Below are 114,185 nucleotides of genomic sequence, written 5' to 3' on the forward strand. Positions count from 1 at the left end.
TGCCCCACCTGCCACCGCGACATACCCACACCCGCACCAACCTGACCAAGCACTACTAGCGCGGGAGGATGGGCGGTCGGCCGCCCGGCAAGGTCCGACCGGCCCGGTGCGAACCGTCCCGGACACCCCACGAGGAGGAAGCAACAGCATGGTGACCACGGCTCCGTACGGCGCCTGGGCATCCCCACTGGACGCCCGGACGGTCGCCGCCCGCGACGGCCGCCCGGCATGGGTCGGCTTCGTCGGTGACGACGTGTGGTGGACGGAGCCGCGGCCCGGCGAGGGCGGCCGGCGGGCGCTGATCCGCCGGCGGCCGGACGGCGTCGAGGAGTCGGTGCTGCCCGCCCCCTGGAGGGTCCGCAGCCGGGTGGTGGAGTACGGCAGCCGGCCGTGGACCGGCACGGTCACCGAGCGCGGCCCGCTGGTCGTCTTCAGCAGCTCCGCCGACCAGCGGCTGTACGCCTACGAACCGGACAGCGGCGCCGCGCCGCGCCCGCTCACCCCGCGCTCCGCAGCGGCCGGCGGACTGCGCTGGGCCGACCCGGTGCTGCGGCCGGAGTCAGGCGAGGTGTGGTGCGTCCTGGAGGAGTTCGCGGAGGAGCGGCCCACCGATCCGCGGCGGGTGATCGCCGCCGTGCCCCTCGACGGCTCGGCGGCGGAACGCCGTGAGTCGGTACGGGAGTTGAGTGATGACCGGCATCGCTTCCTGACCGGCCCGCGGATCTCGCCGGACGGCCGGCGGGTGGCCTGGCTCGCCTGGGAGGACCCCGTGACGTCCGGGGCCGGCACCCTGGCGATGGTCGCCGAGATCACCGCCAAGGGAGAGTTCGCGGACATCCGGCCGCTGGCCGGAGACTTGGGCCCCGGCCATCCGGGCGGCGGCGCGCAAGGGGAGTCCATCGCCCAGGTCGAGTGGGCGACCGACGGCTCGCTCCTCTGCGTCTCCGACCGCGACGGCTGGTGGGAGCCGATGCGCCTCGACCCGGACGCGGCGGACGGCGGCAAGGCCGGCGGCCGGGCGCTGTGCCCCGGCCGGCAGGAGGAGTTCGGCGGTCCGCTGCGGACCATCGGGCAGCGCTGGTTAGTGCCCCTGGAGAACGGCACCCTCGCGGTGCTCCACGGTCGCGGCCCGAAGACCCTGGGCATCCTCGACCCGGTCAGCGGCGAGGTGGTCGACTCCGCCGGCCCCTGGACGGACTGGGCGGCCACGCTCGCGGCGCACGGCACCAGGGTCATCGGCGTCGCCGCCGGCCCGCGCGGCACGTACGACATCGTCGAGCTGGACACCTGCACCGGCCGCTCCCGGACGATCGCCGCCCGGCACACCGCCGTGCTGGACCGCGCGTACCACCCCAGCCCCCAGGCGCGTACGTTCACCGGCCCCGGCGGCCGGGTCATCCACGCCCACATCCATCCGCCGCGCCACCCCGAACACGCAGCCCCCGAGGGCGAGTTGCCGCCCTATGTGGTGTGGGCGCCCAGCGGCCCGGCCGAGCACGCCCCGCCGGCGCTCGACCTGGAGATCGCCTACTTCACCTCCCGGGGCTTCGGCGTCGCCGCGGTCGACCACGGCGGCCCGACGGACCACGACCGGGAGTACCGCGAGCGGCAGCGCGGCCGGCCGGGCATGGCCGACGTCGAGGACTGCGCGGCCGTCGCCCGGGCACTGGCCGATGAGGGAAGCGCCGATCGCGACCGGCTGGCCATCCGCGGCGGCGGCGCCGGCGGCTGGGTGGCCGCCGCCTCGCTGACCTCCACCGACCTCTATGCCTGCGGTGTGCTCCGCCACCCCGTCCTGGACCTCGCCGCCCGGGCGACGGGCGGGGATCACGACCTGGAATCGCGGCATCCGGAGTCCCCGGCCGGCCCGCCGGCCGACGTCCCCGACCGCTCGCCGGCGCACCGCACGGACCGCATCACCGCCCCGTTCCTCCTGCTCCACGGCGCTGACGACGCGGTCTGCCCGCCTGCGAGGTGCGAGCGCTTCCTCGCCGGAGTCTCCGGGCGCGGCATTCCGCACGCCTGCCTGGTGTTCCCCGGAGAGGGCCACGGCTTCCGCTTCGCGGACACCCGGATCCGCGCCCTGGAGGCCGAGCTCGCCCTCTACGCCGAGACCTTCGGCATCGCCCGCGGCGATGTCCCGGTGCTGGCGCTGCACACATGACGGCGGCGGAGGTGGCGGAGCTGATCCGGCCGCGGCGGCTGCGACCCGGCGACCGGGTGGCGGTCGTGGCGCCGAGCGGTCCCGTCGCGCCCGAGCGGCTGGCCAGCGGGCTGGACACTCTGCGCGGCTGGGGCCTGGATCCGGTCACCGCGCCCCATGTCCACACCGGGCACGGCACGTTGGGCCATCTCGCGGCGGCCGACGAGGCCCGCGCCCGCGACCTCCAGGAGGCGTGGTGCGACCCGTCCGTCACGGCGGTGTTCGCGGCCCGCGGTGGCTACGGGGCCCAGCGGATGGTCGACCTGCTGGACTGGGAAGCCCTTCGTGCTGCGGTCCCGAAGCCGCTGATCGGGTTCAGCGATGTGACGGTGCTGCACGAGGCGTTCGCGGTGCGTGCCGGCGTCACCTCGCTGCACGGCCCCTCCGTCGCCGCCCAGGCCCTCTCCCAGGACGAGCCCACCCGCGAGCATCTGCGGCGCACGCTCTTCGCGCCGGAGACGGTCCGCACCCTGGCGTCGGCCTCCGTCCGGCCGCTGGTGCCGGGCCGCGCCCGCGGTGTCACCCTCGGCGGCTGTCTGACCCTGCTCGCCGCCGAGCTGGGCACCCCGCGGGCCCGCCCCGGCGCGGCCGGCGGTCTGCTCCTCCTGGAGGACACCGGGGAACCGCCGTACCGCATCGACCGCGCACTCACCCAGCTCCTGCGCGCCGGCTGGCTGGACGGCGTCGCGGGGATCGTGCTCGGCTCCTGGGCCCGCTGCGGTCCGTACGAGCGGCTGCGGGAGGTGCTGGCGGATCGACTGGGCGGCCTCGGGGTGCCGGTGGTGGAGGAGTTCGGGTTCGGGCACGGCGACTCCGCGCTGACGGTGCCGCTCGGCGTGCCGGCGGAGCTGGACGCATCGGCGGGCACGCTGATCTGTGCGATACCCGCATTGCTTTGAGGGCGGGCGGCCCGACATTAGGCTGACGTAGCGTCAAAATCATTGTCCCCGCTGCCGTCGTACGCCCCATATTTCCGTGGGTAGCCATGAACTGACGCCCCGACACCACCCCGTGCCGTGAGCGTTGACATGTCCGTTACTCGTGTCACACCATGACCCCGCCGCTACCGACTGGTTGGTACGACGTGTCCTTGTGGAGGTCTGCGTGCCCAGCGTGTCCCGAGCCGTGTCCCGCCCCGTACTCCGCACGTCCCTCGCCCTGCTGGCCGGCACCGCCCTCGCTGCGCCCCTCATCCTGAGCGCCCCCGTCGCGGCCGGGGGCGCCGCCGCCCCGTATACCGTCAGCGCGCTGACGGTGACCGTCCATACGGGTGACCGCACCTGCCCCGTGGACGTCGACCTGTACCGCCCCCGGGGCGTGGACGCCGCGCATCCGGCGCCCGCCGTGCTGACCACCAACGGCTTCGGCGGCAGCAAGGCGGACGGTTCGACCGACGCCATCGCCAGGGCCTTCGCCTCCCGCGGCTATGTCGCCCTGGCCTACTCCGGCCTCGGGTTCGGCAGGACCGGCTGCCCGATCTCCCTCGACGACCCCGGGACCGACGGCACGGCGGCCGGCCGGCTGATCGACCTGCTCGCCGGGACGCGGACCGCCGACGACGGCACCCGCATCGACTACGTCACCAAGGACCGGCCCGGAGATCCGCGGGTGGGCATGATCGGCGGGTCCTACGGCGGCGCGATCCAGATGGCGACCGCCGCCGTGGACCACCGCGTAGACGCCCTCGTGCCGCTGATCACCTGGAACGACCTCGGCTACTCCCTCGACCCCAACAACGCCGGCCGCACACGGGACGTCAGCGGACCGGTGCCCGGCGCGTACAAGTACCAGTGGACGAACGGGTTCTTCCTGATCGGCGAGGCGCAGGGGCTGCTCAATCCGGGGCTGGACCTGTCGCGGACCGGCGGCGCGGGGTGCCTGCACTTCGTCGCGCCGGCCTGCCGGATAAAACGGCTGCTGGATTCCCGCAGATATCCGGAGGGCCGGACCGAGGAGATGCTCCAGTACGTGCGCAGCGTCTCACCGGTCTCGTACCTGAAGTCGGTCAGGGCGCCGACGCTGCTGGTCCAGGGGGAGGCCGACAGCCTCTTCAACCTCAACGAGGCCGTGGCCACGTACCGGACCCTCCGCGCGCAGGGTACCCCGACCGGGATGATCTGGCAGTCCTGGGGCCACAGCGGCGGGATCAAGGACCCCCCGAAGGGTGAACTGAACCTGGCCAAGGGCAACTTGGAGAGCAGTTATGTGGGGCAGCGGATCCTCGCCTGGTTCGACCGCTATCTGCGTCACCGCACGGTGACCGGTACCGGCCCGGCCTTCGCGTACTACCGGGACTGGGCGACCGGCAGGAGCGCCTATGCCACCTCGTCCGCCTACCCCGTGGGCGGCAGTCAGCGGCTCTATCTCTCCGGTGACGGCATGCTCGTCGACAACCGCGGCAAGGTCGCGAGCGGCAGCCGGGAGTACCGCAATCTGCCGGTGCCCACCAGCCATTCGGAGACCTCGCTGGCCGGCCTGATCGGGTTCCCGGACATGCCGCCGTACGACATCAAGGGCACCTACCTGGACTGGACGTCGGCGCCGGTGTCCGGCGGGCCGGTGGACGTCGTGGGCGCGCCCAAGGTGACGCTGAGGGTCGACTCTCCCCAGGCCGAGAGGGTGCAGAACTCCTCGGACGCGGCCGACAAGCTGGTCCTCTTCGCGAAGCTGTACGACGTCGCGCCGGACGGCACGAAGACGCTGGTGCACCGGTTGGTGGCCCCGGCCCGGGTGCCCGATGTGACCCGGAAGTTCACCGTGGAACTCCCGGGCATCGTGCATCGCTACGAGCCGGGGCACCGGCTGCGGCTGGTGATCGCCGCGAGTGATGCCGCCTATGCGGGCAATCGCGGGGTGAAGCGGGTGACGGTCACCAGCGCTCCCGAGGACACCGGGGTCCTCGAACTTCCCGTCACCGAAGGGGTGTTGCCGTAGCGGATGGGGTGGATGCCGTACTGATCGGGGTCAAGGGCGGAACGCAGCGTGCGCGCCGCGGTCACCTGGCGCCGGCCGCAAGCCGTACGCGTCGGCCGCACGCCATGGGCGTCGGCCGGGGGCCGCGGGCGTCATCCGGGTCGTCCGCGCGTGGGGGGCAGGTCGTCCGGCGTCAGTCCTCCGCGATCGTGATGGCCTGTACGGGGCACGCGCGGGCGGCCTCGCCCACCAGGGGGTCGCCCGCGCCGTCCTCACGGCCGGGCAGCAGTGCGCTGAATCCGTCGTCGTCCTGGGTGAACACCGACGGTGCCGTGAGCGCGCACTGGCCGGAGCCGATACAGAGGTTCTTGTCGATGGTGATCCGCATGTCGGAACCCTTTCCGTGGGCTGCCCCCTTGGTGGAGGCCGGGTGGCGCTACCAGGCCAGAGGCAGTTCGAGCATTCCTTGCAGAGTGTCCCCCGGCTTGAACGGAATGTCGGCAGCCGGCACGGCGAGTCGCAGATCGGGGATCCGCGTGAAGAGCGAGCGCAGCGCGATCTCCATCTCCGCGCGGGCGAGATTCTGCCCGAGGCACTGGTGGACGCCGAAGCCGAATGCGATGTGGTGGCGCGCCGAACGGCCGACGTCCAGCTCGTCCGGCGACGGATAGGCCGTCCCGTCGCGGTTGATCAGTGACGTCGAGAACACCACCCCGTCGCCCGTCCGGATGGTCCGCCCGGCGATCTGGATGTCCTCGGTCGCCACCCGCAGCATCCCGTCGGCTATGGACAGGAACCGGAGCAACTCCTCGACCGCGGACGGCATCAGGCTCTCGTCCGCCCGCAACTTGGCCAACTGCTCGGGGTGTTGCAGGAGGGTGAAGGTGCCGAGCGAGATCATGTTGGCGGTGGTCTCATGGCCGGCGACCAGCAGGACCATGGTCAGCCGGACCAGCTCGTCGCGCTCGACGGCACCGGCCCGGAGCCGCTCCTCGATCAGCTCGTCCAGCAGGCCGTCGCCGGGATCCTGCTCCTTGCGGGCGATCAGGTCCGAGAGATAGCCCTCCAGCTCGGTGCGGGCCCGATGGACTTCCTCGGCCGTACGACCGCGGAGCAGACGGCGGGACTGCTCCTCGAAGAACTCATGGTCGCCATACGGGACGCCGAGCAGCGAGCAGATGACCATCGAGGGCACCGGCAGGGCGAACGCGGAGACCAGCTCGGCGGGCGGGCCCTGCGCCAGCATCCGGTCCAGCAGCTCGTCGACGGTCTGCTGGATCCGCGGACGGAGCGCTGCGGTCCGCTTGAGGCTGAAGCTCGGGATCAGCATCCGGCGCTGGGAGTTGTGCTCGGGGTCGTCCGTACCGACCAGCGGCGCCCGGAAGCGCCGGGCGGCGTTGAACCGCTCGCCCGGCGCCGGGAACGACGGGTTCTGCCGGTCGGACGAGAGCCGGGGGTCGGTCAGCAGCGCCCGCGCCTCGGTGTGGCCGGTCACGGCCCAGACCTTGCGGCCGTCGTAGAAGGTGACGTGCGTGAGCGGGCCTGCCTCGCGCAGCGGTCGGTAGTTCGCCGGCGGGTGGTAGGGGCAGGTGCGGTCCTGGGGGAAGGAGACGGTCTCGGTCACGGATTCCTCCCGTGCGGGTGAGGTGAGCCGGTCGTCAGTCGGACGTCGTTGCCGACTCCCGTGTGACATGCCGGCCCTGGAAGCGAGCCCGGCTGCGCCGCACCGGTCCATGCGATGCCCACGGCACCCCGCGGTCCCCGTACGATCCGGCCGACGCGGCGCGGAATCAGCCCCGTTCGATCCCTTCACCCCCTCTCGGCGGCGGATTCCGATGCGCGAGTATCCGGGCTTACCTCGCGAACGTCCGGACTTGTGCCGGTGGTTCCCGCCGGGCGCAACAAGGTCTCCAGCACCGCGTCCAGATGGCGGTCGCGGGCGTCCCCGGCCGGCAGCGTCCCGGGAACCGCGTGGCTCAGCTGGGCGTGACCGAGGTAGGTGGTGTACGCGAGCAGGCCGCGGCGCTGTGCCTCGTCCTCCGGGAAGCCCAACTCCGCGTAGAGCGCTGCGATATGGCCGATGCGGCGGTCCGTCACCCGGGCGAGCGCAGCCGCCACCCGCGGATCCGCTGCGGACGCGAGCAAGGAGACCTCAAGGGGGTCCTCGGCGGCACGGTGGGTGCCCCGCACGAACAACCTGCGGAGCCGGGCGCCGGGGTCGGGCTCTTCCGCCAACTCGGCTATCACGGCCTCGGTGCGGCTCTCCTCCCAGCGCTCCAGCGCGGCCTCGATCAGCGCGTCCCGATTGGTGAAGTGCCAGTAGAAGCTGCCCTTCGTGGTGCCCAGCCGGGCCGCGAGCGGCTCCACGGCCACCGCCGCGAGTCCGCCCTCGCCCATGGCCGCCAGGGCCGCATCGGCCCAGTCCCGCGCGGTCAGCCGCTGCCGCGCACCGCTCCCGCGGGTCTCCCTCGCTCGCTCTCGCACCATGACCATACGCTACCGTATGGTCAAAACATACGCCACCGTATGGAGGTGCCCTGTGCGCACGGTCCGCAACGTCCATACCCGCACTGTCCAGGCCCCGGCGAGCGTCGTGGGAGCCTTGCTCGACCGGCTCGGCGGCGATCCCGATCCGCTCTTCCCGACGCCCGCCTGGCACCCGATGCGCCTCGACCGCCCTCTGGAGGTCGGTGCCGTCGGCGACCACGGCCTGGGCCCCTACCGGGTGACGGTCCACGAACCCGGCCGCCGCATCCGCTTCGCCTTCCCCCCGGGGCCGGACGGCGACGACACCGGCTACCACGAGTTCACCGTCCACCCCTTGGGGTCGGACCGCTGCCGGGTCGACCACGTCCTGGAGGTCCGGCGCGCCTTCGCCCGCAGGCTCGTGTGGCATCTGGCGATCCGTGCCGGGCACGACACCGTCGTCGAGGAGACGCTCGACAACGTCGAACGGGCGGCCACCGGACAGCTCCGCGCCTCCGTCCGCTGGTCGGCGCGCGTACGGCTGCTCAACCGCCTGCTGTGGGACCGCCCGACGGCCGTCGACCTCCCGGAGGGCGCTCGGCTGGCACGCCGTGCCTTTCCGCGCACGGACTTCCAGGACGCCTGGCAGCTGCCGCTGCGGCCCGGTATGCCGACGGAACCGGAAGCCTGGGAAGGGGTGTTGCGCGGTGCGCCGTTCCCGGTGGTGGGCCGGGAAGGCGGCGAGATCCTGCTCGGCAAGGACGCCGGCCACCTGGATTTCCGGGCCTCCATCCTGGTCGCCGACGGCCGCGTCACCCTCGGCACGGTCGTCCGCACCCACCACCGGGGCGGGCGGCTCTACCTCGCCCTCGTCCGGCGCGTCCACCCCTTCATGGCCCGCACGATGCTGCGCCGCACCCATCGCCGGCTGGCCCTGGCGGCACCCGGCGCGGGGGAGCGGTGGGCGGCGCGCCCTCCCGTGGGGCGGTGATCCGCGGGATACGGGGATCCACTGGTCACTGCTGGCACTGAGTGCCAAACTCGCTTCATGGGGCAACGACACGACATGGAGCACCGGCACGACACCGGCACGGATCTGGCCTGGGCGGCGCTGGCGGGCGACCCGGTCCTCACGGAGCGGATCGCATACGGCGGGCCGCCCGGCCTGCTGCCGGCCCGGCTCCCGGTGATGGACCTGGCCCGCGCCACCGTCGCCGTCTGCGCGCTCGCCGCGGCGGAGCTGGCGGCGCAGCGCGACGGTGGCGCGCTGCCCGCCGTACGGGTCGACGACGGCGCGGTGGCCACCGCCTTCGTCAGCGAGCGCCATCTGCGGATCGACGGCCGCGCCCCCTCGGTGTTCGCGCCGCTCTCCCGCTTCTGGCGCACCGCCGACGGCTGGGTGCGCACACACGCCAACTACCCGCACCACCGCGCCCGTTTGCTGGGTGCACTGGGCCTCCCGGAGACCGCCGGCCCGACCGAGGTCGAGACCGTCGTCGCGGGACGCACCGCCGAGGACGTCGAGGAGGCCGTCTACGCGGCCGGCGGGCTGGCCGTAGCCGCCCGCACCCCCGAGGAGTGGGTCGCCCACGCACAGGGCATCGCGACGGCCCGGCTGCCGCTGCTCACCCGCGAGACCCTCGGCGGCGGCACCCCGCCGCGCCCGCTGCCCGCCCTCTCCGGTGCTCCGGCCCTCCCCGCCGCCGGGCTGCGCGTCCTCGACCTGACCCGGGTGATCGCCGGACCGGTCGCCACTCGCACCCTCGCCCTCCTCGGGGCGGACGTCCTGCGCATCGACGCCCCGCAGGTCCCGGAGAGTCAGGACGCGCACAGCGACACCGGGTTCGGCAAGCGGTCCACCACCCTGGACCTGGGGTCGCGCAGCGGTCGCGCGTCCTTCGAGGCGCTGCTGGCGGATGCGCACGTCGTGGTGACCGGCTACCGCCCCGGTTCCCTGGACCGCTTCGGGCTCGCCCCCGAAGCGCTCGCCGAACGCCGCCCCGGGCTGGTCGTCGCCCGGCTCTCCGCCTGGGGAGAGGACGGAACCTGGGGTGCCCGGCGCGGATTCGACAGCCTGGTACAGGTCGCGACCGGTATCGCCGCCATCGAGGCGGACGCCGACGGTCACCCCGGTGCGCTGCCCGCCCAGGCGCTGGACCACGGCACCGGGTATCTCCTGGCAGCCGCGGTGCTGCGATCGCTGACGGAGCAGTCGCGGACCGGCGGTGCGCATCTGGCGACCTTCGCGCTGGCCCGTACGGCGCGGTGGCTGATGCAGGACCTGGGGGGCGGGCCCGACGGACACGCCGCGCCCACGGGGACGGCCGCCTCTCCCACGGGCTACGACCCCGACCACTACCTCCGGGAAACCGACAGCCCGGTCGGCCGGCTGCGGCACGCCGTCCCGCCGGTCGCCTTCGTCGGGGGACCGGCCAATTGGGCGACACCGCCCGGCCGTTGGGGGGTGGACGCGCCCGTGTGGCGCTGACCTCGGCCCCGATGAGGCCACGCCGTCCCGCCCGTACGGGATCGGTCCGCACCTGGGCCGCCGCCGTACGGGCGGGATGGGCCGCCGCGCCCGAAAGCCGGTTGGCCACGCTCCGCAGCCCCTCGTACGATCTGCCGATGACGAGCTCCGATGACCGCTACCTCGCACGCGGCCCCCGGGTGGGCATCCGGCACTTCACCGCCGCCGACCGGGAGGAATTCACCACGCTCGCCCGGCAGAGCGCCGAGCTGCACCACCCCTGGCTCTATCCCCCCGTCACCGACGACGCCTACGACGGCTACCTGGCGCGCCTTCAGGAACCGGCCCGCGAGGGCTTTCTGATCTGCGAACACGCCAGTGGGCGGATCGCCGGCTACCTGACCGTCAACAACATCGTGCACGGCGCGTTCCGCTGCGGCGCCATCGGCTACGGGGCCTTCGCGCACGCCGCCGGACGCGGCCTGATGGGCGAGGGGCTCCGGCTCGTCCTCCACCACGCCTTCGGGGAACTGGGCCTGCACCGCCTGGAGGTCAACATCCAGCCGGACAACCGGCAGTCCATCGCCCTGGTCCGACGCGCCGGATTCCGGCTGGAGGGGTTCTCCCCGGACTTCCTGTTCATCGACGGAGCCTGGCGCGGACACCAGCGCTGGGCCATGACCAGCGAGATGCTCCAGGACGGAACGACGGGATCCACCCGCTCCCGGGACACGCCACAGCCCGTCGTCCTCCAGCGGCCGGTACCGGTCTTCCGGATCTTCGACCCGGCCAAGGCGAAGGAGTTCTACGTCGGTTACCTCGGCTGCGCCGTCGACTGGGAACACCGCTTCGAACCGGGAACGCCGCTCTACACCCAGGTCTCCCGCGGCGGCCTGGTCCTGCACCTCTCGGAGCACCACGGGGACGCGACCCCCGGCTCCACGGTCTACACCGAGCTGTCCGGCGTCCGCGCCCTCCATGCCGAACTGGCAGCCAGGGAGTACCCGTTCCAGCGGCCGGGCCTGGTGGAGGACGAGTTCGGGACCTCGCTCACCCTCACCGACCCGTTCGGCAACCGGCTGCGGTTCAACGAACCGGGCGGGGCGGAGAAGGAAGACCAACGGGGCTGACGGGGTTGCCGGGAGAGGTCCGCCGGGACGCCCCCGGCGGCGCCGCCGGCCCGGGGATTTCCGTGCAACCCCTTGCAACCAACGGTCGTCCCCGTAACGGCCGTTACGATCCCCTTATGCGCCGGAACGTACTGATCGACGCCCCTTCCAACCTGGGGCTGCGGCCCCCCGCGCCCGGCGCGGTGCCCGGCTGCTGCAAGCTCGCCGGGGCGCTGCGCGAGCAGGGACTGCTGCGGCGGCTCGGGGCGCTGGAGGGCGGGGTCGTGGTGCCGCCCCGCTACGCCCTGGGGGAGTGGCGGGAGGGGGACGGGGACTTCCACGCCGCGGCGATCGCCGGGTACAGCGCGCGGCTGGCGCGGCGGGTTCAGGGGCACGTACGGAGCGGCGACTTCCCGATCGTCCTCGGTGGCGATTGCAGCATCCTCCTGGGGGCCGTGCTCGCGCTGCGGCGGTTGGGCCGGTACGGCGTGGCCTATCTGGACGGGCACGGCGACTTCCGGCACCCGGGGAACACGGAGGTATCCGGTCCGGTCGGTGCCGCGGCCGGGGAGGGCGTCGCTCAGATCACCGGACGGGGACAGTCCGATCTGACGGACATCGACGGCCTGCGACCGTACGTCCGCGACCAGGACGTGCAGCTCCTGGGGGTCCGCGACGTGGACGAGGACCAGCCCGAGCTGAGCCGGCTGGGCATCAGCTGCACCAACGTCGGCGAGATCCGGCGGCGCGGTCCGGAGACGGTGGCGCGGGCCGCGCTCGGGCACCTCCAGAACTCCCCGCTGGACGGCTTCTGGATCCATCTGGACGCCGATGTGCTGGACCCGTCCGTGATGCCGGCGGTGGACAGCCCCGATCCCGGCGGGCTGTCCGTGGCCGAACTCCGGGCGATGCTCGCGACGTTGGCGGCCTCGCCGCGCTGCGTAGGGGTCGATGTGACGATCTACGACCCGGACCGCGACCCCACAGGAGCCGGGGCGGTGCTCCTCGCCGACCTCCTTGAGGGCGTCTTTGCGCAACCCTGACCGCACCTGGCCGCTAGACGCCCTGTTCAGACCGGCGATCACGTTGTTCCATGGTCAACAGGGGGCCGCCGAAGCCGGGGTGGCCCCGCCCGATCCTGCGAGGCAGCCGTGGCCACGAGCGTCCGACGTACCACCCTGACCCTCCCCGCGGCCCCCGTGGGGCCGGACAACCCGCTCCCCGCACTGCGCGCCGCCGGCGACCCGCACCGCGTCGAGGTCCCGGAGGACGCCGCCCTGCCGGCCGACATGGCGCGGCAGATCGGCTATCAGCCGCTGCGCTCGATCCTGCCCACCCGGATGCGCGACGGTTACGGTCGCGACCGCCGTTCCACCGACCTGGACGCGCTGGTCATCGAGAACGACCGGCTGCGCGCCACCGTCCTGCCCGGCCTCGGCGGCCGGGTGCACTCCCTGCTCCACAAGCCCACCGGGCGTGAACTGCTCTACCGCAACCCGGTGGTGCAGCCCGCCGCGTTCGCCCTCAACGGTGCCTGGTTCTCCGGCGGCATCGAGTGGAACATCGGCGCCACGGGCCATACGACGCTCTCGTGCGCCCCGCTGCACGCGGCCCGGGTCCCGGCGCCCGACGGCGGCGAGATGCTGCGGCTGTGGGAGTGGGAGCGGCTGCGCGACCTGCCCTTCCAGGTGGACCTGTGGCTCCCCGAGGGCTCGGACTTCCTCTACGTGGGCGTGCGGATCCGGAACCCGCACCACCACACCGTTCCGGTGTACTGGTGGTCCAACATCGCCGTGCCGGAGGACGCGCGCACCCGGGTGCTGGCCCCGGCCGACGAGGCGTGGCACTTCGGCTACGAGCGGACGCTGCGGCGCGTCCCGGTACCGGAATCCGGCGGGGCCGACCGCAGTTACCCGCTCCGCAGCGAGTTCCCGGCGGACTACTTCTACGAGGTCCCCGACGGCGCCCGCCGCTGGATCGCCTCCCTGGACGGCGACGGCCGCGGGCTGGTGCAGACCTCCACCGACACCCTGCGTGGCCGCAAGCTCTTCCTCTGGGGCGCGGGACGGGCCGGGCGGCGCTGGCAGCGGTGGCTGACCGAGCCCGGCACCGGCGGCTACGCGGAGATCCAGGCGGGACTGGCCCGTACGCAGCTGGAGCATGTACCGCTCGAAGCGGCCGGGGAGTTCGCCTGGCTGGAGGCGTACGGGCCGCTGGCCGCCGACCCCGCCACGGTGCACGGCGCGGACTGGCCGGCGGCCCGCGACGAGGTCGCCGCCAGGCTGGCGGCGGCACTGCCGCGGGCCGACGTCGACGCCGCCCACGCCGCCTGGCTCCCTTACGCCGACCGGGAACCGAAGGAGGTGCTGGCCACCGGTTCCGGCTGGGGCGCGCTCGAAGTCGCCCGGGCGGGGCTGGACCTGCCGGGCACGCCGTTCGACGCGGCCACGTTGGGGGAGGAGCAGGACCCCTGGCTGACGCTGATGCGAACCGGCGGCCTGCCGGCCGGCAGCCCCGTTCCCGGTCCGGCGCCGGTCGCCCCGGCCTGGCGCGATCTGCTGGAATCCGCGCGGCCGGGCCCGGCGACGGAATACCACCTCGGCCTCGCCCAGTGGCATGCCGGTGACCGCGCCCAGGCCGTCCGCAGCTGGGAGCGCGCGCTGGCGCACGGCGCCGGCTGCCTGCCCCTGTACTGCCTGGCCGTCGCGGAGTCCGTGGCGGGTGAAACGGCGCATGCCGCCGACCGGTTCGCGGAGGCGTTCGCCTGCGCCACGGCGTCGGCCACGGAGGACGACCCGGCCGCGGCCCGGGCCTGGCGGGCGGCGCTGCCCGCACTCGCCCGCGAGGCGGTTCCCGCGCTGCTCGCGGCCGGCCGCGCAGGAGTGGCCGCCGGGATGCTGGCGGCGCTGCGCCCGACCGAACTCGCCACGGGCCGGTTCCGGTTGCTGCGGGCCCGGGTCCTGCTCGCGCAGGGCCGGCCGCTCGCGGCTCGCGAGATCTTCGACGAGGGCTTCGAGATCGCCGACCTCAGAGAGGGCGACGAGACGCTGAGCGACACCTGGTATGCGATCGCCGAGCGGATCGTGGCGGGGGACGGTCCGGTCACCGAGGACGTTGCCGCCAGGGCGCGCCGGGAGCATCCGCTGCCGGAACGATACGAGTTCCGGATGCGGCCGGTGCGGGCCTGAGCCTGCCCGTACGCGAGACTGGCATATGCCATTCGGAAATCGGTCGAGTGACGTGGAATCACTTCTGATCGTGACGCGTTGTAGCGGTCATGAAGGCAATTAACACGAGCAGTTACGGCGGCCCCGAGGTTCTCACGTTCTCCGAGCTTCCCGACCCCAAGGTGGCGCCCGATTCGGTGCTGGTGAGGGTCAAGGCGGCCGGGGTCAATCCGGTGGACTGGAAGATCGTCGCGGGCTATCTCGACGGGATCATGGACACCCACTTCCCACTGGTTCCCGGGTGGGATGTGGCGGGCGTCGTCGAGGCGGTGGGCGCGGACGCCGAGGAGTACGAGGTCGGAGACGAGGTGATCGGCTATGTCCGCAAGGACGCGGTGCAGCACGGTACCTTCGCCGAGCTGGTGGCCGCTCCGGTGCGGACCCTGGCGCCCAAGCCCGCTTCGCTCAGCTGGCAGCAGGCGGCCGGACTGCCGCTGGCCGGGCTGACGGCCTATCAGTCGATCGAGCGGGTCGCGGTGCGGGCGGGCGAGGTGGTGCTGGTGCACGCCGCCGCCGGCGGGGTCGGTTCGCTCGGCGTGCAGATCGCGGTCGCACGGGGCGCCCGCGTCATCGGGACGGCCGGCGAGCGCAACCACGACTTCCTCCGCTCCCTCGGTGCGGAGCCGGTGACTTACGGGGACGGCCTGGCGGACCGGGTGCGGGCGCTGGCACCCGAAGGCGTCGATGCGGCCCTGGACTTCGTCGGCGGCGGGGCCGTGGATGTCTCTCAGGAGGTGCTGAAGGACCGCAGCCGGGTGGTGTCGATCGCCGATGGGGAGGTCGGGGCGAAGGGCGGCCACATGGTGTGGGTCAGACCCGACTCCGCCGGTCTGGCCGCGCTGGGCGCTCTCGCGGACGCGGGGAAGCTGACGGTGCCGATCGACGCGGTGTTCCCGCTGGCGGAGGCGGCCGAGGCGTTCCGGCTCAGCATGGCGGGGCGGGCCCGCGGCAAGATCGTCCTGGAGGTGTGAGGCACACGGTGCGCGTACGGGGGAGAGGCGAAGGCGGGGTGTGGCCGTGAGGTGTCCCGGGAGGGGCGAACGGGTCGCGGGGGTGGATGGCTACCGTGCGCCGCCCGGCCGTTGAGGGGAGCAGCCGGGCAGCGCGCAGATACGCCAACGCCGCGTGCCGGTGGGCCGATACGTCACGGATATGTCCGGCCACCGGAGCGGCGGTGACGCATGGAGGGGCGGTGACGCATGCGGAGGTGAATGAGTCGTAGGGCCTGTCGTCACGTTCCCGTCGTCGCGGGGCGGACGGGAAGGTGACGACAGAACACCTAGGCGTCCTGGACGCGGTCGACGTACTCGAAGACCGAGCCGTCGGGGTGACGGGCGATCAGGTTGCGGCCAATGGGGGTGGCCAGCGGGCCGGCGATGATCTCGGCGCCGACCGCCGTCAGATCGGCCACCGCGTCGTCCACGCTCTTGACGGCGATGGTCGCGGTGATCTTCCGCAGGACCGACAACTCCGCCTCGGGGCCGCTCATGAGGAAGAAGCAGCCGACGGCCGCGACCGCCACACCGCCGCGCTGGAAGCGGATCGCCTCCGCGCCGGTCAGCCGTTCGTAGACGTTGATCGCGGCATCGAGATCGCCGACGCACACCCGCAGCGAGGTCCCCAGAATGTCCATATGAACCAGCCTAGTTGGATCGGCTGCGCATGCGCGATCCCTCGTCCCCGGCCGGCCTCCGGGGGCAGGGGTCCGCATCCGGAACTGATCATTCGGCAGTACTGATCATTCGGCAGTACTGATCATTCGGCGGAACGGGTCATTCGTCAGACCCGGCACAGGATTTCGCCGTGCAGCATGGCGAACCACCCGTCCTCGCGTGCGCCCCAGTCCCGCCAGGCCGCGGCGATACGGGCCAGTTCGTCCGTCGTGGCGTGGCCGCCGCCCACCGCGATTCCGGCGTAGGAGGAGGCGACCGTGCGGTCCGCCCACAGCTCGGACCACCAGGTCCGCTCCTCGGGGGTCTGGTAACACCAGGCGCTCGCCGTAGCGGTGATGTCCTCCTGGGCGAAGCCTGCGTCCAGAGCCCAGGCGTGCAGTTGGCGTCCCGCGTCCGGCATCCCGCCGTTGCCGCGGGCCACGCGGCGGTAGAGGTCCAGCCAGTCCGCCATGCCCTCGACCTCCGGGTACCAGGTCATGGTCGCGTAGTCCGAATCGCGGACGGCGACGATGCCGCCGGGCTTGGTGACGCGGCGCATCTCGCGCAGCGCGTGAACGGGATCACCTACGTGTTGCAGGACTTGGTGCGCGTGGGTCACGCAGAAGGTGTCGTCGGCGAAGTCCAGTGCGTGGACGTCGCCGACCGTGAAGGTGATGTTCTCGACCCCGCGGGCGGCGGCCGTGGCGCGGGCCTGGTCCAGGACGTCCGGCGCGTGTTCCAGGCCGGTGACCCGGCCGTCGGGTACCAGTGCCGCCAGGTCGGCGGTGATGGTGCCCGGACCGCAGCCGATGTCCAGGACCTGCATATGGGGCTTCAGTGAATTCAGCAGGTATCCGGCCGAGTTGGCGGCGGTGCGCCAGGTGTGGGAGCGCAGTACGGACTCGTGGTGGCCGTGGGTGTAGACGGCGGATTCCTGCGGCATGGCCGGCTCCTTCGCGTATGTCGGGGCGGGCGCACGGGGGCCTGGCCCGTGGTGCGGACACCCGTCGGCGTGGTGCACTCACCGTACGCCGGTGTCTCGAATTACGAGAGTGGCGTCTCGCTATCTGAACGGATGGGAGAGGGGAAGGGAGGTGGGGGGGCGGGGGGAAGGGGGCGAGGGAAAGGGGGTGGGGGCTGTCATGGGGGGTGCGGGTGTGCCGGGTGTGCCGGGTGCGGGCCGGTCGGGAGTGTTGGTGCGGTGTCGGGCGCGAGGGCTGTTCGGGGATGGGGTGATGGGCCGTCAGGGACTCGTCCTGCTGATCCAGGGCCAACTCGCCGGGCGAGAGCATCACTTCACCGCCGTGGGCACGAGGCGTGCCCTCGGGGAGTCCGCTGATCCGCAGTCGTGGCAAAGGTCGTGTGCCCGGAGGGGGGAGGTGGTGGCGGTCGGGGGCGGAGCTGCCGCGCCACGGGGACGGCGTCCAGCGGCGGGCGTCGGTGCCGTACGGAGCGCTTGCCGACGGTGTTCACCGACGCGGATGCCACCGCCGGCGAAGCCACCCCGCGTAGCCCGGCACGCCGGACGGGCCGGCCGCTCAGGGCCGCCGCGCCGGCCGCGATGTCGAACCACGGCAGCGCGCGATCGGCGCTGCTGGTCCGCCGGGCCGCTGGTGCCGGCGGGGGGCGCCGGTCCCGCCGGTGGGGCAGCCGGTCGCGGCGGACTCGGTGGAGCGGACGGGCGGCCGGAGGGGCCGGTGGTACGGACCGTTGGTGGGGTCCGTCGGTGTCGGATGAGGGGCTGACGGATCCGGGTGGGTGTGGTTGTCTGCGCGGATGATCAGGAGACGGAACGACGTCGATCTCGATGCCTGTGTGGCGGTGCTCGCCGAGGTGCACACCCGCAGCGGCTATCCGCACCACTGGCCCGCCGAGCCGGCGCGCTGGCTGACGCCCGACGGGCTGACCGCCGCCTGGGTCGCGGAGGTGGACGGTGCGGTGGCCGGCCATGTCGCGCTGTGCGGGGGCGAGGTCAGCCGGCTCTATGTGTCGCCCGCCGCGCACGGCAGCGGCCTGGGCGCGCGGCTGCTGGCGACGGTCGAGGCGGAGGCGGCGGCCCGCGGGCTGCGGCTCGTACTGGAGGTGAAGATCACGAACACCGCGGCGGTCGCGCTGTACGAGCGCCGGGGCTGGGCGCGGCGCGGCACCGAGCGGCAGGAGTGGACCGTGGGTGGTGCGGCCGGCGCGGTGGAGGTGGTCGAGGTGCACCGGTACGAGGCGCCGGCGCGGGCGGTGCCGGCCGGGTAGCGCCCGCCGGCGCCGGTCGGTCGTACGCATGAGCGAAACGATGCCCCATCTGGCCCCGTGTGCCGCACGCCCCTGAGTGCGCCGTGTCCCACCCGGTCCAGCGCCCACCCTCCGCTGACGTGTCGTCAGCCGTCGCCACGCCGGTGATCTGCGAAGGTAGTCGGGGCCGCCCATCATGTGATGGGCCCACGATCGACCGGCCGTCGTGGAGTGGAGGTACGGATGCAGCGGACCGCCCCCGATCCGCAGCGGGAGCCGGATCCGGACCCGCCGGTGGGCCTGCCGGTCCTCCCGGAGCTCGCGGCGTACCTCTCCGCGGCTGCCGGCCGCACCGCCCCCGAACCCCCCGGCGGCTCCGCTCCGCTGCGCGCCGCCGCCTGCGGCTACTGGGAGCGCCGCGGCCTGTTCACCCCGCCCGACCGGGTGCTCGCCGCCCCCGGGGCGGCGGCGCTGCTGCTCGCCCTGTATGCCGCCGCGGGCGGCGCGGTGGTGCTGCCGCGTCCCTGCTCCGAGTGGTACGCGGCGCCCGCCCGGCTGCTCGGGCGGCCGGTGCACCTGGCGCCCGTACCGGCTGAATCGGGCGGGGTGCCGGACCCGTTCGCGCTGCTGGAGACGGTGCGGCGGGCCCGTATGCACGGCGACACCCCGCGCGTGCTGGTCCTCTCCGTCGCCGACGACCCGACCGGCACCTGCCCGCCGCCGGAGCAGCTGCACGAGGTGTGCGAGGCCGCGGCCGAGGAGGGGCTGTGGGTCATCAGCGACGAGTCGCGCCGCGATCTGCTGCACGATCCGCATGACACCGTGGTGCTCAGCCCCGCCGAGATGCTGCCCGGTGAGGTCGTGGTGCTGACCGATCTGCGGGCCGCGCTGGTGCCGGCCTGCTGGCCTGTCGCGCTGGCCCGTTTTCCCGGCACCCGCCGGGGTGAGGTCCTCCGGGACGCGACCCGTACCGTGCTCGCCGGGCTGCACACCCCGCTCCCCGGGCCGCTGGCCTGCGCGGTCGCCCATGCGCTCGGCGAGCCCGACGAGGTACGGGACCGGATCGCGACCGCCGCCCGGGTGTACGGGGTGCTCGCCGGGGCGCTGCACCACACCCTGACGGAGGCCGGTGCGCTCTGCCGGCCGCCGCACTCGGGGAGCCACCTCTACGCAGATCTGGATCCGCTGCGGCGTCCGCTCGCCGCCCGCGGCATCACCGAATCCGTCGCCCTGGAACGGGAGTTGGCGCCCTGGTCGGCTCGTGGCGGGCACCGTTTCGGTGACGATCCGGATGCCCTGCGGGTGCGGCTGGGGGCGGATGCGCTGCTCGGCGTGGACGCGGCGGCGCGGCAGCGGGTGCTGGACGTCGCCGATCCGCTGGAACTGCCGCATGTACGGGCGAAGTTGGCGGCACTCGCGCGGGTGCTGGAGGGGCTGGGCGGCGTGGCCGGGGTGGGGGCGGTGAGCGGGATGCCCGGTCCGGAGGGGGAGGCGTTCGCGGACGGGGGCCCGTACGGGGACGGGGGCGGGGACAGCTGATCCACCGGTCCTTCCGGGTGCCGCGGTGCCCGTGCCCTCCGATGCCCCTCATGCTCCCGCCGCCTGCGGTTCCGCAGGTGCCGCGCAGGCCGCTCGTGCCGCTGCCGCTTCGGTTGCCGGTGACTGCGACTCCGCCGCGTCCCTCCGACTCCCCTGCCCCCGAACGGCCGGGCTCCGATCCCCGTTGCGGCCCCGGATCCGGTCGTTGCACCCGTCGCCGCGCCGCCGTTACCGCGGCCCGTACCCGCCCGCAACCGATGCCTGTCCGGTCCGTGTCGGGCGCCGGTGCGGTCGGCCGCCGGCCCTGACCCGTCCTGGTTCCGCCCACCGAATGGAGCCCCTCGATGACCGAACAGACCGAGCGCTCCCTCGCCGAGCCCTCCCGCACCGAGCAGCTCCCGCATGCCGACCGTAACGCCGTTACAGAGCGGGCCGTTGGCGATGCCGCGGACGTGGTGGCGGACCTGACCGGCACCGCCGTCGCGGAGACCGGGACGGCCCCCGGCGCCGCCGTGCCCCCGCACCTTCCGGACACCGCCCCGCCGCCGCTCGCCGAGCCGCGTCCCCTGGGGGAACCCCGCACCTGGCCGCGGGACTTCACCGACCGGCTGACCGCGCCGCTGCCCGGTGTCCGGGCGCTGGCCCGGATCGCCCGCGAGGGCAAACTGCGGCCGACCCCCGAGGCGCTCCTGGAGATCCAGCAACTCCCCTTCGCGCCCGGCCCGATGCCGGATGCGAAGCCCTCGACCATGGCGCTGACCTGGGCCGGGCACGCCAGTTGGGTCATCCGGATCGGCGGGCTGACCGTACTGACCGACCCGGTCTGGTCCCGCAAGATCCTCGGCACGCCGGCCCGGGTCACCCCCGTAGGGGTCCGCTGGGAGGATCTGCCGCCGGTCGACGCCGTCGTCATCAGCCACAACCACTACGACCACCTCGACGTGCCGACCCTCAAGCGGCTGCCGCGCGACACCCCGCTGCTGCTCCCCGCGGGACTCGCGCCCTGGGCGCGCAGGCGCGGCTTCACGCAGGCCACCGACCTGGACTGGTGGGAGGCGGTCGAACTGCCCGCGCCCGGCGGAACCGTACGTTTCGACTTCGTTCCCGCGCACCACTGGAGCAAGCGGACGCTGACCGACACCTGCCGCTCCCTCTGGGGCGGTTGGCTGCTCACCGCACCCGACGGGCGGCGGATCCACTTCGCGGGGGACACCGGTTACGGCCACTGGTTCGAGGAGATCGGCCGCCGTTATCAGGGCATCGACCTCGCGCTGCTGCCCATCGGGGCGTACGACCCGCGCTGGATGCTGCGGCCGGTGCACACCGACCCGGAGGAGGCCGTACGGGCCTGCCAGGACCTGGGGGCGCGGTGCCTGGTCCCGATGCACTGGTCCACGTTCCTGCTCTCCGCCGAGCCGCCGCTGGAGCCGCTGCGCCGGGTCCGCGCCGCCTGGGCCGCGGCCGGGCTCGCGCGCGAGGACCTGTGGGACCTGCCGGTGGGGTCGTCGCGCGTCCTGGACGAGGTCGCCTCGGGGGGCGCCCGCCGCTGAGCCGGCGGGCGGCGATGCAGGGGGACCCCAACGCCGACCCCGACGCCCGGCCACCGCACCCCTGTCTACGACTCCCCGCCCGGTGTCTCGCCGGCAGGCCGCTCGCCGCCGCCCGCCGGTGCCGGGCGGAGCCGGCGCCACACCCCGGGAGCCGCGCTGACCAGTACCGTCAGGGCGAGGGCCGCGGCCACGCCCTGCCACGGTTCGGGGAACAGCGAGCCGCCCAGGAGGCCGATCAGCTGGTAGGTCCCGGCCCAGGCCAGGCACGCCGGGATGTCGCCCCGTACGAAGCGGCGCGGCGGCATCGCCGAGAGGAGGCAGGCGAGCATGACCGGGATCCGGCCGGCCGGTACCAGGCGGGACAGCACCAGGACCAGGACGCCGTGCTCCCGGAGTCTGCGCTGGGCCTGCGCGAGGCGCTCCGGCGCGGCGCGGGCGCGCAAACGGGCCGGCCAGCGCGAGCCCTTGCGGGAGCCAAGACCCCGCATGCCGAGCCAGTACAGGCCCAGATCCCCGAGGAACGCCGCCAGTGACGCGACCGCGAAGACGTACAGCAGGGCGAACGGCGAACTGTGGTGGAACGCGACGGCCGCGGCCGAGCTGACCACCGCTCCCGTAGGGACGACGGGCACCAGAGAGCCCAGCACCACGAGCAGGAAGAGCGAGGGATAGCCCACCGCCTGCTGGGTCGACTCGGGCGGGACCCGGGTGACGACCTCGCCCACGCCGGCGCCCATCCCCGCCGCCATCCCGGCGCCCAGTCCGGCGAGCGGCGTCACCGGGCGGTCCTCGGGCGTACCGACTCGCCGTGCCCGAGCCGGTGCACCGTCACCTCCGGCGCGACCCGTGCCGCCTGCCGCTCGAACTCCTGTCCCGGCGCATGGAATTCATGCGGCCGTACGGCGTCCATGCCGATCGGCCAGTACGTGCCGTAGTGGACCGGCACCGCGCTGCACGGTGCCAGCCGCGCCGCCGCCACCGCGGCCCGCCGGGCGTCCAGATGGCCGGGCCCGAGGAACGGACCCCAGCCGCCCACCGGCAGCACCGCCACCTCGCACGGGCCGACCTCGTCGGGCAGTTCGGGGAACAGCCCGGTGTCGCCCGCGAAGTACGTCCGTGCCGCGCCCCGGACGACATAGCCGAGGGCGGGGACGCGGTGCGGGCCGTACGGGATCCGCCGTCCGTCGTGCGCGGCCGGTACCGCGCGGACGGTCAGCGAGCCGGTCCCGCCTTCCACGGCCGACGCCCCCTCCCCGCCCCGTGCGCGTACGCGGCACTCCTCGCCCGGCCGCAGCTCGGTGATCGGGAGGGCGCGGGCCGCGGCAACCCGGCGCAGGGCCGGTACCGCCGCGGTCGCCCCGTACGGGACCATCAGCCGGGTCCCGGGGGCGAGCCGGGCCAGGGAGGCGGGGTGCAGGTGGTCGGCGTGCAGATGGGAGATCAGTACGGCGTCGGCGCGGGCCGCCTCGGGCGGCGGGAGCGCGCCCCGGCGCCGGCGCAGATGTGCGAGCCGGGCCGCGAAAAGCGGGTCCGTCAGCACCCGCACCCCGGAGTCCTCGACCGTCACCGTGGCATGTCCCCACCAGGTGATCTCCACCGGCACCTCTCCTCCACCTCCCGGCTCGTCCTCGCCCGTCGTGCGTTCCGGCACGGCGGCGCTCCCGCGCACCTGCTCCACTCCACCACTCCACCACGACCGGGCGCCTCCGCCGCCCACTCCGCCGGTTTCCGCCCGGATGCGGGGCGCCAGGGGACGCACCGGCCATCCGCCGCCGGGGGACAAGGCCGTGGTGTCGCGGTGTGGTTGGCCGCTTGTGACACGCTGGGTCGCGATGCCCGCGCGGCCGGTGCGGCGGGCCGGAGCGGGAGGGCGGGTGGGCGTGCGGACCCCGCGGTGGAAGAGCCTCGGCGGCGCCCTCCTGAGGGTGCTCGCGGTCTGGACCGTCTCCAGTCTCACCCTGCTCGCGCTGACCGCGGTGCTGCCGGACTTCCGGCTCCAGTCGGCGGGCGGCGACAGTCTCACCCGCACCGCCCTCGCCGCCGCGCTCGGCGCCGGCGCGTTCGGGCTGCTCAGCGCCCTGGTGTGGCCGCTGCTGGTGCGTGCCCTGCTGCTGGTGCCGGCGCTGGTGCTCGGGCTGCTGGTGTTCTTCCTCAACGGGTCGCTGCTGCTGGTCGCGCTGGATCTCGTTCCGGTGGGGCGGGGGTACACGACGCCGGGGACCGCGGTGATCGTCGCGGCGGTGATGTCCGCGGCGTCGTCGGCGACCTCCGCCTTCCTGGCGGTGCGCAACGACGAGGCGTACCGCCGGCGGCTGGTGCGGCTCGCCGGGCGGCGCGGGAGGCGGGCAGGCGCCGCCCCCGGCCCCGCCACGCCCGGCACGGTCTTCCTCCAGCTCGACGGTGTGGGCCATGACCTGCTGCGCGCGGCGACGCGGGGCGAGCGGCCACTGATGGAGACCGTCGCCCGATGGACCGGCGGCAGCCACCGCCTCACCCCGTGGCGCACCGACTGGTCCAGCCAGACCGGCGCCAGCCAGCTCGCCATCCTGCACGGCAGCAACGAGGACCTGCCCGCGTTCCGCTGGTACGAGAAGGAGACCGGCCAGCTGATCGTCAGCAACCGGCCGACCGGCGCCGCCGAACTCCAGCGCCGCGCCATCGAGCGCACCGGCGACGGCGGGCTGCTCGCCTACGACGGCGCCAGCCGCGGCAACCTCTTCAGCGGCGGCGCCGACCAGGTCGCCCTGGTCATGTCGGTGGCCGCCCGGCGCGGCCGGTACAACCGCTCCCGGGCCGGCTACTTCGCGTACTTCTCCGACCCGGCCAACGCCACCCGGACCGCGGTGTCCTTCGCCGCGGAGGTCGTCCGGGAGATCGCGCAGTCGCTGCGCAGCCGCTGCCGCCGCGAGCGGCCACGGGTCGGACGCGGCGGCCTGTACCCCGTCATCCGGGCCTTCGCGACAGTCGTCGAGCGCGATGTGGTGGTCGCGGCCGTCGTCGGGGACATGCTGGCCGGGCGGACCGCGGTCTACGCCGACCTCGTCGCGTTCGACGAAGTGGCCCACCACTCCGGTCCCGCCCACCGGGACACCCACCAGGTGCTGCGTCGCCTCGACCGGTGCATCGCGCTGATCGCCGAGGCCGCCCGGCACGCGCCGCGCCGGTACCGCATCGTGCTGCTCTCCGACCACGGGCAGAGTCCCGGCGCGACGTTCCGGGAGCGCTTCGGGCTGAGCCTGGGCGACCTGGTCCGCGCGGGGTGCGGGCTGCCGGTGCCGCGGCGGGCCGGGCGGACGCCGAGCGGCGCCGAGGCCCGGGAGGCGGCGCGCGCCGCGCTGGGCCGGCCCGAGGGGACGGACGGCGGGCACGGCGGCTCCCAGCCTGTCGTGCTGGCCTCCGGGAACCTCGGGCTGGTGTCCTTCCCCGACGTGCCCGGCCGGATCACCCGCGAGGAACTGGACCGCCGGTACCCGGCACTGCTCGGCACCCTCGCCCAGCACCCGGGCATCGGCTTCCTGCTCGTCCGCTCCGCCGAACACGGCGCGGTGGCCCTGGGCACGGACGGCGGTGAGCTGCACCTCGACACCGGGCGGGTCATCGGCAGCGACCCGCTGGCGCCGTTCGGCGCCGGTGCGGCCGACGCGGTACGCCGTACCGACCGCTTCCCGCACGTCGCCGACCTCATGATCAACTCCGCCTGCGATCCGGCGACCGGCGAGGTGCACGCCTTCGAGGAGCAGATCGGCTCGCACGGCGGGCTGGGCGGCGCCCAGAGCCACCCCTTCCTCCTCTGGCCGGTGGAACTGACCCCGCCGGTCCCGGACGGCGCGCCGCTGGTCGGCGCGGAACACGTCCACCAGGTGCTGCGCCGCTGGCTGCGCGAGGCGGACGGCCCGCAACTGCCCCTCGACCGGGCGGCGGACGGACTCCGCCGGGATGCCGCCCCGCCCGGGGACCCGGCAGGGGACCACACCCGGTGAGGGCGCGGGGCTTCGTCAGCGGCCGGCGAGTTCCAGCAGGCAGCGGCCGTAGCCGGAGGTCGAGGTGGCGGTGAACTCCTTGCCGAGGACGGCGAGTTGTTCGGCGTCGATGAAGCCCATGCGGTAGGCGACCTCTTCGATGCAGGCCAGTCGTATGCCCTGGCGCTTGGCCAGGACCTGGACGAAGAGGGCGGCGTCCATCAGGCTCTCGTGGGTGCCGGTGTCGAACCACGCGCTGCCGCGCCCCAGGTCGACGAGGCGGGCGCGGCCCTGGTCGGCGAAGTGCCGGTTGAAGGATCTCCCGGATGCCGGCGAGCATCAGCACCGACAGCGGATAGTAGATCATGGGCTTGTCGTAGACCGGCAGCAGTTGCTTCGAGGAGACGGTGGTGACCGGTTGCAGCCGGCTGCCGGAGCCGCCGGCGAGGATGATGCCGCGCATGGTGCCTCTCCTTAGTCCTTGGTCGGCCCGGTGTCCCGGCTGCGCAGGGGCTGCCACCAGCCGGGGTTGTCGCGGTACCAGGTGACGGTGTCCAGCAGCCCGGTGCCGAACGGCACTTGGGGGGCGTAGCCCAGGGCCCGCAGCTTGCGGTCGTCGAGGGAGTAGCGGCGGTCGTGGCCGGGGCGGTCCGGGACGTGGCGGACGCGGTCGGGGTCGGCACCGCAGGCGTCCAGCAGGAGCTCGGTCAGGTGGAGGTTGGTCAGCTCTTCGCCGCTGCCGATGTGGTAGACCTCGCCGGGGCGGCCCTGCTCCAGAACGAGGTGGATGCCCCGGCAGTGGTCGTCGACGTGAAGCCAGTCGCGGACGTTGCGGCCGTCGCCGTAGAGCGGGACTGTCCCGCCGGACAGCAGGGTGGTCACGAAGAGCGGAATGACCTTCTCCGGGTACTGGTACGGCCCGTAGTTGTTGCTGCACCGGGTGATGCTCACGTCCAGTCCGTGGGTGCGGGCGTAGGAGCGGACGAGCAGGTCGGCACCGGCCTTGGTGGCGGCGTAGGGCGAGTTGGGCCGCAGCGGGCTGTCCTCGGTCCACGAGCCTTCGTCGATGGAGCCGTACACCTCGTCGGTGGAGACGTGGACGAGGCGCGGCACCGCGGCCCGGCGCGCCGCCTCCAACAGAGTGTGGGTGCCGAGGACGTTGGTACGCACGAAGTCGTCCGGGCCGCTGAGGGAGCGGTCGACGTGGGTTTCGGCGGCGAAGTTGACCACCGCGTCATGACCGGGCAGCAGGTCCGTGAGGAGCGCTGCGTCGCAGATGTCGCCGTGGACGAAGGTGAAGCCGGGATGGTCGCGCACCGGTGCCAGGTTGGCGGGGTTGCCGGCATAGGTGAGTTTGTCGAGCACGGTGACGTGGACGTCGCGGGCGGAGGGGTGGGCCCCGGACAGCAGGCCGCGCACGTAGTGGGATCCGATGAAACCGGCGGCACCGGTGACCAGCAGGCGCATGGGGTGTCCTCTCCGTCGGGTGGGTGGGGTGCGGTCAGTGGGGAGTGGCCGCCGCTCTCCGGCCGGTTCCGGCGGCGGTGGGCGGTGCGGCCGGGGCGTGGCAGGGAGGCGGGTACCCGGAGCGGGCCGCGCCGATGGGCCGCGAGCGCAGGCTGCTCCGCGATGTCCAGCACCATCCGTATGGCCCGCACCATCGTGTCGCGGTCCTCGGGGGTGGCGTAGTGGCGGTGCTGGATACGGGGCTTGGCGGAGGGCAGTGCGGACCGCAGCGCGACCCGGCCCCGGCTGGTGGGCCGCAGGACGACCGCCCCGATCACGAACGCGTGCTCGCCGGGCGCGCCGAGCCCGTCGTCGACGAACATCACCGGGGCGGCGTGGATCTGCGCGTCCGGCGCGGCCAGGTCGTCGCGGGTGCGCAGGAATGCGCCGGCCTCCGCCACGTTGGACGTCAGCGGGCCGCGGCCGTGACCGGTGAGCGGCGCCAGGTTCTCGGGTGTTCGGGCGCTGGTCAGCGACTCGGTGTCGGTGCGGTAGGACAGCCCGGCGTGGGCGTGGTCCTGAAGGTTCTCGCCGACCGGCAGGTCGTTGCGCGGGCGGATGCCGTGCGCGCAGCACCGCGGCCGGGCCGATGCCGAAGAGCAGCACCTCGCCGCCCGCGTCGAGCTGCCGGCGGTTGACCATGCGAGACAGCGCGATTCGCGGGCCGCCACGGCGAAATCGATGCAACGCGCACGGGTAGTGGCGCGGTCGTCCTGCCTTCAGGTGGCACGACCGAAGATATTCGCCTGACGGACGGGTCCGGCAGAAGGATTCGCGGCGATTTTGAGGCGTGCGGGCGTCCGGTGACCATAGGCCCAGCCGGCACCCCGGCGAGTCAGCACGACGAGAGACGCGTCACACACCATGCACCGCGATCCTGCCGCAGAGGTCACCCCTACCGCCTCTGACCTGGACGTTCCATCGAACCGTCCGTTCCGGTTGAACCTGATCACCGCCACCGCCCTCGTGATGGGCAACATCATCGGCGGCGGCATCTTCCTGCTGCCGGCCTCGGTGGCCCCCTTCGGGACCATCAGCCTGGTCGCCTTCGGCGTCCTCACGCTCGGCGCGATCTGTCTCGCGCTGGTCTTCGGGCGGCTCGCGCAGCGCCATCCGGACACCGGCGGCCCCTACGTCTACGCGCGTGAAGCGTTCGGCGACTTCGCCGGGTTCCTCTCCGCCTGGTCGTACTGGACCATGACCTGGGTCAGCAACGCGGCGCTGGCGGTGGCCGCCGTCGGCTATGTGCACGTCCTCCTCCCGGGGCACGGGTCCAAGGGCCTCGATCTCGCGGTGGCCCTGGGTGCGCTGTGGTTGCCGGCGCTCGCCAACTTCGCGGGCACCCGCTACGTCGGCGCGGTCCAACTGGTCTCCACCGTCCTCAAGTTCGTCCCGCTGCTGTTCATCGCGATCGTCGGGATGTTCTTCTTCGACCCGCACAAGCTCGGGTCGTTCCACGAGGGCGGCGGCAGCACCCTCGGCGGGCTGTCCGCGGCGGCGGCGATCCTCCTCTACAGCTACGTCGGCGTGGAGTCCGCCGCGATGAGCGCCGGCGAGGTCCGCGACCCGGAGCGCAACGTCGGCCGGGCCACCGTCCTCGGCACCATCGGCGCCGCCGTGGTCTACCTGCTCGGCACCCTCGCCGTCTTCGGCACCGTCTCCCACGACAAGCTGGTGAAGTCCCAGGCGCCGTTCTCGGACGCGGTGGACGCGATGTTCGGCGGCCACTGGGGCGGTACGGTCATCGCCGCGGCGGCCGTGATCTCCATCGTCGGCGCGCTCAACGGCTGGACCCTGATGAGCGCCCAGTCCCCGTACGCCGCCGCCAAGGACGGCCTCTTCCCGGCCGCGTTCCTCAAGAAGCAGCGCGGGGTGCCCACCTTCGGCGTGCTGGCCGCCGCCGTGCTGGCCAGCGCCCTGACGGTGATCAACTACTTCCTCGGCACCGGCGGCGTCTTCGAGATCCTGGTGCTGATCACCACCTTCTCGGCCACCGTCCCCTACCTCCTGGCGGCCGGCGCCCAGATCTACTTCCTGCTCAGCGGCCGTCGCGACAAGGTCCGCCCCGGCCGCTTCGCCCGCGATCTGACGCTTGCGGTGCTCGCGTTCGGCTTCACCTTCTGGCTCGTCGCCGGCGCCGGCTACGCGGCCATCTACCAGGGCGTGCTGTTCCTCTTCGCCGGCATCCTGGTGTACGCGCTGATGGCCGCCCGGCGGTCGGACCGCGCGGAGCGCCGCGACGACGAGGAGCGCACGGAGGAGGCCCGGGAGGCGGCGCCGTCCCCCGTGCTCAGCGGCAGCGGCCCGGGCGCGTAGCAGCCGGACCGCCGGGGGCCGGCCAGGAGGCCGGGCCCCGGTGTCCACCGGCAGCACGTTCCTCCCTCGTGCCGGCGGCCAAGTCCCTGTGCGGTCCGGGGGATTACCTCCCACGTAATCGACCCTCCCGGCCGGTGTCGGCAGGGTAGCGGCATCGGTTCGCGGGCCGGCGCACTCCGGCCCGCGAACCGATGCCGCTACGTCTCTTCCGGATATCACCAGGAGTTCGCCATGTCGCAGCACGAGCAGTACAGCACCGCCGGTCAGGCCATCGACCACTCCGCCGCCGCGGCGCGGTACATCGAGGCGTGGAACGCCACCGAGGAAGGCGGGCGGGCCAAGGCGGTCGCCGCGGCGTTCACCGAGGACGCCACCTACACCGACCCGCTGGCCGACGTCGCGGGCCACGAGGGGCTTGCGGCGGCGATCGCCGGCGCGCACCAGCAGTTCCCGGGGTTCGTCTTCCGGCTGCTGGGGGCGGTGGACGGCCACCACGACATCGCACGGTTCGGCTGGGAGCTGGTGGCCCCGGACGGGTCGGCGCCGGTCGCCGGGTTCGACGTGGTGCGGCTGGCGGCGGACGGCCGGATCCGTTCGGTGCTCGGATTCCTGGACCGCGTCCCGGCGATGTGAGGCGCCGCGCGGTGACGTGATGTCAGGCGCGGCCGGCGACCGGTACCCGCATCACGTCGACGTCCGCAGAAACGCGGCCGTTTCGGGGTCGGCGGGCAGGAAGGTCTCCACCGCCAGTTCCGAAACGGTCACATCCATCGGGGTGTTGAAGGTGGCGATCGTCGAGATGAAGGACAGCACCGCGCCGTCGTGCTCGATCATCATCGGCAGGGCGAACGGCGGATGGTCGCCGAACGCCGCGGTCTCCCGCCCGCCCTCGGGCAGCGGGTACCCGCTCACCTCGTCGTAGAGATCCCGCAGCGGCGACGACCGCAGCAGCGCCAACTGCCGTTCCATCTGGTCGAGAAGATGCCCGCGCCACTCCAGGAAGTTGCGGATGCGGGGGGCCAGGCCGCCCGGGTGGAGGGTGATCCGCATGGCGTTGAGCGGTGGTCGCAGCAGGGCCGGGTCGATGCCGTCGAGCAGCATGGCGATGCCGTTGTTCGCCGCCTGCACGTGGTACACGCCGTCCACCACCAGGGCGGGGTACGGCTCGTAGCCGCTCAGCATCCGTTCCAGGCCCGCCCGGAGCGCGGTCATCGACGGGTCGTCCAGCGGGGTCTCCGGGAAGCTCGGGGCGTAACCGGCCGAGATCAGCAGGACGTTGCGTTCCCGTACGGGGACGTCGAGATGCTCGGCCAGCCGCAGCACCATCTCCTGGCTGGGCCGGGCCCGGCCGGTCTCGATGAAGCTGATGTGGCGGGCGGAGGAGTCGGCGCGCAGCGCCAGTTCCAGCTGGCTTATCCGGCGCCGGTCGCGCCATTCCCGCAACAGGGTGCCCACACCCGTGGATTCCGGCGCGAGCGCCGCGGTAGTCGTCATGGGGGGAAAGTAACCGACGCGACTGGTGTTACCTTCGGTAACTTGGAGGTCGCGGCGGTGTGACCGGGCGGGACCGCCGCGCGTCCGCGGCCGTGGCACACGGAAGGGCGCCGCTCACCCTCCGTGCGCGGGCGCGCGAACCGCGCCCGCCGTGACAGGCTGGAGGTGCCGCACCCGTAGGGCGGCACCGGCACACGGTGGGAGGCGAGCGCGATGCATGCTCAGGTGGAACCGCTCAGCGACGAGGAGATCCGGGACCGCCTCGCGGAGCTGCCCGGCTGGACCGTCGACGGCACCCTGCTGTGCCGCCGCTACCATTTCCGCGGCCACCTCCCGGCCGCCGTGATGGTCATGCACATCGCCCGGATCCAGGAGGAGTTGGACCACCACGCGGATCTGACGCTGGGGTACAACCGGCTCGCCGTCGCGGTGAACACGCACAGCATCGGCGGCCGGATCACCGCTCTCGACTTCGGCCTGGCCCACCGGATCGAGGAGATCGCCGCGGCGCACGGCGCCGACTGAGCCGGGCCGGCCGTCAGCTCGGGGCGCGCGGCTTGATGATCCGGCCGGCGCGCGCCAGCTCGACGTTGAACTGGGCGCCGGACAGCAGCGACAGATTCGAGAACCACAGCCAGATCAGGAACACCACGGGCCCGGCGAGCGAACCGTAGAGCCGGTTGAAGGTGCCCACGTACGAGGCGTAGAAGGCGAAGCCCGCCGACGACACCAGCCACAGCAGCACCGCCAGCACCCCGCCCGGCCCCGCCCGCCGCACCCCGCGCGAATGCGGCGGCCCGGACCGGAACAGCACCATCGCCAGCACGGTCGCCAGAAGCAGCAGCAGCGGCCACTGGAGCACGTTCCAGGTCGTCTCGCCCGCCTCGCCGAGACCCAGCGCCCGGCCCAGCGCGGTCGCCACCGGCCCGCTCACCAGCAGCGCCACCGCACTGCTGATCAGCAGCGCCATCAGCAGCAGCGCCGTCACGATGATCCGCGGCGCCTTCCGCCACGGCGGCCGGTCGTCCTTCGTACGGTGCATGGCGTGCAGCGCCCGCCGGAACACCGCCAGATAGCTGCACGACGACCACAGCGCGCTGGCCAGCGCACCGCCCACCACCACCCAAGCGGCGGTGCGCTGGTGCGCCATGACGACCAGCGCATGGCGGACCGTCGCGCCCGACTCGGCGGGCGCGATCGAGCTGAGCCGGTTGATCAGCTGCTCGGTGCCCGCCGGATCGGCGAGCCCGATCAGCGAGATGGTCACGATCGCCGACGGCAGCAGCGCCAGCACCGAGTAGTACGTCAGGCTCGCCGCCCAGTCCGTCACATCGTCGTGCCACACGGACAGCGGTGTACGGCGCAGCGCGGTGCGGTACCGCTTCCAGGCGGGGCGGTGGGCCGGGCGCGCGGCGGCGGCCGGTGCCGGGGCCCCGGGCGGTGCGGCGTCGGCCTCCGGGGCGGGCTCCGCCGTCGTGGTCCGCCGGCGCGCCTCGCCGCGCATACTGCTCGCGCCCATGTCGTATCCGTCCTCTGTGCCGTACTGGTCCTGCATCATCCCGGTTCTCCGCCGCCGCTGTCAGGCGAACGATGCCACGCCATCCCCCCGTGAGGAGAAGGGCAGGGAGCGCCACGGAGAGGCCGGGTCCCGGGTCAGTACCCGGTGGATGTGCGCCGCCTCGGTGTACGGCGGCCCGAACCAGCCGTTGTCGAACGCCAGCATCCGGCCCAGCGCATAGCCCGCGGCGAACTCGTCCCACGAGCCGTACACCTCACGGGCCCGCGCGGCCACCCGCGTCACCGCCTGCTCGGCCTGCGGCGGTGCACACAGCCGCGCACCCAGCCCCCACCGCACCAGGCCGACGGCGTGCGCGAGGTCGAGTGCGGCCAGCGACACCACCCGGCCGCCGGCCGGCAGCAGGCCGTCCGCCCGGAACCGCTCCTCGTACCGGTCCACCAGCTCGGGCACCGCGGGCGCGTCCCCGGACGGGACCCCCGCCCCCGCTCCCGGCGCCCCGCCGTGCCGGGCGCGCAGCGCCGCCTCCGTCTCGGCCGGTACGAACCGCCCGCCGAGCAGCTGGTCGAAGCGCTGCTGCCAGCCGGCCGGGTCGGTCACCGACCACTGCTCGCGCAGCGTCTCCGCGTCCGAGGCGTAGTCCAGGAACGCGGTACCGAGCTCGTTCCACGGGACGCTGTGGTGCACCGCGAGCGGCGCGCCGCAGGCCAGTCCCTGCGCGACCGGGCCGTGCTGCCAAGCGCCCTGATGGGCGGCGAGCAGCCCGCCGGGCCGCGGCCCGTACTGCGCCCGGACCCGCAGCCAGCCGGCGCGGTGGGCGGGCGTCGCGGCCAGGTACGCGGCGAACGGGGTGCCCGGGTTGACCGCCAGCTGCCACCGGTCGTTGGGCCAGTCCTGCGCCAGTTCCTCGACCGACACCCGGTCGAAAAACTGCTGTGGCTGCCAGGGCGGCAGCATGCCGCGCGTCAGTACGGGAATGCACTTACCGCCCGCCGCCGGGTCGTCGTAGACGGGAAGGGGGTCCTGACCCTGCTGCGGCACCGCCAGGTACAGATCCTCGCCGGCGATCGCCGCGACCTGTCCGTCCCAGTCACCACGCGCCGTCGCTTCGTACAGCCGCCGCTCGGTATCCGTCGGCGGCATCCATCCCGGAGTACCCACAGGTCCCGACCTTACGGTGGCCCGCAGCCGCGCCGTAACCAGGGGCCGCGGCGGGGACCTCCGGACCGGAAGGCAGTTTGCCCCGCAACGACCCGTAACGGAGGCTCGATGCCATGAGCAGTCACGACCGCCCCGTGGACGGGCACCCGCAGGACGGCGCCGCCATCGACTGGGCGGAGCTCGGTCCGCTCCTCGAACGGGGCGCCGCCCTCCAGACCCCGCTCTACGAGCAGGCCGCGGGGTGGCTGCGGGACCTGCTGATCGCTGACGGTGCATCAGATACCGGTGCCGGGGAGGGCGCCGTCGGCCGGATCCTGGACATCGGCAGCGGGCCGGGTGTCGTCAGCTGCCTCCTGGCCCGCGCCTTCCCGGCCGCCGAGGTGTGCGCGGTGGACGCGAACGGCGCCGTCCTGGAGCGCGCCCGGGCCCGCGCCGCGCGCCTCGGCCTCGGCGACCGGATCCACACCCACCTCGCCGAGGTCCCGTACGGCCTGGACTCGCTCGGCGGCGCCGATGTCATCTGGTCGAGCCGGGCGCTGCACCACGTCGGCGACCAGCGCGGCGCGGTCGCCGCCCTCGCCGGCCACCTGCGGCCCGGCGGGCTGCTCGCCGTCTCCGAGGGCGGCCTCGCGCCGCGCTTCCTGCCGCGCGACATCGGCATCGGTCGGCCGGGGCTCCAGTCGCGCCTGGACGCGGCGGCCGAGGACTGGTTCACGGAGATGCGCGTGGCGCTCCCCGACGCGGCCGACGCCATCGAGGACTGGCCCGCCTTCCTGGCCGACGCCGGCCTGCGCACCCCCCGGACCCGCAGCTTCCTGCTGGACCTGCCGGCGCCCCTCTCCGCCGACGCCCGCCACTACATCCAGGCCAATCTCACCCGCGCCGTGGAGCTCTACGGCGACCAGCTGGATCCGGACGACCTGAGCACCCTCGCCCGCCTCACGGACCCCTACGACCCCGCCGGCATCACCCGCCGCCCGGACGCCTTCCTGCTCGCCGCGCAGACGGTGCACACGGCGCGCGCACAGTAGCCGGCCCGTCGGCCCGGGAGGCCGGTCCCGGAGGCGGGGTGAGGCCGGGGCGCGTACCGGTCGCACCGCGTCGGCCCGACGCGCCGCCGGCGGCGGCCCCGGCCTGAACGGCCACCGGACTCGGCGGACGCGACCCGGCCCCGCCCACCGCGGCCCTCGGCGGCGCGGCGCCCCGCCCCGACCCGGACGGCGATCTGCCCGAACAGCTGCCGAGCGCCGCCCAACGGCACCACCCGGAGCAGCAACAAGGGCCGATGGAAGCCCGGTTGGCGGCCCGGTCCTCAGCGGACCGGCGGCACCGCGAGGTGGTGCTCGACGACTCCGTGGCGCTCCGCCGCCGGCCTGCTGCTCCGCACCGGCGTGCGCTGCCTACGGGGCGCCTTCACGGCGCCGCCGTGAACGGGCGGCAGGCTGCCGGTCGCCCCGTCCCGCCGCTCAGCCCTGCTCCATCGGCTTCGGGTGGATCATCGCGAAGACCGCGCCCTGCGGGTCGGTCACGACGGCCATCCGGCCGGCGATCATGTCGAAGGGCTCCATGATCGCGCTGCCGCCGGCCGCGGTCACCTTGGCGACCGCCGCATCGGCGTCCGCCACCGCGAAGTACGTCAGCCAGTGGGACGGGGTGTCGGCGGGCAGATGCTCGGGCATCGGCTGCATACCGCCTACGGGGTTCCCCTGCACGGTGAGGGAGTAGTAGTGCGGGGCGCCTTCCATCTCGCTGGTCTCGATGCCGAAAGCGGCCTTGTAGAAGGCGGAGGCGGCCGAACGTTCGCTGGTGTTGAGCTCGTTCCAGATCAGTGCACCGCTCTCGTTGACCACGCCGGCGCCGGGGAAGTCGACCGGCTGCCAGACGCCGAAGACCGCGCCGGTGGGGTCGGCGGCGATGCACATCCGGCCGAGGGTCATCACGTCCATGACGGGCATGAGGACGGTGCCGCCGGCGGATTCCACCGACCGCGCGGTGGCATCCGCGTCGGCGGAGGACAGATACGTGGTCCAGACGGTCGGCGGCGCCGGCTGGTCGCCCATGGGGACCGCGGCCATGATGCCGGCGACGGGTTTCCCGTTCAGCTGGCAGACGGCATAACCGCCGGTCTCCGCCGGGCCGATCTCGCCGGTCCAGCCGAGGACGCCGGCGTAGAAGTCGATGGCGGCCTGCTGGTCCGGGGCCGCGAGGTCGACCCAGCAGGGCGTCCCGGGAGCGTAGGGAGTGGTGACGTCGGGCATCGGTGCCTCCTCGGAGCGGAGTGGTAGCCGCCCAGTGGCAACCGACCCGGACGGCCGGGCCGCTGGGACCGCCCCCTTTCCACAGTTCCCGCCGCCCGCCGACCCCGCCACTCGACACCGCGCACCGCCGCGGGCCGCCCCCGCCGCCGCCCGCTGCGGAACCGCCGGGCCGGGCGGCCGTCCCCGGACGCCGCGGCGCCGTCCCTTCCGTCCGCGAACGGAAGTGACGGCGCCGTACCGGGTGTCGGTCGCGCGGTGGCCCCGGTGGCATCAGGCCACGTCGAACGTGGCCGGGTCCGGGCCGATGCGGGTGCCCGAGTCCAGGTTGGCGACGGCCGCCAGATCGGCGTCGTCCAGCTCGAAGCCGAAGACGTCGAAGTTCTCCCGGATCCGCGACGGGGTGGCGGACTTGGGGATGACGACGTTGCCGATCTGGAGGTGCCAGCGCAGGACCACCTGGGCGGGGGTCTTGCCGTGCTTCCGGGCCAGCTCGGCGAGCGTCGGGTCCTGGAGGCCCTTGCCCTGGCCGAGCGGCGACCAGGCTTCGGTCGCGATGCCGTGCCGGGCATGGAACGCGCGGGACTCGGACTGCTGGAACTGCGGGTGCAGCTCGATCTGGTTGACCGCCGGGACGACCGAGGTCTCGCCCAGGAGCCGCTCCAGGTGGGCGGGCTGGAAGTTGGAGACACCGATGGCCTTGGCGCGGCCGTCCGCGTAGATCTTCTCGAAGGCCCGGTACGTGTCGAGGTACGTGTCCCGGGCCGGGAGCGGCCAGTGGATCAGGTACAGGTCGACGTACTCCAGGCCGAGCTTGGCCAGCGAGGCGTCGAACGCGCGGAGGGTGGCGTCGTAGCCCTGCTCCGAATTCCAGAGCTTGGTCGTGACGAAGAGCTCCTCACGGGCGATGCCCGAGGCGGCGAGCGCCTTTCCGGTGCCCTCTTCGTTGCCGTAGATCGCCGCGGTGTCGATGCTGCGGTACCCGGCCTCCAGGGCGTGCCCGACGGCCGCGAACGCCTCGTCGTCGGGGATCTGCCAGACGCCGTAACCGAGCTGGGGCATCGGGAGGTCGTTGTTGAGCGTGATGGACGGAACCGTGCTCACGGGGGAATCGATCCTTACGTCGGCCTTCGCGTACAGCGGTCTCAACGATCATCCGCCGCCGGACATTCCCGAGCATGCCGACAAGCCCGGAAATCCGGGTCATCCCGGGAGGGACCCCTTCGGGCGGCCGACGGCCCCTGGGGCACGGCCCCACCCCGCCCCCTCACCCCCGGTACAGCGCGTCGACCTCCACCGCGTAGGCCGCTTCGATGGCCTTGCGCTTGAGCTTGAGCGAGGGGGTCAGCAGGCCGTGCTCCTCGGAGAACTGGTTGGCCAGTATCCGGAACGTGCGGATCGACTCGGCCTGGGAGACCAGGGTGTTCGCGGCGACGACGGCGCGCCGGATCTCGGTCTCCAGGTCCGGGTCGCGCACCAGGTCGGTCGGCGGCATCTCCGGCTTGCCGCGCATGGTCAGCCAGTGCGCGACCGCCTCCGGGTCCAGCGTCACCAGCGCGGCGATGAACGGCCGGTCGTTGCCGACGACGATGCACTGGGCCACCAGCGGATGGGCCCGGACGCGCTCCTCCAGGGACACCGGCGAGACCGACTTGCCGCCGGAGGTGACGAGGATCTCCTTCTTGCGGCCGGTGATCGTCAGATAGCCGTCCTCGTCCAGGGAGCCGAGGTCCCCGGTGGCGAACCAGCCGTCGTGCAGCACGGCATCGGTCGACTTGGGGTCGTTGTGGTAGCCCTGGAAGATCTGGCCTCCGTAGAGCCAGATCTCGCTGTCCTCGGCGATATGGACGGTGGTGCCGGGGACGGGCGTGCCGACGGTGCCGAAGCGGGTCCGCTCCGGCGGGTTCGCGGTGGCGGCGGCGGTGCTCTCCGTCAGGCCGTAGCCCTCGAAGATCCGCACGCCGGCGCCGGCGAAGAACAGGCCCAGCCGGCGCTCCATGGCCGAGCCGCCGGACATCGCGTGCCGCACCCGGCCGCCCATCGCCTCGCGGACCTTGCTGTAGACCAGCTTGTCGAAGATCTGGTGCTGCATCCGCAGCGAGGCGCCGGGGCCGGAGCCGGTGCCGAACGCCTTGCGCTCCATCGCCTCCGCGTGGCGCACCGCGACGTCGACGGCCTTGTCGAACGGGCCGACCTTGCCGTCCGCCTCCGCCCGCCGCCGGGCCGCGGCGAACACCTTCTCGAAGATGTACGGCACGGCCAGGATGAAGGTGGGGCGGAACGCCTGGAGGTCCGGGATCAGGGCGCGGGCGGCGAGTTCGGGTTGGTGGCCCAGCTTGACCCGGCCGCGGATCGCGGCGACCTGCACCATCCGCCCGAAGACATGCGCCAGCGGCAGGAAGAGCAGGGTCGCGGCCTCGTCGCCGGGCTTCGAGCGGAAGACCTTGTCGTAGCGCATCACGATGTTGTCGGCCTCGGCCATGAAGTTGGCGTGCGTGATGACGCAGCCCTTGGGGCGGCCGGTGGTGCCGGAGGTGTAGATGATCGTCGCGGTGGCCTCCGGGGTGACGGCCATCCGGTGGCGGTGCACCACCTCGTCGTCGATGTGCGCACCGGCCGCGGTCAGTTCGGCCACCGGTTCGGCGTCCAGCTGCCAGAGCTTGCGGAGTTGGGGGAGCCGGTCGACGACCGAGCCGACGGTCATCGCGTGGTCCTCGTGCTCGACGAGACAGGCCGAAACATCGGCGTTGTGCAGCATCCAGAAGACCTGCTCGGCCGACGACGTCGGGTACAGCGGAATGGACTGGGCGCCGATGGACCACAGCGCGTAGTCGAAGAGTGTCCATTCGTAGCGGGTGCGGGACATGATGCCGACCCGGTCTCCGAACCTGACGCCCTGGGCGAGCAGGCCCTTGGCCAGGGCCATGACCTCGTCGCGGAACTGCGCGGCGGTGACGATCTCCCACTGCCCCGCGGAGTCCTTACGCCCCAGTGCGGTCCGCCCGGGGTCGGAAGCGGCGTTGTCGTAGACGGAGTCGGCCAGTCCGCCGACCCGGGGCGCGGTCGCCAGAGGTGGGACGGTGAACTCGCGCAATTGCCCAGCTCCTCGTGGTGCTTCTCACAAGGCCGCGACCGTACCCCACGGGGGCGGCGTGCGGGAGTGCGGTACCACGGCGCGAACGCTCCGCCACGCGAACCGGCCAAGCGACGAAATCGGGTTACTTCGGGTAACTGTGGACATTGTCCGGCTGTTTCGCCGCCGGACGATCACGATGCCGGGACCGGATCTGCACCAAATCTCTGCACCTCTCGCGGTCTCGGTGCACCGCCGGAGAGGACTACGGCGTTCCGCGGGAGATCCCTGGGAGATATTCGGGAGATCCACGGAAAATGCCTGCGGTGGCTCAGGCTCTGACCTACCGGACACACCCTAGGGGAGGTGCAGCCGGTCGCCGCCCGCCAGGATCGCGTCGGCCAGCGCCTCCGCCGGACCGCGGGCCGCGCCGGTGCGCTGCCCGTGCAGGAGGGCGAAGTCCACCCCGCCGAGCTCCGGCAGCCCGGCGCGCGGCGGTATCCGGACCAGGCCCGGCGGGATCATCCCCAGGGAGTGCGCCATGACGCCCAGCCCCGCCCGGGTCGCCGCGATCAGCCCGTTCAGGCTGCCGCTGGTGCAGGCGATCCGCCATTCCCGGCCCTGGCGCTCCAGCGCCTCCAGCGCTCGGGCCCGGGTCACCGCGGGTGGCGGGAAAACGACCAGCGGGACCGGCCGCTGCGGGTCCAGCCGCAGCCGCTCGGTGCCCACCCACACCAGTCGGTCCCGCCACACCAGCCGCCCGCGCGACTCCTCGGGCCGCCGCTTGGCCAGCACGAGGTCCAGCCGCCCGGCCGCCAGCAGCTCGTGCAGCGTGCCGGACAGCTCGACGGTCAGCTCCAGATCGACCTCGGGGTGGTCGCGCCGGAAACCTTCGAGCACCTCCGGCATACGCGTCAGCACGAAGTCCTCGGAGGCGCCGAAGCGGAGCCGCCCGCGCAGCCGGGTTCCCGCGAAGAAGCTCGTCGCCCGCTCGTTGGCCTCCAGGATGGTGCGCGCGAAGCCGAGCATCGCCTCGCCGTCCTCGGTGAGCTCCACGGCATGCGTGTCCCGGGCGAACAGCCGCCGACCGGCGGCCTCCTCCAGCTTCCGTACGTGCTGGCTCACCGTCGACTGCCGCAGCCCGAGCCGGTGCGCGGCCTGGGTGAAGCTCAGCGTCTGCGCCACCGCGAGGAAGGTGCGCAGCTGCGCGGGCTCGAACACGGGGACCTCCAGGGGCGGGCCGGACGCCGCGCCCGGCCGCCGTCCGCGGCGCTCCTCGGGAGCGCCGCCACGAACCCGCTGACCGGGCAGCGCGTACTTGCTCATCTCATTCCATGATGACAGTCACCACGGTAAGAGGGGTTCCCGATCGCCGCGGCGCCCGGCACTCTGGGCAGGGCACCGTCCATGCCACCGCCCGTGAGCCGCCGACCCCGAAGAGAGACCATGCGCCGCCCTCTGTTCCGCCTCCCCTCCTGGCTCCCCGTGGACGGTTACATCCTGGCGCTCGTCGGGACCGTCGCCCTGGCGGCCCTGCTGCCCGCCGCCGGCCCCGCCGCCGCCGTCGCCGACGGCGCCTCCACCGGGGCCGTCGCGCTGCTCTTCTTCCTCTACGGGGCGCGGCTGTCCACCCGGGAGGCGATGGACGGCCTGCGCCACTGGCGCCTCCATCTGACCACCCTGGCCTGCACCTTCGCGGTCTTCCCGGTGCTCGGCCTGGCCGCCCGCGGTCTGGTCCCGTACGTGCTGCCGCCGAACCTCTACTCCGGCCTGCTGTTCCTGTGCCTGGTGCCGTCCACGGTCCAGTCGTCGATCGCGTTCACCTCCATCGCGCGCGGCAATGTCGCGGCGGCGATCTGCGCCGGGTCGTTCTCCAGCATCGTCGGGATCGTGGTCACGCCGCTCCTGGCCGGGCTGGTGCTGCACGGCGGCGGCTTCTCCGCGCACTCGCTCGTCTCGATCGTCTGCCAACTGCTGCTGCCGTTCCTCGCGGGGCAGTTGCTGCGGCGCTGGTGGAGCAAGAGGGGTCGCGCGGTGGGGGTCCCCCCGGACGGAGTCCGGGGGAGCGTCGGGCAGGGCGGTGGCGGGCGACGGGAGGGCGACTTCATCGTCCGGCACAAGAAGCTCCTCGGGTTCGTGGACCGCGGCTCGATCCTGCTGGTCGTCTACGCCGCGTTCAGCGCCGGGATGGTCCAGGGCATCTGGCGGCAGGTCTCCCCGCTGCGGCTGCTGTGCCTGGTGGGTGTGGAGGCGGTGCTGCTGGCGGCCATGCTGACGGTCACCTCGTACGGGTCGAAGAGGCTCGGCTTCCCGCGTGCGGACCGGATCGCGATCACCTTCGCCGGCTCGAAGAAGAGCCTGGCCGCCGGGCTCCCGATGGCCAGCGTCCTCTTCGGTGCCCAGGCCGGGCTGGCGGTGCTGCCGCTGATGCTGTTCCACCAGATGCAGTTGATGGTGTGCGCGGTGCTCGCGAAGCGGTACGCGGCGCGGGCGGATGCGGAGGAGGCACCGGACGCCTCCGGGCGGGGTCAGTCCGGTCCGCCGCCGGTGACCCGGTCCAGCGGGAGCCCGAGGACCAGCGGGCCGGCGACCGAGGCGTTGGTGCCGCGGACCCGGGAGAGCTCGGCGTCGGTCAGGGCCCGCCGGTAGACGCGTACCTCGTCGAGGGCGCCGGTGAACTGGGCGCGGCCGTCGGGCCGCTGGCCCAGGTGGACGCCGAAGACCGAGGTGCGGCTGACCGACCCGGGGACATCGGCCGCGGTGGTGGTCGCGGTGCCGTCCACGGTGAGCAGCAGCCGGCCGCGGGTGCGGCGCAGCGCCAGGTGGTGCCAGCCGCCGTCGTTGTACGCGCCGTTGGCGGATACTCGGGCGGTGGCGGGGGGCCCGACGCCGTCGACGGCCGTCAGCCAGGCGGTGATCCGGCGGTGTGCGGGGTCGCCGGCCACCGCGACCTGCGGGGACGTGCTGCCCACCCCGCCCATCCACAGCAGCGGCTGCTCCCCGGCCGTCGCCCGGTAGCGGAACCACAGGGTGCAGGTGAAGTCGTCGCCGCCCAGGGGGAGCGAGTCGCGGTAGGGGAGGCGGACGGCGCCGTTCTTGCCGTCGAAGGACAGCGCGTGACCGAAGGGGCCGCTGGTGGGGCGGGCGCCGCCCAGGACCAGCGCCGGGCGGGCGCCGCGGGCGGTGTCGGGCGTGGTCGGGTCCGGGGCGCGGCGCGGGCCGAGCCAGTCCTCGGTGAAACGGGCGAAGCGGATCTCGTCGTGGGCGTCGGCGGTGCCGCCCTCGTAGAGCAGGCCGGTGACGCGGGGGGAGATGGCGACCAGGTCGGAGTAGCCGGACCAGTCGGCGGTGACCCGGGCGCCGCGGTCGACGCCTTCCCAGGTGCGGCCCTCGTCGTAGGAGGACCGGATGGTCATGGTGCGCCGCCGGTCGGGGTCGGCGGGCGCGGCGAGCAGGGTGCGGCCGTGGCCCCCGGCGGCGGGCGAGTGCGGCAGGCGCAGCGCCGACGCCTGCACCATCGGGGTGTAGAGGTCGGGGATGGCGCGGAACGGGGCGGTGAAGGAGTCGCCGCCGTCGCGGCTGACCGCGGCGGTGCGGTTGCCCAGGTCGGTGCCGTCCTGTTCCCGTCCGTTGACGTAGACGGAGCCGTCGGAGCGCTCCAGGAGGGCCATTTCGGAGGGCTTCTGGCGGAAGGTGCCGTCCGCGGCGACCGGCCAGGTGTCCACTGCGCCGACTTTCCAGGTGGCGCCCCCGTCGTCGCTGTGGATCAGGGCGGCGTGGTTGGCGGTTATCCGGTGGCCCGCGTAGCTCTCGGAGTTGACGCCGAAGAGCAGCCGGCCCGCGTGCCGGCCCCTGGTGAGCTGGATTCCGTGCAGGGGGCCGGTGGCGTACCAGGAATTCCACTGCCGGGGGCGGATGCTGCGGGTGAGGTCCCGGGGCGCGGACCAGGCGGCGCCGTCGTCGTCGCTGTACTGGAGGTGCGGGGTGCGGTCGCAGGGGACGTCGCAGCTGAGGCCGTCGGTGCGGCCCTTGTTGTAGGTCTCGGCGATGACGATGCGGCCGGTGCGGCGGTCCACGATGGGCGCCGGGTTGCCGTGGGTGTCCCCGTTGCCGTGGTTGACGACCTGGAGCGGGCCCCAGGTCCGGCCGCCGTCCGTGGAGCGCTTGAGGACGAGGTCGATGTCGCCCGCGTCACCGCAGTCGTGCACCCGGCCCTCGGCGAACGCGAGGAGGGTGCCGCGGGTGGTCCGCACGATGGCGGGTATACGGAAGCAGGAGTACCCCTTCTCCCGGGCCGCCTTGAAGAGCACCTGCTGGTCGAAGCCGCCCGAGGGGGCGTCGGGCGCGGCCTGTGCGGGGGCGGTCGCCAGGGCGCTGAGGGCGCTGAGGGCGCCGAGGGCGCCGAGGGCGGTGGCGGTCAGCGCGGCGAGGGCGGCGAGAGGAGCCGGCGCGCGGTGGCGCCGGGGTCTGCTGCGGAGGCGGGGGTGTGCGCGGAGAACCGACGTCATGGTCCGGCCTGCCCTTCGAGGCATCGGGTCGGGTCATCAGGACATCCAACGTCCTATGTGCAGATGCGACGGAAGCTACTGCCGCGTGCGGACCGCGACAAGGAGCCTGCGTCGGTTCTCCGCGCCGGCGCCGGAATTCACTCTCCCGGGACCGGAGCGATGCGCCGTGTGCGCCGCCCGGGGTGCGCGGGGGAGCGGCGGCGCGTACCGGACGGGTCACGGCCGGAGGACCACCTTGCCGAGATTGGCCCTGGCCTCGATGATTTCGTGCGCCTTCGCCGCCTCCGCCAGCGGCAGTTCGGCGTGCACCGCGGCCCGCAGCCGGCCGGATCCGGCCAGCTCCCACAGCTGCCCGCGGTGCTGTTCGTACAGCTCCCGGTGGACGGTCGAGAAGCGCCGCATGGTCAGCCCGGTGATGGTCTTCGCACCTGCCAGCAGTTCGTACGCCGGGACCGTGCCGCCGCCGGAGTTGAAGAAGACCAGCCGCCCGCCGGGCGCGAGCGCGGCCAGTGCGCGCGGCAGCAGGTCGCCGCCGACGCCGTCCAGCACGATGTCGGCCGGCTCGCCCCAGGACTCCTGGTCGTAGGTCACCACCTCGTCGGCGCCCAGCCCGTACAGGAACTCCGCCTTGGCCGGCGAGCCGACCGCGGCCACCACCCGCCCCACCCCCTGGAGCTTGGCCAGTTGGACGGCGAGATGCCCGGTGGCGCTGGCCGCTCCGGTGATCAGTACGGACTCGCCGGCGGCCGGTGCGGCGGTGCTGAGCGCGGCCAGCGCGACATGCCCGCTGCGGACCAGCGCCACCGCCTGCACCGCGCTCGCGCCGTCGGGGATGCGACTGGCCAGGAAGGCGGGCGCGAGGGCGAGTTCGCCGTACGAGCCGGTGAGGGTGAGCGAGGTGACGCGGTCGCCGACGGCGAAGCCGCTGACCTCCGGCCCGAGCGCGATGACCTCTCCCGCGACCTCCCCGCCGAGCACCCCGGGCAGCGGCACACCGCCGCCCTTCCCGTCGCCGCGGACCTGATGCACCGACGGCAGGGTGACGCCGATCGCCTCGGTGCGCACCAGGAGATCGCCGGGGCCGGGCACCGGCTCCTCGGTCTCCTCCATGCGCAGGACCTCGGGGCCGCCGTAGGCATGGAATCGGACGCGGCGCATGGGCCGTCACCTCCACAGGAGTCGGTCGCACTCCGACCAGTTTCATTGGATGCCCCAACGATAACCACAAACCATTGGGCTTGCCAATGGTTTCCGTTGGAGATCCCTATGTTGGTCCACCCCATGGATTTCCCGGTACGGTGGTCCCATGGCCGACACCCCCTACGCCCCCAGCCGGATCCGCGCCCTCCCCAGCTGGCTGCTGGGCCGCGCCGCCGCCCGCGGCCACCGGCTCGTCGCCGAGGCGCTCGCCACCGAAGGCATGCGGATGATGCATCACGCCGTGCTGTCCGCGGTCGCCGAACTCGGCCCGGTCTCCCAGGCGGAGCTCGGCCGGACGGTGGGCATCGACCCCAAGGACATGGTCGCGATCGTCAACGACCTCCAGGGCGACGGGCTGGTCACCCGCACCCCCGACCCCAAGGACCGGCGGAAGAACGCCGTCGAGATCTCGGCGGAGGGGCAGCGGCGGCTGCGCCGTACGCAGCGGCTCGGCGATGCGGCGAACGCGGAGCTGACCGCCGCGCTGAGCGACGAGGAACGGGCGCAGCTGATCGCGCTGCTGACCCGGATCGTGGCCCCCGGCGAGTGAGCGGCCGGGTCCGGCCGACGCTGGGGCGCACCCCGCCGGCCGGTCCGCCGGCGCCTGCGGCGGGTGGGTGGCCTCAGCCTGTGGTGGCCGCCGCTCCCAGGGCGAGCCGGTGCTCGCCCGCGTACACGTTCATGGAAGCGCCGCGCAGGAACCCGACCAGCGTCAGCCCGGTCTCGGCGGCCAGGTCGACGGCCAGGGAGGACGGGGCGGAGACCGCGGCCAGTACGGGGATGCCCGCCATCACGGCCTTCTGTGCCAGCTCGAACGACGCCCGCCCGGAGACCATCAGCACACACGACGACAGCGGCAGCCGGCCGTCCTGGAGCGCCCGCCCGACGATCTTGTCCACCGCGTTGTGGCGCCCCACGTCCTCCCGTATGTCCAGCAGTTCGCCGTCCGCGGTGAACAGCGCGGCGGCGTGCAGGCCCCCGGTCCGCTCGAAGACGCGCTGCGCGGCCCGCAGTCGGTCGGGGAGGGCCGCCAGCGTCGCCGGGTCGATACGGAGCGGGTCGCCGGAGGGGGGATCCAGCGGCCAGCGCGCGATGGTGCGGACCGCGTCCAGGCTGGCCTTGCCGCACAGCCCGCAGGACGACGTCGTGTAGACGTTCCGCTCCAGGGTGATGTCCGGAACGGGGACCCCGTCGGCCAGTCGGACGTCCACGATGTTGTAGGTGTTCGAACCTCCCCCGCTCTCGCCTTCGCTCGACCGGGAGGTGCCCCCACCCGTGGCCCCCGCGCAGTAGACGATGTTTGCCAGCTCGTCCGCGCCTGCGAGGACGCCCTCGCTGACGAGGAAGCCCGCCGCCAGCGCGAAGTCGTCGCCGGGCGTCCGCATGGTGATCGCCAGCGGTTTGCCGCCCAGGCGTATCTCCAGCGGCTCCTCGGCGACCAGGGTGTCCGGACGGGTGCTCACGGCACCGTCACGGATGCGGATGACGCGGCGTCGCTCGGTGACCCGTCCCATGTCTGACCAGTCCTACTCGTCGGATTCAGCGCTGCTGTACCTGCGGGTAGCCGAAGCGGCCCTTGATGCAGGGGGTGTCGTGGGCCACCGGTTGCCGTGCGGTGAGGTGGCCTTGACGATCTCATTGTCCTGCACCGGGAGCGTGGGGTTGCAGCCGACTTCGCGGTAGGCGCACACGGTGGTTGTCCGGGTCTGTGCCGCCTCGTCCCGGGTGCCCGCCTGCTCGGTGGAGATCCGGGCGCCGGAACCGACCTCGTTGGTGCCGGTCACCGCCCGGGGTGGGCTTCGGTGTCACCTGTCTTATTTCCAACTGCCATATGAGGGCCGGGGATTGGACCTCGGTGGCGGCATGGAACGCTGTGCCGATCCCCCGCTCCGGCGGCGGCGCCTCGCTGACCGTACCGGCCGGGTCCACGCTCTCCCGTGCCGGTCGGCAAGGGCAGGGTGGGGGAGGCCGAGGTGCGCGAGGTGCGGAGGCCGGTCCGGACTGTGGAGGGCGGCTTGTACTCGGTAGACTGTAGACGATAACCCATTGCGGAGGGGGACCTCGATGCTGTCCACAGGGCTACCGCAGGGAGCCGTGCCGAAGCTCGAACGACCCGGCCCGCTCCGCGAGCGCGTCTACGAGGCGCTGCTCGAACTCATCACCACCCGCGCGCTCCGGCCCGGCCAGCACCTGGTCGAGAGCGAACTCGCGGGCCATCTAGGGGTCTCCCGGCAGCCGGTCCGCGAGGCGCTCCAGCGGCTGAACACCGACGGCTGGGTCGATCTGCGGCCCGCGCAGGGCGCCTTCGTCCACGAGCCCACCGAGGAGGAGGCGGACCAACTGCTGACGGTCCGGACGCTGCTGGAGGCGGAGGCCGCCCGGCTCGCCGCGGCGCACGCCGGCGCGTCCGGGGTCGCGGAGCTGGAAGGGCTGTGCGAGCAGGGCGAGCGCGCCGTCCGCGACGACGACGTGGATGCCGCGGTGGCGCTCAATGCACAATTCCACGCCAAGGTCATGGAGTTGGCCGGCAATGCGGTGCTCGCGGAGCTGGCCGAACAGGTCGGGCGGCGGGTGCGCTGGTACTACACGCCGGTGGCCCGGCAGCGCGGCAGGCAGTCCTGGACCGAGCACCGCGAGCTGATCGCGGCGATCGCCGACGGCGACGAGGCGCGCGCCACCACGGTGATGCGCGCGCACACCGAGCACACCCGGCGTACGTACCACGAGCGCCGGCGCGACGGCGCCTGACGCACCGGGCGCGGCCGGCGGGCTTCCGTGCCCCGTCCGATCCGCGAGACCGGCACGAATCACTCGCCGCCGGCCGGGTAATGTGCAGGCGATCACGCGGTACCGCATCGCGGACATAGCCCCGGAACCCGACCAGAAACGGCGAGACGTACATGAGTGAAGGGACAGCACCGGCGGTCGGCGACGCCACCTCCGTCGCCGACCAGGCGGCCCGCGAGCGGCTGCTCCACCTGCGCAGCAGCATCGACAACCTCGACGCGGCGCTGGTGCACCTGCTCGCCGAACGTTTCAAGTGCACCCAGCAGGTCGGCGAACTCAAGGCCCGGCACAGCCTGCCGCCCGCCGACCCGGCCCGCGAGGCCGACCAGATCGAACGCCTCCGCCGCCTGGCCGAGGACGCCCGCCTCGACCCCGCCTTCGCCGAGAAGTTCCTCAACTTCATCATCGACGAGGTCGTCCGCCACCACCGGGCCATCGCCGACCGCACCAACGGGGAAGAGGTCGTGCACGACGGGGTCTGAGGCTCTTGCAGGGCCGGGCGCCGCGCTGGGAGCCTCCCCGGTGCGGGACGCCCGGCCCGTTGCGTTCCCGGAGCGTCGCTCAGGTCGTCTCGCGGCTGATCGGGTGCGGATGGGGAGTGACATCACGGAGGCGGGTCCGTCCCGGCTGGTGGAGCAGGAGGGCGAAGACCGCTGCCACCACGGAGACGCCGCCGGCCAGGGCGTAGGCGCCGTTGTAGCCCCAGGCGGTGACCACCATGGAGCCGAGGCCGCCGCCGAACAGGCCGCTGACGAGCTTTCCGCTGTAGACCAGGCCGTAGTTGGTGGCGTTGTAGTTCTCGCCGAAGTAGTCGGGAGTCAGGGCCGCGAACAGCGGGTAGAAGGCGCCGCCGCCGAAGCCGGAGAGGAAGGCGAAGGCCAGGAACAGCCATTCGCTGTGGATTTCGCCGGCCCAGATCACGCCGAACTGCGCCAGGCCCAGGACGACGATGACGAATACCAGGGTGGGTTTGCGGCCCCAGAGGTCCGACAACCAGCCGACCACGGCCCGTCCGACGCCGTTGACGACCGACATCACGCCCATGGACGAGGCCGCGACCAGAGGGCCGAACCCCACTTCCTTCGCGAAGTCCACCTGGAAGGAGATCCCGAAGACGGAGACGCCGGCGGTCAGGACGACGGTGACCCACATCAGCGGCAGCATTCCGCTGCGGACGGCCTCCGCGGGTGTGTACTGCTTCGCCGCCGGGGGATTCTTCGCCAGGCTCGCCGCGCCTTTGGTGTTGCCGCCGAAGTTCGGCGGGTTGACGTCCGCGGGCCACCAGTTCTTCGGAGGGTCCTTGAAGAACCAGGCGCAGCCCGCCACGACGAGCAGCACATAGACCCCGATGAGGTCCAGCACCTCGTGGAAGTCGCCGATGTCGAAGGCGTAGGTGAAGACGAAGATGAACGGCAGCGCGCCGTAGGCGAATCCGCCGTTGACGAATCCGGTCTTCGCGCCCCGTCGCTCCGGGAACCACTTTCCCACCATGTTGATGCAGGTGGCGTAGACGAGCCCGGAACCGATGCCGCCGACGACGCCGAAGCCGCAGATCGCCGGCAGGACGTCGTCCAGATGCGAGAGGGCGGCAAAGCCGAGCAGACAGAGGGCCGCGCCGAGGTACATGGCCGGGCGGGCGGTGAGTATTCCGCGCTCCCGCAGCCAGCCGGCCGGAAAGGCGATCCCGGCCTGGAAGAACACCCAGACGCTCAGAATCCAGAACGTATCGCTCCGGGTCCAGTGGTGGGCGTGCGCGAGGGTGTCCTCGGCGGATCCGTAGGCGTACTCGGAAACGCTGATGGCCATCATCGCGATCCACGGCAGATACACCATCAGTTTCCGGGAGTGGCCGCCGAGTACATCGCGGTCGGTTTCGCCGACCCGGTAGACCCGGCCCCTGCTGTCGGTGATTTCCCGGTAGTTGCGGCTGCCGACTGCCGCGTCGTCCTGTTCGAGGTCGTTCCGGTCGGTCATGTCGTTCCCCTTGCATTCCCTTTGGATCGCAGGAACCCGGTCAGCGCGCCCCCTGTCCGCTCTCTTCGTTCTCCCGGAGAGCCGGATCAGGTGCCGAGCAGCCCCGCGGCCCGCGCCCAGCGGTATTTCGCACCCAGCGCCGCCACCGGCTTCTCGGTCGTATAGGGGTAGGCGACGACGCCCCGCTCGAAGAGACACCCGGCTGCCTCCTCGACCTCGGTGTCCCCGGCCAGCGACGCCACCACCGGCTCTTCGACACCGTGCGCCCGGAACTCCCCGACGACCCGCGCGGTCAGCTCCGCGAAGACCATCGGCGGGGTGACGAGGGTGTGCCAGTAGCCCAGCACCAGGGCGTGGATCCGCGGGTCCGCCATACCCAGCCGGATGGTCGCCTCGTACGTCGCCGGCGGCTCGCCGCCCGTGATGTCGACCGGGTTGCCGGCCGCCCCGAACGGCGGGATGAAGCGCCGGAACGCCGCGTCCAGGTCCTCCGGGACGTCCATCTCCGATGGCCACGATCCGCTCCTGGAGGGCGTGTTCACCGGTCTCGGCGAAGCCGGACGGGATCGGTACGGCGTTCGGGATGCCCTTGCGGCCGGCCTCCTCCAGCGCCGCGGGGACGAACGGCGCCGGGATCGCGAGCACCGCCACATCGACCTCGCCCGGTACGTCCGCCACCGTCCGGTACGCCTTGCGGCCGAGAACGCCGTCGGCCTTGGGGTTCACCGGATGGATCTCTCCCGGGAAGCCGCCGTCGAGGAGATTGTGCAGCACCGAATTGCCGATCTTGGCGGAGGTCGACCTCAATCCGGTGTTCGCCGCGGCGGACGGGGTGCTGGCCGCCGACGTCCGCATCCTGCTGAGCGAGGGGGCACCGCGGCGGCGCAGGACGGCGTACGCCTGCGCGTTCCGCACGATCGCGGTGAACGCGCCCCGCACCTCGGCCGCCGAGGTCAGGCCGGCCCGCACCCCGCCCGCGCCGGTCTTGTGCAGGATGTCCGGCGAGACGATCTTCAGCGCCACCGGGAACCCGATCCGGTCCGCCAGCGCCACCGCGTCATCGGCGCACTCCGCCAGCCCCTCGGCCGGGGTCGCCATGCCGTACGCCTCGGCGATCCGCCGGCCCTCGGGTGCCGTGAGCGCCGTCCGCCCCTCCCGGGCCCCGGCCAACACCTCTCGAACGATGCCTTTCTGAGCATCCGTCAGATCACCCCGTCCGCCTTCAGCAGCCGCAGTTCCTCGTCGCCCAGGCCCAGCTCGCCCCCGTACACCTCGTCGTTGTGCTCGCCCAGCAGCGGGGAACGGCGGACCTCGACGGGGGAGTCGGACAGCTTCAGCGGCGAGCCGACGGTGGTGAACGCGCCGCGCTCGGGGTGCTCGACCCGGACGACCATCCCGTTGGCGGCCAGCGAGGCGTCCTCGACGATCTCCTTCGTCGACAGGACCGGCCCGCAGGGGATGTTGTGCGCGTTGAGCCGCTCCAGCACCTCCCACTTGGGCAGGGTGCTGCTCCACTCCTCGATCAGCTGGAACATCTTCGACAGCCTGGGCAGCCGGGCCTGCGGCGTCGCCCATTCCGGGTCCTCGGCCAGCTCGGGCCGCCCGATCAGCTCGGTGAGCGGTCGCCAGCCGGCCGGCTGCACGATCACATAGACATAGTCATTGGGCCCACCCGGCGCACACCGCACCGCCCACCCCGGCTGCCCGCCACCGCTGGCATTGCCGCTGCGCGGCACCTCGTCGCCGAACCTCTCGTTCGGATACTCCGTCAACGGGCCGTGTTCCAGGCGCTGTTGATCGCGCACCTTGACCCGGCAGAGGTTGAGCACGGCGTGCTGCATGGCCACATTGACCCGCTGCCCGCGGCCTGTCGTGGTCCGCTGGTAGAGCGCGGCGAGGATCCCGGCGACGCAGTGCACACCGGTCCCCGAGTCGCCGATCTGCGCTCCGGTCGCCAGCGGCGGCCCGTCCTCGAAGCCGGTGGTGGCCATCGCGCCGCCCATCGCCTGGGCCACCACCTCGTACGCCTTGAAGTCGGTGTACGGGCCCTCGCCGAAGCCCTTGATGCTGGCGTAGACGATCCGCGGGTTGATCTCCTGGACGCGGTCCCAGGTGAAGCCCATCCGGTCCACCGCGCCCGGCCCGAAGTTCTCCACCAGGACGTCGCTGCGGCGGATCAGCTCGGTCAGCAGCTCCCGGCCCCGGGCGGTCTTGGTGTTGAGGGTGATGCTGCGCTTGTTGCAGTTGAGCATCGTGAAGTAGAGGGAGTCCACGTCGGGGATGTCACGCAGCTGCCGGCGCGTGATGTCACCGGTGGTGGCCTCCAGCTTGACGACGTCCGCACCGAGCCAGGCGAGCAACTGCGTGGCGGACGGCCCGGACTGAACATGGGTCATATCGAGGACACGGATGCCGTCGAGCGCCTTGGTCACGGCGGACTCCCTCCTACTTGTACATGGTCTGGTTCACGGTTCCGGGGGCGTAGGCGTCCGGATCCACCCATACGTTGATCAGCGAGGGCTTCCGGGACTCCCGCGCCCGGCGCAGCGCCGGCCCGATGTCGGCGGGGTCGCGGACCTCTTCGCCGTAACCGCCCAGCATCTGGGCGAACTTGTCGTAGTGCACATCGCCGAGCGTGTTGCCGACCCGCTCGCGCTCCGCGCCGTACCTGGCCTTCTGGCCGTAACGGATCTGGTTCATCGAGGAGTTGTTGCCGACGATGCCGACGAACGGGAGGTCGTAGCGGACCAGGGTCTCGAAGTCCCAGCCGGTGAGGCTGAACGCGCCGTCGCCGAACAGCGCGACCACCTCCTTGTCCGGCCGGGCCTGCTTGGCGGCGAGGACGAAGGGGATCCCGACGCCGAGGGTGCCCAGCGGGCCCGGGTCCATCCAGTGGCCGGGCGACCTGGGCTGCACCACCTGCCCGGAGAAGGTGACGATGTCGCCGCCGTCGCCGATGTAGATCGAGTCCTCGGTCAGGAAGTCGTTGATCTCGCTGACCAGCCGGTAGGGGTGGATGGGGGAGGCGTCGGACCGCAGCTGCGGCAACCGCTTGTCCAGCGCGGCCTGTTCGGCGGCCCGCAGCTCGTCGAGCCACTCCTTGCGGCGGGACCCGCCGCCGCTGACCCGTCCGGACGCGGCTTCGGCGACCGACGCCAGAATCAGCCCGGCGTCCCCGACGATCCCGAGGTCGATGTCCCGGTTCCTGCCCACCGTCCGGTAGTCCAGGTCGATCTGCACCACCGTCGCGTCCGGGGACAGCCGCCTGCCGTACCCCATCCGGAAGTCGAAGGGGGTGCCGACGACGACGATGACATCGGCGTTGGCGAACGCGTACCTGCGCGACAGCTGGAAGTGGTGCGGATCCCCGGGCGGCAGCGTGCCGCGCCCCGCGCCGTTCATGTACGCAGGGATGTCCAGGGCCCGGACGAGGTCGACGGCGGCTGCGGTGCCGCGCGTCGTCCACACCTGGCTGCCGAGCAGGATCGCCGGCTTCTCGGCGTGCACCAGCAGATCGGCCAGCCGCTGCACCGCCTCCGGATCGCCGGCCGAACGGGTCGAGGCCCGATAGTGCCCGGCCTGCGGGATCCGGGCCTGCGCGACGGGCACCTTGGCGTCCAGCACATCGCGCGGGATCTCCAGGAAGGAGGGGCCGGGCGCGCCGTGGTAGCACTCGCGGAACGCCATCGAGACCATGTCGGCGGCGCGCGCGGTGTCCGGGACGGTGGCGGCGAACTTGGTGATCGGCGTCATCATGTCGACATGCGGAAGGTCCTGGAGCGACCCCATCTTGTGCTGGGAGCGCGCGCCCTGACCGCCGATCAGCAGCATCGGTGACTCGGCCCGGAAGGCGTTCGCGACGCCGGTGACCGCGTCGGTGGTGCCGGGACCCGCGGTGACCACCGCGCAGCCGGGCTTCCCGGTGAGCCGGGCGCGGCCGTCCGCGGCGTGCGCGGCGACCTGTTCATGGCGTACGTCGACCACGTCGATGCCCTCGTCGACGCAGCCGTCGTAGATGTCGATGATGTGGCCGCCGCAGAGGGTGTAGATGACGTCGACCCCCTCCGCCTTGAGCGCCTTGGCGACCAAGTGCCCGCCGGAGATGAGGTCCTGGGCGTCCTCGGGCATGTGCATCGCGTCCCTTCCCTGGCTCGTACGGGCGACATCGACCGGGGGTGCGGCAGATTGCATACAGTCGACGAATACTGTATGAACCCGTTATCCCTCATCGGATCGCCGATGTCCAGAGGGGCGCACGGCGATCGGGTCAAGGAACGGGCATGGACCGGTTCGGACGTCGGGCACGGGAACTTTTCGCGGAGTACGGCGTGTTGGCCGCGTATGCCGCCGGAGCCGCCGGTCGCGGCCCGCCTCGCCGCCACCCGCCTCGACGGCCGGGCCGTCGTCAGGGTCCGGGTCGGGCCCGGCGGCCGGACCGGGCCCGCCGGCCCCCGGTCGCCGCCCCCAGGTGGTCGTGCCGACCGCCCCGAGTGACACTCGCCATACCCGACGCCGCAACGGCCCGCGCGCCACCACACACCGCTACCGTCCAGTAACGCGGTTTCCGACGGAGCCGCCCGAGCGCCACCACCCTGCCCCTCCGGCCGTGCACCGAGAGCGGAGACACCCGATGGCACCCACCTCCGAAACCACCCCGACACTCACCCTCAAACCCGGCACCTCCTGGCAGGAGGCCTGGCAGCGCAGCCGGACCGCCGCCCCCGAGGCGTTCCGCGACGACCGGGTGCGCAACCTCTGGGCCGGCACCTGGCACGCCGACGGCGACCCGCTGCCCGCCGGCAGCCCCGTCGACGGCACCGCCATCGCCGGCCCGCCCCGCCTCGACGCGGACGCCGCGCTGGGCGCCGTCCGCGCCTCCCTCGACCAGCACCGCGCCTGGCGCCAGGTCCCGCTCGCCGAACGCAAGGCCCGTATCTCCGCCACCCTCGACGCCCTCACCGAACACCGCGAACTGCTCGCGCTGCTCCTCGTCTGGGAGATCGGCAAGCCCTGGAAGGCGGCCCAGGCCGACGTCGACCGCGCCATCGACGGCGTCCGCTGGTACGTCACCGAGATCGACCGGATGCTCATCGACCGGTCCCCGCTGCCCGGCCCGGTCAGCAACATCGCCAGCTGGAACTACCCCATGTCGGTGCTGATCCACGCGATGCTGGTCCAGGCGCTGGCCGGCAACGCGGTGATCGCCAAGACCCCCACCGACGGCGGCCTGGTCTGCCTCACCCTCGCCTGCGCCCTGGCCGCCCGCGAAGGCGTCCCGGCCACGCTGGTCAGCGGCGGGGGCAGCGCCCTCTCACCCGCCCTCGTACGTTCACCGGAGATCGGCTGCGTCTCCTTCGTCGGCGGACGCGACACCGGCGCCCGCGTGGCCACCGCCGTCGCCGACCTCGGCAAACGCCACATCCTCGAACAGGAGGGCCTCAACACCTGGGCCATCTGGAACTTCACCGACTGGCAGTCCCTCACCCCCCAGCTCCGCAAGACCTTCGACTACGCCAAGCAGCGCTGCACCGCCTACCCCCGCTTCGTCGTCCAGCGCGAGGCGTTCGCGGACTTCCTCGCCGCCTACCTCCCGGCCGTACGCAGCGTCCGCTTCGGCCACCCGCTGGCCGTCCCCGACCCCACAGACCCCCTCCCCGACCTCGACTTCGGCCCCCTGATCAACGCTGCCAAGGCCAAGGAACTCGCCGACCTCGTCACCGAGGCGATCTCCCGCGGAGCCGTGCCGCTGCACCGCGGCACCCTCGCCGACGGCCACTTCCTGCCCTCGCAGGACACCTCCGCCTACCTCCCGCCCACCACCCTCCTGTCCCCGCCCCCGTCCTCCCCCCTCCACCACGCCGAACCCTTCGGCCCCGTCGACACCATCGTTCTCGTCGACACCGAGGCGGAACTCCTCGCCGCGATGAACGCCAGCAACGGCGCCCTGGTCGCCACCCTCTCCTGCGACTGCGACGAGACCTACGACCGCCTGGCCCCGCAGATCCGCGCCTTCAAGGTCGGCCGCAACAAGCCCCGCTCCCGCGGTGACCGCGAAGAGCTCTTCGGCGGCTTCGGCAACTCCTGGCGCGGCGCCTTCGTGGGCGGCGACCTCCTCGTCCGCGCCGTGACCGAGGGCCCCGCGGACGAACGCCTCCCCGGCAACTTCCCGGAATACCACCTGATGCCGTAGGCGCCTCGGTTCGATGCCGCAGGCACCTCGGTGAGGCGGGGCCCGGCTCCCTACCCGATCCCCTGCCGGTCGGGGGAGAGGGCGAACCGCCGGTCCGCCGCGGCCGGCACCGCACCCTCCACCGCCTGCACAAGGAGGGTGCGGTGCCGCACCAGCGGCTCCCGCCGCTCCTCCGGCGCGAGCCGCAGCAGATCATCGATCCCGGCCAGGATCCGACGCGTCACCTGCGGACTCCCCACCGCGGCCCCCCGGACCTCGGCCAGCCCCAGATCCACCAGATCCGCCCACCCCGGAACGCTCTGCGCCAGCCGCACCGCTCCCCGCCGGTCCCGGTGGTGCACGGTGCCCAGCGGCCGTTCCACCACCGCCGCCAGAATCTGCACGATCCGGTCCAGGCACTGCACCGCCGTGGTCGGATCGTTCACCGCCGGCGACAGCGCCCGCAGCGCGATGTCCGACAACTGCCGCAGCCCCAGCCCCAGATCCTGGTGAAACGTCCGCTCCACCCCCACCGACACCGTCTACCGCAACGCCCGCCGCGACGGCGCCGCCCCGCCGTGCACCGCCAGTACCGGCGTCCCCGGCATCACGAAGTCCCCGATCCTAGGAATCAGCCGCAGCACCACCCCCTGCCGCCGCGCCGCCCCCACCAGCCGCGCCACATTCACATCCCGCACCACCCCGGCGGCCCCCTCGTACACCACCCGCCCCGTCTCCCCGGGCAGCGGCACGGCACCGCCCTCCCCACCCACCTCCAGTCGCGCCAGCATCTGCCACGTGTCCTTCGCGATCCGGTCCACCACCGGCCCCACCTGCATCAATCGCAGCGTGGCCGACACATACGCGATGAACAGCAGCAGACTCAGCACCACCAGCGCCAGGGTCAGCAGACTCTGCACCACCGGTACGGACTCGACCTCCCGCGCCGGCGTCTCGCTCTCGTACGAGGTGAGCACCAGCAGCGAGAACAGAAACGTCGCCAGGAACACGGCCAGCGTCGCCTTGCTGATCCGGCTCCGTACGAAGATCCGCACCACCCGCGGCGTCAGTTGGCCGCTCGCCATCTGCACCGCGACCAGCGAAATGCTGAACACCACACCGATGAAGGTCATCATCGCCGAGCTGACCGTGGTCACGATCGTCCGCGCGTCGTCGGCGACGGACATCAGATCCTCGACCTCGCCGTACGCCCCCTCCCCCTTCAGATACGCCACGATCTCCGCATCCGCCGCCATGGCCGCCAACCACAGCACCACGGCCCCCATCAGCTCCACCGTCGGCGCGAACCAGAACGTGTCCCGCAAGTGCTCCCGCAACGGCGAAAGCGCCCGCGGTCGGCGCGGCCCCACCTGTCCCTCATCACCCATAAATGGACCTTATGTCCCGCCCGGATACGCAGGTGAAAGGCACTCCGAAACCTTGGTATTGTTGTCCATGTCGCCGCGGGCAACGCCCCGCGAAGATCACACCTGGTCCGGGTGGCGGAATGGCAGACGCGCTAGCTTGAGGTGCTAGTGCCCTTTATCGGGCGTGGGGGTTCAAGTCCCCCCTCGGACACGTTCTTGCGTGCACGGATGAAGCGGGTTGTGACTCAACAGTCACAGCCCGCTTCGTCGCGTTGTAGGTCAGTGCGAGTCCGAAGGCTTCGTAGATCCGGGCCTTGCTGCCGGTGTCGGCGGCGAGGAGTCGGTCCGTCAGGTCGCCGAGGCCCTTGATCATGTGGGTGATCTGCTCGTCGGTCAGAACCGTTCGTTGTGCGGCTCGGGCTGTGGCCAGTTGGTGTTGTGCGGCGGCTTTTTCGGCTTCGGCCTGGCTGATCCAGTCGGCGACGGTGGTGGGGTTGGCGCCGGCGTCGAGGGCGGCCTGGTACTGGGTGAGGCGCCGGTCACATTCCGCGATGGCCTGCCGCGCTGCGCCGAGGTCGGGCTCGGCTGCGACGTGGGCTCGTTGGGACTGTTGCATGGCGTGCAACGTGGCTTTCAAGCGGCCCGGGGCGAAGACCGTGGCGATCCACTTGTCGAGCTCGGTCAGGATGAGGGCCTCCCGAACGTACACGGCCAAGGGGTGGTCGAAGCCTTCGCTCTTCGCGTACTCCGAGGGGTAGCGGCACCGGTAGTGCGGGTGGCCGTGGTTGAAGGTGCCCTGCATCTTGCGCTGGCACAGGAAGCAGCGGATGCGGCCGCGCAAGGCGTAGGGGCGGTTGGTGGTGCGGGGGCTGCGTTCGACTGTGCGGTCTTGGCTGCGCTTGTGCCGGTGTCGCTGTCCGTCACATGACTGCGCGCGATCCTTGCCGCCCGCCTCACAATCCCGAGGACGAACACGGCCTGGTTCGCCGAAATCACGCCTGGGGGGCCGCCCAGCCTCCGAACGGCGCAGGCCGCAGCGCTGCTGGCCGGCGCCGGGGCCGGATTCGGCGCTGTTGGGGGCGGGGCTCAGGCCGGCTCGGCAGCGAGAGTGCGACGCGGGCGATTGGCGAAGTGTCAGGTCATCGCGACGCCTGAACCCACGTTGTCAATCTTGGGCACCCCACAACCGAGGTCATGCCAACGGGCGTCATGACGGTGACCACGCGCGGGTCATCAGAGCCAACTGGACATCAAGAATCGAGCATCGCCGGTCGATGAATCGCAAGCGCGACCTGCGGATCCCCACGTCGATCCCTATTCCACGACAGGGGACACGACCGGCTGCGTTCACTCGTCGTGGAGAGCGTAGGGCAACCAGGAGGGCGAGTTCCGGTGTGACGGCGTGACTCATGGCGCGCGTGACGGACGGGAGCGCGGCGCGCTCGTGGTCACCGGCTCCGCCGTGGCTGCGCAGCTCGCACTGCACACGGTGTTCAGCCTGTCGCAGTCGCCGACGGCAACCGCAATGCCTGCACCGATGGCCGCGCACGACGGCATGGGTGGCATGGGCGGGATGTCCGGCTCCGTGGGCATGGCGGCCACCGGACACTCCTGGTCCCTCGGCATGGGGCTCGCGCATGGTCTGGCCGCGCTGATCTGCGGGTTGTGGCTGTGGTGCGGTGAGGCGGCGGCGTTCCGCCTGGGCCGGTCGTTGGCCGCCTCGGTCTTCGCGCCGCTGCGGCGTGCTCGGCGGTCATTCGCCTACGTCGGCCCGGCCTCCCCTGTACGTCCCGGGGCCGCTTACGGTCCCGTTCGGCGGCTGTGCGCGTGGCCGCTGCGATACGCCGTCCTCCGCAGAGGTCCGCCGGTACTTCCGGTCTGCTGCTGACCGCTCGTCCCCGCACGCGGGTCGATGGGCGGATTGCCGACGTGCGCCAATGTTCGCGCGCCGGCTCAATGCCAGCTGATAGCTGGGGCAGCGCCGGGACCACCGCCGGATCGAACCATCATCGCGGTTTCGATCGTCAAGTCTGGGTTGGCGGCGGTAGCCGAAGGCCCAGAACCTTCAGGCCGGGAACATTCGCCGGTCGTGCGCCATGGCGATTCCTTTGGGGGACTCGCATGGCGAAACCGTCTGTGGAGATCTTGGAAGGCGAATCGCTAGATGCCGAAACTGAGAAGAAGCATGCCGTCACTCACCTTCGCTCTGCGCCAGCTCAACCGTCATGGACTTCTTGCTCTGCGCTTGTCCCTCGGGACCGTCTACGTATGGTTCGGGGCTCTCAAGGCAGCTGACTGCACCCCCGTGGGCAAGCTCGTTCGCGATGCCGTGCCGTTCACCACCCCGACCTGGTTCGTCTCTGCGGTGGGAATCCTGGAAATCGTCGTAGGTCTCTGGTTCCTGTCCGGACGTCGCCTCAAGTGGCTGCTTCCCCTGTTCGCCACCCACATGTTCAGCACCTTCAGCGTTCTGGTCTTTCTCCCGGGAGTCGCCTTCCTGCACGCCAACCCCTGGCAGCTGACCATGACTGGCGAGTTCGTCGTCAAGAACCTCGTCCTGCTCAGCGCCGGGCTCTTCCTGTGCAGCCACCCGGACACATCCCGGAGACCCGAGCATGAGATGAGGGCAGCCGTGCGAGCTCTCAGGGTGTGAACTACGAGCTACTCCGCACAACCTTGTCCCATCCTGCTTCACCGGCACCTGCCGCCCACACTTCCCGCCACTGCCCGCCGGTCTTGAACCGTCAGATCACGCCTTCGAACTGCTGCCGCAAGCGCTCGGGGTACGGGCCGTACTCGCCGATCGGCAGGTGCGGCCCAATGAACTCCCACTCCTCGTCCGTAAGTTGCACTCGCGTCACGCAAGAAGGTCTACCGGTCCAGGCCCCGCCTTGAGGGCGAATCCCGCAGATTGATCAGGACTCGATACGCGCCCTAGCGAGATCGGGTAAGCAGGGGGCTTCGCAGAAGCCGCCCTGCGTGCCGGTCGGGCCGCCAGCAGCGGCCAATCAAGCCCCACAAGGAGTAGAGCAGGGGCTCGAACCCCGTGGCGCAGCGGTCAACCCCGATCAGTGACTCCGGCTCATCCTTGACCGGTCATGGGCCTTTCCACGCTGGCGGTTCCGCGATCCAGTGGCGAGTCACTGCAGAGCCACCGAGGGCGAGGTCAGCGCGGACAGATGGACCCGTATTCACCCCACCGCACGGCGTCGTACAGATCGGCTGGCCCGACCACGCCGACCCGGCAGCCGTCCTTCTCCATCTCACCTCCGCCTCCTCCTGATCACCCTGACCGAAACCATCGCCGCCTACCACCGCACCATCACCGACCTCCCCGACGACATCGCCTCCCCGGAACCGACCGCCGCCACCCCCACCCTCCGACTGCCCACCGTCCCGGCCGCTCGACGAGGCCGTGGCCGCCGCACGCGGCGTACCGGTCCGTCTCCTCGGGTACGGCTTCCTCGCCCTGGCCGGCGTCAGCGCCGCCGAGGCCACCCAGGCGGTCGGTTCCCTGCTCCTGCTCGGTCTGCTCGGCCTGCTCGGCCTGCTCGCCGCACCCGCGGGCGCCGCCATCCGGCTCACCGACCGCCCCTACCGGGCACTCGCCCTCTCCACCGGGCTGGCGGTGCTGGAGATATGGGCGGGGCTGTTCGCCGCGTACGCGGTGCCGGAGATGCCGCCGAGCTTCGCCATCATGGCCGTCGCCACGGCCGTCTACGCCGCGACGTTCGCGACACGACGGCCCGCCCCCGTTCCTCGTACGACAACCGGCGTCCCCACCGGCACGTAAGCGAAGGCACGTTGATGGACCGCGACCGACAGCACGCCCCCACACCGTCGGCCGACGTCACGCTGATCGGCCGCAACACCCAGCAACGCACCGTCGTCGTCCAGGCGCTCATCCGGACCGAGGGCTTCGTGGGCGCCCAGGCGCTCCACAACGGGCTCGCCGCCGCCGGCTCACCGGTCGGCCTGTCCACGGTCTACCGCACCCTCACCGCCCTCGCCGACGTCGGACGGGCCGACATGGTCCGCGACACCAACGGCGAACGCTTCTTCCGCTACCGCCCCGGCCCCGACCACCGCCACTACCTCATCTGCACCCAATGCGGCCTGAGCCGGCCCGTCGACTCCGGCCCGATCGAGGAGTGGGCGGACGGCATCGCACGGAACTCCGGCTTCGCGAACGTCCGGCACACGGTGGTTGTCTGGGGTGTGCCCGGACTGCGGCGGAAAGTGACATCAAGTCAGATGGAAATGGGATCCATTTCCATGTAGCGTCTACGTGCCGTCCCCGTGCTCTCCCCCCAGGAGGACCCCATGGCCTTTCCCAAGTGGAAGATGTCCCGCAACCGACATGGTGGACATCACCCCGGACTTCGGCCCCGGAGAGATCCGCAGCTACCTGAAGGTCACCGGGTGGGCTCCCGTATCAGGCGGAGATGTCGCCGAACTGTGGAGCCTGCCGGGGCCGGCGGACGAGGTCGTCCTGGTCCCGATGAAGCCCGGCGCACCGGACTTCGACAAGCGGACACGGATCCTCGTCCAAGACCTCGCCAGGGTCGAGGCCCAAGACGTCCAGACTGTCCACGACGCCATTGCCGCCGTCTATCACGATGTCACCGACCTCCGAGCCTCCCACCCGTCACTGAGCGACGGGTCGATCCCGCTTGAGTCCGGGTACGAGCTCTTTGTCTCCGCCAAGCGCCTGCGTGTGGCTTCCGCTGCGGCGACCATCCGACGGCAGGGGCACTTCCGGAACTTCCCTACCCGAGCGCGTGACCAGGCGCGAGAGGTCCGCCTGAGCCAGACCCGTCGCGGCTCCTACATCGTGCCCGTCATCAGCCAGGCACGCTCTCCCGAGGACGTCTACTCACCGCGTCAGGACCACATCGACATCCAAGTGGAAGAGACTCTCTTCGACCGCCGGGTGACTGCGACGATGTCCCGCGCGCTGGGCGTACTGGAGGACCTGGCGAGCGCCGAACGCGAGCCCACCCGAAGCGAGATCAATGACTCCATCGGGGAGGGAGTGTCCTACGAGCTGTGCCGGGCCCTCGCCAAAGTGGTGAACACCGAGTCCGTCAGCGCGCTCGACGTGTCCTTCGCCTGGTCCCGTGTGGCCGCACCACCGCCAGGTACGCCAGCGCGGGTTGAATTCAACCGCGACGCGATCGACATCGTCGATCGGGTGTCCGAACAGCTCAAAACGAAGATCTACACACGCGAGCACCTGATCTACGGCGTAGTCACCGACCTCAGCCGTCATCCTGAGGACGACACCGGCCGCGTCGGGGTCCAAACGCTCATTCAGCGCCGTAGCCGCACGGTATGGATGGATCTGCCCGACAGCGACTACCACACAGCCGTGCGCTGCCACGATGCCGGAATCCCCGTTCGTGTGCGCGGCATGCTGACCAGCCCGCCGGGAGGGCACGCCCGCATGGATGTCGTCGACTTCGGCCCTGACCCTTCGTTGGGAGCGGACGGCTAAGACGTCGTTTCTTTTGGCCTTGTGGGTCGTTGGTCAGGCCATGACGGATCTGGTTGAGCGGTTGGTCCCGGAGGAGTTATGGGTGCTGTTCCGGCGCGTGGTGCCGCCGACGGAGGTGAAGCGTCCGCAGGGCGGGGGCCGGCGCCGGGCGGGTGACCGCGAGACTCTGGCCGCGATCGTCTTCGTGGCGACCTCGGGCTGCACGTGGCGGCAGTTGCCGCCGGTGTTCGGGCCGTGCTGGCAGACCGTCTATCGGCGCTTCGCCCGGTGGAGCAGGGACCGGGTCTGGGCCCGGCTCCACCGGGTCATCCTCGACGAGCTCGGAGCTCGCGGCGAGGTGGACTGGTCGCGATGTGCGATCGACTCGGTCAGTGTCCGGGCGGCAAAAGGGGGCCACTGACAGGACCGAATCCGACCGATCGCGGCAAGAGCGGATCGAAAATCCACCTCATCACCGATCGCAACGGGCTGCCACTGTCGCTGGGTATCTCCGGGGCCAACATGCACGACAGCCAGGGGCTGGAGCCACTGGTCCGCGGCATCCCGCCAATCCGTTCCCGCCGCGGACCGCGCAGGCGCCGGCCGGCGAAGCTGCATGCCGACAAGGGCTACGACTACGACCACCTGCGCAGATGGCTCCGCGAGCGTGGCATCCGCCATCGCATCGCCCGCAGGGGCATCGAGTCCTCCACACGACTGGGCCGACATCGCTGGGTGGTCGAGCGAACCGTGTCCTGGCTGGCCGGCTGCCGTCGGCTCCACCGCCGCTACGAACGCAAGGCAGAACACTTCCTCGCCTTCGTCGGCATAGCCTCAGCCCTCATTGGCTACCGCCAACTCACCAAGTGAAACAACGTCTTAGCGAGGGATGCCAGGCCGTGCTACTCCGGGGCGCTCGGGTGGGAGTGGCGGTGACAGGCGGCGGGACGAGAAGGCCGACAGGCGGCTGCGCGAGCACATCGGCCCCGAACATCGCGCCCGACGCCCGCGCAAGTCAACCTCGCCGCCGGAGAACTTGGCCCCGTGGAAGGAGCCGCCGCCGAAGGCAAGGCGCGTCCTGGGGGCTGTTCGATCAACGACCAATCCTGGACGTGCCGATGGCTATGGTTGCGGCCGTGCAAATGGGCGACCGGCTGTCGGCCGACACCTGAACGTCCGTACGCCGGGCATCGGTCATAGTCGGCATCGAGGACGTGTATCCCAGCCGTGGGTGGGCCAGGCTCGGCGGATCAGGCTGCGGACGGTGATGATCGCGTCGGTGAGGTCGAAGAAGGCTTCGATGACGGTGACCCGCCGTTCGAAGCAGCGTGCGAGCCGGTGGAAGGAGTTCTGCCAGGCGTGGGTGCGCTCTGGAATCCCCGCACATGTCAGAAGGACGCCCCGCACAGGGCCGCCCGGCATCATCCCGCAGGGCTGTTCCCCGGCGTGCTGGTGCCGCCCGTCGATGTCGTGCTCGTGCTCAGGTCGGCGCCGTCCCCGTGGCCGCGTCGAGGGCCACGACACGGCCATTGACGGAGGCGTACACGAATCCGTAGGCGGCCGCCATGTCGCTGCCCAGCTTCTCCAGAATCCCGGTGGACCAGCGTTGGGAGCCGTCACCGGTGTCGACGGCGTAGACGGTACCGTCCTTGTCCTCGGTACTGGCGACGAAGAGCAGGTCACCCGCCAGTGCGAGCTGCGTGGGCGACAGCTGACTGGAGTTCACCTTGTGGCCCCACTTCCTCTTCCCCGTCGACGAGTCGAGCGCGTGGACTATTCCGTTTCCCGCATCGTCGCCGCCGGTGACGTAGAGCATGTCGCCCGCGGCGCGGAGGCTCTGCCCGTTGAACTTGAGCCACCACTTCCTGGTGCCCTCGGCGGCGTGGAGCGCGTGGAGGTTCGTGACATCGTCGAGGACGTACACGAGTCCGCCGGACACGACGGGTGGCTGGTTGAGGCGTGCTCCGTAGTCGAGAGGGAAGGCCCACTTCCTGGCGCCGCTGGCCGCGTCCAGCGCGTACAGGGCTTTGCCGCCGCTGACGTACACGGTGCCGTCGGCCACCGCCAGACCGCCGGAGTCCTTGTCCCCCAGCGGATGGCTCCACAGCTTCCGCCCGTTGTCCGCATGCACGGCGTACACATGGCCGTACGCCGTGATGTAGACGATTCCGTCGGTCACGACCGGTCTGTGGTCGGAGTCGGCGAAGGAGCAGAACCACTTCTTCCTGCCGTCCGCGTCCAGTGCGCACAGGCCATACGTGGTGCCGATCTGGCCGGACGCGTACACCGCCCCGTCGGCGGCCACGAGGGGGTTCCTGTACCTGTACTCCCGGGAGAAGTCGGAGGGGCCTTTCCAGCGCTTGCGTCCGGTGCGCGCGTCCAGGGCGACGATGGTCTCCTCGGTGGAGACGTACAGGGCGCCGTCGGCCACGGCGAACGGAGGCGGATTACCGTCATGGTGCGGGCCCTCGACGGCGTATTCCCACGGGTTCACCTTGGGCTTCGGTGGGGTGTGGTCGCCGGTCTTCAGGGCGATCCCGATGCCGCCGGCCACCACAGCGGCCCCGCCCAGGCCGAGCCACAGGACGCTGCGCCGCCCGAGAGTCCTGGGCGCCCTGGATGCCGGGGTCCCGCCGGACCCCGGGGAGACGGGCGGTGCGAACGGGGTGCCCGTCTGGGTTGGCAGCTGGTGTGCCGCGTGCGGCCCCGGCGACGGCGCGGAATCGACCTGAGTGGGAATCGGAACGGGAACGGCCGCTCCTGTCCGTTCCACCTGCTCCAGCGCGGCCTGCGCTTGCGCGGCCGTGGCACGTTGCGCCGGATCCTTCGTCAGCAGGGCCGCAAGAACCGGCCACAGGCCCCCTGCACGCAGGGCAGGGCGCGGGTCCTCGCTGATCACGGCGAGTACCAGTGCGGTGAAGGTCTCGGCACTGAAGGGGGGCTGACCCTCGACGGCGCTGTAGAGCGTGGCGCCCAAGGCCCACAGGTCGGTGGCGGCTGAGGGAGTCTTGCCCGCCAACTGCTCGGGCGCCATGTAGGCCGGTGTGCCGATGATCGTGCCTGTGTGGGTGAGCGCCGTGGTCGAGTCCGCCATGTGTGCGATGCCGAAATCGGTGATGATGACCCGGTCGTCCATCAGCAGGACGTTGTCCGGTTTGAGGTCGCGATGGACGATGCCGGATGCGTGGGCGCGGTTCAATGCCTGCAGCATCTTCGTGCCGATCTCGGCGACTGTGCGGACCGGCAGCCCTCCGCTCTGCGCGATCGACGAGGCCAGGGAGATGCCGGTCACGTATTCCATGACGATCACGGGCGCGCCCTGGTGTTCGACCACGTCGTGCACCGTGATGATCCCGGGATGGTTGAGCCGTGCTGCGGCGCGCGCCTCCCGTGTCACACGCTGGAGTAGGACGTCTCGCTGCTCGGCGGTGATGCCCTGCGGGAATATCACTTCCTTGATGGCGACATCCCGCCCGAGCGTCTCGTCCCGACCCCGCCAGACGCGGCCCATGCCGCCCTGACCTATCAGCTCGATCCGTCGGTACCGGCCGCCGATCAATTCCCCGTTCGCTTCTGTCACGTCGAACACCTTAGTGCTGCACGGAAGTTGCAAGGCAGGGCTTGCAGACCAGGGCGCCTGCTGGGGGACCGTGTCAGTTGCTCCTCATAGCGGCGGCGATTCCGGACAGCAAGGCGATGTTCCCGTTCTTCCGTCCGATCCGCAGCACTGGCCTGTTCTAGAGGTCACAAATGAGATATCCGGCGCCTTCCGGTCGGATGACCGAGGTCTCAGACCAGGGGTAGTAAAAGGCTCATCAGCGCAGGCAAAGCGGGGGCCGTCGCCAGCACGACCCCCCCGCCACCGGCATGCCAGGCGTGACGTGGGCGTAGCGCGCGGAGACGGAGCCGTCGATGTGGCCCATGCGCTCGTCCATGAGGACCTTCTCCGTGCCGAGGTCCTCCATCATCGTCCGGTGCGTATGACGCAGGCCGCCAGGTCGCCGAAGGCCGTCCCCTGCGATGCGTCCGCATCCACCTTGCCCCCGGTCAGGGATACATCGCACCCACCGAACTCATACCTCACGACGGATCAACCGAAGGTCAGCCTCTGCCTTCGAAGGTCCCCTTCTGGCTCGGGTACCGGCCTCGCGCCACCAACGGCTGAACCGAGTACGCGCGCCGGCACCGCTCCCGCGCCTGTTTGGCCATGTGGACACCACACCCGACAGTCGGAAGAGCGCCGCCCGACCTCTGACGGGCCCACCCTCTCTGTCAGTTCCGGATAGGGCATGGCTGCGCCTGCCCGGCGACGGCAGTGCCTCCGCGGGTTGCCGGTACGCCGGCCCGGACGGGCGCTCTCCGCCCTATGAGGCGGCGTACCGGCAACTCCATGATCACTTGGAACCGGAGCCGCTCACGCCGCGACTACCTGGGGGACTCCACCGCATGTTTCGGCGGCCCTCAGCCAGCCGGTGAGGTCGGCGCGGGCGCGGGCCACCCGTGAGCGCACCGTGCCGATCGGGCAGCCCACGACCGCCGCGGCGTCCGCGTACGGCATCCCGACCAGCTGGGTGAGCACGAATGCCTCGCGCCGCTCGCCGTCCAGTGCGTCGACCAGCTCGCTCAGCGCCAGTCCGTCGTCGAAGCCCGGCAGTCCGCTGGGCTGCCTGGCTTCCGCGACCGCCTGCCAGTCCTCGACGTCGGCGATGCGTGGGCGGGCGGCGGCGGACCGGTAGCGGTCGATCACCACACGGCGGGCGATCGACAGCAGCCAGGTGCGGGCGCCGGAGCGTCCGGCGAATCGCGGCAGGCTGGTGAGGGCGCGCAGGAACGTCTCCTGGGTGAGGTCGTCGGCGCTGTTCGGGTCGCCGCTCAGGCGCGCCACGAACCTCCACACATCGCGGTGGGAGGCGCGGATGAAGCGCTCGACGGCGACCGGGTCGCCGTCCCGCGCGGTCAACGCCAAGCTGGTCAGTTGCTCGTTGTCCACTGCGGTCCGCTTGCCACGGGGCGGACCAGTGAGGGCAGGAATCATCGCCACATGTCCTTCGAGGGTGCGGGCCGTGACGAGGTACGGCACGGCCCGTCGCTGAGTGGCACTCCGAGCACCCGCACTCAGGTCGATGACGACGTCAGGGGACGACGGCCGACGGGCGTGCGTCTGTGGGCAGGCCGGAGTGCCGCGGGGCCAAGGCCGGCGTGTGGGGCAACACTGCTCACGGATGTGGAAGGCAGCCGCGCGGACACGCCGGTACTCCGCCCGTCACTGGTTCAATGCGCCTTGTGGAAAAGGGGAGTGGGGGATCCCGGACGACATCGACAGCATTGCGTCATCGACGACATGCGCATCAGCAGCGTCGATGACGGCACTGCAGAATCCCGGTCGGTGCCGGGAAGCTCCAGGACGAGCGGTCAGCAGCAGAGGGAGTGCCTGGGCGGGCCCCTGCGGGAGACGGCGTATTGCAGGAGCACCCCGCGTAGGCGCACGACGTGCCCCGCGGCGGCAACCGGGCGCGCGGGCGGCTTCCGGCCGATCCACCCCAGCGTCGTCAGGACCAGCAGCAACGGCGCGAACAACACCGCGGCCATGCTGCGGGCGAGCCGGAAAGCTGCCGCCTCGCCGCGCCACATCCACAGCCCGCATACCAGCGCGGCCAGCGCGTGGGCGAGGAACATGCCGAGCGCCCCGTAGCCGGAGTGCATCGACTGCATCTGACTCGTGCTCATATCGCCGTGCATGGTGGTGGTCAGATGGCCCATATAGTCCATATGCGCGGCAGAGGTGGAGGGCATGCCGTCCATGCCCGCCGTACCGCTCATCCCGGGCATGCCGTCCATCGGCGTCGGTGGGGACCCGTGGGTGGTCCCCAGGCCGAGGCCGGCCTGGTGCAGCATCCGGGCCGTCGGCGCCTGCGACTCAGGCGCAGGACCGGCGCCCGACGCACCGCACAACGCCCGTACGGCACAGAGCCTTTCGGTCTCGACCGCGGCGGTCGTGCCGGCCTGGCACGCCTGCGCCAGGCTGAACAGGGAGTGAAGACCGAGCTGAGCCACCATGGTGGAACCGGTTACGACGAGCGCGCCGCGCTCCCGCCCTGTCAGCCACCAGGCCGCCCAGGCCGTAGTACCGAGCGCGGCAACCAGAGTCGACCAGGGCAAGGGCTGTGCGGACATCAACGCGTGCCCCAGAGCCGCGGTCGTCACGCACACCACCGCGAAGATCGCGGCGCGCACAGCGCGTGAAACCGACCCGGCAGTCATGTCGGCCATCGTGCCAGCTGCCCCGCCCACTCGGGAGGGTGAGGGCACGGTACATCTCGGCGACCGTGGCGCTGCTTCACCGCCCGCCAGGACCAGACCGCCACGGCAGCGATCACCGGGGCGACGGTCGGGCTGACCCACTGACCTGAGCTGACCGACCAATGCCCGCGCCTGACTGAGGTTTCGTCGTTGTCCGAGCCTGAGTTGTCTCTCGCGGAGACCCTGGTAGGGCGGTAGAGCTCCGTCCGCCCCACCAGGGTTTGCTGCCCGGTATCCCGGTTGGCTACGGGCGTTACCGGCGGGCGGAGCGGCTGCGGTAGAGGGCGACGGCGGCCGTTCCGATACCCAGAACACCCGCGATCAGGCCCGCGATGCCCAGGCCCCGTGTGGTCGAGTCGCCGGCGGCGGCAGCGGAAGGCTTGGGAGCCGCGGAAGCGGAGGCGGAGGGGGCGGCTTCGTCTGTGGCCTTGGTGAGGTGCAGCAGCGGTGCCGGGTTCTCCGGCTCCGCCTGACCCGGCTTCGGCTCTTCGATCCAGCGCACGACCTTGCCGTCGGAGTAGGTCTGGAGCGTCTTCAAGGCCAGTTGGTCGGTGTCGTCGGGGAGTTGGCCGAAGGCGACGCTGAAGTCCTGGTACTGGCCGGGCTCGATCTTGCCCTTGGTCCAGGTGATCTGCGAGACGGCTTCGTTGATGGTGCCGTCGTCCGTCTTGATCGGGTTCTTCAGCTTGGTGGTCTTCACCTCCGCGGTCCAGCCGGGCTCAGGGGTGACGAGCACCGAGGGGATGGGGTGGTCCGTGGGCAGGAAGACCTGGACCTGCGTGGTGTCGGCGTCGTCCTCCTCGTTGGGAACCCGGAAGGTGAGGGTGCCGTCGGTGGCGCCCTTCGGGTAGCTGCCGGGGTGGACCGTCACGTGCGCGAAGGCCGAGCCCGCGGCGGTGAGCAGCCCGGCCGCGGTGAGGGTGGTGACGAGGGTGGTGCGGCGCAGAGCGCGCCGGACGGTGGTGTGCTTCGGGGACATGGGGGACTCCGTACTGGTAATTGGTCGGCGGTGATCAGCCGCCGGGAGGAATGCGGGAGGTGTGGGCGAGCAGACCGTTGCGGGGAACGGCCGGACGGCTCACCCGGACAGAACTCGGTACGGGTCCGCAAGCGGTGGGCCGCGGCGCAGAACCGCGTGGCGCAGGAGTACTTGGCGTAGGGGCCGCTGCCCGGCTGTCCGCCCGTCGGGGACGACCGCGTGCGCGAGAGCGGGCAGTTGGCCCGTGCGGGCGCCCCACCAGGCGAGCAGCCCCGGCACCAGCGTGACGGCCCTGCGCAGCAGGGACCACAGTGCTGCTTCGCCTCGCCGCAGCCACCACGAGGCGAGCAGGGCCGCCGCCGTGTGTGCCGCGACGGCGTGGGCACTCATCGAGTGGGGGTGCACCATCATGGGGTGGGGGTGCGCCATCATCCGCGTCGCGTGCATGCCCATCGGCATGCCGGCCGTAGTGAGGCGCCGTGCCGGGGTCTGGGCGGCGTCGAAGGCCAGGTGCAGCACGCCCTGGGTGGTGAGCATGGCGCCGCCGATCCCCGGCAGCGACCGCTCCCGGGCGCTCAGAAGATAGCCCAGAACGAGGACGGCGAGGAAACCGGCTCCGTCCGCCCACGCCGGTGGCGCCGAGCCTGCCGCGAGCTGGTGGCCCGCGGCGGACAGCGTCAGGCACACCGCGGCGAACACCGCAGCACGCAGGATCCGCAGCGCAGGGGACGCATACATGACGGCCGGATTCTTCCCTGCAGACCGGAGTGCGTAGCGGTCCTTTGTCCTCATTCGCAAAACCTTCGTCTCGCCTCCTCTCACGGCTTGTTGCTCGTTCGCGGCTTGTCGCTCAGCCGAAGAAGCGGCGCAGCGGGGCGATCCGGCGGATCACCAACCGGTCCAGGGTGAGGATGACCAGCATGGAGATCCCGGCGAGGGGCATGGCCACCCCGAGAACCAGCATGATCAGCGCGACACCGCGGGTGACCCGGGCGTCCTGGGCGCGGCGGGGTGCGCCCAGGCCCCTGCCGCTGGGGCGGCGGCGCCACCACATCACGACGCCGCTGACGGCCATGCCGATGACGGCGAGGCAGGTGCCGAGTGCGACCAGGAGGTTGGGCAGGCCGAACCGCTCACCCTGGTGGAGAGCGATGCCCTCCTCGACGAGCTTGGACAGCAGGCCGTACTGGGGCCAGCCGTAGGAAGCAAGCACCTTGCCGGAGTACTGGTCGAGGAAGAGCGTGCGCTGCTTGGCGGGGTCCGCCTCGGACTTGCCGGAGATCGTGTAGACGCCCTTCGGGCCTTGCGGCAGGGTCACGGTGAAGGTGCCGGGCACGCGCTCACGGTGCGCGACGGCGACCGCCTGCTCGATGGACATGCTGCCCGGCGCGGCACCGCTTCCGCCCTGGCCTCCCATGTGACCCGCGTGACCGGCATGACCCTCATGCCCTTCGTGCCCGTCAGCCGGCTGCGAGTTCGGGACCTGGACCTTCTCCGCCGCCCAGGGCACGGAGGTGTCGGGGTTGGAGGTGAGGTGGTCGGCGGTGGTCGGCGGGATCTTCGAGGAGACCTTGTAGTCCTCCGCGCTCGGGGCGCCCTGCTTCGTGGCGGTGATGGCCTTCTGCAACTGCTGGCCCCACAGGCCCGTCCACGGCAGGCCGGTGGCGATGAGCAGCAGCAGGAAGACGGAGACGGCCGCGCCGACGGTGGCGTGCCAGCGGCGCAGCCCGCGCCGCCCGGTACGGCCGTCGCGCGGACGGGTCCGCCACCACAGGTACAGCCCGGTGCAGGTCAGGATCGCGGCCCAGGACGCGGTCAGCTCCACGAGGCGGTCGCCGACCGACCCGCTGAGCAGGTGGCCGTGGAGGTCGCGGACCTTCTGCATGAAGGTCTTGGCGTTGTCGACCGACCCCAGCACCTTGGCGTCGTAAGGGTTCACGTACACCGACACGGTCGGCGCCCAGGGGCCGCCGCCGTCGGCGGCGAGGGTGACCATCGTGCTGTGCGTGGCGTCGCTCGGCGGCGTCACGGACTGGATGGTCGCCTCGGGCTTCGCCTTGCGTACGGCGTCCACCTGCGCGGCCAGCGGCACCGGCTTGGCGCTCTGCGCGGCGTGGACGGTGCGCAGGTCCTTGTAGACCCAGTTCTCGTAGGCGGGCTTGAACAGGTAGATGCCGCCGGTGACGGCGAGCAGTATCAGCAAGGGGGTGACCAGCAGACCGGCGTAGAAGTGCCAGCGCCACAGGGTCTTGTAGAGCTGATTCCGGGAGGGGCGCCGGATGCGGTCGGTGCCGCTCTCCGGCTCGGCGGTCTCCGGAGTGGTGTCCGGCACGGCGTCTGGCCTGTTTTCGGACACGCTCGGGGCGTGCGTCATCGCGAGTTGTCTTTCGTCGTACCCCGCGGCCGGGCAGAGCCGAGCGCAGGTGATCTCAGAAGGAATCCGGACGGTCGCGAGCACAGATACAGATACGACTACGACCGCCGGTCAGCGGACCGGCGTACCGAGGCGACGTCCGGGATGCCGCGTGTCCGCCGCGCAGGGCACGGCGAAGCACAGGCCCCGACCTACGGAGCCCGCACACCACGCGGTGATCAGTACGAGAAGGACAACGGAGGGCCGCGGCGAATGACCGCGTGCCGGACCACTGCCAGGTGCGGCTGCTCAGCCGCGGCCGGACGTCGGACCCGCCGGGGTCCGACGTGTGCGACGGGCACCGTCACGCCCACGAGAAGCAGATGCAGCAGCCGGTGCAGCGACCGGTCGGCAGCGGCAGCCAGAGCCGCGAGCAGCGCGAACAGCGCCCGCTCACCGCGGTGCAGCCACCAGCCGCACACCAGCCCCGCCAGGAGGTGCGCCGCCAGCATGCCGACGCCGGCGTGCTGCATGGCGGGCATGGAGTGCATGCCCGCCATGGAGTGCATGGCGTCAGCGGGGGAACCGCCGCGCGCCGGACCCCCGGCGGGCGGGTGCACGGGCGGGCGGTTCCAGTCCATGCCCGCCGCCCGCACGACCTGCCGCATCGACCCGACAGGAAGGGGTACCGAACCCGCCGGGCCCATGTGACCGCACAGCAGCAGATCCGCCCAGGCCGCAGCCTTGCCGGGAGCTTGAGCAGATGCCGCGATCCCCTGCGCCCAGGAGAAGAACACGTGCAGACCGCCCTGGCAGGCGAGCACCCCGCCGGCGATGACCGGCAGGGACCGCTCACGGCCGGCAGCCAGCCCGGCGCACACGAACACCGTCACCGCGGCTGCCGCCAGCGCCCACCCCGGTACCGCCGGACCGGACATCACGGCATGCCCCGCCGCGGACAGCGCGACGCAGACCGCGGCGAACACCGCGGCCCGGACATATCGCACAGCAGCGGTGACAGGCATGGCGCCGACATCATGCCAAGGGGCCCAGACGCTTTCGGACAGGGGGTGGCCGAATGCCGACCGGACGTGTCCAAACGATCAACGTCAGCTTGATCGTTGACGCCCGCCCGCTGATCCCGTCGGCGAACGCTCACGGGACGCCGCCACCCACTACCAGGCTCCTCCTCGTGCCGAGCCATGGGTCAGCCAGTCCGATCAGCCCTGGTCGAAGTGGCTGGGCCGTCCGTCGTAGTCGATCAGGCGGCCCAGCTCAGCGGCCTTCGCCCGGGGCATGAGGGTCCAGGTGCCGTCGGTGCGGCGAAGGGCTGCCGAGTGCCAGGGGGTGGTCCAGGCATCGGGCGCGTCCATCAGTCGGATGCCGAACTTGTGGGCGCCGACGGGTTGGGGGTGGATGGACAGGCGTACGGAGCGGGGGTGGTGGTCGGCGATCAGGTCGCCCCAGGCGCGGCTGCGCTGGATGACGCCGTACGCGCGTTGCCGGCACTCGCGCTGGAGGGCGGAGCGGGTGCCTGAGTGGTCGGCGGTGTCCTCGACGAGGAAGCGGGTGATGCCCCGGTAGAGGGCGAGGGTGTTGTCGTCGGCGCGGACCTCGGCGCGCAGGGCGTCCAGTGCGGGGGCGTAGCTCTTGTGGAGGTGGGCGCGTTTGGTGTCATGCGGGAGGTCACCGAACACGTCGCGCAGATCGAATACGGACAGTCGCGTCAGGCCCAATTGACCTATGAGGGTGCGGAGTTCGTCGGCGTAGGCGTCGATGTGCTCGTCGGGGACGCGGATGAGATCGCCGAAGGCGTGGCCGTCGGAGCAGACGACCAGGCGGGCGCCAGGCGGGTGGATCCGCTCGATCTCGGTGCACAGGGTGTTGAGGAAGCCGAGGGAGAGGCGTTCTCCCTGGTCGGGGAGGTGGCCGAGGACTTTGGTGGGGTTGGGGGACTTGCAGGGGAAGCCGGGCAGGGTGAAGGTGACGGGTGCGTCGTCGCGTACGAAGTCGGCGATCTGGCGGAGTTGGTGGGGAAACCTCCCGGCGGAGGTGGGGGCTTGTTCGGTCGTGCGGTGGTGCGGCAGGAGCATGTTCAGGATGGCGGTGCTGATTCTCGTGGGGAGAGCGTCCGGCGTGGCTGTCGGCGGCATGTCGTTTCTCCGGGAAGCGTGCGGGCATGACGGCATGGCGCCATGGCGTGGGGGCGGCCAGGCGCCGTCAGGCGGATGGGGTGGTGGATCAGCCGGGTCCGGCTCCGGGGCCGGGTCGGGCTGTGTGGCCGGACCCGGTCAGCCGGAAGTCGGCGTCACAGGCGTGTCCGAGGTGTCTCAGCGGCGCCGGTCGTAGCCGACGGGCAGGTGGTTGGTGCCGCGGCCGAGGACGGCCGGGATCCACTCGATGTCCTCGTCGCTGATGGCGAGGTGGAGGCCGGGAAGCCGGGTGAGCAGGGTGCCGAGGGCGATCTGGAGTTCGGTACGGGCGAGGGCGGCGCCGGGGCAGAAGTGGATGCCGTGGCCGAAGGCGAGGTGGGGGTTGGGGGTGCGTTCGAGGTCGAGGGTGTCGGGGTCGGGGAAGCGGCGCGGGTCGCGGTTGGCCGCGCACAGGGAGACGATCACGGAGTCGCCGGCCGGGACTTCGGTGCCGTGCAGGTCGTCGTCCTGGTCGAGGAAGCGCCAGGTGGTGAGTTCGAAGGCGCTGTCGTAGCGGAGGAGTTCCTCGACGGCACGGGGCAGCAGGTCGGGTTCGTCGCGCAGACGGGCGAGCTGGTCGGGGTGGCGGAAGAGGGCGATCAGCGCGGTGGTGATCTGGTTGGTGACCGGTTCCTGGCCGGCGACGAGGAGCTGGAAGATCATGGAGTCCAGCTCTTCCTGGGACAGTTCGCGGCGGTCGCGGGCCACGACGAGGCGGCTGAGGAGGTCGTCGTCCCAGTGTTCGCGCTTGTGGGCGACGACCTGGGCTATGTAGCTCTGGAGGCCGTGCAACCGGGCCTCGTAGAGCGGTCGTCCGGGGTCGGTGGGGCCGACGGGCTGGACGACCTTGCCCCAGTCGCGGTCGAAGCGGGCGGCCAACTGCTGTGGTAGGCCGATGACTTCGGCGAGGACCTGGAAGGGGAAGTGGGCGGCGAAGCCGGCGACGAGGTCGGCGGGGCCGGTGTCGGGGAGTGCGTCGATGAGGGCGTCGGCCAGTTCCTGGAAGCGGGGGCGCAGGCTCTCGATGCGGCGGGGGGTGAAGGCGTCGGTGACGAAGCGCCGCATGCGGGTGTGCTTGGGCGGGTCCTGGTGGAGGAGGTGGACCTGGAGTTGGGAGTGCTGGGGTTCGGGCATGATCGAGGCGCGGGCGCGCCAGCGGTCGTTGCCGCGGTCGTGGTTCTTGCCGAGGCGGTCGTCGTTGAGGGCGGCGTGGGCTGCGTCGTAGCCGGTGACGAGCCAGGCTTGTACGCCGCTGGGGAAGAGCACGCGGTGGACGGGGCCGGCCTCGCGCATCCGCTCGTAGAGGGGGTAGGGGTTGCTCTTGTAGGGGCAGCCGGTCAGTGGGACCGGGTCGGGCAGGGGCTCGGGCCGGGGCTTCGGCTCCACGGCCGGCAGGGGTGGCTCCTGGATGGTCATGCGAGGGCTCCTCAGAGGGCGAGTTCGGGCCGGTGGTGGTCCAGCCACAGGGCCAGGTCGACGACACGTTCGAGGCGGAGGCGGTGGCCCCACACCAGCAGGTCGGGCGGGGTGTCGAGAGCGGGCTTGAGGCGGGACTCGTCGGCCAGGGCACGGACCTGCTCGCTGGACAGGGCGTCGCGGGCGAGGTCCTGGAGGCCGCGGTTGTAGTCGGGGTGGTGGGTGGCCGGGTAGTGGTTCTTGGGCCGGTGCAGTACCGAGTCGGGCGCGAGTCCGGTGCCGGCGGCGCGCAGCAGGCTCTTCTCCCGGCCGTCGAAGCTCTTGTGTGCCCAGGGCGTGGCGAAGGCGTACTCGACGAGGCGGTGGTCGCAGTAGGGGACGCGGACCTCCAGGCCCTGGGCCATGCTCAACCTGTCCTTGCGGTGCAGGAGTTGGCGCAGCCAGCGGGTCAGGGACAGGTGCTGCATCTCGCGTTGCCGGTGCTCGACGAGGGTTTCGCCGTCCCGGTGCGGTACGGCGGCCAGCGCGCTGCGATACGTGTCGGCACGGAACTCCGCTATGCGCAGGTCGAGTTCCGGGTTGAGCGGCATCGCGGCGTCGTCACCGTTGACGAGCAGCCACGGGAAGGTGTCCGCGGCCAGCGCTTTCGGATGGTGGAACCAGGGGTAGCCGCCGAACACCTCGTCCGCCGCCTCGCCGGAGAGGGCCACGGTGGAGTGCTTGCGGATCTCGCCGAACAGCAGGTACAGCGAGGTGTCCATGTCGCCGACGCCGATCGGCGAGTCCCTGGCCACGACGACCGCCTTGCGGTGCTCGGGGTCGAGCAGGGCGTGCGGGTCGAGGACGACCGTGCTGTGGTCGGTGCCGATGAAGGCACCGGCCTCGGTGGCGTACGGGGTGTCGTGACCGGTGCGCAGCGCGTCGCCGGTGAACTGCTCGGCCTGGTCGCTGTAGTCGACCGCATAGGAGCGGATGCGGGCGTCCGGGCCTTCGCGCAGCCGGAGTTCGTCGGCGAGCAGTGCGGTCAGGACGGTGGAGTCGATGCCGCCGGACAGCAGGCTGCACACCGGGACGTCCGCCTCCAGTTGGCCGCGGGCGGCCGAGCCGACCAGCGCACGTATCCGCTCGATCGCCGTGTCCCGGTCGTCGTCGTGGACGGCGGCCTCCAGCTGCCAGTAGCGGCGCTCGCGGATGCCGTCCCGGTCCAGGACGAGCACGCCGCCGGGCTCCACCTCCCGCACCCCGGACCACACCGTCGGCCCGGTGTTGAAGAGCAGGCTGTACGCCTCCCGCAGCCCGTCGGCGTCCACCCGTGGCCGGATCTCCGGGTGGGCGAACAGGGCCTTGGGTTCCGAGGCGAAGGCCAGGCCGCCGTCGACGGAGGCCCAGAACAGCGGTTTGACGCCGAGGCGGTCGCGTACCAGCAGCAGCCGCTGGGCTCGCTCGTCCCAGACGGCGAAGGCGAACATGCCCTCCAGGTGGTCGGCGAGATCCTCGCCCCACTCGGCGTAGGCGCGCAGTACCACTTCGGTGTCGCTGCGGGTGCGGAAGTGGTGTCCCCGGCCCCGGAGTTCGACCCTCAGTTCGTGGTGGTTGTAGACCTCGCCGCTGTAGCTGAGGACGAGGGTCGGCCGGTCGGGACGGTCGGTCATCGGCTGCACGCCGCCGGCCAGGTCGATGACGGCCAGGCGGCGGTGGCCGATCGCGGCGCGCTCGCCGAGCCAGACGCCGCCCGCGTCCGGACCGCGCGGGGTGAGGGTGTCGGTCATGGCCTCGATGACCGGGGCCTGGGTGCGGGCGTCGCGGTGAAAGGACGCCCAGCCGGTGATTCCGCACATGCGCATGGCTCCTGGGTCAGTTACGGGCGGCGGGCGCCGCGTCGGTCGTCGTCTCGGGGACGGGTGCGGGTCTTCTGCCGGGCAGGGCGATCAGGGGCACGGCGAGGCAGGCGGCGGTGGCGGCCAGCGCGAGCCCCGCCCGTACGCCCTGGTCGGGTCCGGTCAGCCCCCAGACGGCGGTGGCCAGGGCGGGCCCGAGAGTGAAGCCGAGCGTGCGGGCGAGCTGCATCGTGGACCCGACGGTCGCGATCCGGTCCCGTGGTGCGGCGCCCATGACCAGGGCCTGGGTGGGGCCGCCGTTCAGCCCCATGCCGACGCCCGCCAGCGCCAGCCGCCAGGCCACGTCCAGTGGTGACCAGCCGTCGCCCAGCGGGACCAGCAGAAGCAGGCCGACGGCGGTGACGGCAGCGCCGGTGACCGCGACCGGCCGGGGACCGGTGGGGGTCCCCCCGCTCGAGCGAAGCCGAGAGTGGGGGAGGTCGGCGAGGCGTCCGCCGACCTGTCCGGCCAGGCCCATGCCGAGGGGGAAGGCGAGGACGGTCAGCCCGGTTGTAGTGGCGCTGACACCGTTGTCGCGCTGCAAGTGCAGAGCGATCACGTAGTGCATGGCGGCGAACCCGGTGGCGAGGGACAGCACCGCGCCGTGGGCCCGGAACAGCCCCGTGGCCCGCAGTACACCGGCCACCGGCCGGCCGCCCGGGCCGCGCAGCCACCACCAGAGCGTCGGGACCGCCGCGAGCGCGAGCACCAGCCACGACGGGCGGCCCGATGCCAGGGTCAACGCCAGCAGCAGGACCGCCACGCCCGAGGCCACCAGCAGTGCGTCCGCCACCGACCGCCGGTCGGGCCGGCGCAGCCCGCCGTCCCGCGGCATGACCTTCCAGGCCACGACCAGGGCGAGCACGCAGAAGGGGATCTTGACCAGGAAGACCGCATGCCAGCCGAAGTGGTCCAGCAGCAGCCCGCCCACGGCCGGTCCGGTCACCGCGCCCAGCGGTCCCAGGGTGGCGGGCACGCTCATCGCCCGCCCGCGCTTCTCCGGCCGTACGGAACGGACCGCGAGGACCGGCATCAGCACGAACAGCACCGCCGCGAACGCACCCTGCGCAAGGCGGGCGGCGATCAGCCAGGCCGCCCAGGGTGCGGCGGCGGCCAGGGCGCTGCACAGGCCGAATCCGCAGGTCGCGGTGAGCACGGCGGAGCGCAGCCCCACACCGTCGAGCCACCGGCCGACGGGCAACAGCAGGGCCACGACGGGCAGTTGGTAGCCCAGCACGGCCCACTGGGCGGTCGCGGTGGACACATGAAGACCCGCGGCGATGTCCGCCAGGGCCACGTTGACGATGTTCATGTCGAGCATCGCCACGAACGCCAGCACGCCCGCCACGGCGACCAGCGGCCAGCGGTCCTCGCCGACGGGTATGTGACCGGGCCGTTCCGCACCGGGACCGTGGTGTGTCACCCTTCCACCCCTCATCGTCATGACCGGACTGCCGGACAGCAGCCCCGTCTGAGGAGTCGTGAGGGATCTGAAGGGAGTTCCCGGCTCCGCTCAAGAAAGTGACCGGGGGGCTGGTTTTCTGCGCTGACCAGCACGGCGGGTCGGGTTCCGCTAGTGGCGTCGGGGTCAGTGAGCGGAACGGCCACGATCCCCCGCGGCTCCGTGGAACTCAGCGCCCCGCCCGGCCGACTCCTGAGGTGAGGGCGCCGCCCTGAACATCCGCACCCGCGGACCCGTACTCAACCGGAAGCCCCCCACGACACCCAGGAGTTCCCCCATGACCCAGAAGCAGTACAAGCAGTACAACGTCACCGGCATGAGCTGTGGGCACTGCGCGGCGAGCATCAGGGAAGAAGTATCCGAGGTGCCGGGCGTGAGCGAGGTCGTGGTGGACCTCGCCGCGAACGCCGTCACGGTGCACGGCACCGACCTCGACGACGAGCGGCTGCGCGCGGCCGTCGTCGAGGCCGGTTACGGCGTCGCCGACCCGGTCGCCGCCTGATCAACCGGAACCGCGGGCCGGGCGGGACGCCATCGGCGAGGCGCAATCGCCTTCCTGCCCGGCCTCGTTCATCCGCCGGTGCGTACGGTGCGTACCTCCACCGCCGCGTCCGTCTCCGTGCCGACTGGCGCCTGGTGGTCGAAGGCGATCAGGGGGTCACCGGTGAGGGGGTGGTCGACGACGGCCGCCCGCACGCCGAACACCTCGGCCAGCAGGGCGGGAGTGAGGACGTCGCGGGGTGCCCCGGAGGCGACCACGGCCCCGGCGCTCAGGACGTGCAGCCGGTCGCACACCGCCGCGGCAGCGTTGAGGTCGTGCAGCGACACCAGCGTCGTACGGCGCTGGGCGCGCAGCAGGGCGAGCAGTTCGACCTGGTGTCGGATGTCGAGGTGGTTGGTCGGCTCGTCCAGGACCAGGACCTCCGGATTCTGGGCGAACGCACGGGCTAGCAGGACACGTTGGCGCTCGCCGCCGGACAGGGTCGTGAACCGGCGCCCGGCCGCCGCCTCCATCCCGACATCGGCGAGAGCACGGGCGATCATGTCCCGGTCTACGGCGTCATCACCCGCGAAAGCCCGCTTGTACGGCGTGCGCCCCATCGCGACCACCTCGCGGACGGTCAGCTCGAAGTCACTGCCCCGTTCCTGCGGGAGCGCGGCAACGTGCCGCGCCGACTGGACCGCGGACAGCTCACGGAGGTCGGTGCCTGCCAGCAGCACCCGTCCAGCGGTGGGCTTCAGGTGCCGGTAGACGGTGCGCAGGAGCGTGGACTTGCCGCTGCCGTTCGGCCCTACCAGGCCGGTGATCTCGCCCTCGGCCGCCACCAGATGGGCGCCCGCCACGACCGTACGGCCGGAGTAGGCGACGTGCAGGTCTTCGATCTCGATTCTCAACTGCCGCTCCACAGCCGCCGGTCCAGCAGATACAGCAGGGCCGGAGCCCCGATGAGCGAGGTGACCACGCCGACCGGCAGCTCCTGCGAGGCCATCGCCGTACGGCAGACGATGTCGACCACCACCAGCAGCAGCGCGCCGAACAGCGCCGAGAGCGGCAGCAGGCGGCGGTGGTCGCCGCCGACGACCAGACGGCAGGCGTGCGGCACCATCAGACCGACGAAGGCGATCGCACCGGACACCGCCACCAGGACGCCGGTCACCACGCTGGTCACCGCGAACAGCTCCCGGCGCAGCCGGGTGACGTTGACGCCGAGCCCGGCCGCCGTCTCGTCGCCCATCAGCAGGGCGTTCAGCCCCCGGGCGCGCGCCTGGAGCCACAGCAGGGCGGCCGGAACCACGACCGCGGGCACGGCCAGCAGCGGCCAACTCGCTCCGCTCAGACTGCCCATGAGCCAGAACAGCACGCTGCGCGTCTGCTGCTCGTCCCCGGCCTGCAACACCAGATAGCTGGTGAAGCCGGACAGGAACTGGCCGATCGCCACCCCGGCCAGTACCAGCCGCAGCGGCGCGAACCCCCCGCCCCGCCGGGCGATGACCCACACCAGGGCGAACGTGGCCAGCGCGCCGGCGAAGGCCGCACCGGACAGCCCCAGGCCCAGCGCCCCGCCCGCGCCGAGACCGAGAACGATGGCGGCGACCGCACCGAGCGACGCCCCGTTGCAGATGCCCAGCATGTACGGGTCGGCCAGCGGGTTGCGCACCAGCGCCTGCACCGCCGTACCGACGAGACCGAGCCCGGCGCCCACGAGCGCGGCCAGCAACGCACGCGGGACCCGCAGCTGCCACACGATCAGGTCGTCCGTGCCAGGGCGCGGGCCCTCACCGGCCAGTCGCCGCCCCACCACGCTCCACACCTCGCCGGGCGGAATGGACGTCGACCCCCAGGCCACCGCGGCCGTCAGCGCGACGAGGAGTGCCACACCGAGAACCAACGCCAGCGGTCCCGCGGGCAGACTCCGCGCGCCCCGGCTCCCGTCGTCCCGGCTCCCGTCGTCCAGGCTCGCGTCCGTGGCCTTGCGGCGGGACGCGGACAGCGTCGAGATCACGACTGGCCGACCTTGCCCGGGTAGAGGGTCTTGGCGATCGCCTCGACCGTGTCGGCGTTCTCGACCCCGGCGATGGTGGTCTGCTCGGAGCCGATGCGCAGGAAGTGGCCCTCCTTGACCGCCTTCAGGCCCTTGGTGGCCGGATTGGTCTCCAGCCACTGCTGCGCCTCGTCGAACCCCTTCTTGTTCGCCGCGTCGCTGCCCCGGTTGCGTACCCCGAGCTGGATCCAGTCCGGGTCCTTGGCGATCACGTCCTCCCAGCCGACCTGCTTGCGGTCACTGTTGCAGTCGGCGAAGACGTTGCGGGCTCCGGCCAGGGTGATCACCGCGTTGGCGACCTGGCGGTTGCAGATGACGGTGGGCTGCTTGGTACCGGCCTCGTAGTCGAAGAAGAAGTACGTCGGCCGCTTGCTCTCCTCCGTACCACCCACCGCCTTCCGGACCGCGTCCACCTTCTCCTTCATCCCCGCGACGAGTTCCTTCGCCTTGGCGCTCGTGCCGGTGACCGCGCCGAGCGAGGTGATGTCGGCCTCGACCGCCGACAGGTCCGTCACCGGACTCTTGCTCCGCGCCGCGCAGGCGGTGGACTTCAGGTAGATGTGCCTGATCCCGGCCGCCTTGAACTCCTCCTCGGTCGGCACATCGCCCATCCCTCCCCCGCCCATGCCGCCCATGGCCGCGAACGTGTCGATGTACAGGTCGGCGCCGGAGCCGAGAAGCTTCTCCTTCGGGATCACACTCTTGCCGAGCACGTCGACCTTCTGCGCCTGCGCGTCCAGCGCACCGGGCAGCGTGCCCTTGCCCGGCGGGAAGCCGGTGCCGATCACCTGGTCGCCGACGCCGAGGCGGAGCAGCAGCTCCAGACTGGAGGCGTTACTGGTGACGATCTTCTTCGGGGCCTCGGAGAAGGTGGTCTTGGCACCCATACAGTCGGTGACGGACACCGGGTAGTCGCCGGCGGCGGACTTCCCCGCCTTCCCACCGCTCCCGCCCGACGCGTCCTTCACCCCGCCGCCACAGCCCGCCGCCAGCAGGCCGCCGAGTACGACGACCGCCGTACCGCCCCACACACGAGAACGCATCGAAACCCTCCAAGATCCACTCGGCAGCGGCGGACGAACCTCCGCCACCCGCTCCAGTAGTCGGGGCAAACCCCTGCGGAGTTCCCGACCGATTGCCACATGGGCTCAGGGCAACCGCTCTCGGCACTCAAGCTGCACGCATCCCCCGATTGGGCACGGGCTGCAATAGATCACGACTTTCTGCTTACGACGAGGTGGCCCGCGCGCCGACGCCGGCGTCGCTGGCGAGGACGGGACGGCGCGGGCCGACGTACCCGCTCTCAATGACGACCACGACTCTTCGGAACACGACGGATGCCTGCCCGACTCTCGTACCCCACTGACCGCCTTCATGCTGACAGGGCTCCTCCTCGCCCTGGCCGCGATGACATGCGTTGCCGCCCGTCGCCGTCGACGGCGATCGCTCACCCCCGCGCTCCCGGGGCCGGAGCCCGAGTCCCAGCGCCCCACTGCGGGGCACGTCCCTGCTCGTCCAGGTCTGTGTGAGGCGCAGCTGACCGGCTCACCCGCCCCCGCACCGCTTGCAGCGGCGCGGGCGCGCCACCTTGGCGATGTCCGGTCGCCGGACCATCGAAGCTCCGCTGTCTCCGGAATCGGCTCAGCGCGGGCGTACCAGACGCAGAGCGCGGCGAGTCGCCGGCGGCCCAGCCACCCGTCGTGTCAGCCGAACGCATGGAAAGCGTCAGCGCAGAGCAGCCCCCTCCGTCGCCATGCCCGGGGGTTCGGCAGCCCTCGAAACCGTCCCCGGCGGCAGTGGCACCAGCCGCGCCCGCCCCTCAACCCTCACCGTGGCATAGATCCTCAGCTCAACGCCCCGTGAACGACCAGCCATGTTTTGCGGCTCCCGCCCAGGACTCGAACCTGCGGCTATGGGAGCCGCAGTTCTCCCCGCATCACCGGCGTGTACGTGTGGTTCAAGTCCCCCCACCCCGACAAGAGGTCCGACCCGATCCGGTCCCGATAATCCACACCTTCCTGAACTCAGGATTCTTTGAACTGTCGTGGGGTACTGACCATCGCTGTCGAGGTCGAGGTCAGTGCGCGCAGGACCGCTGAGGCGAGGGCTGCATCGAGTGCGCCGACGCCGGTCAGGTCTGCGAGGGTGATCGCATCGTCCGGCCGTTCGACAGGCTTTTCGAGCAGGAGACCGACCGGGGTGTCGCTGGTGGACGTGACCTTTCCGTCGAGGACTGCGCGGCCGAAGTCGCCGTGGTCCACGCATTGCTGGTGGTCGTCGGTTGCGATCAGTGCCGCGCGGGCGAAGAGTGCCGGGGGGAGTTCGTTCTTGTGGGGCATGTCGGTGCCGATTCCGGTTACGTGTGCGCCGTCGCGGACATGGGCGGCCTCCAGTACTGGGGCCGATGCGGGGGTGGTGGTGATGATCATGTCGGCGCCTGCGGCTTCTTCGGCGGAGGCGGGCCGGGCGTGCTGCCCGTGCGCGTTGAACTCCTCGCACAGCGCCCCGGCTTTGTCCTGGCTGCGGCCGTGGACGAGTACCGTGCCGATCCGACGGAGCCTGGCGAGCCATTCGACCTGGAGCCGGGCCTGTTCTCCGGTGCCGAAGACGGCCAGGGTTGTCGCACTGGGGCGGGCCATGGCGTGGGTGATCAGCGCGCCTGCGGCGGCGGTGCGCCAGGCGGTGAGCAGTCCCTGGTCGTCGAGGATCGCTTGGACCTGGCCGGTTCGGGCGCTGACGACGCAGACCAGACCGTGGTTGGTGGGCAGGCCGGCTTTGGGGTTGCGGTAGAAGCCGGTCGCGATCTTGACGATGAAGTCGGGGGCGCCGGTGACCCAGCCGGCTTTGACGTGGCAGTCGCCGTCGGCGTCGGGGAATTGAAGATGCAGTGGTGGTGGCACGGTGGTGCGGCCGTGGGCGTGGGCGATCAGTGCGTCGCGGACGGTGTCGAGGACCAGGTGCGGGGTGGCGGCCTGCTCGATGGCGGCCGCGTCGAAGAGGGGCTGGGTCATCGGTGCGCCTTCATCCACTGGGTGAGGGCGGTCAGGCCCTCTTCGGGATGGGCGCGGCCGATGCCGATGCGGAACCGGTCGGTGGGGGTGGGGGTGAGTTCGGAGCGGTAGATGCTGGCGGGCAGCAGTAGCACGCCGGCTTCCTCCACCAGGCGGGTGCAGAACTCCTCGACTCCTTCCGGGCCGAGGTAGCGGGGGTAGGCGACGCAGCCGCCGTCCGGGGCCTGCCAGTCGAAGACGTCCGGGAACTCGGTGAAGAAGGCGTCGAAGAGCGGTAGGTTGCGTGCGATCAGGGCCCGGTTGCGGTCCAGGATCGTCGTGCGGGCCTTGAGCGCGATGCGGGCCAGGACCTCGCTGGGGGCGGAGTTGCAGATGGTGGTGTAGTGCTTGGCCCGTTCCAGCCGGGTGAGCAGGGTGCGGTCGCGGCAGGTGATCCAACCGATCCGCAGACCTGGCAGGCCCAGGGACTTGGAGGTCACGTTCAGCGACAGGGCGCGCTCGGACAGGTCGGCGGCCTGCGGCAGGGTCCGGGCCGGATCGCGTTCCAGGCCGCGGTAGACCTCGTCGCTGAACAGATGGATGCCGTGCTCGTCACACAGCCGCGCCAGCTCGATGAAGTCGGCGGTGCTGATGACCTTGCCGGTGGGGTTGTTGGGGAAGTTCACCGACACCAGCCGGGTGTTCCGCCGGATCGCCGCCTTTATCTGGTCGAGGTCCAAGGCCCAGTCGCGGTCCGGGTCGAGGGCGACGCCGGTGACCTCGCACAGCGCCAGCGGCACGGTCTCGGCCGCCTGGTAGTTCGGGGTCACCACCACCGCGTGGTCACCGGCGTCGAGCAGAACGTTCATCGCCAGGTACAGGGCCTCCTCGGCGCCCGCGAAGCAGATGACGTCCGCGGCGTCCGCCCGCTCGTACATCTGGGCGATCACCTCGCGCAGGGCCGGATCACCGTAGGTGTCGGTGTAGCCCAGCGACAGGTTCTCGAACGCGGTCCGGTCCTGATCGTCAGCCAGGGCGAGCAGTTCGGTGAGCGTCATGGTCTGGACGTCAGAGGCGGTCATGTGGTGGCGCGCGGTGAACTCCCACCGGGAGAAGTACGTTTCCAGGCGGAAGTCGGGCAGTCGGGTCATCGCGTCTGGTCCTTTGCGTTCGATGCTCTGAGCTCGGCCAGCAGGCCGTAGAGGGTGGATCGGGAGACCCGCAGAGCGCGGGCGACAACCGGGGTGGCACGGCGCACGGCGAAGACCTTGGCCTCATCCAACCGGGCAAGGACGGCCAGGCGGTCGGTGCGGGTCAGCCGCTCCACCGGGCGGCCGCACTCGCGCACGTAAGCGCCGACGATGTGCTGGACGCGCTCGCTCCAGTCCTGCTCGAACAGCGGCTCCGGACGGGACACGGTCGGTGCGCCGAACGCGGACAGCGCAGCCGCGGCCTGCTCCAGCGGCGTGCGGTCGAGATTGACGCACAGCACCGCCGAAGCCTTGCCCTCCGCATCACGCAGGATCGCGCTCACCGATGACAGGCGCCGACCGTCCGCGAGCAGCTTCTCGTACGGCCCGAACACGTCCCGCGCCGACGGATCCAGGGCATCCAGCTCACCCAGCAGCGACGGATCCCCCGGGCCGCGCGAGCTCATCGGATTCCAGACGGCCAGGATCCGATCGGTATCCGGATCATGCAGGACCACCTCCGCATACGGGCCGAGCAGCAGCGCCACCGCCTGGCACGCCGGTGCCCACATCCGCACACGAGGGTCGTCGCCCTCCTCCACAGTCATCATGGCTGGACTTTACGTCCAGAATGGACAGGATGTCCACCTCTCCGTAAACTCCCGTCGGGCACGTGGGCGGCATTGCCGCACCGGAAGCAGAAGATGCCCAGGTCGCGGCGGACCTCGAAGGAGCCGTGCACCTTGAAGTACCTCAGCTGCTGACAGACAACTGCCAGGTCCACTTGAGCAACGCGACGGCAACGCCCTGGCCGCTGGCGCGCTCGGCCACCACCACGGCGTGCACCTTGGCGATGAACAGACTCAGGGCCATGCCTGCTCGGAGGTGAAGCCGTTCTTCATGGCGGACTCGATGACGGTTCCGGGGGCGGTGGCGGACAGCACGCCGACGGTGTCCTGCTCGACGGTAGCGACCAGCGCCGGAGAGACGGCGGTCGACGCCTTGCCCATGGGCCGGTCGGCGCAGGAGCGGGAAGCGGCGTCGCGGTACATCATTGTGCCGCCCACTCCGGCGAGCATTCAGGGGCTATGGAACTGGCGACCTCGCGTCATCGGGAGTCGTGTATTCCGTGACTCCCGAGGGGCGATGGTCACCGTGCATGGTCGCCGGGAGCTGAGTGGTGTCCCTCTCCCGGCACCGCAACCGACACCACGGCACCCGAAGCCGAGCCCGCCCCGGATCCCGACCAGGTTTCGCCCTCATCGCGCAGGAGCCGCGGCGGCTCTGAAAGGCCGTCGACGTCTGCGCTGCCCCTGGCCGACAGTCCCGCAAACCCATCAGGGCCTGCCTCAAAACGCTCGCGGAACGACGGTCGGCTGGACTATGTCCGCCGCAAGGCCCGCCATGTGTTCGACCGCAACCCTGCCCCATCGCCATCACAGGCAGCGGTCGGCGGCCTGTTCGGCACAGCAGGGAGGGCGGTGCCCTTGTGGAACCGCCGCCCTGGCTGAAGCGCGAGCAGTGGCCCGAGGCGATCGATGATGCGGTTGAGCCGCACGGACTGGCACGACGGTGTGGTCGGCCGCCCACAGAGGGGCTGCTGACCGTCTGCACTACTCGCCGAGGGCGTGTCTGAGTGCTTCGTCGAGTAGTTCTCGAAGGGCCGAGGGGGTCGGTGCGACGGCGGTGGCGAGCAGTGCTGGGCCGCCGGCCAGCGGTGCGAGGACCGCGCAGCCGTCCTTGGTGCCTTCGCGGAGCAGGACGGGGGCACGCCTGACGTCCAACTCTGGGGCCACGACGAGGAGTTGGCCCACGGCGCGGTGTCCGTGCAGGATCGCAGGGCCGTCCCAGCCGGGCGCCGGGTCTCCGTAGGCGGTGTGCTGGTCGAGTAGCGGGCGACCGGCGTGGTGGACCCGGATGCGGCTGACGAGGTGGCCCGGCTTCTCGTTGGCTCTGCCCAGGATTTGCTCCTCTCGCAGCAGCAGTCGCGAGGAGGCGGCGAGTTTGACGGTGTAGGTCTGGTGCAGGTTGCTGTCGGCGGCGCTGATCAGCGGCTGTGGCAGCCAGCGCAGGCGGGCGTGCTCCTCGGCGGTCAGCCGTACGTCGTAGGTGGCCGGCGCGGTGGTGGGGCCGCGGAGGGCGAGTGTGGCGGCGGCTGTGGTGACGTCCAGTTCGGCCCGGTCTTCGGCGGTGATGTCGAGGGCGAGTCGGTCGCCGCCGAGCGGGGCGCTCATCGCACCGATGATTCCCACCCTTGCGGCCTTCCCGCTGGTGCGCATGCGTCGTAGATGGAACGGGCCGTCGCTGCGCAGTTGCGGGAGCGTGGTGACGCGTCCGTTGTATGTGGCGCGGATGCGGGCGGTGGCACGCACGCTGTTCGGGTGTCCGCAGGTTTCCTCGGTGCCGGCGGCGGGGGCGGCGGGATCGAATGGGGCCCTGGATTCGGCGAGTTGGGAGGCGGAGCTCATACCGCTGCCTTCGCGCGCCACTGGCTGAGGTGCCCGGTGACCCAGTCGGTGATCTCGCGGATGCCGTCGTCGGAGGTGAGGCTGGTGAAGATGACGGGAAGGTCGCCGCGTTGCCGTTTGGCGTCGGCGGCCATGGTGGCGAGGTCGGCGCCGACGTGCGGGGCGAGGTCGGTCTTGTTGACGACGAGGAGGTCGGAGGTGGTGATGCCGGGGCCTCCCTTGCGGGGGATGTCGTCGCCGCTGGAGACGTCGATGACGAAGATCTGCATGTCGACGAGGCCCTTGGAGAAGGTGGCGGTGAGGTTGTCGCCACCGGACTCGATGAGCACGAGGTCGAGGGGGTCAAGGGTCTCGTCGAAGTGCTCGACGGCCTCCAGGTTGGCGGAGATGTCGTCCCGGATCGCGGTGTGCGGGCAGGCTCCGGTCTCCACCGCGGTGATCCGCTCGGGCGGCAGTACGGCCTCACGCAGCAGGAACTCGGCGTCCTCGCGGGTGTAGATGTCGTTGGTGACGACGGCGAGGGAGAGTTCGTCGCGCAGGGTGCGGCAGAGCGCGGCGACACTGGCGGTCTTGCCGGAACCGACGGGACCGCCCAGGCCGACGCGGAAGGCGCGGGGGCTGCCGTCCGCGCGCTGCGGTTCGGCGCTGTAGGTATGGCGGTGGGGCATGGGCACGGGGTGATCGAGGTGCATGGAAACTCCGGAAGGGAAGGGTGGGTTCAGGAGGCGAAGAGCCGTACGGTCCAGGCGGCGTGCTGCTCTGCGGTGATGTCCAGCAGCGGGGAGGATGCCGACGGCAGGGCGTCGAGGCCCTCGGTCGCCACGCGGGCCGCCGCGTCGGCGGCGGCCGCGGCGACGGCGTCGGTCTCCGTGCTGAGGCGTGCCAGCAGCCGCGAGGCGTCGAGCGGGTCGAGGCTGAGCAGGCGCACCGCTGCGGTGGCCGGGCCGCCGACGGTCTCGTACGCTGCGGCACTGGCGGCCTCCTGCGGGGTGAGCCCGGCGGACCGGACGGCGAGGCCCTGGACGATGGGCTGATGGGCACCCTGGGGTCGCTCGGCGGCCAGGCGGTCGAGTTCGGCGGAGGGGAAGGTGGCGCGTGCCGCGCGCATCATCTGCCGGCCGAGCCTGCGAGCCACGGCGCGCAGCGCGGGGACGGGAGTGCGTGCGTCGGCGGCATCGTCCAGCATCAGGGGGTCGCATCCGGCGGCGGTCGCGGCAGCCAGGCCGGCCGTGGTCAGGCCGGTGGTGTGCAGGCGGCCGCGGCAGAAGGCTTCGAGGGTTTCGATGTCGTGTACGGCTTTGTGGGCGACTGCGGCTTCGACGCCGCCGGAGTGGGCGTGCCCGCCGGCGGGGAAGCGGCCGTCGGCCAGCAGGAGCAGTGCGGCACGGCTCATGGGCGAGCGGCTGCCTTTCGCGGGGTCGGATGTGGGCCGTGGTCCAGGCGGGCACGGGTGCCTGCCTGGACCACAGCCTGGGTGGCGGCGTCGTCGGCCGGGCAAGGGCCGGTCAGAAGAGGAAGTACCTCTGGGCCATGGGTACTTCACTGACGTAGGCGCGCGGTACGGTCGCTCCGTTGAGTTCCGTGCGGGCGTCCCCTGTGGTCGCACCGCCGATGGTGACCTCGAAGCTGTTGTGGTCGACCTTGAGACTCTCTGGCACCGTGTCGTTCAGCTTCATGTCGGCCTTGGTGACGTCCCGGATACTCGTCGAGATGTCCATGAACTCCTTGACGAGGCCGAGCCCACCGATCTTCATCTCGGTGACGTTCCCGCTGCTGTCCTGGACAGTGACGACTCGCGGGTTCAACTTGTCGGCCACGCCCGGTGCCACGAAGTTGTACGAGTTGCTCAGGGGGGAGCGGCCGGTGGAGCCCCAGACCGCTCGCGGCAGGAAAGGCTGCGGTGTCGTGATCGACGCGTTGGCGTCGCCCACCTGCGCGTAGGCGAGCTGCCCGCCCTTGAGGACCATGTGCATCTTGACGCCGAAGAACTTCGGCTCCCAGAGCACCAGGTCGGCGAGCTTCCCGGTCTCCACGGAACCGACGTGACCGTCGATGCCGTGCGTGATCGCCGGGTTGATCGTGTACTTGGCGACGTAGCGGCGCGCCCGGTAGTTGTCGTTCGGGATCAGCCTGTCTGCGCTGTGCGAGTGGCCGGTGTCGTCGGCGATCGGGCGGACCTTCGCGCTCTCGAGGTCCTCCTTCAGAGGGCCGTAGCGGGATTTCATGACGTGCGCGGTCTGCCAGGTGCGCATGACCATCTCGCCGATGCGTCCCATCGCCTGGGCGTCGGAGGACATCATCGAGATGGCGCCCATGTCGTGGAGGAGGTCCTCCGCGGCCATGGTGGACGGTCGGATGCGGGAGTCGGCGAAGGCCATGTCCGCCGGAATGTCGGGGTTGAGGTGGTGGCAGACCACCATCATGTCGACGTGCTCCTTGACGGTGTTCACCGTCAGGGGGCGGGTCGGGTTGGTCGAAGCAGGCAGCACGTTCCTCTCTTTGACCAGCTCGATCATGTCCGGGGCGTGGCCACCGCCGGCGCCCTCGACGTGGAAGATGTGGACCGAGCGCTCCTTGTCGCCCTTTGTGAAGGCGTTGCGGGTGCTGTCCAGGAAACCGGATTCGTTCAGCGAGTCGGCATGCAGGGCCAGTTGGACGTGACGGCTCTCGCACACGTCCAGCGCCGCGTTGATCACGGCGGGCGTGGCTCCCCAGTCCTCGTGGACCTTGAAGCCGATGACGCCGGCGTCGACCTGTTCGTTGAGAGCATCCGTGTTCACGGTGCTGCCCTTGCCGAGCAGGCCGATGTTGACCGGGTATGCGTCCAGGCTTTCGAAGACCCGGGTGATGTGCCACTCGCCCGGGGTCACCGTGGTGGCCGTGCTGCCCTCGGCCGGGCCGGTGCCGCCGCCGATGAGCGTGGTCACCCCCGAGGCGAGGGCCTCGTGGATCTGCTCGGGGCAGATGAAATGGACGTGGGTGTCCACGCCGCCCGCGGTGAGGATCCGTCCGTTGCCGGAGATGACCTCGGTGCTCGGACCGACCACGAAGTTCGTCGGCTGCACCGGCAGCGTCGGCTGCACCGGCAGCGTGCCGCTCGGGGACATACGCGTCGGCATCTCGAACGCGTCGTCCGGGACGGGGTCCATCGTCTCGGGGTTGTACGCCTTGCCGATGGCGGCGATCTCACCGTCGCGGATACCGACGTCGGCCTTGACCACACCCCACCAGTCGAGGATCAGCGCACCGGTGATGACCGTGTCCACGGGCTTGCGGCCTTCGGCATCCCCGTCTCTGGAGATGTGGGACATGCCCATCGACTCGCGGATCACCTTTCCGCCGCCGAAGATCATCTCGTTGCCGCTGTGCTTCGGACCGCCGCTCCAGTCGGCCTCGATCTCGACGGTAAGAGCGGTGTCGGCCAGACGGACGCGGTCCTTGGTGGTGGGCCCGTACAGAGTGGCGTACTCGGCCCGCTTCAGCACGTTGCTCGACGCCGAGTTCTCCGGTGAGCTCGCCAACCTGCTGTTCGACGGGGTGGTCTGGTTGTTGCTCACTGGTGCGTCTCCTTGCGCAGTCCCTTGACCTGTCGATCTCCCTGGATCTCCACCAACTCGACGCAGCACTCGTCGCCCGGCTCGAAGCGCACGGACGTACCCGCGGCGATGTTCAGCCGCCGCATCCACGCCGCCTCGCAGTCCTTGAGCTCCTGGGGCGACTCCAACTCCAGACTGGAAGGGACCTCCACCTTGAGGACCATCAGCCCCGGGTTGACCTCGGCGAAGTGATAGTGGGAACCGACCTGGATCGGGCGGTCCGACACGTTCTTCACCCTGATCCTCGTCCTGCCCTCACCCGGCAGCGTGGTGGCGTCTTCCTGTAGGTCGGCGTTGAACTCAATCGCCTCGTACCAAGACACCGCCTCCGCCTCCCGGCACTTGTCACAGCACGAGGACGGGTCGTTGCCGCTGTTGCCGGCGCAGTCGACCGGGCAGTCCGGCTTGCGTGGCGGCCGAGGGTGCTCGACCTTGCCCGGGTAGACCTCGGGTTCCTCCGTCGCCTCCGGGAAGGGATCGTGGATGGTGACCAGCTTGGTGCCGTCCGGGAAAGTGGCCTCCACCTGAACGTTCTTGATCATCTCCGGAACACCGTCCATCACCTCGCCCCGGCTCAACAACTGCCGGCCCGAGTCCATGATGTCGCTGACTGTCTTGCCGGCGCGCGCCTGCTCAAAGACGTGCACCGTCAACAGGGCCATCACCTCGGGGTAGTTGAGGAGCAGCCCACTGTCACGGCGCCGCTGCGCCACGTCGGCAGCCACATGGATCAGCAGGCGCTCCTGCTCATGCGGAGTCAAATGCACGATGAGCCGTTTCTCTTGAGCGGACAGTGCATGCGGCCGGGCATGCCGAAAGACACGGAAGACATCCTCGGACGGCGTCAGTCGCGCCTCGATCATCAGCGGGAGAAATCATCGAGAAGACCACGTCACGGATCGCGTACACGATCAGGTGAAATCGAGTCGGAGGGCGCGCAGTCCCTGCCCCGCCGTACAGCGAGGGTTTGGGGGCCGAAACCGGCGGCAGATGCCGCCAAGCTGGGCGAGCCTGCAGGCAGCCGACGCCCGCGCCGGATGGGGAGCGTGGCGTAAGTTGGGTCTGTACGGTCAACGGCTCTGCCACGTCCACTGGACAACCCTTGGCTGCGTGCAGATGCCGTCCTGCTGGACTGTCCGCAGTCCTGGCTCTCGCTGCGGCACTGGCTGGTGCCGCAGCCGCTCCGGCCCGGTATCACCGGACGGCCCAACCCTGGGAACCGATCTTGAAACACGGGGGAACGACCGCTGCCAGCACGTCACGAAGGCCCAGCCCAGCGGATTCAGTCGATTGGCCAGCAGCCCGCGGCCGGTCATTCTTTTGCACGGCCGCGGGGTCGGTGTGGTCGGCTGCGGCGCCGTGATGCGGATGGCGGTTTCCTGTGACCTGCACAGTCGCAACAACCCCAAGACCCTGTCTGGCCCGCCTGCGCGCGGGGCGCCGCGAGGCCGGGCGGCCGACGGGACCGCCCTTGGTCCGGTTCAGTCGCCGATGGTGAACTCGACGGACATCTCGCCCAGGACGACCCGGTCCTTGTCGGTGCAGTTGCAGCCGTCTGTGGTTTCACTGCCGCCGGTCTTCACGCCGCTCACGGTGGCTTTGTGGGTGCCGAGAGCCAGGTAGCCGAAGACGCGCTCGTCCTGAGCGGATACGGCAGGTCCTTGCCGACAACTCTGATGTCCTCGGAGCTGATCGTCGCGCCGTCGGGACCGGTCAGGGGCAGCTTGATGTCCATCTTCGGCTCGAAGCCGGAGGCCAGCTTGTTGTTCTCCCCGAACCATTTGGGCCAGACGTAAATGCGGGGGACTGCCTCGTAGGTGACGGTCACCTTGCTATTGCGGTAGTTCCGGCGAGGACAGCCTCGATCTTGGAGTAGCCGCCCTTGTCCCCCTCGAATTCCTTCTTACCCGTGGCCGGATCTCGGACGGTCGTCATGTGCCAGCCCCTTCTGTTTACCCTCAGCGACACAACGTACGGCGAACATAGCGACACCCAGAGCCGCGATGGGTGGGCGTTGACAACCCTTTGGCCGGATTTCATCCCAGACTGTCACGACGCGTCCCTAGTCGAGGACGACAGGTTCGCCGGTGAGTTCGACGCCGGTCTGGCGCAGTTCCTCGATGGCGTCGGCCGCGTACTGTTCCCGAACCCGGTCGGAGAGCCGGCCGGTTGTCTGCAGCCCTGCGGGAAAGCACGCTTCGAGGTCCGCCTCGTCAACGACGGCACCGGGCGCCCACCGACCGCGCTGTCGGCGAGCCGACGTGCGTACCGGCTGTGCACCCGAGCCGACATCGCCCCGCACGCTGGACACACGGCCCGTTCCGCAGCCGTCCGGGCCTGCGCGGCCACCAACTCACCCTCGGGCACGACGTTTTCGATCACGACACCTTCGACCTGGTGGAACCACAGGTCCTGGAAGAGGACATCACCCACGGCCGTTCATGATCGCGGTTTCGGTGACCCTCCGTGGCCCCGGCACTGAAAGTGATCCAGAAACCGTTTTCGGCCGTCGCCGAGAGCGACGAACGGCCTCGTCCATGGAGGAGACTGCGGATCGAGCGGTGGCGGGTCCCGGCGAGTGAAGCTGGTCGTGGGCAACTCAGCCCGACTGCCTGGAACCGGTCATCCGGCGCGCCGGCGTCCTCTCAGGCGGGGGCTACCTGCATCAGACTGACCGGGGCCTGCGGCAGATGGAGCGCGTGGAGCCGCAGCCCGGCGCGGGCGTAGAGGTCTTCAAACTCTGCACGGCTGCGGACTCGGGCGCTGCCCATGCACATCTGGAACAGGTCGACCGTGCGGCCCATGTGGAAGGGGTGCCCTGACGGGCCGGTGTCGGTGCTGTGGTCCACCAGGCAGTCGAGGACCAGGACCCGCCCGTGCGCGGGGAGCACAGCCGCCACGTTGCGCAGCAGCCGCACCGCGTGCTCGTCGTCCCAGTCCATCAGCACGAACGACAGCAGATAGGTGTCGCTGTCCCCGGGGACGGCCTGGAACATGTCGCCCCCCGCCACGGAGCACCGGTCCGCCAGCCCCGCGTCCGCCAGCGCCTGCTGGGCGTCGGCGACGGTGGTCGGCTGGTCGAACAGTGTGCCGCTGATGTGGGGGTTGGCGGTGAGGATCGCTGTCAGCACCTGTCCCAGGCCGCCGCCGACGTCGACGATCCGGTGCACGTCTCGGTAGTCGTAGGAGAGCGCGGTGGGGATCTGGAGAGCCTTGGCGATCGACACCATCCCGGCATCGAACACACGCCGCGCCTCGGGCTGATCGTGCAGCCAGGTCCAGTAGTAGTCACTCCCGAGGACGTTCTTGATGGGGGTGGCACCGGTGGAGACTGCGTGCTGGAGTTGCTCGAAGACCCGCCACATCCACGGCTCGCTCTGGAGCACCGCAAGGTCTCGCACGGACTGGGGGTGGTCGGTGCGGAGGTGGTGCCCCAGCTCGCCGAGGGCGAACAGGCCGGGGGAGACCTCGCGGACGACTCCGACACCGGTCAGCGATCTCAGCAACCGGCGCAGTCCTGGAGGATCGCAGTCGGTTCGGGCTGCCAGATCGTCCACGGTCCGGTGCTGACCGGCGAATGCGTCCGCGATGCCCAGTCGTGCGAACGCGCCCACGGCCTGCCCGATCCAAAACCATAGCGTGATCTCCACCAGCCGTACCGCGGCCGGGTCGTGAACCTGTTTTCCGCCGTCGTGTGACCGACTTCCGGCATTCGTCGTGGTCATCGGTTCGCCACCACCTTCCCGATATACAATAGGTTACAAATCCGAGATATATATGCGCCTTTGGTGGGGAGGCTCTGACCGGTGGATATCGGCGACCATGCCCCATGGCCGCCGCGACGCTTGCCTCCACTGGCGCCCTAGCCTTACCCGAAGGAATCTCGATTTCAAACGCGCGTCAAGAAGGAACGGACTTCGCTGGCCATTTCATCGACGGATTGTGCGGCGAACAGCTTGCCCTGGTAGGCGGAGATGTCGAAATCTGATTCGATCATTGCCTGGATGGAGAATTTCTCGACCGGGCAGGTGCCGAGCTTGGCGAGTTCCCCGCTCGATGACAGGAGAGCCGCCCCGTATGCTTTGGCCCGGCCGTCCTCCTGCACGAGTCCTGTCTCCATCGTGAACCAGAAGACCTGGCTGATCGCATGGAGGTCCTGCTCAGAGGTGGCGTTGTTCGTGGCTTCGCCGAAAAGTCGGTAAAGATCGGCGAACAGCGGGTCGGAGAGCATGACCACATGCCCGACGAGCTCGTGCAGCATGTCGGGCTCCGGGCTGTAGTGGGGGCGGCTGGGGCAACGTAGGTACATGGCTGTCGAGAAGATGTCGTCGGCGAAGCGCCCGTAGAAGTCCCCGATCGGGATCAGTCCGTCGACCGGGAGCAGCCGGAACCCCGTGGAGTTGTTGAGGCGCTGCCCGAGGTCATCAATCCTGGGTGCGTGGGTGAGGGGCAGCGGCAGCCGATCCTTGGCCTGGAGGTAGCGCGAACCGGCGATACGGGGGTGCATGGCGTTGAGCTTCGACATCATCGTGCCCCACAGCAGGTCTTCCTCCGCGCTGTAAGCCACGGGGTTCGAGTTGAGCCCGCTCACCCTGCGGATCGCCTCCGATATTTCTTTCCTGCGCCGAGCGCAGGGCTCATCAAGCCGTCCCCCCTCCTCCACATGGTGCTCGTTCGCGCGACTCATGGCTGGTCACCAACTCCTGTTCCACTGATTTCAGCGAAGATATTTCCCAACCGGGGTGCTCGTTTGAAGGATCTCGCGGCGGGTGACCTGTTGCCTCATCAGGCGACCGATGGAGTGAACTCTGCCTCCGCGGGCGCTACCTTCTTGCATAGCCCTGCTTGACTAGAGCACCGCAGCCGATCACGCAGAGATTGCCGGGCGCTATGGCATGAATGACGGTCCGGGCTCTGGCGGGAGGCGGGCTGGAAATGCGCGCTAAGCCTTTTGGAGTACGGTATTGGGAGGCAGCGTCGTGCGTGGGCATATGACGCCGGATGAGTTCCGCCGTCACGGCCGGCAGGTGATCGACTGGATCGCCGCCTACCAGGAGAAGATCGAGTCATACCCGGTGCGGTCCCAGGCCGCACCGGGTGAGGTGCTGGACGCGCTGCCGCAGAGCCCACCGGAGACGGGCGAGGGGTTCGAGGGTGTCCTGACGACCTGGACCGGGTGCTGATGCCGGGTATCACGCACTGGCAGCATCCTTCGTTCTTCGCATACTTCCCGGCCAACGCCAGTGGCCCGGCGATTTTGGGCGACCTGCTCTCGTCCGGACTGGGCGTTCAGGGCATGCTGTGGGCGACCAGTCCGGCCTGTACGGAGCTGGAGACCCGGGTGGCCGACTGGCTGGTGCAGCTGCTGGGACTGCCGGACACGTTCCGGGGCAACGGTGTCATCCAGGACTCGGCGTCCAGCGCCTCGCTGGTGGCCGTCGTTGCCGCGCTGCACCGAGCGGGCGGGGGGAAGCCGGGGCGGGACGGCATCACAGAGCGGTACACGATCTACACCAGCTCACAGACCCACTCCTCGCTGGAGAAAGCCGCACGGATCTGTGGAATCGGCGCGGCTGCCGTGCGGGTGGTGGACGTCGATCAGCAGACCCTGGCGATGGACCCGGCTTGCCTGGAGACGATGATCGCCCAGGACCGCGCGGCCGGTGCCGTTCCGCTGCTGGTGTGTGCGACTGTCGGCACGACCTCCACCACCGCGATCGACCCGGTGCCCGAGATCGGCGTGGTGTGCCGCCGCAACAGCGCCTGGCTGCACGTGGACGCAGCCTATGCAGGCGTGGCGGCGGTGTGCCCGGAACTGCGGTGGCTCAACGACGGACTGGCTCAATACGCCGACTCCTACGTCACCAACCCGCACAAGTGGATGCTCACCAACTTCGACTGCACCGTGCTGTGGGTGGCCGACCGCGCACCGCTGGTGGGCGCGCTCTCGGTCCTCCCCGAGTACCTGCGCAACCAAGCCACCGCCTCGGGCGAGGTCATCGACTACCGCGACTGGCAGATCCCGCTCGGCCGCCGCTTTCGAGCGCTCAAGCTGTGGTCGGTGATCCGCTGGTACGGGGCGCAGGGCCTGCGGGCACACATCCGTAGCGGTGTCGACCTGGCGCGGCAGCTGGCCGGGTGGATCGAGTCCGACGCGGCATTCCACCTGCACCCCCACCACCCGCTGGGCCTGGTCTGCTTCCGCCCGCTGTGGCCTCAGCGGTCTGACACTGAGGCGGACGCGGCCACGCTGCGGATGATGCAACAGCTGAATGACTCCGGCGAGCTGTACCTCACACACACCAAGGCCGGCGGCCGGGTACTGCTGCGCATGGCCATCGGCGCACCGGGCACCGAGCAGCGGCACGTGCGACTGGCCTGGGACCGGATCGCCGCCACGGTGCGCGCCGAGGCCGCACCTTGACGCCCAGCCTGGCACCCAATCCGCTTCGCACCGCACGCCGAATCCTCGACCGACCACCCTTTAGGAGCGCACATGCACGACGTGATCATCATCGGCGGCGGTATCTCCGGTGCCACCGCCGCCCGCGAACTGGGGACGGCAGGGCATTCCGTGGTGCTGCTGGAAGCCCGCGACCGCCTCGGGGGACGGACCTGGACCAGCACCTTCCCCGGCACCGACACACCTGTCGACCTCGGCGGCATGTGGCTGGGCCGCCGTGACACCTTCCGCCACATCTACGCCGAGGCTGCCCGCTATCAACTGCCCGTCGTCCAAAGCCCCAGCACGACCGTCAGCAGTTTGATCATCGACGGTGTTCGCCACATCGACCCGAAGGCCCTGCCCCCCGGCTACGGTGCCGAAATCGAAGTTGCCATCCGGCGCATGACCGATACCGCCCAGGCCACTGGCCCCCACCTCCACGACCCCGACCGCACCCGTCACCTCGATGTGTCGATTCGCCAGTACCTGTCCACGCTCGGCCTGTCGGCCACAGCTCTTGCCACCCTCAGCCAGCAGGCGTCGGTGCACTACGGTGCCCCCGCCGACGAGATCTCCGCCCTGTACCTTCTCGGTGAGATCGCCACCCGTTACACCCTGTTCGCGCAACAAACGCTGGCTCTCGATGTCCTCGACAGCTTCCGCGACGGGACGAAGGCCCTCCTGGACGCCCTCATCGCCGATGCCGGCGCCGAGGTCCACCTGTCCTCACCTGTTCGCCGTGTGGCCCAGACCGACGGCCATGTGGAGGTCATCACCGACGCCGCAGAGCGGTTCCTCGCCCGCACCGCGATCGTCGCCACTCCGCTGAACTGCTGGCACGGCATCGACTTCCACCCGGCCCTGCACCCCGCAAAGCAGGCCGTCACCAACCAGGGGCACGCCGGGCACTTCGCCAAGGTCTGGCTGTTGGCCGAGGGGCTGCCCGATCCGTCCTTCTTCGCTGCGGGCACCCCGGGTGGATTCCAGTGGATCCGCACCGAAAGGGTCACCGCCCAGGGCAGCCTGCTCACCGGCTTCGGCGACCCCGTGGCCTCACCCGACCTGTACACCCTGTCCGGAGCACAGAAGGCCCTGTCCGCCTACGCACCAGAGGCCCGTGTCAAGGCCGTGCACAGCCACGACTGGAACCAAGACCCATACTCGCGCGGCACCTGGATCGCCTACCGCCCCGGCTGGCTCACCACACACGGGCACGCCATCAGCGCCTCCGAAGGACGCATCGCCTTCGCCGGCGGCGACACCTCCACCAACTTCAATGCCCTGTGGATGGACGGTGCCGTCGAAACCGGCATCCGCGCCGCCGCCCACACTCGCACTCTCCTGAAAACACCGGTTGCCGATGGACCTGCTTGATGCGGGCGTTGAGAGAGCGATACGTGAGTTGGTGCCAGTTTCTGGTGCTGGCTCGGGACCGGTCAGTTCCTCGATCCGCGAGCGCAGCGTCGGCATGGGGCTCAGCGCGCGCCGGGCTCGGGTCCGTCGCCGAACGGCAGCAGATTGCCCGCGATGCGTGAGACGCAGCGGTCGAGGCCAGCGTCGCGACCGGCGACGACCTCGAAGCCGGTCGGCCGCAGCCGCAACTCGATCGCCCGCAGCCGGTCGAGGTTCCCCAACTTGCGGACCTGGTCCCGCAGGGCCGGTCGGTCGAAGAGGTCCTCTGGGCGTACGAACACTGCGTCGCCGTGTGATTCTGCCTCCTTGCCCGCGAGATCGACGAGACTGATGCCGCCCGGGTGGAAGACCCGGTCCGCGGCCAGCCAGTCCACGGGGAGGCCCGCGAACAATTCGGGCATGTCGGCGAAGCGCATCGGCAGGACCACGGGGTTGAGGTAGGCGTCGGCGTCCGCGACGTCCTGTTCGGCCGCTGTGAGCGCGGTACCGGTCCAGCCGGCAGGGAAGCCGTAGTCCGTGAGCGACAGTTCGAGTCCGAGGCCACGGATGGTGGCCAGCCCGTCCTCGGGAGTGCCGGACGGCGTGAGCAGCTGCACCAGCTCCCGGTCCAGCATCCGACCGTGTTCGCCGACCGCGTCGTACAGCCACAGGTACAGCAGTCCGTCATCCGCGAGGTGCTCGGCGAGCCACTGCAATCCAGCTCGCGGCGAGGGGAGATGGTGCAGGACGCCGCAGCAGATCACCAGGTCGAACCGGCGCGGCAGGCCCAGTTCGGGCATGCTGCCGTGAACGAACTCGACATTGGACACCCCGTACCACTCGGCAGACCGTCGTGCGATCTCGAGGGAGCGGCTGCAGGCGTCCACCCCCGTGAACCGGGCCCGGGGATAACGTCGGGCGAGCGCCAGCAGGATGGAGCCGGTTCCGCACCCGGCATCGAGTACCTCCCAGCCCTCCAGCTCAGCCTCTCGCACAACGAAGGGGAGCTGGTCGGCGATCATGTCCATGAGCGGAGCGTCCTCCGCCGGGGACGGGAAGGGAAAGCTCTCGTAGAGCTGAGTGACGTCGCTCGTCATCGTCATCTCGGGTGCCACCTTCCTGCTTTCGATTTCGAGAATGCCGACAGCTGAAAGCACCGGCGGATTCCGGCCGTTAATGGGCAGTTTAGGCGGATATTCCAAACTGCCGCAAAAGGACTAAAAACAGCCCGACAGGCACGTCCGCAACGCTCGACCAGTCGAGTGAACCCGGTAGCGCCGGGACATGAAGTGCGCACTCACGGGAACACCGGAACATGCCCCGGTCCACCGCTGACACCGCTTGTCAACGCCACGGGGGCGGGCCGGGGCCCGGGTTTGCGGAAAACCCCGGGAAATCCGTGAAAGAGGCGCACAGGCTCTACGTGCTCGACCACGACATGATCCGCCCCCTCGCCGGCCAGGCCGGATTCACCGACGTCCCGGTCTTCGACAACCACACCCGCGGCCCACGGACCACACCACGAACCACGAGACGTGGGTGCACACCCGATCGTGATCCGATCCGCTCGACACGTTGGAGACGACGAGACACCTCGGAGAAGAGAGGCTGCAAGTCATGCTGATCTGCGGGCTGAAGCTGACACATGACGGCGGAATCGCCGTCATCGACGACGGCACACTGCTGTGCAGCATCGAAATGGAGAAACTGGACGGCAACCCGCGCTACCAGCCGCTGGACCGGCTCGAAGCCGTCGAGGACGTCCTGGCGGGGCAGGGAGTGGAGCTGTCCGACCTCGATGCCGTCGTGGTCGACGGGTGGATGGCGGCGCCGGGCGAGCCCACGCCCATGCTGCGGGAGTTGACGCATCACGGGCGGCCGGTAGCACTCGAGGTCGCGCCGTACTCCGAGGCGGACGGCCCCACCGCCGGGGCGGCGCTGAACCGTTACGAGTTCGACGGCCTGCCGCTGGGAGACCGCGCCATCCGGTACTCCAGTTACCACCACGTAACGCAGCATCTGCTTGGCGCCTACTGCACCAGCCCGTTCGCCGCCCTCGGCGAGTCCGCACTGGGGATTGTCTGGGACGGCGGCACCGTTCCCCGGCTGTACAGGATGGACACCGCCCCGTTCCGGGTACGGAGCCTGGGGCCCCTCTTCCCCCTCTACGGCAATGCCTTCGCCGACTACTGCGCCCAGTGGGACCCGTTCCGCTCCCGGGCGGCGTCGCAACAAGGCGGGCAGGAGATCACCAACGCCGCCGTGCCCCGGAACCTCGACGTGGCGGGCAAGGCCATGGCGTATGCCGCCCTGGGACGGGACGAGCCGACCCTGTACCAGGTCTTCGACACCCAACTGCACCGTATTCCGCTCACGTTCGACACCGGGATCGAGCTGGCCGAGTGGTGCCGCGAGCACCGTGCGGCAGCGTGCCCGGGCGGCACCGACGCCGACTTCATCGCGAGCTTCCAGGGCTATCTCGGCAGCAGGTTGCTGACCGCGCTGCGCGAGCGCGTGGCGGAGCTCGCTCCCGACGTGCGCAGCCCGAATCTTTGCCTGTCGGGCGGATGCGCCCTCAACATCAAGTGGAACAGCCTGATCCGGAACAGCGGCCTCTTCCGCGAGGTATGGATCCCGCCGTTCCCGAACGACTCCGGCGCCGCGATCGGCACGGCGGTCGCGGAGATGGTGAGTCAGGAGGGCAGAACCGCCCTGAACTGGGACGTGTTCCGCGGCCCTCAGCTGCCGCCGGCGACCGAAGTGCCGGGGTGGACATGGGAACCGTGCGACGCCGCCGGGCTCGCCAAGGTGCTCCACGAGACCGCGGAGCCGGTCGTGGTCCTCAACGGGCGAGCCGAGCTGGGGCCCCGTGCGCTTGGTGGCCGCAGCATCCTCGCCCCCGCCACCAACCCCAAGATGAAGGACCGGCTCAACGACATCAAGGGCCGCGCCAACTACCGTCCGGTGGCTCCGATCTGCCTGGAACACCGGGCACCGGAGATCTTCTCCCCCGGCTGTCCGGACCCGTACATGCTCTTCGACCATGAGGTGCGCCCCGGGTGGGACGCGAAGATCCCGGCCGTCGTCCACCTCGACGGCACAGCCCGGCTGCAGACCATCACCGAGCGCGACAACCCACTGCTGGCGGCGGTGCTCACGGAGTACGAGCAGCTCAGCGGCGTACCGGTGCTGTGTAATACCAGCGCCAACGACCAGGGGCGCGGCTTCTTCCCAGATGTGCGCGCAGCGGCGCGCTGGGGTCGCGCAGACCTGCTGTGGTCGGACGGGCGCCTGTACTCCCGGCGGTGACTGCGACTGTTGGGGGCACCGCCGCTTGTCGCCTCACCCGCTGTCTTTGATTTGACCGAAGTCTCACGTCGGGCGCGGCCTACCCGTGTCGAGCGTGTCGCGGCGCGAACGTTCACTCGGACGAGTGATGTACCAGGTGCCTGCGGAGTAGTAACTTGCGGGAAAGAGACGTTGGGCCGCTCGTCTCCTGCCGGGTGTGGTTCGTACAGCACCCAGTCTCCGCCATGGAGATGTTGCGGATAGCGCGGTGACGCGTTGCGCACGGCCAGTCGGCAATCGGGTTCGTGCTGACCCGGCTGCCGAGCTACGAACTGCTGCCGTCCATCGAGCAGTTCGGCAACGACCTGTCCGTTTGCGGCTGGACTGCCTCAGCATCATCGCGTCACAGCACGCAGCCCATTCGCGCCGAGACGTTTTCGACGTGGCTATTCGCCCGACGGTCTCTGGTGGGTACCAGGAGAAGGAGCCGCGGGACGCTCGGCCCGTTTTCGGTGGGCGGCGGCGGCTCGATGTCGCCGTACGACTGCGTGGTTACCGGTGCGGTGAACGGATGACGGCCGAAGGGCAGGGGTGGACGTTGTGGGTTTGCCCGTGATGCTGGGTGTGGGCCCTGGTCGGCGCAGCCCGGGCTCTTGTGCTCGCGGAGGGGGCGTCGGCGGCGGATGACCTTGACGCCGAAGTGGTTGCCCAGACCGAGGGCGAGGCCGATGGCTGCGTGCATGTGGGCGTACAGCTCCATGCGGCGGGCGGCGCCGACGTAGTCTTCGTGGCCGAACTCGGCGAGTCGGGCGGCGTGCGCGCGGCCTCCGCCGCCGGTGCCGAGAACTGCGATCTTCATGGGGTGGCTCCTTGCTGTGTGGGGTCGGGAGGGATGGCTCCCGGGGGATCGGGAGGTCAGTGCTGGGTCTTCTGGGTGACGCCGATGAGGTAGCCGTTCGGGTCGCGGAAGTAGAGGGCCTGGTGGCCTCCGGCGTCGACGGGGCCCTTGACGATGTCGACGTGGGCGGTGTGTTGGTCGACCCAGGTGTCGAAGTCGTCGACGGCGAGGTAGTGCACGCCGCAGCAGCCGGTGGGGGGTGCCCTTCAGGGGCGGCAGCCAGATGCCGAGCATCTTGGTCTGCTGGAGCATGAAGGCGAATTCGCCGCCGTAGGTCAGGACGCGGATGTAGGCGTGGGGCGGAGCGGAGGAGTGTCCACTGACCGGCCCCGTCTCACTTTCGGTGGTGACGGAGAGTCGTGAGGGTCGTTGACATCGGTGTGATGGATGTCAACGAGCTTGTGGAGACGGTGTTTTCTGGTCTGTCTCCGCTGGTCATCGAGGGCGTGGTCGACGAGGGTGAGCGGATCGTAGTGCGGGCACGAACTCCGCAGGACTCCGCGGTCCGTCCGGTGTGCGGGGCGTCGTCGGGACGCGTGCATGGCTATCACTGGCGGACGGCGGCCGACGTCCCGGCCGACGGCCGGCGGGTGGTGGTCCGTGTGCGGGTCCGGCGTCTGGTGTGTCCCACGCACGGCTGCCGCCACACCTTCCGCGAACAGGTGCCCGGGGTCCTGGAGCGTCACCAGCGCCGAACAGGCCGTCTGACCAGGCAAGTCAAGGCCGTAGTCAAGGAGTTAGCAGGCCGGGCGGGAGTCCGCTTGCCGGCGATACTCGCGATGGGCCTGTCGCGTCACACGGCCCTGCGCACCCTGTTGCGCATCCCGCTGCCCGCCGGCCGGGTACACCGCGTGATCGGCGTCGACGACTTCGCTCTGCGCCGGCGCCACCGCTACGCCACCGTGGTAATCGACGCCGAAACCCATGAGCGGATCGATGTACTGCCCGACCGCACTGCCGACACTGTGGAGGCGTGGCTGCGCGAGCATCCAGGCATCGAGGTCGTGTGCCGTGACGGCTCGGCGACCTACGCCGAGGCCATCCGCCGCGCCCTGCCGGACGCGGTGCAGGTCACCGATCGATGGCATGTCTGGCACAACCTGTGCGAAGCCGCCCTGAGCGAGGTGAAGGCGCACGGCAGCTGCTGGGCCACCGTCCTGGACGCGCCCCTGTACGACGGACCTCGCGCACGGACCACCCTGGAACGCTGGCGCCATGTCCACGACCTGCCCCGGCCAGGGCGTGGGCCTGCTCGAATGCGCCCGCCGCCTACAACTGGCCCTGAACACCGTCAAACGCTACGCCCGCGCCGATCGGCCCGAGCGCATGCTCCGCGTCCCCAAGTACCGCGCCAGCCTCGTCGATCCCTACCGCGAGCACCTGCGCAAACGCCGGGCCGAGGACCCCGCCGTCCCCATCAAGCACCGCTTCGAAGAGATCAAGGCCCTCAGCCTCACCGGCTGTCTCAACCTCCTGCACAAGTACATCAACCAGGGCCGTGCGGACTCCGACCGCAGCCACATCTCCCCGCGCAGGTTCGCCCGGATGCTGCTGACCAGGCCCGACAACCTCAAGGCTGAACATCACGAGCTGTTGGCCAAGCTCACCGCTGCCTGCCCAGAGATGACTCAACTCGCCAACCACATCAGGGAGTTCGCCCAGCTCCTGACGCCTCACGCACGCAATACCGACGCGCTCGCGCGCTGGATCGTCCAGGTCAGCGCAACCGACCTGCCCCATCTGCACGCCTTCGCCCGCGGCCTGGAACGAGACCGCGACGCCGTGATCGCCGCGCTCACACTCCCGTACAGCAACGGCCCCGCCGAGGGCGTCAACACCAAGACCAAACGGATCGCGCGCCAGATGCACGGTCGAGCAGGCTTCACCCTGCTTCGCCACCGCATCCTCCTCGGATAGCGACACCCTCCGTCACCACCGGAAGTGAGACAGGGCCGTTAAATTGACACACCCCGGCATAGGGCGTTTGCAGAGCTACCGAGACGCCGTGCTGGGAACTTGTCGTTGCCGGACATGTGCAGGTCGGGGCGATCTCGGCCCGGATGGTCTGGTGGCCGGGGGTGTAGGTGAGCTGGAGGCCGAGCCGGTGGTGGATCTCGACTTTGTCGTCGAGGTCGGCTTGGTGGATGACGGCGGCGAGGTCGCTGAGGGAGCCGGCGAGGCGGACGGTCTCGTCGTGGGTCATGCGGGTGCCGGTGCCGCGGGTGTCTGTCGCGGTGCGGAGGTCGGCTTCGCCGCGGGCGCGGGGCCGCTCAGTGTGTTCCTCTGCGTACGCGCTCGCGCCGGCGTTGGGGACCGGATCGCAGGACGCGGCTCGGTGACGCCGAAGAACTCGGAGCCCGTGCGACAGCCGCGGCAGTACGCCTGCCCCGGCGCCCTTGCGGGCCCTCGCCTCAGATCTCGTCCGTCTGCGTGCGGGCGTCCCCGGAGGATCGACTGGATACCAGCCAGGGCTGCGCCGGCTCCGGTGTGCGGGTGGTGTCGACGGTGAGGTGGGGGCGGGTTCCGCCCGAGTCGTCGACGGGATAGCTGCGCTGTTCGGTGGCGGCGAAGCGACATCGGAGGACTTCTGCGACCTGGCGGGCGGCTTCGGGGGACGCGGCGACGATGCGTACGTCGGCGCGCCCGGCCGAGGGGAGTTCCGGGTACTTCATGGTGACCTCGCTCAATTGGGACGACAGGATGACGTGTCGGTGGGTGTGACGCTGTCGCGCCACCCCCACCGCCCCCGGTCGGAAAACGGTCAGTGTCCTCCGTGGCCTCCGGCATGGCGCTCGTGGCGGTTGGCTACGGGCGGTTCAGCGGGCTCAGCCGGCCGTCTCAGCCCGGGTGGCTCTGCCGTCCGGACCCCGGCGGGACGTCGACGGCTCCGCCGTCGGTCTCCCACTCTTCTTCCTGCCACAGCGCCGCCTGCGTGTCCCGGGCGGTGTCGTCGCTCGCCATGAGGGCGCTGGCGGTCAGCGGGCTACCGGGGGTGGACGCGGCGGACATCAGCCGGGCGGCAGCGGCAGCGTCGGTCTCCGGCGGGATGACCAGCAGGTCCCAGCGGCCCTCGGTGTAGGAGAGGAGGATCAGCTTGTTCGGGTCCTGCTCTGCGGCGAACCAGCCCATGTGCACCGTGTGACCGGCCACCGGCACCTTGCGGGGCACCACGGGCCAGTAGGTCGGGTTCACCGTGACATGGGTGATCCGGCCCCAGCGCGCGTCCAGTACCTCTGTCAGGGCGGGAAGTTCGCACAGGAGATCGCGAGAGCGGGGCCACCAGGCGCCGTCCAGGAGACCCGGAGGCGATCCCGCCGGGGTGAAGGAGAGGCGGGCCGGTGGCGAAGGTGCGCGCTCGCTGATGATCGTGCGGTCGACGGTCGCGGTCATGGCGTCGACCTGTCCCCGGGACCGGTCTACGACGTCCCGGTGTTGTTGCTCGCCGGAGACGACACCGGCGCGGGAGCCGGTATGCGAAGCACTCCCGGTTTCGTCACTCTACTTCGGCCAGCGGTCCGTGAAGTTATGCGTGACCAGGAATTTTCCCGGCGAACGGGGCCCGGCTCCACCGCGTGGCCCGCCCGTGCCCCGGGACCCGGAGTACGGTGAAGTGACGAGGTCACCCCGCCGGGCGGACGCACCGCCCGGAAGGCGAGCGAACAGACATGGCCGACTCCGACGCTCCTCGCGTCCCGCAGCTTCTGCCGGACGCGGTCCATCACGCCCTCAGGCCCGGGACGGCCCTCTTGAGGCTCGTGACCACGCAGACCCGCGAGCAGGTTCTCGACGGCGCGTGGTGGCCGCGTTCCCGCGACATCGGCGCCGAGCTCCCCAGTCTGATCGCCGCGCTGACCGACCACCTCGGCCCCATCCTGCGCGTCGGCCTCGACGCCGGCGCCTGGGAGGAACTGCCGACCCGGCTGATCATCGACGACCAGGTCGTGCACATCGACTCCTTCCCGGTCGGCGACGACACCATCCTCATCACCCGAGGCGACCAGGACCACTTCTCCCTGCTGGTGGTTCCGCCGCATGCGACGTCCGAAGCAGCCCGTACCGCGATGGCCAAGGCCGTCCAGGCCGGCAACGTCACCCAGGCCGAGCAGATCCTCATCGACACCGGAATCCGGCGAGCACACCCCGCCCCCGTGGAGGAGCCGAAGCCGGGCCGTGAACGCGGCGAACCGTGAGGAAGGCGGGCTCGCCGGGCCCGAAGTTGCGGAAGGTGAATCCGGACGGCCGCTTGTCCAAAGTCCAGCGCGTGGGCGGGGCCGCTGAGTGGAATCCCCGTTCGTCGACGAGGTCAACTGCCCAACTGTGGCCACCGAGTCGGGCGGATGACGGGCATGGCCTATCGGGTCCGCACCCGGCCGTGAGGGAGTTGGTGGTCGTGGTCAGGGTCGGTGAAGAACGACCGGTGAGGCGGATCGCGATCTGTCGGTGACCGATGGGGGGCGGTGTGAGCGGTGCGTCGCCCATCCCTGGGTCGTGAGGGCCGAGCGTGGGGAGGCGGTCGGTCGACGATATGCGTCAAGGACCCGGGGGCCGACTCGGGTCGGCAGCGGTCCGGCGCAGTTCCTCGTTGAGTCGCCGGCTCTCCTCGAGCTCGTCCTCAAGGAGGACGATGCGGCAGGCGGCCTCGATGGGGATGCACTGGTCGACGAGTTCGCGGGCGCGGGCCGCGATGCGCAGCTGGTAGCGGGAATAGCGTCGATGGCCGCCTTCGGAGCGCAAGGGGGCGATGAGGCGGGCCTCACCGACGGCCCGCAGGAAAGCAGGCGTGGTGCCGATCATCTCCGCGGCCCGGCCCATGGTGTAGGCGGGGTAGTCGTCGTCATCGAATTTGTCGGTGGCGCGCGAGGGGGTCTTTCGGGTCATCGAACCTCTTCGTAGGCCGCGTCGAGGGGCTCTTGGCGTCGTACGGCACCAAGAGTCGAGCCCCGAGGGATTTCGGCACCATCCACCGGTGCCGGGCGCCGGCGTTCTGATTCCGCACGTGTGCTTCCGCACGTGTGCCCGATAGGGCGGGGATGCGGGAATGGCAGCTGCGTGACCGTGGTCAATAAAAGCTAACCCAATGAATCATGAATGTCTACCGTGGCTACGACAGATTTCCCTCGGCTGCAGTAACGGAATCACACTGCTCTGCCGGCACGGGCGGGGGCCTCGCGTGCCGCCGGCGCCCGGGGCGCACCGCGCCGGGCGGCTGGAGCAGTGTGATTCCGCCCGGACGGCGGCCGAGACAGTCGGGCTTTCCGGTCGAATAGCGACGGGCGTCGCCGTCGAATATCTGATGCCACAACGACAGAAATGGCCGCCGGCGCGGTAGGTTTATTATGCCCTCGAAAATGCCGGGACTCATTCACTGTGTATGGTCGCCAGTGCCGTGCTAGGGTCCTTTCCAGTTGCAGTTGTGGTTCCCGAGGGCATCAAGCGCACTCACCGTCGTACGCGGTGCGGGCACTTTTCTATTTTCCGGAGTATTTCCGGCGGGGTGATCATCGCGGCGACACGGGGTTCGCGTCGTGTGGGCTCCGGGCACTGCCCCGAAGGAGATATGACATGGCTACTGGCATCGTGAAGTGGTTCAACGCGGAAAAGGGTTTCGGCTTCATCGAGCAGGACGGTGGCGGCGCTGACGTCTTCGCCCACCACTCGAACATCGCCGCCCAGGGATTCCGCGAGCTGCAGGAAGGCCAGAAGGTGAACTTCAACGTCACGCAGGGCCAGAAGGGCCCGCAGGCAGAGAACATCGTTCCCGCCTGACACTGCGCGTACACCGTATCCGGGGCCCGCACGTTGGGTGCGGGCCCCGGTTCGGTGGTCCTGCGTTCTTCCGTTGCGCGCCATGACGGAAGAACGCAAGCGGCGCGGGGCTGCATGAGCCGACCGCCGCCCCTATGGCGCGGCAGGGTGGCAGTTCCCCCGGCTCCGTGAGCCGGAAATTCCATCGCGCTTCATTGCGGCGTTGCCGGCTCGCTTCCACCCGCCGGGCCGATATATTTCCGCCCCGCTTCGTTTCATCTTTTTCGTCTGCTCGTTGCGATTCATTGTGTGCGGCGCCCTGCCGCCGGGAATTCCTCGGCGTACCGCATCGAGGGAGGTTCTCCATGAACCGCTCAGCACGCTCGAAGGACCACTCGGCCCGCGCCCGCCCCACCGGCTCCGGTCGTCGCGACTACCGTTCGCAACCGTCGCGCCGCTCCGTTGGCTACAGGCGCCGTCCCGCCGCACGGCCGGGAGGTTTCGCCCTGCCCGTCACGCACACCCCTGCCCGGCCCCCGGCCGAGACCTTCGCGGAACCGGACGTGCCACCCGCGCTGCTGGCGTCGCCGACCGCGGAAGGGGTGTCGGTTCCGTTCCCGATCCGGGCCGCCACACTGCCCAGCTCGCCGGTCGGACGCTATGTGCCGAGCCGTGGGCGCGCCGCCGGACTGCCTGCACCGCGGCGGCCGTGCCGCCCGAGCTGGCGAGTCCGGCAGCGGCGTCAACCCGGCCCTGCCCCAGCAGTGCCGTGACATGGACCGCCTGCGACCGACGCCGGCATCGCTCCGCAGTCCACCCAGGTCCGCTCCGGCGAGGCCGCACCGAGCCGCGTCACCGGCGCTCAGGCTCCCTCCGGAATTCCCCGTCACCATCACCGTCCCGGCCGTCGAGCACGCCGAACACAGCGGCTCCGCCACGGCGGCCGCCGCAGCCGCTCCGCCCAGGCCCGACGTTCCGCAGGCTCCCCACGAGCCGCGGCCGATCAGCCCTACCGGGCGCGCCCGGTAGGGCCCGGTCCGAGCGGCCACTCGCGCCTCGCCGGCCCACGACCGCACGGAAGGAATCGTTGATGCTGCGTCAGATCCGTTTGCCGATGGGCCGATTCGGAAGGGCGGTCGGCGATGCGATGGCGTCGCCGGGACCACAGGTCGGCGACGACATGATCGTCGACGTGGCCCTGGCCGTCCTCGACGGCGCACGCGCCGACCATCTCCTCGTCCGTGGCGAGGACGGGCGCTGTACGGGCCTGGTCACCCGTTCCCAGATGTCAGCCCACCAGCACGGCTCCTGGTACACCGAGGAGACCCGGTTGCGGGACATCGTCTACGACCGTGGGCCGTTCATTTCGCCCGCGATGCCGGTGCGCGACGCGGAACGTGCCATGCGCCGGCGCGCGTTGCCCGCCTCACCCGTGATCGATGAGGACGGACACGCCCTGGGCATCCTCGTCCTCACCCCCTGACCCCTCTCCCGCCCGGGCCGGCGATCCGTCCGGCTTCTCATCGACCCTGTAGAGGCACCATGCGCTGTGTCATCGCCCGCTTCCCCTTCGACCTGTTCAAGGCCGAGGTGCAGGATGCGATGAAGGGCATCAGGCCCGAACCCCTCACCGGTGAGTCCGTGCTCATCGGCCGCCGCCACTACCCGGTCAAGCAGGTCGGGGAGATCATCACCGGACAGGATCGCCGGGACTTCACCGCGGGCGAGGTGACCCGAGCCCTGGGCCGTCTCGGCTTCGAGTGCAGCCCGGCCGGCGCGCTCGTGCCCCTGACGCCCGTCACACCGCTGGAGGCGGCGTCGGCCCCGTCGGAAGACCAGCCCCGGGCCTGACCAGGTCGGCGTCGTCGGCCGAAGCCGCCCACAGCGACCGACGCAGCGGTCGGAACGGCTCACATCACCTCAGTCCAGGCGCCGGGTGGGCGTGGTGAGTGGTGTGCCGGCTTCGCCCTTCGTTGTCGCGTCCGCAGGCCGTAGGCAGGCTTCGAGCTGTGCGCTGCTGATCAGGGGCTTACCAGCAGCGCACGAGCACCCACGCCACCGAGAAGGCACGCGGGTATGCGTAAGCCACCTGCTACGTCGCGCTGTTCGGCGCCACTGCCTACCCGGTGCTCCTCGCGGCGGACCTTCGCGTGCGCCGGGTGCAGACTCGGTGGCGCGGCCTCGATGAGCACCTCGGTTTTCGTGCTGTGGCGCGTTGGGGGAGCAGCCGAGCATCACGCGGTGTCCGGTTCAGCCTCACCACCGCCCACGCCTTCCTCATCCTCCGCCGCCTGGACCCGAGAGCAACAACGCCGGCCTGACCTCCTGCCAAGCCCTCGACGCCCTGCTGCCGAGTCACCAACCAGCACCACAAGACAGTCACAGCTCGCGAGCCCGGCTCAAACGAAGTACTGGCGAGCCGAGACCCCGGCCGGGCAGCGCCGATCCGCCGTTGCCCGATCGCGCCAACGCCCATGGAAGGGGGCCGGCGACGTTCGGGGCCGTCTCGCCCAACACTGCCTCGACCGGAGCGGGGTTGGGCGAGCACCGTGCTTGCGGCCCCATGGTGGAGACACCTCCTGGCCTCACGATCGGTGTCGCGGCGTCGAGGGGCTCTCCCTTCCGGCCACGTGCCTCGAAGGCCGGTGGCACGTCTGGTGACCGCATGCGGTTGTCCTGGTGGCCGACCTCGCGTCGCCGCTGTGCGGCTTCGACGAGGAGCAGGCGCCCTGCCGCTGGGGCCACGTCTCCGGCGCCTTCATCACGAGAGCGAACGATGACGCGTGGTGACCGGAAGAGGCGAGCCTGCCCTCACAGCGAGGTGCCGTGCCAGTGGCCCTCGACCCGGAACCAAAGGCCTGGTGAGACGACCGAGTTGACGACGGGCCGCACCCCGGAAGAAGAGCAGGAGTCCGAAGGCGGACCGCTGACAACCTCTCCCGAACTCCCCGGGACGCCGAGCGGCCTTCCGTGCCAGGCAGCAGGGGTGTGAGCGTGATGGAGACCATCGTCGCCCGGCGCCGGAAGAAGTGAGCTCGTCTCCCCGCGGGCATCCGCACCGATGAGTCACGTCCTGTGTTGCCGCAGGTCACCTGTAAGCGGGCAATGGCTCCGGTTCCGGCTTCGTCCGCCCCGAGGACGCGCCAGTGCCGGAGCGCCGGGTGGTGTGACACCCCTTGGCCGGGGTCGCGCTTGATCGTCTTGGTCTCTCCGGTGCGCGGACCGTGAAATCGGAAGGCCGTGGTCAACCCCAAGCGGTGGTCCAGGCCACCCAGTGAGCCTGCTGCCGGGCGCTCCTATGGCAGCGTGGTGGTGTCGATCGCTTGGATCTGGTTTGAGTCGTGGTCCGAGACGAGCAGGGTCTTTCCGTCGGGGCTGAGGGCGAACTCCCGGGGGAAGGCGCCGGTTTGGATGCGTCCGAGGTTGGCTGGTTTGCCGGTGAGGGCGGCCCGGGTGTCGACCACGGTCAGTCCGGTGGTGGCGCCTGGGGTGTGGAATCGGTTGGTGTCGGCGGTGATGATGCGGCTGCCGCCTCGTACGAAGGTCAGTCCGACGGGGGCGGTGCCGACCTGAACGGAGGTCAGCAGGGCGTGCTGGGGGTCGGTGGTGAGTTTTGCGGCGTCGAAGGCGAGCAGGGCGTTGCTCTTGCGGGCTGTGACCCATACCGTCTTCCCGTCCGGTGAGGGGGCTACCCGTACCGGGTTGCATCCGGCCAGGACGCTGCCACGCAGGGCCTTTTCCGGAGTCGCTTCCAGGGTGGCGAGGTCGATGACGCTGAGCTCGCCGTGCTTGGCGCCTGCTGTCGGTTTCTGGCTCGGGGCGATCTCACTGGTCGCGTACAGCCAGCGTCCGTTGGGGGAGATGGCGGTGCCGACCACGGCTTGGCCCAGGGTCAGGCTGCCGATGAGGGAGCTTTGGCCGAATCCACCGCGAAGTGCCTTGCGCAGGTCGAAGACCTCGATGTCGCCGCGGTGGCCGGTGCCGGCGTCTCCGTATTCCTGGCTGACGAAGGCGTAGTGGTCATCGGGTGAGACGGTCACCTCGATCGCGCTGGTCCCGGCCGTGCCGGTGAGCGTTCCCAGCACGGCCCCCGGTGTTCCTGCCGCAGCCTTGGCCGCGTCCACCACGATCGCTCCGCTGCCCGCGGCGATGAGCAGTTCGCGTCCGTCATGGGTGAGGGCGACGCCGGTGGCGCCTTCCTTCCCCACGCTGGCGGCCGGGAGCGGAATCTTGTGTAGGAGCCGGGGCTGGGTGCTGTCTGTGGACAGCACCCCGAGTTCCGTCTTCAACGCGGCGAAGGCGATGTGGCCCGTCCGGGCGTAGACCAGTCCGAAGGGCCGGGGCGGGACGGTCAGACTCGCGGTGTGGACACCGCCCAGCTGCGACTGCGCTGGTGCGGCCGAGGACTGACACGAGGGCTCGGATGCGGACGCGGCCGGCGGGAGGGCTGCTGCGGAGAGCGCCGACGAGCTGGTACGGCTACTTGGGGCACTGCCCTTCCCCGCGCATGCCGACGCGGCCAGTCCCACGGTCAGCGCCAGCGCCAACGACCACAGCCGTTTTCCTGAGAAGTCCATCACGCTTCCCCTTTCTCACCTTGGAAACTACGGCGATGGTGGCAGAAAACCTTGTGGATTCTCTGTGGAAAGCAGAGGCCATCACCCGTTCCGAAGGCCCTTCGCCCCGTGACAAGCTACGGCGCTGCACCGAGAAGCGCAGCCGGGCCGTGGGCTTCTACCTCTACCTGTCCGCTGCGATCGTCACACTGCGTATGCTCATCCGCCGTGCGGCCCCGCGCTACCGCTGGGACGGCCGCCCAACCACCAGGCGCCTGGAATGACGCCTACTGCCGGGCGCTCTAGGTTCGACGAGGGCCGGCGAAGTGACGGTCACCTCGTCCGTTCCGGCGCGCATCCCGGCGACGTCGAACGCGACCGG

Annotated in this window: 94 protein-coding genes, 1 tRNA gene and 11 pseudogenes; 40 read left to right on the forward strand and 66 right to left on the reverse strand. The window is 71.1% G+C overall.

The window, feature by feature from the left end:
- Positions 1-148 precede the first annotated feature (148 nt).
- From IEZ17_RS21780 to IEZ17_RS21790, 3 genes are all read left to right on the forward strand, one after another.
- On the forward strand, positions 149-2,164 hold the full coding sequence (locus IEZ17_RS21780) for a prolyl oligopeptidase family serine peptidase (protein ID WP_189302689.1): 2,016 nt from the start codon (positions 149-151) through the stop codon (positions 2,162-2,164).
- Positions 2,161-3,102 carry a S66 peptidase family protein gene (locus IEZ17_RS21785; RefSeq protein WP_189302691.1) on the forward strand — a complete coding sequence of 314 codons (942 nt, stop codon included), beginning with the start codon at positions 2,161-2,163 and terminating at the stop codon, positions 3,100-3,102. Before IEZ17_RS21780 ends, IEZ17_RS21785 begins: the two co-directional genes overlap by 4 nt.
- A 214-nt stretch (positions 3,103-3,316) precedes the next feature.
- On the forward strand, positions 3,317-5,137 hold the full coding sequence (locus IEZ17_RS21790) for an alpha/beta fold hydrolase (protein ID WP_189302911.1): 1,821 nt from the start codon (positions 3,317-3,319) through the stop codon (positions 5,135-5,137).
- A 172-nt stretch (positions 5,138-5,309) separates the two neighbouring features.
- Here IEZ17_RS21790 and IEZ17_RS21795 read toward each other — a convergent pair whose 3' ends face one another.
- The 3 genes from IEZ17_RS21795 to IEZ17_RS21805 all read right to left on the reverse strand — a co-directional run bounded on the left by IEZ17_RS21795 (position 5,310) and on the right by IEZ17_RS21805 (position 7,609).
- Complete coding sequence (locus tag IEZ17_RS21795) at positions 5,310-5,504, reverse strand: ferredoxin (RefSeq protein WP_189302693.1); 195 nt, start codon at positions 5,502-5,504, stop codon at positions 5,310-5,312.
- Positions 5,505-5,552: 48 nt separating this feature from the next.
- The gene (locus IEZ17_RS21800) at positions 5,553-6,740 is read right to left on the reverse strand and encodes a cytochrome P450 (protein ID WP_229852486.1); all 1,188 of its coding nucleotides are present in this window, start codon (positions 6,738-6,740) and stop codon (positions 5,553-5,555) included.
- A 185-nt stretch (positions 6,741-6,925) separates the two neighbouring features.
- Positions 6,926-7,609: a TetR/AcrR family transcriptional regulator gene (locus IEZ17_RS21805; protein ID WP_189302697.1), complete on the reverse strand. Its 684-nt coding sequence runs from the start codon at positions 7,607-7,609 to the stop codon at positions 6,926-6,928.
- Between the two features lie 46 nt (positions 7,610-7,655).
- Between IEZ17_RS21805 and IEZ17_RS21810 the strand changes: the two genes are divergently transcribed.
- The 6 genes from IEZ17_RS21810 to IEZ17_RS21835 all read left to right on the forward strand — a co-directional run bounded on the left by IEZ17_RS21810 (position 7,656) and on the right by IEZ17_RS21835 (position 15,356).
- The gene (locus tag IEZ17_RS21810; RefSeq protein WP_189302699.1) at positions 7,656-8,573 is read left to right on the forward strand and encodes a DUF2867 domain-containing protein; all 918 of its coding nucleotides are present in this window, start codon (positions 7,656-7,658) and stop codon (positions 8,571-8,573) included.
- A gap of 57 nt (positions 8,574-8,630) precedes the next feature.
- Positions 8,631-10,070, forward strand: a complete 1,440-nt coding sequence (locus tag IEZ17_RS21815) for a CoA transferase (RefSeq protein ID WP_189302700.1) — start codon at positions 8,631-8,633, stop codon at positions 10,068-10,070.
- Positions 10,071-10,207: 137 nt separating this feature from the next.
- The gene (locus IEZ17_RS44505; RefSeq protein WP_373299886.1) at positions 10,208-11,179 is read left to right on the forward strand and encodes a glyoxalase superfamily protein; all 972 of its coding nucleotides are present in this window, start codon (positions 10,208-10,210) and stop codon (positions 11,177-11,179) included.
- 116 nt (positions 11,180-11,295) lie between these two features.
- Positions 11,296-12,201 (forward strand): arginase family protein, encoded by a 906-nt coding sequence (locus tag IEZ17_RS21825; protein WP_189302702.1) that lies wholly within the window; start codon positions 11,296-11,298, stop codon positions 12,199-12,201.
- 108 nt (positions 12,202-12,309) lie between these two features.
- Complete coding sequence (locus IEZ17_RS21830; protein WP_189302704.1) at positions 12,310-14,346, forward strand: DUF5107 domain-containing protein; 2,037 nt, start codon at positions 12,310-12,312, stop codon at positions 14,344-14,346.
- Between the two features lie 89 nt (positions 14,347-14,435).
- Positions 14,436-15,356: an NADP-dependent oxidoreductase gene (locus IEZ17_RS21835; protein WP_189302706.1), complete on the forward strand. Its 921-nt coding sequence runs from the start codon at positions 14,436-14,438 to the stop codon at positions 15,354-15,356.
- 308 nt (positions 15,357-15,664) lie between these two features.
- Here the strand turns inward: IEZ17_RS21835 and IEZ17_RS21840 are convergent, their stop codons facing one another.
- On the reverse strand, positions 15,665-16,018 hold the full coding sequence (locus tag IEZ17_RS21840; RefSeq protein WP_189302707.1) for a VOC family protein: 354 nt from the start codon (positions 16,016-16,018) through the stop codon (positions 15,665-15,667).
- A 146-nt stretch (positions 16,019-16,164) separates the two neighbouring features.
- Complete coding sequence (locus tag IEZ17_RS21845; RefSeq protein ID WP_189302709.1) at positions 16,165-16,980, reverse strand: class I SAM-dependent methyltransferase; 816 nt, start codon at positions 16,978-16,980, stop codon at positions 16,165-16,167.
- Between the two features lie 833 nt (positions 16,981-17,813).
- Between IEZ17_RS21845 and IEZ17_RS21850 the strand changes: the two genes are divergently transcribed.
- From IEZ17_RS21850 to IEZ17_RS21860, 3 genes are all read left to right on the forward strand, one after another.
- Entirely contained in the window at positions 17,814-18,284 is a 471-nt protein-coding gene (locus IEZ17_RS21850; RefSeq protein WP_189302711.1) for a GNAT family N-acetyltransferase, read from the forward strand.
- Positions 18,285-18,506: 222 nt separating this feature from the next.
- Complete coding sequence (locus tag IEZ17_RS21855; protein ID WP_189302713.1) at positions 18,507-19,802, forward strand: aminotransferase class I/II-fold pyridoxal phosphate-dependent enzyme; 1,296 nt, start codon at positions 18,507-18,509, stop codon at positions 19,800-19,802.
- A gap of 344 nt (positions 19,803-20,146) precedes the next feature.
- Entirely contained in the window at positions 20,147-21,352 is a 1,206-nt protein-coding gene (locus tag IEZ17_RS21860; RefSeq protein WP_229852487.1) for an MBL fold metallo-hydrolase, read from the forward strand.
- A gap of 65 nt (positions 21,353-21,417) precedes the next feature.
- On the opposite strand, the gene IEZ17_RS21865 is transcribed toward IEZ17_RS21860, so the two are convergent.
- A complete protein-coding gene (locus IEZ17_RS21865; RefSeq protein WP_189302915.1) occupies positions 21,418-22,089 on the reverse strand; it encodes a DedA family protein in 672 nt (223 codons plus the stop codon).
- Positions 22,090-22,127: 38 nt separating this feature from the next.
- Positions 22,128-22,955 carry an MBL fold metallo-hydrolase gene (locus IEZ17_RS21870; protein ID WP_189302917.1) on the reverse strand — a complete coding sequence of 276 codons (828 nt, stop codon included), beginning with the start codon at positions 22,953-22,955 and terminating at the stop codon, positions 22,128-22,130.
- Between the two features lie 229 nt (positions 22,956-23,184).
- Between IEZ17_RS21870 and IEZ17_RS21875 the strand changes: the two genes are divergently transcribed.
- A complete protein-coding gene (locus IEZ17_RS21875; protein ID WP_189302715.1) occupies positions 23,185-25,332 on the forward strand; it encodes a phage holin family protein in 2,148 nt (715 codons plus the stop codon).
- A 15-nt stretch (positions 25,333-25,347) separates the two neighbouring features.
- Here IEZ17_RS21875 and IEZ17_RS45235 read toward each other — a convergent pair.
- The 3 genes and pseudogenes from IEZ17_RS45235 to IEZ17_RS42610 form a co-directional block, all read right to left on the reverse strand.
- Positions 25,348-25,774 (reverse strand): annotated as a pseudogene (locus IEZ17_RS45235) (sugar phosphate nucleotidyltransferase).
- An 11-nt stretch (positions 25,775-25,785) separates the two neighbouring features.
- Positions 25,786-26,778, reverse strand: coding sequence for a dTDP-glucose 4,6-dehydratase (rfbB, locus tag IEZ17_RS21885; protein ID WP_189302717.1), 993 nt, complete (start codon positions 26,776-26,778; stop codon positions 25,786-25,788).
- Positions 26,779-26,897: 119 nt separating this feature from the next.
- Positions 26,898-27,140 (reverse strand): annotated as a pseudogene (locus IEZ17_RS42610) (GMC oxidoreductase); the annotation flags it as partial.
- 646 nt (positions 27,141-27,786) lie between these two features.
- Here IEZ17_RS42610 and IEZ17_RS21895 point away from each other — a divergent pair.
- Both IEZ17_RS21895 and IEZ17_RS21900 read left to right on the forward strand, forming a co-directional pair.
- The gene (locus IEZ17_RS21895; RefSeq protein ID WP_229852518.1) at positions 27,787-29,133 is read left to right on the forward strand and encodes an amino acid permease; all 1,347 of its coding nucleotides are present in this window, start codon (positions 27,787-27,789) and stop codon (positions 29,131-29,133) included.
- Between the two features lie 231 nt (positions 29,134-29,364).
- Complete coding sequence (locus IEZ17_RS21900; protein WP_189302721.1) at positions 29,365-29,766, forward strand: nuclear transport factor 2 family protein; 402 nt, start codon at positions 29,365-29,367, stop codon at positions 29,764-29,766.
- Between the two features lie 51 nt (positions 29,767-29,817).
- Here IEZ17_RS21900 and IEZ17_RS21905 read toward each other — a convergent pair whose 3' ends face one another.
- The gene (locus IEZ17_RS21905; protein WP_189302723.1) at positions 29,818-30,627 is read right to left on the reverse strand and encodes a helix-turn-helix domain-containing protein; all 810 of its coding nucleotides are present in this window, start codon (positions 30,625-30,627) and stop codon (positions 29,818-29,820) included.
- 213 nt (positions 30,628-30,840) lie between these two features.
- Here IEZ17_RS21905 and IEZ17_RS21910 point away from each other — a divergent pair, with 213 nt between their 5' ends.
- The gene (locus tag IEZ17_RS21910; protein WP_189302725.1) at positions 30,841-31,152 is read left to right on the forward strand and encodes a 4a-hydroxytetrahydrobiopterin dehydratase; all 312 of its coding nucleotides are present in this window, start codon (positions 30,841-30,843) and stop codon (positions 31,150-31,152) included.
- A gap of 13 nt (positions 31,153-31,165) precedes the next feature.
- On the opposite strand, the gene IEZ17_RS21915 is transcribed toward IEZ17_RS21910, so the two are convergent.
- Together IEZ17_RS21915 and IEZ17_RS21920 are read right to left on the reverse strand one after the other, a co-directional pair.
- The gene (locus IEZ17_RS21915; protein ID WP_229852490.1) at positions 31,166-32,185 is read right to left on the reverse strand and encodes a YihY/virulence factor BrkB family protein; all 1,020 of its coding nucleotides are present in this window, start codon (positions 32,183-32,185) and stop codon (positions 31,166-31,168) included.
- Between the two features lie 21 nt (positions 32,186-32,206).
- Positions 32,207-33,286 (reverse strand): DUF1266 domain-containing protein, encoded by a 1,080-nt coding sequence (locus IEZ17_RS21920; RefSeq protein WP_189302727.1) that lies wholly within the window; start codon positions 33,284-33,286, stop codon positions 32,207-32,209.
- Positions 33,287-33,417: 131 nt separating this feature from the next.
- Between IEZ17_RS21920 and IEZ17_RS21925 the strand changes: the two genes are divergently transcribed.
- Positions 33,418-34,335: a class I SAM-dependent methyltransferase gene (locus tag IEZ17_RS21925; RefSeq protein ID WP_189302729.1), complete on the forward strand. Its 918-nt coding sequence runs from the start codon at positions 33,418-33,420 to the stop codon at positions 34,333-34,335.
- 435 nt (positions 34,336-34,770) lie between these two features.
- On the opposite strand, the gene IEZ17_RS21930 is transcribed toward IEZ17_RS21925, so the two are convergent.
- The 4 genes from IEZ17_RS21930 to IEZ17_RS21945 form a co-directional block, all read right to left on the reverse strand.
- Entirely contained in the window at positions 34,771-35,562 is a 792-nt protein-coding gene (locus IEZ17_RS21930; RefSeq protein WP_189302730.1) for a VOC family protein, read from the reverse strand.
- Between the two features lie 270 nt (positions 35,563-35,832).
- Complete coding sequence (locus IEZ17_RS21935; RefSeq protein ID WP_189302732.1) at positions 35,833-36,663, reverse strand: aldo/keto reductase; 831 nt, start codon at positions 36,661-36,663, stop codon at positions 35,833-35,835.
- A 163-nt stretch (positions 36,664-36,826) separates the two neighbouring features.
- The gene (locus IEZ17_RS21940) at positions 36,827-38,653 is read right to left on the reverse strand and encodes an AMP-dependent synthetase/ligase (protein WP_229852492.1); all 1,827 of its coding nucleotides are present in this window, start codon (positions 38,651-38,653) and stop codon (positions 36,827-36,829) included.
- Between the two features lie 336 nt (positions 38,654-38,989).
- A complete protein-coding gene (locus IEZ17_RS21945; RefSeq protein WP_189302923.1) occupies positions 38,990-39,853 on the reverse strand; it encodes a LysR family transcriptional regulator in 864 nt (287 codons plus the stop codon).
- A 225-nt stretch (positions 39,854-40,078) separates the two neighbouring features.
- On the opposite strand from IEZ17_RS21945, the gene IEZ17_RS42615 reads away from it, so the two are divergent.
- Positions 40,079-41,281, forward strand: a complete 1,203-nt coding sequence (locus IEZ17_RS42615; RefSeq protein ID WP_229852493.1) for a bile acid:sodium symporter family protein — start codon at positions 40,079-40,081, stop codon at positions 41,279-41,281.
- Here the strand turns inward: IEZ17_RS42615 and IEZ17_RS21950 are convergent.
- Together IEZ17_RS21950 and IEZ17_RS21955 are read right to left on the reverse strand one after the other, a co-directional pair.
- Positions 41,173-43,140, reverse strand: a pseudogene (locus tag IEZ17_RS21950) (exo-alpha-sialidase); the annotation flags it as partial. The gene IEZ17_RS42615 and the pseudogene IEZ17_RS21950 sit on opposite strands and share 109 nt — an antisense overlap.
- A gap of 216 nt (positions 43,141-43,356) precedes the next feature.
- A complete protein-coding gene (locus IEZ17_RS21955; protein ID WP_189302736.1) occupies positions 43,357-44,298 on the reverse strand; it encodes a quinone oxidoreductase family protein in 942 nt (313 codons plus the stop codon).
- Positions 44,299-44,446: 148 nt separating this feature from the next.
- Here IEZ17_RS21955 and IEZ17_RS21960 point away from each other — a divergent pair, with 148 nt between their 5' ends.
- The gene (locus tag IEZ17_RS21960) at positions 44,447-44,890 is read left to right on the forward strand and encodes a MarR family winged helix-turn-helix transcriptional regulator (RefSeq protein ID WP_189302738.1); all 444 of its coding nucleotides are present in this window, start codon (positions 44,447-44,449) and stop codon (positions 44,888-44,890) included.
- Between the two features lie 73 nt (positions 44,891-44,963).
- Here IEZ17_RS21960 and fdhD read toward each other — a convergent pair whose 3' ends face one another.
- Positions 44,964-45,854, reverse strand: a complete 891-nt coding sequence (fdhD, locus tag IEZ17_RS21965; RefSeq protein ID WP_189302740.1) for a formate dehydrogenase accessory sulfurtransferase FdhD — start codon at positions 45,852-45,854, stop codon at positions 44,964-44,966.
- Positions 45,855-45,879: 25 nt separating this feature from the next.
- Positions 45,880-46,076 (reverse strand): annotated as a pseudogene (locus IEZ17_RS21970) (2Fe-2S iron-sulfur cluster-binding protein); the annotation flags it as partial.
- A 328-nt stretch (positions 46,077-46,404) separates the two neighbouring features.
- Between IEZ17_RS21970 and IEZ17_RS21975 the strand changes: the two are divergent.
- The gene (locus tag IEZ17_RS21975; RefSeq protein ID WP_189302742.1) at positions 46,405-47,088 is read left to right on the forward strand and encodes a GntR family transcriptional regulator; all 684 of its coding nucleotides are present in this window, start codon (positions 46,405-46,407) and stop codon (positions 47,086-47,088) included.
- A 152-nt stretch (positions 47,089-47,240) separates the two neighbouring features.
- Entirely contained in the window at positions 47,241-47,609 is a 369-nt protein-coding gene (locus tag IEZ17_RS21980; protein ID WP_189302744.1) for a chorismate mutase, read from the forward strand.
- Positions 47,610-47,688: 79 nt separating this feature from the next.
- Here IEZ17_RS21980 and IEZ17_RS21985 read toward each other — a convergent pair whose 3' ends face one another.
- The 5 genes and pseudogenes from IEZ17_RS21985 to IEZ17_RS22000 form a co-directional block, all read right to left on the reverse strand.
- Entirely contained in the window at positions 47,689-49,101 is a 1,413-nt protein-coding gene (locus tag IEZ17_RS21985) for an OFA family MFS transporter (RefSeq protein ID WP_189302745.1), read from the reverse strand.
- Between the two features lie 86 nt (positions 49,102-49,187).
- Positions 49,188-49,932, reverse strand: a pseudogene (locus tag IEZ17_RS21990) (CoA-binding protein); the annotation flags it as partial.
- 120 nt (positions 49,933-50,052) lie between these two features.
- A pseudogene (locus IEZ17_RS44520) lies at positions 50,053-50,199 on the reverse strand (acetate--CoA ligase family protein); the annotation flags it as partial.
- Between the two features lie 104 nt (positions 50,200-50,303).
- A complete protein-coding gene (frc, locus tag IEZ17_RS21995; RefSeq protein WP_189302747.1) occupies positions 50,304-51,533 on the reverse strand; it encodes a formyl-CoA transferase in 1,230 nt (409 codons plus the stop codon).
- A gap of 13 nt (positions 51,534-51,546) precedes the next feature.
- Positions 51,547-53,229 (reverse strand): thiamine pyrophosphate-binding protein, encoded by a 1,683-nt coding sequence (locus tag IEZ17_RS22000; protein WP_189302925.1) that lies wholly within the window; start codon positions 53,227-53,229, stop codon positions 51,547-51,549.
- A 502-nt stretch (positions 53,230-53,731) separates the two neighbouring features.
- Between IEZ17_RS22000 and IEZ17_RS22005 the strand changes: the two genes are divergently transcribed.
- Entirely contained in the window at positions 53,732-55,291 is a 1,560-nt protein-coding gene (locus IEZ17_RS22005) for an aldehyde dehydrogenase family protein (RefSeq protein ID WP_189302749.1), read from the forward strand.
- A gap of 50 nt (positions 55,292-55,341) precedes the next feature.
- Here IEZ17_RS22005 and IEZ17_RS22010 read toward each other — a convergent pair.
- Positions 55,342-56,658: pseudogene (locus IEZ17_RS22010) on the reverse strand (DUF2254 domain-containing protein).
- 105 nt (positions 56,659-56,763) lie between these two features.
- On the opposite strand from IEZ17_RS22010, the gene IEZ17_RS22015 reads away from it, so the two are divergent.
- Positions 56,764-56,848, forward strand: a tRNA-Leu gene (locus tag IEZ17_RS22015).
- Here the strand turns inward: IEZ17_RS22015 and IEZ17_RS22020 are convergent.
- The gene (locus IEZ17_RS22020; protein ID WP_189302751.1) at positions 56,813-57,478 is read right to left on the reverse strand and encodes a hypothetical protein; all 666 of its coding nucleotides are present in this window, start codon (positions 57,476-57,478) and stop codon (positions 56,813-56,815) included. The genes IEZ17_RS22015 and IEZ17_RS22020 overlap by 36 nt on opposite strands.
- Positions 57,479-58,039: 561 nt before the next feature.
- Between IEZ17_RS22020 and IEZ17_RS22025 the strand changes: the two genes are divergently transcribed.
- From IEZ17_RS22025 to IEZ17_RS22050, 6 genes are all read left to right on the forward strand, one after another.
- Positions 58,040-58,525, forward strand: coding sequence for a hypothetical protein (locus IEZ17_RS22025; protein ID WP_189302752.1), 486 nt, complete (start codon positions 58,040-58,042; stop codon positions 58,523-58,525).
- Between the two features lie 297 nt (positions 58,526-58,822).
- Positions 58,823-59,290, forward strand: a complete 468-nt coding sequence (locus IEZ17_RS22030; RefSeq protein WP_189302754.1) for a DoxX family membrane protein — start codon at positions 58,823-58,825, stop codon at positions 59,288-59,290.
- A 762-nt stretch (positions 59,291-60,052) separates the two neighbouring features.
- The gene (locus IEZ17_RS22035) at positions 60,053-60,430 is read left to right on the forward strand and encodes a metal ABC transporter permease (protein WP_229852494.1); all 378 of its coding nucleotides are present in this window, start codon (positions 60,053-60,055) and stop codon (positions 60,428-60,430) included.
- Between the two features lie 14 nt (positions 60,431-60,444).
- Positions 60,445-60,918, forward strand: coding sequence for a Fur family transcriptional regulator (locus IEZ17_RS22040; RefSeq protein WP_229852495.1), 474 nt, complete (start codon positions 60,445-60,447; stop codon positions 60,916-60,918).
- 79 nt (positions 60,919-60,997) lie between these two features.
- Complete coding sequence (locus IEZ17_RS22045; protein ID WP_189302757.1) at positions 60,998-62,134, forward strand: hypothetical protein; 1,137 nt, start codon at positions 60,998-61,000, stop codon at positions 62,132-62,134.
- Between the two features lie 40 nt (positions 62,135-62,174).
- A protein-coding gene (locus tag IEZ17_RS22050) for an IS5 family transposase (protein WP_373299894.1) occupies positions 62,175-62,983 on the forward strand; the annotation gives its coding sequence in 2 pieces (ribosomal slippage) (positions 62,175-62,517 and positions 62,517-62,983; 810 coding nt in all).
- A gap of 324 nt (positions 62,984-63,307) precedes the next feature.
- Here the strand turns inward: IEZ17_RS22050 and IEZ17_RS22055 are convergent.
- The 13 genes and pseudogenes from IEZ17_RS22055 to IEZ17_RS22110 all read right to left on the reverse strand — a co-directional run bounded on the left by IEZ17_RS22055 (position 63,308) and on the right by IEZ17_RS22110 (position 78,653).
- Entirely contained in the window at positions 63,308-63,520 is a 213-nt protein-coding gene (locus tag IEZ17_RS22055) for a hypothetical protein (RefSeq protein WP_373299889.1), read from the reverse strand.
- A gap of 73 nt (positions 63,521-63,593) precedes the next feature.
- Positions 63,594-65,693, reverse strand: coding sequence for a protein kinase domain-containing protein (locus IEZ17_RS22060; RefSeq protein WP_189302759.1), 2,100 nt, complete (start codon positions 65,691-65,693; stop codon positions 63,594-63,596).
- A gap of 286 nt (positions 65,694-65,979) precedes the next feature.
- A pseudogene (locus IEZ17_RS42625) lies at positions 65,980-66,168 on the reverse strand (LacI family transcriptional regulator); the annotation flags it as partial.
- Between the two features lie 359 nt (positions 66,169-66,527).
- A complete protein-coding gene (locus IEZ17_RS22065) occupies positions 66,528-67,148 on the reverse strand; it encodes a sigma-70 family RNA polymerase sigma factor (RefSeq protein ID WP_189302930.1) in 621 nt (206 codons plus the stop codon).
- Positions 67,149-67,525: 377 nt separating this feature from the next.
- Positions 67,526-68,374, reverse strand: a complete 849-nt coding sequence (locus tag IEZ17_RS22070) for a PE-PGRS family protein (RefSeq protein ID WP_189302761.1) — start codon at positions 68,372-68,374, stop codon at positions 67,526-67,528.
- A gap of 292 nt (positions 68,375-68,666) precedes the next feature.
- Positions 68,667-69,392, reverse strand: coding sequence for a YcnI family copper-binding membrane protein (locus IEZ17_RS22075; RefSeq protein ID WP_189302763.1), 726 nt, complete (start codon positions 69,390-69,392; stop codon positions 68,667-68,669).
- A 99-nt stretch (positions 69,393-69,491) separates the two neighbouring features.
- Positions 69,492-70,130 (reverse strand): hypothetical protein, encoded by a 639-nt coding sequence (locus IEZ17_RS22080; protein ID WP_189302765.1) that lies wholly within the window; start codon positions 70,128-70,130, stop codon positions 69,492-69,494.
- Positions 70,131-70,242: 112 nt separating this feature from the next.
- Positions 70,243-71,724 carry a PepSY-associated TM helix domain-containing protein gene (locus IEZ17_RS22085; RefSeq protein WP_189302766.1) on the reverse strand — a complete coding sequence of 494 codons (1,482 nt, stop codon included), beginning with the start codon at positions 71,722-71,724 and terminating at the stop codon, positions 70,243-70,245.
- 260 nt (positions 71,725-71,984) lie between these two features.
- Positions 71,985-72,770, reverse strand: a complete 786-nt coding sequence (locus IEZ17_RS22090; RefSeq protein ID WP_189302768.1) for a hypothetical protein — start codon at positions 72,768-72,770, stop codon at positions 71,985-71,987.
- A 195-nt stretch (positions 72,771-72,965) separates the two neighbouring features.
- On the reverse strand, positions 72,966-73,898 hold the full coding sequence (locus tag IEZ17_RS22095) for an L-tyrosine/L-tryptophan isonitrile synthase family protein (protein WP_189302770.1): 933 nt from the start codon (positions 73,896-73,898) through the stop codon (positions 72,966-72,968).
- A gap of 177 nt (positions 73,899-74,075) precedes the next feature.
- Positions 74,076-75,353: a cytochrome P450 family protein gene (locus IEZ17_RS22100; RefSeq protein WP_189302772.1), complete on the reverse strand. Its 1,278-nt coding sequence runs from the start codon at positions 75,351-75,353 to the stop codon at positions 74,076-74,078.
- An 11-nt stretch (positions 75,354-75,364) separates the two neighbouring features.
- Entirely contained in the window at positions 75,365-77,191 is a 1,827-nt protein-coding gene (gene asnB, locus IEZ17_RS22105; protein WP_189302774.1) for an asparagine synthase (glutamine-hydrolyzing), read from the reverse strand.
- A gap of 16 nt (positions 77,192-77,207) precedes the next feature.
- Positions 77,208-78,653, reverse strand: a complete 1,446-nt coding sequence (locus IEZ17_RS22110; RefSeq protein WP_189302776.1) for an MFS transporter — start codon at positions 78,651-78,653, stop codon at positions 77,208-77,210.
- A 316-nt stretch (positions 78,654-78,969) separates the two neighbouring features.
- Between IEZ17_RS22110 and IEZ17_RS22115 the strand changes: the two genes are divergently transcribed.
- Positions 78,970-79,194: a heavy-metal-associated domain-containing protein gene (locus tag IEZ17_RS22115; RefSeq protein WP_189302778.1), complete on the forward strand. Its 225-nt coding sequence runs from the start codon at positions 78,970-78,972 to the stop codon at positions 79,192-79,194.
- Positions 79,195-79,262: 68 nt separating this feature from the next.
- Here the strand turns inward: IEZ17_RS22115 and IEZ17_RS22120 are convergent, their stop codons facing one another.
- From IEZ17_RS22120 to IEZ17_RS22195, 17 genes and pseudogenes are all read right to left on the reverse strand, one after another.
- On the reverse strand, positions 79,263-80,087 hold the full coding sequence (locus IEZ17_RS22120) for an ABC transporter ATP-binding protein (RefSeq protein WP_189302780.1): 825 nt from the start codon (positions 80,085-80,087) through the stop codon (positions 79,263-79,265).
- Positions 80,084-81,148: a FecCD family ABC transporter permease gene (locus tag IEZ17_RS22125; protein ID WP_189302932.1), complete on the reverse strand. Its 1,065-nt coding sequence runs from the start codon at positions 81,146-81,148 to the stop codon at positions 80,084-80,086. The genes IEZ17_RS22120 and IEZ17_RS22125 overlap by 4 nt, the downstream gene beginning before the upstream one ends.
- Positions 81,149-81,192: 44 nt before the next feature.
- Complete coding sequence (locus IEZ17_RS22130) at positions 81,193-82,278, reverse strand: ABC transporter substrate-binding protein (RefSeq protein WP_189302782.1); 1,086 nt, start codon at positions 82,276-82,278, stop codon at positions 81,193-81,195.
- 981 nt (positions 82,279-83,259) lie between these two features.
- Positions 83,260-84,246: an ornithine cyclodeaminase family protein gene (locus tag IEZ17_RS22135; protein ID WP_189302783.1), complete on the reverse strand. Its 987-nt coding sequence runs from the start codon at positions 84,244-84,246 to the stop codon at positions 83,260-83,262.
- On the reverse strand, positions 84,243-85,376 hold the full coding sequence (locus IEZ17_RS22140) for an aminotransferase class I/II-fold pyridoxal phosphate-dependent enzyme (RefSeq protein ID WP_189302785.1): 1,134 nt from the start codon (positions 85,374-85,376) through the stop codon (positions 84,243-84,245). Before IEZ17_RS22140 ends, IEZ17_RS22135 begins: the two co-directional genes overlap by 4 nt.
- Positions 85,373-86,026, reverse strand: coding sequence for a helix-turn-helix transcriptional regulator (locus tag IEZ17_RS22145; protein WP_189302787.1), 654 nt, complete (start codon positions 86,024-86,026; stop codon positions 85,373-85,375). Before IEZ17_RS22145 ends, IEZ17_RS22140 begins: the two co-directional genes overlap by 4 nt.
- Positions 86,027-86,278: 252 nt before the next feature.
- The gene (locus IEZ17_RS22150; RefSeq protein ID WP_189302789.1) at positions 86,279-86,482 is read right to left on the reverse strand and encodes a hypothetical protein; all 204 of its coding nucleotides are present in this window, start codon (positions 86,480-86,482) and stop codon (positions 86,279-86,281) included.
- 546 nt (positions 86,483-87,028) lie between these two features.
- Entirely contained in the window at positions 87,029-87,883 is an 855-nt protein-coding gene (locus IEZ17_RS22155; protein WP_229852496.1) for an urease accessory protein UreD, read from the reverse strand.
- Positions 87,880-88,575, reverse strand: coding sequence for an urease accessory protein UreG (gene ureG / locus IEZ17_RS22160; RefSeq protein WP_189302793.1), 696 nt, complete (start codon positions 88,573-88,575; stop codon positions 87,880-87,882). The genes IEZ17_RS22155 and ureG overlap by 4 nt, the downstream gene beginning before the upstream one ends.
- A gap of 26 nt (positions 88,576-88,601) precedes the next feature.
- Positions 88,602-89,276: an urease accessory protein UreF gene (locus IEZ17_RS22165; RefSeq protein ID WP_189302795.1), complete on the reverse strand. Its 675-nt coding sequence runs from the start codon at positions 89,274-89,276 to the stop codon at positions 88,602-88,604.
- Between the two features lie 112 nt (positions 89,277-89,388).
- A complete protein-coding gene (locus IEZ17_RS22170) occupies positions 89,389-91,404 on the reverse strand; it encodes an urease subunit alpha (protein ID WP_189302934.1) in 2,016 nt (671 codons plus the stop codon).
- 32 nt (positions 91,405-91,436) lie between these two features.
- Positions 91,437-91,802, reverse strand: a complete 366-nt coding sequence (locus tag IEZ17_RS44200) for an urease subunit beta (RefSeq protein ID WP_308427684.1) — start codon at positions 91,800-91,802, stop codon at positions 91,437-91,439.
- A 150-nt stretch (positions 91,803-91,952) separates the two neighbouring features.
- A pseudogene (locus IEZ17_RS44205) lies at positions 91,953-92,246 on the reverse strand (urease subunit gamma); the annotation flags it as partial.
- A gap of 821 nt (positions 92,247-93,067) precedes the next feature.
- Complete coding sequence (locus IEZ17_RS22180; RefSeq protein ID WP_189302798.1) at positions 93,068-93,307, reverse strand: hypothetical protein; 240 nt, start codon at positions 93,305-93,307, stop codon at positions 93,068-93,070.
- A gap of 234 nt (positions 93,308-93,541) precedes the next feature.
- A complete protein-coding gene (locus tag IEZ17_RS22185; RefSeq protein WP_189302800.1) occupies positions 93,542-93,790 on the reverse strand; it encodes a hypothetical protein in 249 nt (82 codons plus the stop codon).
- 334 nt (positions 93,791-94,124) lie between these two features.
- Complete coding sequence (locus tag IEZ17_RS22190; RefSeq protein WP_189302802.1) at positions 94,125-95,204, reverse strand: methyltransferase; 1,080 nt, start codon at positions 95,202-95,204, stop codon at positions 94,125-94,127.
- A 164-nt stretch (positions 95,205-95,368) separates the two neighbouring features.
- Positions 95,369-96,166 carry a hypothetical protein gene (locus tag IEZ17_RS22195; protein WP_189302804.1) on the reverse strand — a complete coding sequence of 266 codons (798 nt, stop codon included), beginning with the start codon at positions 96,164-96,166 and terminating at the stop codon, positions 95,369-95,371.
- A gap of 304 nt (positions 96,167-96,470) precedes the next feature.
- Here IEZ17_RS22195 and IEZ17_RS42630 point away from each other — a divergent pair, with 304 nt between their 5' ends.
- The 3 genes from IEZ17_RS42630 (at position 96,471) to IEZ17_RS22205 (ending at position 99,298) form a co-directional block, all read left to right on the forward strand.
- Positions 96,471-96,662 (forward strand): hypothetical protein, encoded by a 192-nt coding sequence (locus IEZ17_RS42630; protein WP_229852498.1) that lies wholly within the window; start codon positions 96,471-96,473, stop codon positions 96,660-96,662.
- Entirely contained in the window at positions 96,662-97,903 is a 1,242-nt protein-coding gene (locus IEZ17_RS22200) for a pyridoxal-dependent decarboxylase (protein ID WP_229852499.1), read from the forward strand. Before IEZ17_RS42630 ends, IEZ17_RS22200 begins: the two co-directional genes overlap by 1 nt.
- Before the next feature lie 72 nt (positions 97,904-97,975).
- On the forward strand, positions 97,976-99,298 hold the full coding sequence (locus IEZ17_RS22205) for a flavin monoamine oxidase family protein (RefSeq protein ID WP_189302806.1): 1,323 nt from the start codon (positions 97,976-97,978) through the stop codon (positions 99,296-99,298).
- Positions 99,299-99,399: 101 nt separating this feature from the next.
- On the opposite strand, the gene IEZ17_RS22210 is transcribed toward IEZ17_RS22205, so the two are convergent.
- Positions 99,400-100,419 (reverse strand): class I SAM-dependent methyltransferase, encoded by a 1,020-nt coding sequence (locus IEZ17_RS22210; protein WP_229852500.1) that lies wholly within the window; start codon positions 100,417-100,419, stop codon positions 99,400-99,402.
- A gap of 514 nt (positions 100,420-100,933) precedes the next feature.
- Here IEZ17_RS22210 and IEZ17_RS22215 point away from each other — a divergent pair.
- Entirely contained in the window at positions 100,934-102,625 is a 1,692-nt protein-coding gene (locus tag IEZ17_RS22215) for a carbamoyltransferase N-terminal domain-containing protein (RefSeq protein WP_189302808.1), read from the forward strand.
- 382 nt (positions 102,626-103,007) lie between these two features.
- Here IEZ17_RS22215 and IEZ17_RS42635 read toward each other — a convergent pair whose 3' ends face one another.
- Complete coding sequence (locus IEZ17_RS42635) at positions 103,008-103,463, reverse strand: hypothetical protein (protein ID WP_229852501.1); 456 nt, start codon at positions 103,461-103,463, stop codon at positions 103,008-103,010.
- Between the two features lie 56 nt (positions 103,464-103,519).
- Complete coding sequence (locus IEZ17_RS22225) at positions 103,520-103,681, reverse strand: VOC family protein (protein WP_189302810.1); 162 nt, start codon at positions 103,679-103,681, stop codon at positions 103,520-103,522.
- Positions 103,682-103,885: 204 nt separating this feature from the next.
- Here IEZ17_RS22225 and IEZ17_RS22230 point away from each other — a divergent pair.
- A pseudogene (locus IEZ17_RS22230) lies at positions 103,886-105,419 on the forward strand (ISL3 family transposase).
- On the opposite strand, the gene IEZ17_RS22235 reads toward IEZ17_RS22230, so the two are convergent.
- The 3 genes from IEZ17_RS22235 to IEZ17_RS22245 all read right to left on the reverse strand — a co-directional run bounded on the left by IEZ17_RS22235 (position 105,385) and on the right by IEZ17_RS22245 (position 106,892).
- Complete coding sequence (locus IEZ17_RS22235) at positions 105,385-105,705, reverse strand: hypothetical protein (protein ID WP_189302812.1); 321 nt, start codon at positions 105,703-105,705, stop codon at positions 105,385-105,387. The pseudogene IEZ17_RS22230 and the gene IEZ17_RS22235 overlap by 35 nt on opposite strands.
- Before the next feature lie 208 nt (positions 105,706-105,913).
- Positions 105,914-106,174: a hypothetical protein gene (locus tag IEZ17_RS22240; RefSeq protein WP_189302940.1), complete on the reverse strand. Its 261-nt coding sequence runs from the start codon at positions 106,172-106,174 to the stop codon at positions 105,914-105,916.
- A 166-nt stretch (positions 106,175-106,340) separates the two neighbouring features.
- Complete coding sequence (locus tag IEZ17_RS22245) at positions 106,341-106,892, reverse strand: DUF5994 family protein (protein ID WP_189302814.1); 552 nt, start codon at positions 106,890-106,892, stop codon at positions 106,341-106,343.
- A 275-nt stretch (positions 106,893-107,167) separates the two neighbouring features.
- On the opposite strand from IEZ17_RS22245, the gene IEZ17_RS22250 reads away from it, so the two are divergent.
- The gene (locus tag IEZ17_RS22250; RefSeq protein ID WP_189302816.1) at positions 107,168-107,692 is read left to right on the forward strand and encodes a DUF5994 family protein; all 525 of its coding nucleotides are present in this window, start codon (positions 107,168-107,170) and stop codon (positions 107,690-107,692) included.
- Between the two features lie 340 nt (positions 107,693-108,032).
- Here the strand turns inward: IEZ17_RS22250 and IEZ17_RS22255 are convergent, their stop codons facing one another.
- Positions 108,033-108,380 carry a MerR family transcriptional regulator gene (locus IEZ17_RS22255; protein ID WP_189302818.1) on the reverse strand — a complete coding sequence of 116 codons (348 nt, stop codon included), beginning with the start codon at positions 108,378-108,380 and terminating at the stop codon, positions 108,033-108,035.
- A gap of 684 nt (positions 108,381-109,064) precedes the next feature.
- Between IEZ17_RS22255 and IEZ17_RS22260 the strand changes: the two genes are divergently transcribed.
- The 3 genes from IEZ17_RS22260 (at position 109,065) to IEZ17_RS22270 (ending at position 111,098) form a co-directional block, all read left to right on the forward strand.
- Entirely contained in the window at positions 109,065-109,268 is a 204-nt protein-coding gene (locus IEZ17_RS22260) for a cold-shock protein (RefSeq protein WP_189302820.1), read from the forward strand.
- A gap of 1,069 nt (positions 109,269-110,337) precedes the next feature.
- Positions 110,338-110,730 (forward strand): CBS domain-containing protein, encoded by a 393-nt coding sequence (locus tag IEZ17_RS22265; RefSeq protein WP_189302822.1) that lies wholly within the window; start codon positions 110,338-110,340, stop codon positions 110,728-110,730.
- A gap of 59 nt (positions 110,731-110,789) precedes the next feature.
- Positions 110,790-111,098 carry an SCO5918 family protein gene (locus IEZ17_RS22270; protein WP_189302824.1) on the forward strand — a complete coding sequence of 103 codons (309 nt, stop codon included), beginning with the start codon at positions 110,790-110,792 and terminating at the stop codon, positions 111,096-111,098.
- A 1,445-nt stretch (positions 111,099-112,543) separates the two neighbouring features.
- On the opposite strand, the gene IEZ17_RS22275 is transcribed toward IEZ17_RS22270, so the two are convergent.
- Positions 112,544-113,824 (reverse strand): YncE family protein, encoded by a 1,281-nt coding sequence (locus IEZ17_RS22275; protein WP_189302825.1) that lies wholly within the window; start codon positions 113,822-113,824, stop codon positions 112,544-112,546.
- A gap of 113 nt (positions 113,825-113,937) precedes the next feature.
- On the opposite strand from IEZ17_RS22275, the pseudogene IEZ17_RS22280 reads away from it, so the two are divergent.
- Positions 113,938-114,087: pseudogene (locus tag IEZ17_RS22280) on the forward strand (IS5/IS1182 family transposase); the annotation flags it as partial.
- Between the last annotated feature and the right edge of the window lie 98 nt (positions 114,088-114,185).

The sequence above is a fragment of the Streptomyces albospinus genome (assembly GCF_014648695.1).
GTDB lineage: Bacteria > Actinomycetota > Actinomycetes > Streptomycetales > Streptomycetaceae > Streptomyces > Streptomyces albospinus.

What these genes read in the sequence shown, in the direction of transcription:
- IEZ17_RS21780 (WP_189302689.1), top strand. Translation starts at nt 149, where the DNA reads ATGGTGACCACGGCTCCGTACGGCGCCTGGGCATCCCCACTGGACGCC.
- IEZ17_RS21785 (WP_189302691.1), top strand. Translation starts at nt 2,161, where the DNA reads ATGACGGCGGCGGAGGTGGCGGAGCTGATCCGGCCGCGGCGGCTGCGA.
- IEZ17_RS21795 (WP_189302693.1), bottom strand. Translation starts at nt 5,504, where the DNA reads ATGCGGATCACCATCGACAAGAACCTCTGTATCGGCTCCGGCCAGTGC.
- IEZ17_RS21805 (WP_189302697.1), bottom strand. Translation starts at nt 7,609, where the DNA reads ATGGTCATGGTGCGAGAGCGAGCGAGGGAGACCCGCGGGAGCGGTGCG.
- IEZ17_RS21815 (WP_189302700.1), top strand. Translation starts at nt 8,631, where the DNA reads ATGGGGCAACGACACGACATGGAGCACCGGCACGACACCGGCACGGAT.
- IEZ17_RS44505 (WP_373299886.1), top strand. Translation starts at nt 10,208, where the DNA reads ATGACGAGCTCCGATGACCGCTACCTCGCACGCGGCCCCCGGGTGGGC.
- IEZ17_RS21825 (WP_189302702.1), top strand. Translation starts at nt 11,296, where the DNA reads ATGCGCCGGAACGTACTGATCGACGCCCCTTCCAACCTGGGGCTGCGG.
- IEZ17_RS21835 (WP_189302706.1), top strand. Translation starts at nt 14,436, where the DNA reads ATGAAGGCAATTAACACGAGCAGTTACGGCGGCCCCGAGGTTCTCACG.
- IEZ17_RS21840 (WP_189302707.1), bottom strand. Translation starts at nt 16,018, where the DNA reads ATGGACATTCTGGGGACCTCGCTGCGGGTGTGCGTCGGCGATCTCGAT.
- IEZ17_RS21845 (WP_189302709.1), bottom strand. Translation starts at nt 16,980, where the DNA reads ATGCCGCAGGAATCCGCCGTCTACACCCACGGCCACCACGAGTCCGTA.
- IEZ17_RS21850 (WP_189302711.1), top strand. Translation starts at nt 17,814, where the DNA reads ATGATCAGGAGACGGAACGACGTCGATCTCGATGCCTGTGTGGCGGTG.
- IEZ17_RS21855 (WP_189302713.1), top strand. Translation starts at nt 18,507, where the DNA reads ATGCAGCGGACCGCCCCCGATCCGCAGCGGGAGCCGGATCCGGACCCG.
- IEZ17_RS21860 (WP_229852487.1), top strand. Translation starts at nt 20,147, where the DNA reads ATGACCGAACAGACCGAGCGCTCCCTCGCCGAGCCCTCCCGCACCGAG.
- IEZ17_RS21865 (WP_189302915.1), bottom strand. Translation starts at nt 22,089, where the DNA reads ATGGGCGCCGGCGTGGGCGAGGTCGTCACCCGGGTCCCGCCCGAGTCG.
- IEZ17_RS21875 (WP_189302715.1), top strand. Translation starts at nt 23,185, where the DNA reads ATGCCCGCGCGGCCGGTGCGGCGGGCCGGAGCGGGAGGGCGGGTGGGC.
- rfbB (WP_189302717.1), bottom strand. Translation starts at nt 26,778, where the DNA reads ATGCGCCTGCTGGTCACCGGTGCCGCCGGTTTCATCGGATCCCACTAC.
- IEZ17_RS21895 (WP_229852518.1), top strand. Translation starts at nt 27,787, where the DNA reads ATGGGCAACATCATCGGCGGCGGCATCTTCCTGCTGCCGGCCTCGGTG.
- IEZ17_RS21900 (WP_189302721.1), top strand. Translation starts at nt 29,365, where the DNA reads ATGTCGCAGCACGAGCAGTACAGCACCGCCGGTCAGGCCATCGACCAC.
- IEZ17_RS21905 (WP_189302723.1), bottom strand. Translation starts at nt 30,627, where the DNA reads ATGACGACTACCGCGGCGCTCGCGCCGGAATCCACGGGTGTGGGCACC.
- IEZ17_RS21910 (WP_189302725.1), top strand. Translation starts at nt 30,841, where the DNA reads ATGCATGCTCAGGTGGAACCGCTCAGCGACGAGGAGATCCGGGACCGC.
- IEZ17_RS21915 (WP_229852490.1), bottom strand. Translation starts at nt 32,185, where the DNA reads ATGATGCAGGACCAGTACGGCACAGAGGACGGATACGACATGGGCGCG.
- IEZ17_RS21920 (WP_189302727.1), bottom strand. Translation starts at nt 33,286, where the DNA reads ATGCCGCCGACGGATACCGAGCGGCGGCTGTACGAAGCGACGGCGCGT.
- IEZ17_RS21925 (WP_189302729.1), top strand. Translation starts at nt 33,418, where the DNA reads ATGAGCAGTCACGACCGCCCCGTGGACGGGCACCCGCAGGACGGCGCC.
- IEZ17_RS21930 (WP_189302730.1), bottom strand. Translation starts at nt 35,562, where the DNA reads ATGCCCGACGTCACCACTCCCTACGCTCCCGGGACGCCCTGCTGGGTC.
- IEZ17_RS42615 (WP_229852493.1), top strand. Translation starts at nt 40,079, where the DNA reads ATGCGCCGCCCTCTGTTCCGCCTCCCCTCCTGGCTCCCCGTGGACGGT.
- IEZ17_RS21955 (WP_189302736.1), bottom strand. Translation starts at nt 44,298, where the DNA reads ATGCGCCGCGTCCGATTCCATGCCTACGGCGGCCCCGAGGTCCTGCGC.
- IEZ17_RS21960 (WP_189302738.1), top strand. Translation starts at nt 44,447, where the DNA reads ATGGCCGACACCCCCTACGCCCCCAGCCGGATCCGCGCCCTCCCCAGC.
- fdhD (WP_189302740.1), bottom strand. Translation starts at nt 45,854, where the DNA reads ATGGGACGGGTCACCGAGCGACGCCGCGTCATCCGCATCCGTGACGGT.
- IEZ17_RS21975 (WP_189302742.1), top strand. Translation starts at nt 46,405, where the DNA reads ATGCTGTCCACAGGGCTACCGCAGGGAGCCGTGCCGAAGCTCGAACGA.
- IEZ17_RS21980 (WP_189302744.1), top strand. Translation starts at nt 47,241, where the DNA reads ATGAGTGAAGGGACAGCACCGGCGGTCGGCGACGCCACCTCCGTCGCC.
- IEZ17_RS21985 (WP_189302745.1), bottom strand. Translation starts at nt 49,101, where the DNA reads ATGACCGACCGGAACGACCTCGAACAGGACGACGCGGCAGTCGGCAGC.
- IEZ17_RS22000 (WP_189302925.1), bottom strand. Translation starts at nt 53,229, where the DNA reads ATGCCCGAGGACGCCCAGGACCTCATCTCCGGCGGGCACTTGGTCGCC.
- IEZ17_RS22005 (WP_189302749.1), top strand. Translation starts at nt 53,732, where the DNA reads ATGGCACCCACCTCCGAAACCACCCCGACACTCACCCTCAAACCCGGC.
- IEZ17_RS22030 (WP_189302754.1), top strand. Translation starts at nt 58,823, where the DNA reads ATGCCGTCACTCACCTTCGCTCTGCGCCAGCTCAACCGTCATGGACTT.
- IEZ17_RS22040 (WP_229852495.1), top strand. Translation starts at nt 60,445, where the DNA reads ATGGACCGCGACCGACAGCACGCCCCCACACCGTCGGCCGACGTCACG.
- IEZ17_RS22045 (WP_189302757.1), top strand. Translation starts at nt 60,998, where the DNA reads ATGGTGGACATCACCCCGGACTTCGGCCCCGGAGAGATCCGCAGCTAC.
- IEZ17_RS22065 (WP_189302930.1), bottom strand. Translation starts at nt 67,148, where the DNA reads ATGATTCCTGCCCTCACTGGTCCGCCCCGTGGCAAGCGGACCGCAGTG.
- IEZ17_RS22070 (WP_189302761.1), bottom strand. Translation starts at nt 68,374, where the DNA reads ATGACTGCCGGGTCGGTTTCACGCGCTGTGCGCGCCGCGATCTTCGCG.
- IEZ17_RS22075 (WP_189302763.1), bottom strand. Translation starts at nt 69,392, where the DNA reads ATGTCCCCGAAGCACACCACCGTCCGGCGCGCTCTGCGCCGCACCACC.
- IEZ17_RS22080 (WP_189302765.1), bottom strand. Translation starts at nt 70,130, where the DNA reads ATGTATGCGTCCCCTGCGCTGCGGATCCTGCGTGCTGCGGTGTTCGCC.
- IEZ17_RS22090 (WP_189302768.1), bottom strand. Translation starts at nt 72,770, where the DNA reads ATGCCTGTCACCGCTGCTGTGCGATATGTCCGGGCCGCGGTGTTCGCC.
- IEZ17_RS22095 (WP_189302770.1), bottom strand. Translation starts at nt 73,898, where the DNA reads ATGCCGCCGACAGCCACGCCGGACGCTCTCCCCACGAGAATCAGCACC.
- IEZ17_RS22100 (WP_189302772.1), bottom strand. Translation starts at nt 75,353, where the DNA reads ATGACCATCCAGGAGCCACCCCTGCCGGCCGTGGAGCCGAAGCCCCGG.
- asnB (WP_189302774.1), bottom strand. Translation starts at nt 77,191, where the DNA reads ATGTGCGGAATCACCGGCTGGGCGTCCTTTCACCGCGACGCCCGCACC.
- IEZ17_RS22115 (WP_189302778.1), top strand. Translation starts at nt 78,970, where the DNA reads ATGACCCAGAAGCAGTACAAGCAGTACAACGTCACCGGCATGAGCTGT.
- IEZ17_RS22130 (WP_189302782.1), bottom strand. Translation starts at nt 82,278, where the DNA reads ATGCGTTCTCGTGTGTGGGGCGGTACGGCGGTCGTCGTACTCGGCGGC.
- IEZ17_RS22135 (WP_189302783.1), bottom strand. Translation starts at nt 84,246, where the DNA reads ATGACCCAGCCCCTCTTCGACGCGGCCGCCATCGAGCAGGCCGCCACC.
- IEZ17_RS22140 (WP_189302785.1), bottom strand. Translation starts at nt 85,376, where the DNA reads ATGACCCGACTGCCCGACTTCCGCCTGGAAACGTACTTCTCCCGGTGG.
- IEZ17_RS22145 (WP_189302787.1), bottom strand. Translation starts at nt 86,026, where the DNA reads ATGATGACTGTGGAGGAGGGCGACGACCCTCGTGTGCGGATGTGGGCA.
- IEZ17_RS22155 (WP_229852496.1), bottom strand. Translation starts at nt 87,883, where the DNA reads ATGAGCTCCGCCTCCCAACTCGCCGAATCCAGGGCCCCATTCGATCCC.
- ureG (WP_189302793.1), bottom strand. Translation starts at nt 88,575, where the DNA reads ATGCACCTCGATCACCCCGTGCCCATGCCCCACCGCCATACCTACAGC.
- IEZ17_RS22165 (WP_189302795.1), bottom strand. Translation starts at nt 89,276, where the DNA reads ATGAGCCGTGCCGCACTGCTCCTGCTGGCCGACGGCCGCTTCCCCGCC.
- IEZ17_RS22190 (WP_189302802.1), bottom strand. Translation starts at nt 95,204, where the DNA reads ATGACCACGACGAATGCCGGAAGTCGGTCACACGACGGCGGAAAACAG.
- IEZ17_RS22195 (WP_189302804.1), bottom strand. Translation starts at nt 96,166, where the DNA reads ATGAGTCGCGCGAACGAGCACCATGTGGAGGAGGGGGGACGGCTTGAT.
- IEZ17_RS42630 (WP_229852498.1), top strand. Translation starts at nt 96,471, where the DNA reads ATGACGCCGGATGAGTTCCGCCGTCACGGCCGGCAGGTGATCGACTGG.
- IEZ17_RS22200 (WP_229852499.1), top strand. Translation starts at nt 96,662, where the DNA reads ATGCCGGGTATCACGCACTGGCAGCATCCTTCGTTCTTCGCATACTTC.
- IEZ17_RS22205 (WP_189302806.1), top strand. Translation starts at nt 97,976, where the DNA reads ATGCACGACGTGATCATCATCGGCGGCGGTATCTCCGGTGCCACCGCC.
- IEZ17_RS22210 (WP_229852500.1), bottom strand. Translation starts at nt 100,419, where the DNA reads ATGACGATGACGAGCGACGTCACTCAGCTCTACGAGAGCTTTCCCTTC.
- IEZ17_RS22215 (WP_189302808.1), top strand. Translation starts at nt 100,934, where the DNA reads ATGCTGATCTGCGGGCTGAAGCTGACACATGACGGCGGAATCGCCGTC.
- IEZ17_RS42635 (WP_229852501.1), bottom strand. Translation starts at nt 103,463, where the DNA reads ATGAAGATCGCAGTTCTCGGCACCGGCGGCGGAGGCCGCGCGCACGCC.
- IEZ17_RS22235 (WP_189302812.1), bottom strand. Translation starts at nt 105,705, where the DNA reads ATGACCCACGACGAGACCGTCCGCCTCGCCGGCTCCCTCAGCGACCTC.
- IEZ17_RS22240 (WP_189302940.1), bottom strand. Translation starts at nt 106,174, where the DNA reads ATGAAGTACCCGGAACTCCCCTCGGCCGGGCGCGCCGACGTACGCATC.
- IEZ17_RS22245 (WP_189302814.1), bottom strand. Translation starts at nt 106,892, where the DNA reads ATGACCGCGACCGTCGACCGCACGATCATCAGCGAGCGCGCACCTTCG.
- IEZ17_RS22250 (WP_189302816.1), top strand. Translation starts at nt 107,168, where the DNA reads ATGGCCGACTCCGACGCTCCTCGCGTCCCGCAGCTTCTGCCGGACGCG.
- IEZ17_RS22255 (WP_189302818.1), bottom strand. Translation starts at nt 108,380, where the DNA reads ATGACCCGAAAGACCCCCTCGCGCGCCACCGACAAATTCGATGACGAC.
- IEZ17_RS22260 (WP_189302820.1), top strand. Translation starts at nt 109,065, where the DNA reads ATGGCTACTGGCATCGTGAAGTGGTTCAACGCGGAAAAGGGTTTCGGC.
- IEZ17_RS22265 (WP_189302822.1), top strand. Translation starts at nt 110,338, where the DNA reads ATGCTGCGTCAGATCCGTTTGCCGATGGGCCGATTCGGAAGGGCGGTC.
- IEZ17_RS22270 (WP_189302824.1), top strand. Translation starts at nt 110,790, where the DNA reads ATGCGCTGTGTCATCGCCCGCTTCCCCTTCGACCTGTTCAAGGCCGAG.
- IEZ17_RS22275 (WP_189302825.1), bottom strand. Translation starts at nt 113,824, where the DNA reads ATGGACTTCTCAGGAAAACGGCTGTGGTCGTTGGCGCTGGCGCTGACC.